Origin of the sequence: Flavobacterium granuli (assembly GCF_900129705.1) — a bacterium.
In the GTDB taxonomy this organism is placed as follows: domain Bacteria; phylum Bacteroidota; class Bacteroidia; order Flavobacteriales; family Flavobacteriaceae; genus Flavobacterium; species Flavobacterium granuli.
Window position 1 is genome coordinate 173,015 of sequence record NZ_FQWO01000003.1, and the last position, 115,343, is coordinate 288,357.

General features: G+C 35.5%; 114 protein-coding genes and 1 tRNA gene (1 of these 115 cut by a window edge). 33 read left to right on the top strand and 82 right to left on the bottom strand.

Annotation, left to right across the window (positions count from 1 at the left end; all coding sequences use genetic code 11):
• The 8 genes from BUB25_RS05785 to rsfS form a co-directional block, all read right to left on the bottom strand.
• Positions 1-1,631, bottom strand: the 5' portion of a protein-coding gene (locus BUB25_RS05785) for an OstA-like protein (protein WP_072941557.1). Its footprint begins 1 nt before the window's first position; the window shows 1,631 of its 1,632 coding nt (coding positions 1-1,631); its start codon is at positions 1,629-1,631; only part of the stop codon is in view: it crosses the left edge, with 2 bases visible at positions 1-2.
• A 237-nt stretch (positions 1,632-1,868) separates the two neighbouring features.
• Positions 1,869-2,642, bottom strand: a complete 774-nt coding sequence (locus tag BUB25_RS05790) for a superoxide dismutase (protein WP_072941560.1) — start codon at positions 2,640-2,642, stop codon at positions 1,869-1,871.
• 7 nt (positions 2,643-2,649) lie between these two features.
• The gene (locus BUB25_RS05795; RefSeq protein ID WP_072941563.1) at positions 2,650-2,919 is read right to left on the bottom strand and encodes an acyl-CoA-binding protein; all 270 of its coding nucleotides are present in this window, start codon (positions 2,917-2,919) and stop codon (positions 2,650-2,652) included.
• Positions 2,919-3,572, bottom strand: a complete 654-nt coding sequence (locus tag BUB25_RS05800) for a phosphatidylserine decarboxylase family protein (protein ID WP_072941565.1) — start codon at positions 3,570-3,572, stop codon at positions 2,919-2,921. Before BUB25_RS05800 ends, BUB25_RS05795 begins: the two co-directional genes overlap by 1 nt.
• Positions 3,562-4,452, bottom strand: coding sequence for a phosphatidate cytidylyltransferase (locus BUB25_RS05805; protein WP_072941568.1), 891 nt, complete (start codon positions 4,450-4,452; stop codon positions 3,562-3,564). The genes BUB25_RS05800 and BUB25_RS05805 overlap by 11 nt, the downstream gene beginning before the upstream one ends.
• A gap of 1 nt (position 4,453) precedes the next feature.
• Positions 4,454-5,056, bottom strand: coding sequence for a lactate utilization protein B/C (locus tag BUB25_RS05810; protein ID WP_072941571.1), 603 nt, complete (start codon positions 5,054-5,056; stop codon positions 4,454-4,456).
• A gap of 113 nt (positions 5,057-5,169) precedes the next feature.
• Entirely contained in the window at positions 5,170-7,095 is a 1,926-nt protein-coding gene (ftsH, locus tag BUB25_RS05815; protein WP_072941573.1) for an ATP-dependent zinc metalloprotease FtsH, read from the bottom strand.
• A 17-nt stretch (positions 7,096-7,112) separates the two neighbouring features.
• Entirely contained in the window at positions 7,113-7,484 is a 372-nt protein-coding gene (gene rsfS / locus BUB25_RS05820) for a ribosome silencing factor (RefSeq protein WP_072941576.1), read from the bottom strand.
• A gap of 95 nt (positions 7,485-7,579) precedes the next feature.
• On the opposite strand from rsfS, the gene BUB25_RS05825 reads away from it, so the two are divergent.
• On the top strand, positions 7,580-8,308 hold the full coding sequence (locus BUB25_RS05825) for a biotin--[acetyl-CoA-carboxylase] ligase (RefSeq protein WP_072941579.1): 729 nt from the start codon (positions 7,580-7,582) through the stop codon (positions 8,306-8,308).
• 483 nt (positions 8,309-8,791) lie between these two features.
• Here BUB25_RS05825 and BUB25_RS05830 read toward each other — a convergent pair whose 3' ends face one another.
• The 4 genes from BUB25_RS05830 to pyrE form a co-directional block, all read right to left on the bottom strand.
• A complete protein-coding gene (locus BUB25_RS05830) occupies positions 8,792-9,109 on the bottom strand; it encodes a hypothetical protein (protein ID WP_072941582.1) in 318 nt (105 codons plus the stop codon).
• Positions 9,110-9,231: 122 nt separating this feature from the next.
• The gene (locus BUB25_RS05835) at positions 9,232-9,678 is read right to left on the bottom strand and encodes a hypothetical protein (protein ID WP_072941585.1); all 447 of its coding nucleotides are present in this window, start codon (positions 9,676-9,678) and stop codon (positions 9,232-9,234) included.
• Positions 9,679-9,949: 271 nt separating this feature from the next.
• Entirely contained in the window at positions 9,950-10,342 is a 393-nt protein-coding gene (locus BUB25_RS05840; protein ID WP_072942083.1) for an SRPBCC family protein, read from the bottom strand.
• Between the two features lie 20 nt (positions 10,343-10,362).
• On the bottom strand, positions 10,363-11,007 hold the full coding sequence (gene pyrE, locus BUB25_RS05845) for an orotate phosphoribosyltransferase (RefSeq protein ID WP_072941587.1): 645 nt from the start codon (positions 11,005-11,007) through the stop codon (positions 10,363-10,365).
• Positions 11,008-11,014: 7 nt separating this feature from the next.
• Here pyrE and BUB25_RS05850 point away from each other — a divergent pair, with 7 nt between their 5' ends.
• Entirely contained in the window at positions 11,015-11,617 is a 603-nt protein-coding gene (locus BUB25_RS05850; protein WP_072941591.1) for an NUDIX hydrolase, read from the top strand.
• Between the two features lie 10 nt (positions 11,618-11,627).
• On the opposite strand, the gene BUB25_RS05855 is transcribed toward BUB25_RS05850, so the two are convergent.
• Positions 11,628-13,358 carry a M14 family metallopeptidase gene (locus BUB25_RS05855; RefSeq protein WP_072942086.1) on the bottom strand — a complete coding sequence of 577 codons (1,731 nt, stop codon included), beginning with the start codon at positions 13,356-13,358 and terminating at the stop codon, positions 11,628-11,630.
• Between the two features lie 148 nt (positions 13,359-13,506).
• Here BUB25_RS05855 and BUB25_RS05860 point away from each other — a divergent pair, with 148 nt between their 5' ends.
• Entirely contained in the window at positions 13,507-14,853 is a 1,347-nt protein-coding gene (locus BUB25_RS05860; RefSeq protein ID WP_072941594.1) for a DEAD/DEAH box helicase, read from the top strand.
• A gap of 150 nt (positions 14,854-15,003) precedes the next feature.
• On the opposite strand, the gene BUB25_RS05865 is transcribed toward BUB25_RS05860, so the two are convergent.
• The 3 genes from BUB25_RS05865 to BUB25_RS05875 all read right to left on the bottom strand — a co-directional run bounded on the left by BUB25_RS05865 (position 15,004) and on the right by BUB25_RS05875 (position 17,121).
• The gene (locus BUB25_RS05865; RefSeq protein WP_072941598.1) at positions 15,004-15,582 is read right to left on the bottom strand and encodes a PhnA domain-containing protein; all 579 of its coding nucleotides are present in this window, start codon (positions 15,580-15,582) and stop codon (positions 15,004-15,006) included.
• A 95-nt stretch (positions 15,583-15,677) separates the two neighbouring features.
• Positions 15,678-16,133 (bottom strand): pantetheine-phosphate adenylyltransferase, encoded by a 456-nt coding sequence (gene coaD, locus BUB25_RS05870; protein ID WP_072941601.1) that lies wholly within the window; start codon positions 16,131-16,133, stop codon positions 15,678-15,680.
• Between the two features lie 19 nt (positions 16,134-16,152).
• A complete protein-coding gene (locus tag BUB25_RS05875) occupies positions 16,153-17,121 on the bottom strand; it encodes a D-alanine--D-alanine ligase (protein WP_072941605.1) in 969 nt (322 codons plus the stop codon).
• A gap of 122 nt (positions 17,122-17,243) precedes the next feature.
• On the opposite strand from BUB25_RS05875, the gene BUB25_RS05880 reads away from it, so the two are divergent.
• Together BUB25_RS05880 and BUB25_RS05885 are read left to right on the top strand one after the other, a co-directional pair.
• Positions 17,244-17,861, top strand: coding sequence for a PASTA domain-containing protein (locus BUB25_RS05880; RefSeq protein ID WP_072941609.1), 618 nt, complete (start codon positions 17,244-17,246; stop codon positions 17,859-17,861).
• Positions 17,851-18,894 carry an RluA family pseudouridine synthase gene (locus BUB25_RS05885; protein ID WP_072941613.1) on the top strand — a complete coding sequence of 348 codons (1,044 nt, stop codon included), beginning with the start codon at positions 17,851-17,853 and terminating at the stop codon, positions 18,892-18,894. Before BUB25_RS05880 ends, BUB25_RS05885 begins: the two co-directional genes overlap by 11 nt.
• Before the next feature lie 41 nt (positions 18,895-18,935).
• Here BUB25_RS05885 and mgrA read toward each other — a convergent pair whose 3' ends face one another.
• A complete protein-coding gene (gene mgrA, locus BUB25_RS05890) occupies positions 18,936-19,925 on the bottom strand; it encodes an L-glyceraldehyde 3-phosphate reductase (protein ID WP_072941616.1) in 990 nt (329 codons plus the stop codon).
• Between the two features lie 199 nt (positions 19,926-20,124).
• Here mgrA and BUB25_RS05895 point away from each other — a divergent pair, with 199 nt between their 5' ends.
• Positions 20,125-22,596 carry a zinc-dependent metalloprotease gene (locus tag BUB25_RS05895; RefSeq protein WP_072941619.1) on the top strand — a complete coding sequence of 824 codons (2,472 nt, stop codon included), beginning with the start codon at positions 20,125-20,127 and terminating at the stop codon, positions 22,594-22,596.
• A gap of 89 nt (positions 22,597-22,685) precedes the next feature.
• Here the strand turns inward: BUB25_RS05895 and BUB25_RS05900 are convergent, their stop codons facing one another.
• The 3 genes from BUB25_RS05900 to nhaA form a co-directional block, all read right to left on the bottom strand.
• Complete coding sequence (locus BUB25_RS05900) at positions 22,686-23,495, bottom strand: transglutaminase domain-containing protein (RefSeq protein ID WP_106357479.1); 810 nt, start codon at positions 23,493-23,495, stop codon at positions 22,686-22,688.
• 246 nt (positions 23,496-23,741) lie between these two features.
• Positions 23,742-25,049: a TIGR00341 family protein gene (locus BUB25_RS05905; RefSeq protein WP_072941625.1), complete on the bottom strand. Its 1,308-nt coding sequence runs from the start codon at positions 25,047-25,049 to the stop codon at positions 23,742-23,744.
• Positions 25,030-26,208, bottom strand: coding sequence for a Na+/H+ antiporter NhaA (gene nhaA, locus BUB25_RS05910; protein ID WP_072942089.1), 1,179 nt, complete (start codon positions 26,206-26,208; stop codon positions 25,030-25,032). The genes BUB25_RS05905 and nhaA overlap by 20 nt, the downstream gene beginning before the upstream one ends.
• A 232-nt stretch (positions 26,209-26,440) precedes the next feature.
• Here nhaA and yaaA point away from each other — a divergent pair, with 232 nt between their 5' ends.
• Positions 26,441-27,199 (top strand): peroxide stress protein YaaA, encoded by a 759-nt coding sequence (gene yaaA / locus BUB25_RS05915; protein ID WP_072941628.1) that lies wholly within the window; start codon positions 26,441-26,443, stop codon positions 27,197-27,199.
• Positions 27,200-27,288: 89 nt separating this feature from the next.
• Here yaaA and BUB25_RS05920 read toward each other — a convergent pair whose 3' ends face one another.
• From BUB25_RS05920 to BUB25_RS05935, 4 genes are all read right to left on the bottom strand, one after another.
• Positions 27,289-28,875 carry a DHA2 family efflux MFS transporter permease subunit gene (locus BUB25_RS05920; protein ID WP_072942091.1) on the bottom strand — a complete coding sequence of 529 codons (1,587 nt, stop codon included), beginning with the start codon at positions 28,873-28,875 and terminating at the stop codon, positions 27,289-27,291.
• A gap of 102 nt (positions 28,876-28,977) precedes the next feature.
• On the bottom strand, positions 28,978-30,057 hold the full coding sequence (locus BUB25_RS05925; protein WP_072941631.1) for an HlyD family secretion protein: 1,080 nt from the start codon (positions 30,055-30,057) through the stop codon (positions 28,978-28,980).
• Positions 30,058-30,069: 12 nt separating this feature from the next.
• A complete protein-coding gene (locus BUB25_RS05930) occupies positions 30,070-31,401 on the bottom strand; it encodes a TolC family protein (RefSeq protein WP_072941634.1) in 1,332 nt (443 codons plus the stop codon).
• Positions 31,391-32,017 (bottom strand): TetR/AcrR family transcriptional regulator, encoded by a 627-nt coding sequence (locus BUB25_RS05935; protein ID WP_072942094.1) that lies wholly within the window; start codon positions 32,015-32,017, stop codon positions 31,391-31,393. The genes BUB25_RS05930 and BUB25_RS05935 overlap by 11 nt, the downstream gene beginning before the upstream one ends.
• Positions 32,018-32,401: 384 nt before the next feature.
• On the opposite strand from BUB25_RS05935, the gene BUB25_RS05940 reads away from it, so the two are divergent.
• Both BUB25_RS05940 and BUB25_RS05945 read left to right on the top strand, forming a co-directional pair.
• Positions 32,402-32,983, top strand: a complete 582-nt coding sequence (locus BUB25_RS05940; protein WP_072941636.1) for a TetR/AcrR family transcriptional regulator — start codon at positions 32,402-32,404, stop codon at positions 32,981-32,983.
• Positions 32,984-33,023: 40 nt separating this feature from the next.
• Positions 33,024-33,656 (top strand): nitroreductase family protein, encoded by a 633-nt coding sequence (locus BUB25_RS05945; RefSeq protein ID WP_072941656.1) that lies wholly within the window; start codon positions 33,024-33,026, stop codon positions 33,654-33,656.
• Positions 33,657-33,734: 78 nt separating this feature from the next.
• On the opposite strand, the gene BUB25_RS05950 is transcribed toward BUB25_RS05945, so the two are convergent.
• Positions 33,735-34,706, bottom strand: coding sequence for a bile acid:sodium symporter family protein (locus BUB25_RS05950; RefSeq protein ID WP_072941659.1), 972 nt, complete (start codon positions 34,704-34,706; stop codon positions 33,735-33,737).
• Positions 34,707-34,977: 271 nt separating this feature from the next.
• Here BUB25_RS05950 and BUB25_RS05955 point away from each other — a divergent pair, with 271 nt between their 5' ends.
• The gene (locus BUB25_RS05955) at positions 34,978-35,535 is read left to right on the top strand and encodes a DUF4494 domain-containing protein (protein ID WP_072941662.1); all 558 of its coding nucleotides are present in this window, start codon (positions 34,978-34,980) and stop codon (positions 35,533-35,535) included.
• Between the two features lie 106 nt (positions 35,536-35,641).
• Here BUB25_RS05955 and BUB25_RS05960 read toward each other — a convergent pair whose 3' ends face one another.
• From BUB25_RS05960 to BUB25_RS06075, 23 genes are all read right to left on the bottom strand, one after another.
• Positions 35,642-36,169: a GNAT family N-acetyltransferase gene (locus tag BUB25_RS05960; RefSeq protein ID WP_072941665.1), complete on the bottom strand. Its 528-nt coding sequence runs from the start codon at positions 36,167-36,169 to the stop codon at positions 35,642-35,644.
• 523 nt (positions 36,170-36,692) lie between these two features.
• Entirely contained in the window at positions 36,693-36,920 is a 228-nt protein-coding gene (locus BUB25_RS05970; protein WP_072941668.1) for a hypothetical protein, read from the bottom strand.
• A gap of 756 nt (positions 36,921-37,676) precedes the next feature.
• Positions 37,677-38,438 (bottom strand): tryptophan synthase subunit alpha, encoded by a 762-nt coding sequence (gene trpA, locus BUB25_RS05975; RefSeq protein WP_072942096.1) that lies wholly within the window; start codon positions 38,436-38,438, stop codon positions 37,677-37,679.
• Between the two features lie 288 nt (positions 38,439-38,726).
• On the bottom strand, positions 38,727-39,908 hold the full coding sequence (gene trpB, locus BUB25_RS05980; protein WP_072941671.1) for a tryptophan synthase subunit beta: 1,182 nt from the start codon (positions 39,906-39,908) through the stop codon (positions 38,727-38,729).
• Between the two features lie 20 nt (positions 39,909-39,928).
• On the bottom strand, positions 39,929-40,552 hold the full coding sequence (locus BUB25_RS05985) for a phosphoribosylanthranilate isomerase (protein ID WP_072941674.1): 624 nt from the start codon (positions 40,550-40,552) through the stop codon (positions 39,929-39,931).
• 37 nt (positions 40,553-40,589) lie between these two features.
• On the bottom strand, positions 40,590-41,369 hold the full coding sequence (gene trpC / locus BUB25_RS05990) for an indole-3-glycerol phosphate synthase TrpC (protein WP_072941676.1): 780 nt from the start codon (positions 41,367-41,369) through the stop codon (positions 40,590-40,592).
• A 59-nt stretch (positions 41,370-41,428) separates the two neighbouring features.
• The gene (locus BUB25_RS05995; RefSeq protein WP_072941680.1) at positions 41,429-41,797 is read right to left on the bottom strand and encodes a four helix bundle protein; all 369 of its coding nucleotides are present in this window, start codon (positions 41,795-41,797) and stop codon (positions 41,429-41,431) included.
• Positions 41,798-41,833: 36 nt separating this feature from the next.
• Positions 41,834-42,826: an anthranilate phosphoribosyltransferase gene (gene trpD / locus BUB25_RS06000; protein ID WP_072941683.1), complete on the bottom strand. Its 993-nt coding sequence runs from the start codon at positions 42,824-42,826 to the stop codon at positions 41,834-41,836.
• A gap of 126 nt (positions 42,827-42,952) precedes the next feature.
• Positions 42,953-43,519 carry an anthranilate synthase component II gene (locus tag BUB25_RS06005; RefSeq protein WP_072941686.1) on the bottom strand — a complete coding sequence of 189 codons (567 nt, stop codon included), beginning with the start codon at positions 43,517-43,519 and terminating at the stop codon, positions 42,953-42,955.
• 30 nt (positions 43,520-43,549) lie between these two features.
• Complete coding sequence (locus BUB25_RS06010; protein WP_072941689.1) at positions 43,550-44,950, bottom strand: anthranilate synthase component I family protein; 1,401 nt, start codon at positions 44,948-44,950, stop codon at positions 43,550-43,552.
• A 322-nt stretch (positions 44,951-45,272) separates the two neighbouring features.
• Complete coding sequence (locus tag BUB25_RS06015; protein WP_072941692.1) at positions 45,273-46,550, bottom strand: hypothetical protein; 1,278 nt, start codon at positions 46,548-46,550, stop codon at positions 45,273-45,275.
• Positions 46,551-46,833: 283 nt separating this feature from the next.
• Entirely contained in the window at positions 46,834-47,400 is a 567-nt protein-coding gene (locus BUB25_RS06020; protein ID WP_072941703.1) for a YceI family protein, read from the bottom strand.
• 223 nt (positions 47,401-47,623) lie between these two features.
• Positions 47,624-48,190 (bottom strand): YceI family protein, encoded by a 567-nt coding sequence (locus tag BUB25_RS06025; protein ID WP_072941707.1) that lies wholly within the window; start codon positions 48,188-48,190, stop codon positions 47,624-47,626.
• 29 nt (positions 48,191-48,219) lie between these two features.
• Positions 48,220-48,852, bottom strand: a complete 633-nt coding sequence (locus tag BUB25_RS06030) for an NAD(P)H-dependent oxidoreductase (protein WP_072941709.1) — start codon at positions 48,850-48,852, stop codon at positions 48,220-48,222.
• A 12-nt stretch (positions 48,853-48,864) separates the two neighbouring features.
• Entirely contained in the window at positions 48,865-49,317 is a 453-nt protein-coding gene (locus BUB25_RS06035; RefSeq protein WP_072941711.1) for a MarR family winged helix-turn-helix transcriptional regulator, read from the bottom strand.
• A 260-nt stretch (positions 49,318-49,577) separates the two neighbouring features.
• The gene (locus BUB25_RS06040; protein ID WP_072941714.1) at positions 49,578-49,772 is read right to left on the bottom strand and encodes a hypothetical protein; all 195 of its coding nucleotides are present in this window, start codon (positions 49,770-49,772) and stop codon (positions 49,578-49,580) included.
• Positions 49,769-50,074 (bottom strand): thioredoxin, encoded by a 306-nt coding sequence (trxA, locus tag BUB25_RS06045; protein ID WP_072941718.1) that lies wholly within the window; start codon positions 50,072-50,074, stop codon positions 49,769-49,771. Before trxA ends, BUB25_RS06040 begins: the two co-directional genes overlap by 4 nt.
• Positions 50,075-50,364: 290 nt before the next feature.
• On the bottom strand, positions 50,365-50,556 hold the full coding sequence (locus tag BUB25_RS06050; protein WP_072941721.1) for a hypothetical protein: 192 nt from the start codon (positions 50,554-50,556) through the stop codon (positions 50,365-50,367).
• 3 nt (positions 50,557-50,559) lie between these two features.
• Positions 50,560-51,387, bottom strand: coding sequence for a methyltransferase (locus BUB25_RS06055; protein WP_072941724.1), 828 nt, complete (start codon positions 51,385-51,387; stop codon positions 50,560-50,562).
• A gap of 1 nt (position 51,388) precedes the next feature.
• Complete coding sequence (locus tag BUB25_RS06060; RefSeq protein ID WP_072941727.1) at positions 51,389-51,595, bottom strand: YgaP family membrane protein; 207 nt, start codon at positions 51,593-51,595, stop codon at positions 51,389-51,391.
• A gap of 98 nt (positions 51,596-51,693) precedes the next feature.
• The gene (locus BUB25_RS06065) at positions 51,694-53,106 is read right to left on the bottom strand and encodes an MBL fold metallo-hydrolase (protein WP_072941730.1); all 1,413 of its coding nucleotides are present in this window, start codon (positions 53,104-53,106) and stop codon (positions 51,694-51,696) included.
• 80 nt (positions 53,107-53,186) lie between these two features.
• Positions 53,187-53,975, bottom strand: coding sequence for a sulfite exporter TauE/SafE family protein (locus BUB25_RS06070; RefSeq protein ID WP_072941733.1), 789 nt, complete (start codon positions 53,973-53,975; stop codon positions 53,187-53,189).
• 73 nt (positions 53,976-54,048) lie between these two features.
• A complete protein-coding gene (locus tag BUB25_RS06075) occupies positions 54,049-54,675 on the bottom strand; it encodes a Crp/Fnr family transcriptional regulator (RefSeq protein ID WP_072941753.1) in 627 nt (208 codons plus the stop codon).
• A gap of 297 nt (positions 54,676-54,972) precedes the next feature.
• Here BUB25_RS06075 and BUB25_RS06080 point away from each other — a divergent pair, with 297 nt between their 5' ends.
• The 4 genes from BUB25_RS06080 to BUB25_RS06095 all read left to right on the top strand — a co-directional run bounded on the left by BUB25_RS06080 (position 54,973) and on the right by BUB25_RS06095 (position 58,750).
• Positions 54,973-55,284, top strand: a complete 312-nt coding sequence (locus BUB25_RS06080) for a rhodanese-like domain-containing protein (RefSeq protein WP_072941762.1) — start codon at positions 54,973-54,975, stop codon at positions 55,282-55,284.
• Between the two features lie 65 nt (positions 55,285-55,349).
• Complete coding sequence (locus BUB25_RS06085; RefSeq protein ID WP_072941768.1) at positions 55,350-56,930, top strand: NADP-dependent glyceraldehyde-3-phosphate dehydrogenase; 1,581 nt, start codon at positions 55,350-55,352, stop codon at positions 56,928-56,930.
• Between the two features lie 136 nt (positions 56,931-57,066).
• Positions 57,067-57,783: a hypothetical protein gene (locus tag BUB25_RS06090; RefSeq protein ID WP_072941772.1), complete on the top strand. Its 717-nt coding sequence runs from the start codon at positions 57,067-57,069 to the stop codon at positions 57,781-57,783.
• A gap of 760 nt (positions 57,784-58,543) precedes the next feature.
• Positions 58,544-58,750 (top strand): hypothetical protein, encoded by a 207-nt coding sequence (locus tag BUB25_RS06095; protein WP_072941776.1) that lies wholly within the window; start codon positions 58,544-58,546, stop codon positions 58,748-58,750.
• Positions 58,751-58,831: 81 nt separating this feature from the next.
• Here the strand turns inward: BUB25_RS06095 and uraH are convergent, their stop codons facing one another.
• From uraH to truA, 6 genes are all read right to left on the bottom strand, one after another.
• Positions 58,832-59,239 (bottom strand): hydroxyisourate hydrolase, encoded by a 408-nt coding sequence (uraH, locus tag BUB25_RS06100; RefSeq protein ID WP_072941780.1) that lies wholly within the window; start codon positions 59,237-59,239, stop codon positions 58,832-58,834.
• Positions 59,240-59,264: 25 nt separating this feature from the next.
• Positions 59,265-59,789, bottom strand: a complete 525-nt coding sequence (locus tag BUB25_RS06105) for a GlcG/HbpS family heme-binding protein (RefSeq protein ID WP_072941783.1) — start codon at positions 59,787-59,789, stop codon at positions 59,265-59,267.
• Between the two features lie 221 nt (positions 59,790-60,010).
• Positions 60,011-61,090 (bottom strand): acyltransferase family protein, encoded by a 1,080-nt coding sequence (locus BUB25_RS06110; RefSeq protein WP_072941785.1) that lies wholly within the window; start codon positions 61,088-61,090, stop codon positions 60,011-60,013.
• Between the two features lie 294 nt (positions 61,091-61,384).
• Positions 61,385-62,773, bottom strand: a complete 1,389-nt coding sequence (lpdA, locus tag BUB25_RS06115) for a dihydrolipoyl dehydrogenase (protein ID WP_072941789.1) — start codon at positions 62,771-62,773, stop codon at positions 61,385-61,387.
• Between the two features lie 259 nt (positions 62,774-63,032).
• Positions 63,033-64,787, bottom strand: a complete 1,755-nt coding sequence (locus BUB25_RS06120) for an ABC transporter ATP-binding protein (protein ID WP_072941793.1) — start codon at positions 64,785-64,787, stop codon at positions 63,033-63,035.
• A gap of 101 nt (positions 64,788-64,888) precedes the next feature.
• Positions 64,889-65,665, bottom strand: coding sequence for a tRNA pseudouridine(38-40) synthase TruA (gene truA, locus BUB25_RS06125; protein WP_072941796.1), 777 nt, complete (start codon positions 65,663-65,665; stop codon positions 64,889-64,891).
• A 152-nt stretch (positions 65,666-65,817) separates the two neighbouring features.
• Here truA and BUB25_RS06130 point away from each other — a divergent pair, with 152 nt between their 5' ends.
• Positions 65,818-66,315, top strand: a complete 498-nt coding sequence (locus tag BUB25_RS06130) for a metallophosphoesterase family protein (protein WP_072941799.1) — start codon at positions 65,818-65,820, stop codon at positions 66,313-66,315.
• On the opposite strand, the gene BUB25_RS06135 is transcribed toward BUB25_RS06130, so the two are convergent.
• The 3 genes from BUB25_RS06135 to BUB25_RS06145 all read right to left on the bottom strand — a co-directional run bounded on the left by BUB25_RS06135 (position 66,312) and on the right by BUB25_RS06145 (position 69,318).
• On the bottom strand, positions 66,312-67,922 hold the full coding sequence (locus BUB25_RS06135; RefSeq protein WP_244533807.1) for a tetratricopeptide repeat-containing sensor histidine kinase: 1,611 nt from the start codon (positions 67,920-67,922) through the stop codon (positions 66,312-66,314). The two genes, BUB25_RS06130 and BUB25_RS06135, sit on opposite strands and share 4 nt — an antisense overlap.
• Positions 67,923-68,084: 162 nt before the next feature.
• Positions 68,085-68,747, bottom strand: coding sequence for a response regulator (locus BUB25_RS06140; RefSeq protein ID WP_072941805.1), 663 nt, complete (start codon positions 68,745-68,747; stop codon positions 68,085-68,087).
• A gap of 157 nt (positions 68,748-68,904) precedes the next feature.
• Positions 68,905-69,318, bottom strand: a complete 414-nt coding sequence (locus tag BUB25_RS06145) for a DUF4293 domain-containing protein (RefSeq protein WP_072941808.1) — start codon at positions 69,316-69,318, stop codon at positions 68,905-68,907.
• Between the two features lie 180 nt (positions 69,319-69,498).
• Between BUB25_RS06145 and rho the strand changes: the two genes are divergently transcribed.
• Positions 69,499-71,307 carry a transcription termination factor Rho gene (gene rho / locus BUB25_RS06150; RefSeq protein ID WP_072941811.1) on the top strand — a complete coding sequence of 603 codons (1,809 nt, stop codon included), beginning with the start codon at positions 69,499-69,501 and terminating at the stop codon, positions 71,305-71,307.
• Positions 71,308-71,405: 98 nt separating this feature from the next.
• Here the strand turns inward: rho and BUB25_RS06155 are convergent, their stop codons facing one another.
• The 3 genes from BUB25_RS06155 to BUB25_RS06165 all read right to left on the bottom strand — a co-directional run bounded on the left by BUB25_RS06155 (position 71,406) and on the right by BUB25_RS06165 (position 76,154).
• Positions 71,406-72,650, bottom strand: a complete 1,245-nt coding sequence (locus BUB25_RS06155; RefSeq protein ID WP_072941815.1) for an RsmB/NOP family class I SAM-dependent RNA methyltransferase — start codon at positions 72,648-72,650, stop codon at positions 71,406-71,408.
• A gap of 140 nt (positions 72,651-72,790) precedes the next feature.
• On the bottom strand, positions 72,791-74,752 hold the full coding sequence (locus tag BUB25_RS06160) for a KUP/HAK/KT family potassium transporter (protein ID WP_072941818.1): 1,962 nt from the start codon (positions 74,750-74,752) through the stop codon (positions 72,791-72,793).
• Positions 74,753-74,882: 130 nt separating this feature from the next.
• Positions 74,883-76,154, bottom strand: a complete 1,272-nt coding sequence (locus BUB25_RS06165) for a hypothetical protein (RefSeq protein ID WP_072941821.1) — start codon at positions 76,152-76,154, stop codon at positions 74,883-74,885.
• A 116-nt stretch (positions 76,155-76,270) separates the two neighbouring features.
• Here BUB25_RS06165 and BUB25_RS06170 point away from each other — a divergent pair, with 116 nt between their 5' ends.
• Positions 76,271-77,335 carry a WD40/YVTN/BNR-like repeat-containing protein gene (locus BUB25_RS06170; RefSeq protein ID WP_072941824.1) on the top strand — a complete coding sequence of 355 codons (1,065 nt, stop codon included), beginning with the start codon at positions 76,271-76,273 and terminating at the stop codon, positions 77,333-77,335.
• Positions 77,336-77,392: 57 nt separating this feature from the next.
• On the opposite strand, the gene BUB25_RS06175 is transcribed toward BUB25_RS06170, so the two are convergent.
• The 4 genes from BUB25_RS06175 to BUB25_RS06190 form a co-directional block, all read right to left on the bottom strand.
• Positions 77,393-77,854: a sensor of ECF-type sigma factor gene (locus BUB25_RS06175; protein ID WP_072941827.1), complete on the bottom strand. Its 462-nt coding sequence runs from the start codon at positions 77,852-77,854 to the stop codon at positions 77,393-77,395.
• 55 nt (positions 77,855-77,909) lie between these two features.
• A complete protein-coding gene (locus BUB25_RS06180; RefSeq protein ID WP_072941829.1) occupies positions 77,910-78,323 on the bottom strand; it encodes a hypothetical protein in 414 nt (137 codons plus the stop codon).
• A 33-nt stretch (positions 78,324-78,356) separates the two neighbouring features.
• Positions 78,357-78,896: an RNA polymerase sigma factor gene (locus tag BUB25_RS06185; RefSeq protein ID WP_072942099.1), complete on the bottom strand. Its 540-nt coding sequence runs from the start codon at positions 78,894-78,896 to the stop codon at positions 78,357-78,359.
• Positions 78,897-78,959: 63 nt separating this feature from the next.
• Positions 78,960-80,159 carry an SRPBCC family protein gene (locus BUB25_RS06190; protein WP_072941832.1) on the bottom strand — a complete coding sequence of 400 codons (1,200 nt, stop codon included), beginning with the start codon at positions 80,157-80,159 and terminating at the stop codon, positions 78,960-78,962.
• Positions 80,160-80,752: 593 nt separating this feature from the next.
• On the opposite strand from BUB25_RS06190, the gene BUB25_RS06200 reads away from it, so the two are divergent.
• Positions 80,753-81,139, top strand: coding sequence for a pyrophosphohydrolase domain-containing protein (locus BUB25_RS06200; RefSeq protein WP_072941837.1), 387 nt, complete (start codon positions 80,753-80,755; stop codon positions 81,137-81,139).
• A gap of 73 nt (positions 81,140-81,212) precedes the next feature.
• On the opposite strand, the gene BUB25_RS06205 is transcribed toward BUB25_RS06200, so the two are convergent.
• Complete coding sequence (locus BUB25_RS06205) at positions 81,213-82,280, bottom strand: branched-chain amino acid aminotransferase (protein WP_072941840.1); 1,068 nt, start codon at positions 82,278-82,280, stop codon at positions 81,213-81,215.
• 300 nt (positions 82,281-82,580) lie between these two features.
• Between BUB25_RS06205 and mnmD the strand changes: the two genes are divergently transcribed.
• Together mnmD and BUB25_RS06215 are read left to right on the top strand one after the other, a co-directional pair.
• Positions 82,581-83,246: a tRNA (5-methylaminomethyl-2-thiouridine)(34)-methyltransferase MnmC2 gene (mnmD, locus tag BUB25_RS06210; RefSeq protein ID WP_072941843.1), complete on the top strand. Its 666-nt coding sequence runs from the start codon at positions 82,581-82,583 to the stop codon at positions 83,244-83,246.
• 157 nt (positions 83,247-83,403) lie between these two features.
• On the top strand, positions 83,404-83,601 hold the full coding sequence (locus tag BUB25_RS06215) for a hypothetical protein (protein ID WP_072941845.1): 198 nt from the start codon (positions 83,404-83,406) through the stop codon (positions 83,599-83,601).
• A 34-nt stretch (positions 83,602-83,635) separates the two neighbouring features.
• Here BUB25_RS06215 and BUB25_RS06220 read toward each other — a convergent pair whose 3' ends face one another.
• Positions 83,636-84,577 (bottom strand): LysR substrate-binding domain-containing protein, encoded by a 942-nt coding sequence (locus tag BUB25_RS06220; RefSeq protein ID WP_072941848.1) that lies wholly within the window; start codon positions 84,575-84,577, stop codon positions 83,636-83,638.
• Positions 84,578-84,672: 95 nt separating this feature from the next.
• Between BUB25_RS06220 and BUB25_RS06225 the strand changes: the two genes are divergently transcribed.
• From BUB25_RS06225 to can, 4 genes are all read left to right on the top strand, one after another.
• Positions 84,673-85,152 carry a Dps family protein gene (locus tag BUB25_RS06225; protein WP_072941852.1) on the top strand — a complete coding sequence of 160 codons (480 nt, stop codon included), beginning with the start codon at positions 84,673-84,675 and terminating at the stop codon, positions 85,150-85,152.
• Between the two features lie 133 nt (positions 85,153-85,285).
• Positions 85,286-85,576: a hypothetical protein gene (locus tag BUB25_RS06230; protein ID WP_072941855.1), complete on the top strand. Its 291-nt coding sequence runs from the start codon at positions 85,286-85,288 to the stop codon at positions 85,574-85,576.
• A gap of 82 nt (positions 85,577-85,658) precedes the next feature.
• A complete protein-coding gene (locus BUB25_RS06235; protein ID WP_072941857.1) occupies positions 85,659-87,314 on the top strand; it encodes a SulP family inorganic anion transporter in 1,656 nt (551 codons plus the stop codon).
• Positions 87,315-87,413: 99 nt separating this feature from the next.
• Complete coding sequence (can, locus tag BUB25_RS06240) at positions 87,414-88,049, top strand: carbonate dehydratase (protein WP_072941860.1); 636 nt, start codon at positions 87,414-87,416, stop codon at positions 88,047-88,049.
• Positions 88,050-88,078: 29 nt separating this feature from the next.
• Here the strand turns inward: can and BUB25_RS06245 are convergent, their stop codons facing one another.
• Positions 88,079-89,281 carry an LETM1-related biofilm-associated protein gene (locus BUB25_RS06245; RefSeq protein ID WP_072941863.1) on the bottom strand — a complete coding sequence of 401 codons (1,203 nt, stop codon included), beginning with the start codon at positions 89,279-89,281 and terminating at the stop codon, positions 88,079-88,081.
• Between the two features lie 101 nt (positions 89,282-89,382).
• The gene (locus BUB25_RS06250) at positions 89,383-89,910 is read right to left on the bottom strand and encodes a superoxide dismutase family protein (protein ID WP_072941865.1); all 528 of its coding nucleotides are present in this window, start codon (positions 89,908-89,910) and stop codon (positions 89,383-89,385) included.
• 196 nt (positions 89,911-90,106) lie between these two features.
• On the opposite strand from BUB25_RS06250, the gene BUB25_RS06255 reads away from it, so the two are divergent.
• From BUB25_RS06255 to BUB25_RS06265, 3 genes are all read left to right on the top strand, one after another.
• Positions 90,107-90,538 (top strand): META domain-containing protein, encoded by a 432-nt coding sequence (locus BUB25_RS06255; protein ID WP_072941869.1) that lies wholly within the window; start codon positions 90,107-90,109, stop codon positions 90,536-90,538.
• A 75-nt stretch (positions 90,539-90,613) separates the two neighbouring features.
• Positions 90,614-91,135 carry a DUF4251 domain-containing protein gene (locus BUB25_RS06260; protein ID WP_072941872.1) on the top strand — a complete coding sequence of 174 codons (522 nt, stop codon included), beginning with the start codon at positions 90,614-90,616 and terminating at the stop codon, positions 91,133-91,135.
• 37 nt (positions 91,136-91,172) lie between these two features.
• Entirely contained in the window at positions 91,173-91,616 is a 444-nt protein-coding gene (locus tag BUB25_RS06265) for a copper resistance protein NlpE (protein ID WP_072941875.1), read from the top strand.
• Positions 91,617-91,704: 88 nt separating this feature from the next.
• On the opposite strand, the gene BUB25_RS06270 is transcribed toward BUB25_RS06265, so the two are convergent.
• The 10 genes from BUB25_RS06270 to BUB25_RS06315 all read right to left on the bottom strand — a co-directional run bounded on the left by BUB25_RS06270 (position 91,705) and on the right by BUB25_RS06315 (position 106,732).
• The gene (locus BUB25_RS06270) at positions 91,705-93,495 is read right to left on the bottom strand and encodes an acyl-CoA dehydrogenase family protein (protein WP_072941877.1); all 1,791 of its coding nucleotides are present in this window, start codon (positions 93,493-93,495) and stop codon (positions 91,705-91,707) included.
• Positions 93,496-93,533: 38 nt separating this feature from the next.
• On the bottom strand, positions 93,534-93,887 hold the full coding sequence (locus BUB25_RS06275; protein ID WP_072941880.1) for a four helix bundle protein: 354 nt from the start codon (positions 93,885-93,887) through the stop codon (positions 93,534-93,536).
• Positions 93,888-93,924: 37 nt separating this feature from the next.
• Positions 93,925-95,106, bottom strand: a complete 1,182-nt coding sequence (locus tag BUB25_RS06280) for an acetyl-CoA C-acyltransferase (RefSeq protein WP_072941883.1) — start codon at positions 95,104-95,106, stop codon at positions 93,925-93,927.
• Between the two features lie 50 nt (positions 95,107-95,156).
• Complete coding sequence (locus BUB25_RS06285) at positions 95,157-95,519, bottom strand: four helix bundle protein (protein WP_072941886.1); 363 nt, start codon at positions 95,517-95,519, stop codon at positions 95,157-95,159.
• A gap of 38 nt (positions 95,520-95,557) precedes the next feature.
• Positions 95,558-97,948, bottom strand: a complete 2,391-nt coding sequence (locus tag BUB25_RS06290) for a 3-hydroxyacyl-CoA dehydrogenase/enoyl-CoA hydratase family protein (RefSeq protein ID WP_072941890.1) — start codon at positions 97,946-97,948, stop codon at positions 95,558-95,560.
• A complete protein-coding gene (locus BUB25_RS06295) occupies positions 97,941-98,399 on the bottom strand; it encodes a MarR family winged helix-turn-helix transcriptional regulator (protein ID WP_072941894.1) in 459 nt (152 codons plus the stop codon). The genes BUB25_RS06290 and BUB25_RS06295 overlap by 8 nt, the downstream gene beginning before the upstream one ends.
• Positions 98,400-98,537: 138 nt before the next feature.
• The gene (locus tag BUB25_RS06300; RefSeq protein ID WP_072941898.1) at positions 98,538-98,921 is read right to left on the bottom strand and encodes a hypothetical protein; all 384 of its coding nucleotides are present in this window, start codon (positions 98,919-98,921) and stop codon (positions 98,538-98,540) included.
• Positions 98,922-99,239: 318 nt separating this feature from the next.
• Entirely contained in the window at positions 99,240-101,015 is a 1,776-nt protein-coding gene (locus tag BUB25_RS06305; RefSeq protein WP_072941902.1) for an AMP-dependent synthetase/ligase, read from the bottom strand.
• 358 nt (positions 101,016-101,373) lie between these two features.
• Positions 101,374-105,027 carry a phosphoribosylformylglycinamidine synthase gene (gene purL / locus BUB25_RS06310; protein ID WP_072941905.1) on the bottom strand — a complete coding sequence of 1,218 codons (3,654 nt, stop codon included), beginning with the start codon at positions 105,025-105,027 and terminating at the stop codon, positions 101,374-101,376.
• Between the two features lie 190 nt (positions 105,028-105,217).
• The gene (locus BUB25_RS06315; RefSeq protein ID WP_072941908.1) at positions 105,218-106,732 is read right to left on the bottom strand and encodes a hypothetical protein; all 1,515 of its coding nucleotides are present in this window, start codon (positions 106,730-106,732) and stop codon (positions 105,218-105,220) included.
• A 140-nt stretch (positions 106,733-106,872) separates the two neighbouring features.
• Between BUB25_RS06315 and BUB25_RS06320 the strand changes: the two genes are divergently transcribed.
• The 4 genes from BUB25_RS06320 (at position 106,873) to BUB25_RS06335 (ending at position 109,326) form a co-directional block, all read left to right on the top strand.
• Positions 106,873-107,310 (top strand): PaaI family thioesterase, encoded by a 438-nt coding sequence (locus BUB25_RS06320; protein ID WP_072941911.1) that lies wholly within the window; start codon positions 106,873-106,875, stop codon positions 107,308-107,310.
• 38 nt (positions 107,311-107,348) lie between these two features.
• Positions 107,349-108,413 carry a chorismate-binding protein gene (locus tag BUB25_RS06325; protein ID WP_072941915.1) on the top strand — a complete coding sequence of 355 codons (1,065 nt, stop codon included), beginning with the start codon at positions 107,349-107,351 and terminating at the stop codon, positions 108,411-108,413.
• 45 nt (positions 108,414-108,458) lie between these two features.
• Entirely contained in the window at positions 108,459-109,175 is a 717-nt protein-coding gene (bshB1, locus tag BUB25_RS06330) for a bacillithiol biosynthesis deacetylase BshB1 (protein ID WP_072941919.1), read from the top strand.
• Positions 109,176-109,250: 75 nt separating this feature from the next.
• A tRNA-His gene (locus tag BUB25_RS06335) sits at positions 109,251-109,326 on the top strand.
• 142 nt (positions 109,327-109,468) lie between these two features.
• On the opposite strand, the gene BUB25_RS06340 is transcribed toward BUB25_RS06335, so the two are convergent.
• The 4 genes from BUB25_RS06340 to BUB25_RS06355 form a co-directional block, all read right to left on the bottom strand.
• Positions 109,469-110,494, bottom strand: a complete 1,026-nt coding sequence (locus BUB25_RS06340) for a M28 family metallopeptidase (protein ID WP_072941921.1) — start codon at positions 110,492-110,494, stop codon at positions 109,469-109,471.
• A gap of 8 nt (positions 110,495-110,502) precedes the next feature.
• The gene (locus BUB25_RS06345; RefSeq protein ID WP_072941924.1) at positions 110,503-111,462 is read right to left on the bottom strand and encodes a DUF3667 domain-containing protein; all 960 of its coding nucleotides are present in this window, start codon (positions 111,460-111,462) and stop codon (positions 110,503-110,505) included.
• A gap of 33 nt (positions 111,463-111,495) precedes the next feature.
• A complete protein-coding gene (locus BUB25_RS06350; RefSeq protein WP_072941928.1) occupies positions 111,496-112,269 on the bottom strand; it encodes a dienelactone hydrolase family protein in 774 nt (257 codons plus the stop codon).
• Between the two features lie 110 nt (positions 112,270-112,379).
• The gene (locus tag BUB25_RS06355) at positions 112,380-112,832 is read right to left on the bottom strand and encodes an Lrp/AsnC family transcriptional regulator (protein WP_072941931.1); all 453 of its coding nucleotides are present in this window, start codon (positions 112,830-112,832) and stop codon (positions 112,380-112,382) included.
• A gap of 205 nt (positions 112,833-113,037) precedes the next feature.
• Here BUB25_RS06355 and rocD point away from each other — a divergent pair, with 205 nt between their 5' ends.
• Entirely contained in the window at positions 113,038-114,288 is a 1,251-nt protein-coding gene (gene rocD / locus BUB25_RS06360) for an ornithine--oxo-acid transaminase (protein WP_072941934.1), read from the top strand.
• Positions 114,275-115,267, top strand: coding sequence for an arginase (gene rocF / locus BUB25_RS06365; protein WP_244533808.1), 993 nt, complete (start codon positions 114,275-114,277; stop codon positions 115,265-115,267). The genes rocD and rocF overlap by 14 nt, the downstream gene beginning before the upstream one ends.
• Positions 115,268-115,343 lie beyond the last annotated feature (76 nt).

The window sequence follows — 115,343 nt, forward strand, 5'->3', positions numbered from 1 at the left end:
TACTTTTTCTTCTTCTTTTTGTCATAGTTCAATGTTTCCTTTCTTATTTTCATCGGAACATTTTCTTTTGCGTCTTCCGCTTTTCCTTCTTTGATTAATTTGGCATTAAGTTCATTTTCTTCTGGCGGAAAAATATCATCTTTGGATTTAATCCTTTCGTCGCCACGCCAGAGGAGTCCTTTTAATTTTCTTCCATTTTCAGGTAATTCTTCTTCTGGGAAGATATCGCCATCCACTTGATTAAAAAAAGTTATTGTTTCAACAGCATTATTCTCTATAATTAAATTGATTTTGCTGCTTACATTTTTGTTGATACCAATGAGCTCCTGGGCATCATTTCGCATATAATAAACGACTTCAGTATTTTTTACGACGTCTACATCATGGAGTTTTCCTTCTTTGAATTTTCCATAGAGATTGAGTCCTTTTACTTGATTATAGCCGGTTCCCAGTGTGTCTTTCGAGACCAGAAAAGTATTATTGAGCACTTTTAGGGAATCGAGTTGCTGTGTTGTATTGTTGCCTATAAGATGCATGATGTCTCCCGTAATCTGGTTTTCGCCATTCCATAATATCGGATTTCCTATTAATTTTGTCAAGGCTGTTTTTGAACTCGAATGAATCGAATCGCATTTGCCGCTCATATCGGTTTTGAAAAAGCGAACATTGTTGAAAGCTCGAATAATGCGGTTTCCTTCTTTACCGGTTACCATCAATTTCTTTCCATGAATGTAAACCGAGTCGTTTTGGACAAAATTGATTGCTACGGCTCTTTTGGTAACATACATCGAATCTACTTTTTTGTAAAGCTCGGCATAATGGCCTTTGACAATTCCGCGATTGATGGAATCGGTTATTTTTACATTGCGTGTGGCTGAAGCAAATTCCCGTCCTCGATCATAATATAAACTGTCACCTTCAATTAATCGATCTTCATATTTGATATAAGATTTTCGAAGAAAATGCCCTAGATTTTTTTTGGTGTCGTAAAATCCTTTTTCGGTATAGATAAAGTTTTTCTTGCTCGTAATTGTTGAAGGACCAAAAAGATAGGAATGTCCTGAATTACTAAAATAATCCAAGTGATTGGATTTGATCACATAGGTAGGATTTGTAATGGTAACCGCTGTTAGGAATTGGAACTTTTTCTGTTCGACATAGTATTTTCCCGACTTAGAAGTCAAAGTGTTTTCCTTATTGTTAATGACTCCCTTTGTATTGTAATATACTTCCTGTGTGTTGCGGTTAAAGTTGATTGTATCTGTGGCCAGAGTAGCATCAGGCGAACTCATAACGGCGTCTCCGGTGGCAAATGCTTGCTTTAAGTTGCCATTGTATTCAGCATATCTGCTGTTGAGATAAAGGGTATCGCCTTGAACTAATTGTACGTTTCCGAAAGCTTTGATGTAATTTTCTTTTTGAAAATAGTAGGCTTTATTACAAGTTAGTACAATTCCGTCATGATTTACAATTACGTTTCCTGTAAGTAAAAAAGCATCGGGAATTTCGATCTGATTTACATCTGCATAATCAGAATGTTCAATGATAATTTTTTTTGGACTTTGAGCCCAAATACTTTTTGAACAGAGTATCAGTAAACTGCAACAGATGAAAAATAGTGATTTATTCAATGGATTTATTTTTCGTCAAATTTATGAAAAAGGAAACAAACCCAATTCATATTAGCATTTATTTATAAAATAGGAAAAGAGAATAGACTTTTTTATTTTTAGAATAATGAGAAGAGGAATTTCAAGCGTTCAAATGGGTATTTTTAAAGGGATCCAAGTTTAGTTTTTTAATAAAAAAAGCTGATGCCATAACAAGGTTAGCGGCATCAGCATTACTTTTATTATAATTGAAATCTGTTAGTATTTCCTTCTTATGGCGGCTTCGTAATTTTCGCCTACTTTTTTCCAATTGATTACATTAAAAAATGAATCAATGTAGTTTTGTCGTCTGTATTGGTAACCTAAATAGTATGCGTGTTCCCAGAGATCCAGAGCTAAAATAGGTGTTCCGGGAACAGCTGCATTTCTCATTAAGGGATTGTCTTGATTTTGGGTACTGGTAATCTGAAGTTTTTTATATTTGTCAACCACCAGCCAAACCCAAGCTGAACCAAATTGTTTTGATGATTCGGCCTTGAAAGCGGAAACAAAATTTTCATAAGACCCAAAATCTCTTGTGATTGCGGTTGCCAAAGTGTCTTTGGGAGCACCACCAGCATTAGGGGCCATAGATTCCCAATATAGAGTATGATTGTAATATCCTCCAGCATTGTTTCTTAAATCGGCATTGTCAAGATCCAGTTTTGCTAAGATGTTTTCTATAGTTTCATTCTCTAAAGCTGTTCCGGCAACGGCATTATTAAGGTTGTTGGTATAGGTTAAGTAATGTTTAGAATAATGCATTTCCAGGGTTAAAGGGGAAATTGTTGGAGCCAAGGCATCGTATGGATATGGCAATTTTTCCAGTTGAAAAGAACCTTGATTGGCTCTAACATCATCAGGAAGTCCAATGGATATTTTTTCTTCGGCCGTAGGTAATGGAACTTCTACAACTTCAGTCAATTTTTTGTCGTTGCATGAAACTAAAAAACTAAACAATAATAGGCCTAGTATAAAGTTAATCTTTTTCATTTTACTACTATTTTTTTGAAAGAGAATTGATGATTTCTATATATTGTTCTTTGGCTTCTTCAGCTGAAAGATGGCTAATTTGCATCCAAGCATTGATTTTGAAAGCATCTCTTAAGTGAAAAGCAGCAGTTTGTTTTGGTTCTACTGTTCCAAAGGTTGCCTGTTTGTAATAGGCATAGAGACGCAGCTGCACATCTTGCGGTAAAGACGCTTGAGTCATTTTGGAAGCCGTTTCTACAGCTTCCTGAAATCGAGTATCTAAATCTTTTTCGATCATTATTCTTTGGTTGCAATAACTGTTTTTCCTCCCACTGCTGTTTGATTTAACACAACATTTATGGGTGTGCCTAAAGGTAAGAATACATCTACTCTGGAACCAAACTTGATAAAACCGGCATCGGTTCCTTGTACCACCTGCATTCCTTCTTCGGCATAATTTACAATTCGTCTGGCTAATGCTCCAGCAATCTGACGGTAAAGAACCGCTCCGAAAGTATTGTTTTCAACAACTACAGTTGTTCTTTCGTTTTCTTCACTCGCTTTTGGGTGCCATGCCACAAGGAATTTCCCTGGATGGTACTTGCTGAATTTCACGATACCGCTAAGTCCGTAGCGCGTTACATGCACATTTATTGGAGACATGAAGATGGACACTTGTATGCGTTTATCTTTAAAATATTCTCCTTCATAAACCTCTTCAATCACAACTACTTTTCCGTCAACAGGAGCCAAAATTTGGTTCTCGTTTAAAATCACGGTTCTTTTTGGATTTCTGAAAAATTGTAAAATGATTACCAATAATAGGAAAGCACTAATCTGAATTAGTTTTTTTAGCCAAATTGTGTCAATAAAATTGTCAGATAATAATAGTACAATAGCTGTAAAAATAATACCTAGTAAAATAGTCTTGGTTCCTTCTTTATGAAACATAATTTAAAATTTGATAAAATAAAAATACAATTGGTGCTACAAATATAACACTATCTAGTCGATCTAGAACGCCTCCGTGGCCGGGCATTATTTTTCCGCTGTCTTTTACCCCAGCAATACGTTTGAATTTGGATTCGATTAAATCACCGATAGTTCCGAAAATACCAGCTATTAAAGCAATCATGGTCCAGATTAAAATGGATTTTTCGCTGAAATTAGGATTCGGTTTGATGTATAGTTTTGAAATTAAAAAGCCTGCAAAAACTGCAAAAGCCACTCCGCCAACAAAGCCTTCAATGGTTTTTTTAGGAGAGATACGCTCCAGTAACTTATGCTTTCCAATGGATTTTCCTACTAGGTAAGCAAAGGTGTCATTAGTCCATATAAGAATGAATAATCCAATAATGATTTTAGGATTATAATCATTTATTCCGAAGGAGATTTTGACTATAAAAATAAAAGGAAGCACAATATATCCTAATAAAAAAATATATTTGGAGAGTTTGCTCAAGGATTGAATAGTATCATTGAATAAAAAGTCGATGCATTTTATTGATATTAATAAGGTGATGACAAGTAAAATGGTATTCAGCTGGGATACATTAACGATAAGTTGAATGTCGTGTTCTAGGATTCCATTGATGTAACTTTCGGTTTCTATTTTATAAAAGCTAATCAAAGCGATAGTGGTATAAAAGAGGGAACCAAAAATAAGAGGTAAAACTTTATTAATTTGAACTAAATTGCAGAATTCATAAATTGCAATAATTAGGAAAACACCAAATAAGCTAATAAAACTTTCAGTAGAAAATAGGATAGAGGCTAATAATAACAGAATATAGACGGCACCAGATAGGGCTCTCTTAAGTGTTTCATTCATCTTAAAGATCTTCTAAAAGCAATAAATAAAGATTTTTGGCAGAACTGCCATATTGAGTAAAGTCCTCTTCTTTTGCTTTTTCAAAATATTTTATAGCGGTAATGTTCGTTGGATAATCTCTTTCGTATTTCTTTTTTATAGCGCTAAGGCTATCGCTCTTCATGGCAAGAATTTGACTTGTTCTGGCTAGAACAATGATGTCAACAGGAAGTTCGTGTGGTTTGTGTTGCTTGATTTGTTTTGAAGAGAACAGTATTGATCCTTCTTCGGCAATTAAATTTTCACAGCTCGCAAAAAGGAATTTTGGATTTGTGGGTTTTTCGTAACTAAGTTTGTTTTCGTCTAATAGTTTATGAAGTTGTGGGTCATAACAAAGCACTTCTTTTTCATACCAATCATTTTCTTCCAGAATATTTTCGAACTGTTCTTTTACTTCGTCCAAATTTTCGCAGTATAAAAATTTACCGCCATTTTTTTTAAAATTAAAGATAAACTGCTCGTCAATTGACATGGAATTGTCAATTGGTGATTTGTTATATTCGTTTTCAGTTTCTTCTTCTGAAGCCGGATTAATAGAACCAAAAAATTTTCTAAAAAGACTCATATTTTTATTAAGGTGCTTTATGTATTATTTGAATAACGTCCAAAGATAAAAAAATCTTAATTCAAAAGTGGCTTTTGAATTAAGATTTTAAAAACTATTAAAAATAAGATGTTTTAAGAGACTACTTCATCAAGGTTTTTGTCAAAGGTTCTTTTTCCGAAAATTGCTTCAAGGTCATCTTTAAAAATGACTTCTTTTTCAATCAGAATATCAGCTAGCTGATTTAATTTGTCTTTGTTTTCTTCCAAGATTTCAATTGCTCTTTCGTATTGACTTTCAATTAGTGAAGAGATTTCTTGGTCTATAACTTTAGCAGTTTCCTCTGAATAAGGTTTAGAGAAGCTGTATTCGCTTTGACCGGATGAGTCATAATAGGTAACATTTCCTATTTTGTCATTCAAACCATAGATGGTAACCATCGCACGAGCTTGTTTAGTTACTTTCTCTAAATCACTCAATGCACCGGTAGAAATACGGTTAAAAGTCACTTTTTCGGCTGCTCTTCCTCCCATGGTAGCGCACATTTCGTCTAGCATTTGGTCTGGACGCACAATTTGACGTTCTTCAGGTAAATACCAGGCAGCTCCCAGGCTTTGTCCTCTAGGGACAATGGTTACTTTGATTAATGGTGCAGCATGTTCTAGCATCCAGCTCACTGTTGCATGTCCTGCTTCGTGAATGGCAATGGCTTTTTTCTCCTCTGGAGTGATGATTTTATTTTTCTTTTCCAGTCCGCCTACAATACGGTCTACAGCGTCAAGGAAATCTTGTTTGTCAACGGCTGTTTTGTTGTATCTGGCAGCAATCAGGGCAGCTTCGTTACATACGTTAGCAATATCAGCACCTGAAAAACCAGGAGTTTGTTTGGCAAGGAAATCTAAGTCAAGGCCTTCTACTTTTTTCAAAGGCGCAAGATGTACTTGGAAGATTTCAGCGCGTTCGCGAATATCTGGCAAGTCTACAAAAATTTGTCTGTCAAAACGACCGGCACGCATTAAAGCTTTGTCTAATACATCGGCTCTGTTTGTAGCGGCTAACACAATTACATTAGAGTTGGTCCCAAAACCGTCCATCTCAGTAAGCAATTGGTTCAGGGTGTTTTCTCTTTCGTCGTTCCCGCCTGACATATTGCTTTTACCTCTGGCTCTACCTACTGCGTCAATTTCATCAATGAAAATGATAGCTGGAGATTTTTCCTTGGCTTGTTTGAATAGGTCACGCACACGTGATGCACCTACACCTACAAACATTTCAACAAAGTCAGAACCTGACAAAGAGAAAAAAGGCACTTGTGCTTCACCGGCAACGGCTTTAGCCAATAAAGTTTTACCCGTTCCAGGAGGACCTACAAGCAGGGCTCCTTTTGGAATTTTACCACCAAGATTAGTGTACTTTTCCGGGTTTTTCAAGAATTCAACAATTTCTTGTATCTCTTCTTTAGCACCTTCTAGTCCGGCAACATCTTTAAAAGTGGTTTTGATATCTGTTTTCTCGTCAAAAAGTTTGGCTTTTGATTTTCCGATATTAAATATCTGACCACCGCCTCCAGCACCACCACCAGACATTTTTCTCATAATAAAGATCCAAACACCTATAATAATGATGATAGGAAGTAAACTAATAAGAATGTCTGACCAGTTGCTTTTAGCTAAGAAATTAAAATCTTTTAATTTTCCTTCGGCTACCGCTTTTTCTAGCTTGTTTTGAAATATTTGATCGTTACCAATTTCAAAAGTATATTGAGGACCTTTGTTAGGTCTGTCAAAAATATCTTTTGCTACTTTTTGGTGTTCTTTGTCCTTTAGCGCTTCTGTTTTTAAGAAAACTTCAGCTTCGGTTTTATTGTAGACAATTACTTTTTCTATTTGACCTTTGTCTAAATAGGCGTTGAATTTAGAAGAAGTTAATTGAGCCGGTTCTTGCAAACTGCTGCTGCCGGTAATAAAGCTGATAAAAAGGAAAATAAGCAAAATGGCAGTATAAACTAACCAAGGACTTATTTTAAATTTATTAGGATTCGGATTATTTTCTTTAGCCATTCTGAGTGTGTCTTTCTTTAATATTTATTAGCTATTGTAGTTATTTTAGCATCTCCCCACAAACTTTCGATATTGTAATATTCTCTAATTTGTTTTTGAAATACATGTACTACGATGTGTACATAATCCATAAGTACCCATTCTGCATTACCGGAACCTTCAACGTGCCAAGGTTTATCTTTTAGTTCTTTTGAAACTACTTTTTGAATAGAGCTAACAATTGCATTTACCTGCGTATTTGAATTCCCGTTGCAGATAACAAAATAGTCACAAACTGCGCTATCAATCTCTCTCAGATCGAGAATCTCAATGTCACTTCCTTTTACTTCTTCGATTCCCGCAATAATGTTCGCCAATAAAGCATCATTATTTATAGTCTTTTTTGTCATGAAATATTTTTATATAAGTTTGTAAAGTTACCATTTTTTGTGATTATTTTTGAACCTTAACATAATATTAAATTCTGTTGCACAAATTATAGCTAATGAAACTAATCAAACTCGATGCCATAGATTCTACAAATGAGTTTCTTAAAGGGCTATCGAATAAGCAGGAACTGGAAAATTTTACTGTTGTTACTGCTGAAAATCAAACCAAAGGAAAAGGACAAATGGGCTCAGTTTGGACTTCTGAGCAGGCTAAGAATCTAATAATGAGTGTTTTTGTCAGGGATTTGTTGTTAGGTATTGATCAAATATATCATCTTAATGTGGCGATGACATTGGCTGTAATTCAGGCTTTGGAATCGTTTCACATTCCGGCATTAAGCATTAAATGGCCAAACGACATTATGTCATATAATTTTAAAATAGCTGGCATTTTGATTGAAAATAGCCTGAAAAGTGACGGAAGTGTTAGTTCAATCGTTGGCTTAGGGCTCAATGTAAATCAAATCAATTTTGATGATTTGCCCAAAGCTTCTTCTTTGGCGGTCATTTGCGGTACTTCATTTGACAAAGAAGAAATTCTCTTTCGAATTGTAGAAAAGATGAAAAATAATCTTGAAATACTGAAGAAACAGCCAGATTTATTATGGATGGATTATAGAAATAGGCTTTTTAAGAAAGCTGTTCCAATGCCTTTTAAAGACAATAGTGACCGGAATTTTATGGGAATTATTCAAGGTGTTTCTCCGTTTGGAAAACTTCAGCTACTCTTGGAAGACGATTCTATTGTCGAATATAATATCAAGGAAATTCAAATGTTGTATTAAAAAATGCTGATGTTGTGTCTGTAGGTCCTAGATTTGGTAGCCTGCCGTAGCTACACAATAAAACCGTTGCAATTGCGTAGCCAGATGCTAAATTTATACCTAATTAATGTTTTCTACCGATTGATGTTTGCTCTTGTGAATAATCTAAGGGTACAAAATACAGATTTTCACCCTGATCTTATTTAAATCTTATTGCAGTCTGTTGCGGGTATGTTGCAGGTATGTAGCGGGTATGTACGGGATATGTATGAGTAGTTGAATGATAATAGCTTATCGTTTTATAAAAAAATAAACAGGACAACAAATGAGCTGTCCTGTTTAATTTAATGTTTGTTTTTCTAATGTTGAATTAGGACTTTATGAGAATGCCATATTTTTCCATCAAATATCCGTAATATATATCATTAGGTGGTAATGTGTTTACTGATATGTTTGCAGCTGTTAATCCGTTGCTAAACTTTTGCTTATGTTTAATTGTACCTTTTATTTTTTACTTATTTCTAAAATTTTAATTTTCTTATAGGCTCTGTAAGTGGTTGTATTACCGCAAATAAAGTCTTCATTCAATACTTCATATTTAATAAGAACTATCGTTTTGTCCTTTTCAAATTCCTTAGATAAATTTGCGGGCGAATAGTAGGTATTATTCACTTTAATGATCCAGCCACAATTTTCGGTTGGTATTGGGCCGCCATCTAAAATTACAGCCTCGATTTGTTCACTTTTCAATATTGCTTGATGTGATTCACAGGAATAATTCATAAACACAAAAGCTATTAATAAAACTAATGTTGTTTTCATATTTTTTGCATAATTTAAAGAAGTGAAAAAATTACTGGATTTAAGATTTGATTTTCTGCGATTTATAATTTTTTAATATGCTGACAAAAAAAAGATTCTCATATTATAATGATTGTGTTTTCTCATTGCACTATAATTTTTGTTAAAATTATATTTTCATAGGTTACGTCAGCAATATCAAATGTTTTTTCGCAAATTTCTTTCAGGTGTCCTGAAAATTTGATGTTCAAGGTTTGACCATTGCTTTTAAGATTTAGAATTTGTTGGTTTAGGATGCCTTCGTTACAAACAATCATTTTGTGCACACAATTACTGCAATTTTGTTCGGTATAAGCTATCCAAAATTTATTGTTATAATAATTGTCGTTTGGATCAAGTTGTTTTTTATATGCTATTTTACCAATCAAATTTGCTGATTCAGGAATTGTTGTTCTAATAGTAGAATCACAACCACAATCGGGTATTTCATCTTGGTCTTTTTGACAACTAAGAACTAAAAAAGAGGTAATTAAAAAATAAGAAAAAAATCTAATTGTTAATCGTTTGGGGGCACGTAAAATTTTGCTCATAAAATATTAGATTACAGTTAAGTTTTATAAAAAAACATTTTTTAAATTTATTTAATAATCTCAAATTTAGATTTTTAATTTAAATAAATAAGGATTTTTCTGTAATCTTTTTAAAAGAGAAGAAATGATTTGTAGCTTTCTGCGGTAGTGCAAATGATAACCAAAAATGTACAAAAGGCATTTGTTATTTGAAATAAGGCACAAAAAAAAGATGTTTAAAGCTGAAATGAAATCAGGCTTTAAACATCTTTAGTGATGAATTATGTTGTTTTTACAATTTTGTCATGTTGGTAGCCAAAGTTTCTATAAATTTCCCGATAGGGCCTTTGATCATCATCGCCATCATGGGATTGAAATCTCCTTCAAAATCAAGTTTGACATCACTTGAATTATCAGTAATTGCGTTAATATTAGCAACTAATGTAAACGGAAGCTTGTCGCTTGCAGCGCCCAGAACCACTTTGTTTGGAGCCACTTTTTCTTTCATTTTCAGTTTTATTTCCGGCATTCCTTTTAATCCAAAAATAAAGGCATCATCTCCAATAACTTCAAACTTGGCAATGTTTTCAGGCATCAATCTTTCGAAGTTTTTGACGTCAGTTAGCAAGTCAAATAATTCTTGAGCTGATTTTCGAACAGTAACTTTAGGACTTTCTAAGTTCATATTTTTTTCTTTGTTTATTTCTAAATCACGTCCCAAGCAGAAGGATTTACGCTCCATTCTCTTAAAGTCGATTCTTCTTTTTCGGTAATGTAATTTTTGGCAACGGCTAAATTCAATAAATTTTGATAATTGCTCAAAGTGTACAGGTCAAGATTGGCCTTTTTAAAGTTTTGTTCAGCGACATCAAAACCATAAGTGAAGATGGCGGCCATCCCTTTTATGTTGGCTCCGGCGGCACGCAAAGCTTCAACGGCCATCAGGCTGCTGTTTCCGGTACTAATTAAATCTTCGACAACAACAACATTTTGTCCTTTTTGAAGAAAACCTTCCACTTGGTTCTGGCGACCGTGTTTCTTGGCTTCGGGACGCACATATACAAATGGCAATCCTAAACTCTCGGCAACCAGCATACCAATTCCTATTGCTCCGGTGGCTACACCGGCAATAACATCTGGTTTTCCAAATTGTTTTTCAATATTTTTGGAAAATTCATCACGCACATAATTTCTTATGGCTGGAAATGAGAGAATTAGTCGGTTATCACAATAAATAGGTGATTTCCATCCGGAAGCCCATGTAAAAGGATTTCCTGGATTCAATTTAATTGCATTTATTTGTAAAAGCAATTCGGCTGTTTTTTCGGCAGTATCTTTATTAAAAATCATAGTACAAATGTATAAAGTTTTTGTGAACGACAAACCACTTTTTTTGACAAATAAAATATCAAAAGAAACAGATTTTCAATTATTTTTATTGGAAAGTGTTGATATAGTTCAGCTTATAGTTAAAATTTTTCAAAATAAAATTCAAAAAGCCTATCTCTATCATCCGGATGAAAAAGAGATTTTAAAGACTTTGAAAACAAAAATTCCCGTATGCAAGGCAGGAGGCGGCTATGTCTATAATAAAAAGGGAGAAGTTTTATTTATTTTCAGGAATGGAAAATGGGATTTACCCAAGGGCGGAATAGAAAAAGGAGAGGCCATCGAAACCACTGCCATGCGTGAAGTGGAAGAAGAAACAGGCGTCAATAAATTGACGGTTACCAATAAACTCCAGAAAACCTATCACATTTTTAAACGCAATGGCAAGTACAAACTAAAGATTACCCATTGGTTTGAAATGCAGTCTGATTTTGACGGCATACCACAAGGTCAACTGGAGGAAGGAATTGAAAAAGTGGCTTGGTTAAAGCCCGATGAAATTCCTGAAGCTCTGAAAAATTCCTATGAAAATATCAAATTATTGTTTGAAGAAGAAAAACTCCCGAAATAGGAGTTTTTTTTTAGTTTAAAATGCGGTAAACAGGATATTGCAGATGCGCCTTTTCATAATAGACCGAATGTTTGTAAATCCAGTCCAGTTGCGCTTCAGGATTATTAGCAAAAGCGATATCTGTAATCTTCTTTTGTTCTAATTCTGTTTTGAGTTTTGGATTGTCTTTTAAAATTTGAGCCGCCGTATCTTCAAAAACATAATCAGAATAGCCCTCTTTTTGTTGAAGCATGGTATCGAAAAAATTCCAGTTAAAAAAGGAATCAATCCCTTCCGGTTCTAAGGTTTCCAACAGGTATTTTACGCCTTTTTGTTGGGTAGAAATAACATAATCTCCTTTGGCGAAAGCCACATTTTTCTTTTCGGAAGCAATTTTTGTGTCGCGATGTAAATAATGTCCTTCGTAAGCCGAAGCGCTTGTTTTATAATCCTGAATACGATAGCTTTCTACTGTGATGATGGTATCTTTTTCTAGTTGGTTATACGCGATGTTGTTGTTTTTTAATAACTCGATGATATTCCAAAATGCCTTTGGAATAATGTAGCCGTCAGGAATCAGGATTTCTTTTGCTGATTTAAATTCCTTCAGATAAGGAATGTCTTTTTTATAGGGTTTGTTTCTGTCATAATACAATCTGTTACCAGTGGTGGCCTCACTTTTTTTATGTCCCGCTTCAAAACCCAGAAAGGGGAAAGTGGTGGTTTTTGTAGTGTCTATTTCCCATTTGATGGTATAGGATTTTTTGGGTGCATATTGTTCTTCGTTTTTCAATCGCATTTGTTTGATTTTTTGATGATTGCGATCCATAAAATCGATGGTGGAAGTCATAAATTCGTAAGTGACTTTGACGCGATCGGCATATTTTTTTAACATGTGGGTTTCTACAACAAACCCGATGGTGTTGAACAAAGAAGTATAGCCCGTAGAATAGCGAGGACTGTCAAAAAACTGAGCAAAACCGTTGTCGGGAGTTTCGCTGAAAGCATTGACATAAGGAGTGGTTTCTATGTTTTTTTGCTGCAAGTGGAGAACCAGCGAAGGCATCATTTTGGTATTCATATAATTGCCTAGAACCTCGCCTAATTTATTTTGTTGGGTCATGATATAGGTCAGTTTGTATTGGTAATCGGCGCCATTGCTTACGTGATTGTCAATAAAAACATCCGGATTGAGCTGGTGAAAAATGTCAGCAAAACTTCTCATATTTCGAGTGTCTGATTTAATAAAATCCCGATTCAGATCATAATTTCTTCCGTTGCCTCTAAAGCCATAAATTTCAGGTCCGTCCTGATTGGCTCTTGAATTCGAATTCCTGTTTAAGGCACCTCCAATATTATATACCGGAATAGTCACCAAAACAGTGTTTTTAGGGATTTCAATTTTGCCCAGTGCCAAATCCCGAAACAATTGCATCGTGGCATCAATGCCGTCCGGTTCTCCGGCATGTATGCCGTTGTTGACTAGAAGAATGGCTTTGTTTTTTTGAATTTCTTTAAAATTGAATTTCTTTTCCGGGTTGAAAGTGATGATGTGTAAGGGTTCTCCGCTGTCTGTAATGCCTTTTTTCTCCATTTTTATCGTAGGGAAATCTTTGGCCAGCAAAGAATAATAAGCAATAGTTTGCTGATAAGTCGCGGTTTGATTTCCATTGCCTTTTTCGAAAACAGTAGCGTATTTGTTGTCTTTTTGAGCAATAATAGTCATTGTAAACAGCAAGAAACTAAAAGTAAAGAATTTCATATTCATTTTTTTTGCGATATAAGCCAAATGTAATATTTTTTTAATTGAAATTTGAGGCGAGAATTTGGCGAGAATATTTCAAGAATAGAAATTATACCTGAATATTAAAAACTCAACACTGACCACTTTTTTTAAGTACTTTTGCAAAATGAATAAGAAACACCATTCCAACAATATACTTTTGAATTTAGGGATCGAAAACCTAAACGAAATGCAGGAAATGGCACAAGATGCTATCCTGAATGACAATAATATCCTTTTGCTTTCTCCAACAGGTTCAGGAAAAACGCTTGCTTTTTTATTGCCTGTTTTAGAAATGTTACAGCCCGAAATTCTATCGGTTCAATGTTTGATTTTGGTTCCATCACGGGAATTAGGATTGCAAATTGAGCAGGTTTGGAAAAAAATGGGTACGGATTACAAAGTAAATGTATGCTATGGCGGACATTCCATTGAAACCGAAATCAAGAATTTGAGCAATCCGCCGGCTGTTTTAATAGGGACTCCAGGAAGAATTGCAGACCATATCGATAGAGGTACGTTTCGTTTGGACAAAATCCAGACTTTAATTCTGGATGAATTTGATAAATCTTTGCAACTGGGTTTTCATGAGCAAATGTCTTTTATCATCGGGAAATTGTCTAAATTGAATAAAAGAGTCTTGGTTTCAGCAACTTCTGATATTGAGATTCCAAAATATACCAGAGTGGTGAATCCTACCATTTTGGATTTCATTCCTGAAAATGAGGGAGAAACAAACCTATCGACAAAATTGGTCGTTTCTAAAGAAAAAGACAAGATGGGCAGTTTGTTCAATTTGATATGTTCGCTAAAGTCTGAATCGGCGATTGTTTTTTGCAATCACCGTGACGCCGCTGAACGCATTAGCGACAGCCTGAACGAAAAAGGAATTTATGCTACCTATTATCATGGCGGAATGGATCAGGACGAGCGTGAACGCGCTCTGATTCAGTTCCGCAACGGAAGTGCGAGTTATTTAATCACTACGGATCTTGCAGCGCGCGGACTTGATATTCCCGAAATGAATCATGTTATTCATTACCATTTGCCATCCAAAGAAGACGAATTTACCCATAGAAACGGTAGAACGGCACGTATGACGGCATCGGGGACTGCTTACATTATTGCTCATGAAAGCGAGAAAAAGTTAGATTATATCGATTATGGTATGGATGTTTTCAATGTTGAGAATGCAACTTCTTTGCCAAAACCACCGCAGTTCCAAACGATCTACATCAGTGGCGGAAAGAAAAATAAATTGAATAAAATTGATATCGTTGGTTTCTTTTCCCAAAAAGGAAAACTAGAAAAAGGCGATTTGGGATTAATCGAAGTGAAGGATTTTATTTCTTTTGCAGCGGTAAGATTCAATAAAGTAAAAGACTTACTTCACAACATCAAGGACGAAAAAATGAAAGGCAAAAAGTTTAAAATTGAAGTGGCCCGAAAAGTGATTAAAAAAGAAGAGGAGTAATCAGTATTCAGTATTCAGTATTCAGTTTTTAGCTGGTAGTAAAAAAAAGTTTACAAATAAAAATCGTTAACGGTATATCATTACCGTTAACGATTTTTTGTTTTATAAGGAGTTAATGATCACTGACCACTAAAAGCTGAATACTGATTACTAAATTTTCTTAACGTATTGAGTAATGATTACAATGGTTTGACCATCAACTTTTCCTTCAATATATTCGGCATTTTCATGGTCTAAACGGATGTTGCGCACTGCGGTTCCTTGTTTGGCCACCATGCTCGATCCTTTTACTTTTAGGTCTTTTATCAAAACTACAGAGTCTCCATGTTCTAGGATTACGCCATTACTGTCTCTATGGATAATTTTATTTTCGTCATCTTCTCCTTCGCCGGTTGCCTGTGCCCATGCCAAGGTATCTTCATCCAAATACATTTGATCGATTAATTCCTGTGGCCATCCGGCTGAACGCAAACGGCTTAACATTCTCCATGAAATTACTTGTACCGGAAGGTGTTCGCTCCACATACTGTCGTTTAAACATCTCCAATGGTTTAGATCTTCCGTGCCTGGGTTTTCAATTTGTGATATACAAGTATTACAAGCCATTATTGCCTCGTCGATTCCGCCTTTTTTTGTAGGCAGTACTTCATATACTTTTAGGTTTTCGGTTGCTCCACAAAGTTCACATTTTGCACCACTACGTTTGTTTAATTCTCTTTCTATACTCATTATTGAAATTTATTTTGATTTTGCGAAAGTACAGTTAATAGCTGCTTCTTACAAGTTTATGAATGATTTATGACTGCAAATAAAAACGGAATGCATTATTTTACTCTTACAGCCTTAGGAACCAATTTTTGGTATTCGCCTCCATTTCGGATTACATCTCGCACAATGCTGGAACTGATATATGATGTTCTCGCTGCTGTTAATAAAAACACGGTTTCTATTTTTGACAAATGTCTGTTGGTATGCGCGATGGCTTTTTCGAATTCAAAATCGGCGGGATTGCGCAAACCACGCAGAATGAAATCTGCTTTTAGTTTTTGGCATAAGTCAATTGTTAAGCCTTCATAGCTAATTACGCTAACTTTAGGTTCGTCTTTGAAGGTTTCTTCTATGAAACGTTTTCTTTCCTCCAGCGGGAACATGTATTTTTTCTCGGCATTGACGCCTATGGCAATTACGATTTCGTCAAATAGAGGGACGGCTCTTTTGATGATGTCTTCGTGACCTAATGTTATAGGGTCAAAAGATCCCGGAAATATGGCTTTTCTCATTTTTAAGAGTTTCTAAATTTTATAGCGCTAACTCAATTGCATTGGTAAATAAATCTTGCAGTGCAATTCCTGCGGCGGCGGCCTGTTGCGGAATTAAACTCTCCGAGGTCAAGCCCGGAATAGTGTTCATTTCTAGCATGAAGGGTTCATCATTAACAATGATAAACTCGGTTCTGGAGAAGCCTTTCATTTTTAGCAACTCATAGGCACGTTTGGCAATAGTACCTACTTTTTGGGTCATTTCGTCAGAGATTCTGGCAGGGGTTATTTCCTGTGATTTTCCCTGATATTTGGCCTCATAATCAAAGAAATCATTTTCAGAAACAATTTCGGTGATGGGTAGGACAATAATTTCTCCTTTATAATTGATAACCCCTACAGTCACTTCGGTACCGTCCAGGAAGCTTTCTATAATGATTTCGTTGTCTTCTTTATAGGCGACTTCGATGGCAATTGGCAATTCATTTTCGGTTTTTACTTTTGAAATTCCAAAACTGGAACCCGCTTTATTGGGCTTTACAAAACAAGGTAAGCCTACTTTTTTAATGATTTCGTCGGTATTGATTTCGTCTCCTTTATTTAGATAATAAGAAGTGGCGCTTTTTATGCCGTAAGGCTTTAGGACCGAAAGAAAATCCCTTTTGTTGAAAGTTAGTGCTGACTGGTAATAATCGCAGGAGGTTTGCGGAATCCCCAATAATTGAAAATAAGCCTGCATGAGTCCGTCTTCGCCCGGAGTTCCATGAATGGCATTGAAAACACAATCAAAACTGATTTTGTTCCCGTTTACCATTACTGAAAAGTCATTTTTGTCAATGGAGAATTCAGTATCTGAATCGTCTACATAAACCCATTTTTCTTTGAATATATGGATTCGATAGCCTTTGTATTTTGTTTTGTCCAGATTTTGGTACACTACGTTTCCGCTGATTAAAGATATTTTATATTCGCTGGAATAGCCGCCCATGATAATGGCAATGTTCTTCATTTTTTTTTGTTTAATCGGTTAAACGTTTAATCGATTAAACGATTAAAACGAATTGTAAACAAAATTATCATTTTTTTTGAAACGAATTAGCTATATCTTTGTGCGATTATAAAAATAAATTTATGAGTTTACGTAAATATCTTGTCAGCCGTGTGTTTCTGACGCAAGTATTTCTTGCGCTTTTGATAATTGCCGTATTGGGATACCTTTTTATGCATTGGCTGACTTTTACCACAGATCATGGCAATGAGATTTCAGTGCCTAATTTGAGCAAGTTGACAGAGGAACAAGTGGAAGAAAAATTGGACGCTTTGGATCTTTCTTATGTGCTGTTGGACAGTGTGGATTACAGAAGTGATTTTCCGCAATATTCTGTTGTACAGCAAGATCCTTTGCCGGGTGCGAAAGTGAAAGTGGGAAGAAAGGTATATATAAAAATTAACAGTTCCGGATTCTCATCAGTAAAAGTTCCGGATTTGATTGAGAAAACCTATCGTGAAGCAGTGCCAACACTAAGAGCATTAGGGTTAGAAGAAGGTACAATTACCTATATTCCTAATCTAGGAAAAGACATGGTTCTGGAAATGCGTTTCAAAGGAAGGAATATTAAACCCGGAGATAAGGTTTTGAAATCGTCTAAAATTGATTTGGTTTTAGGAGACGGAAAAGCAAGTTATGAAGAGGATATAAGAACGGATAGCATTGCTAGTCCAACAGAAGAATTACCAAATGAACAATAATGTAGAGTCGATTGACTTAGAAGAAGAAGAATTATTCGAGCATTTTAAATTTGAAGTTCCCAAAGGGCAAGCGCCTTTGCGAATTGACAAATATTTGATGGGGTTAATTCAGAATGCCACTAGAAATAAAATTCAGAATGCTGCCAGCGAAGGAAATATTTTTGTAAACGACGCCATTGTAAAGTCGAATTACAAAGTAAAAGCCTTTGACGTGGTTCGTGTGATGTTGACGCATCCACCTTATGAAAATCATATTATACCCGAGAATATTCCACTGGATATCGTTTATGAAGACGATGCTTTGTTGTTGATTAACAAGCAACCAGGAATGGTAGTACATCCCGGACACGGAAATTATACGGGAACCTTAGTGCATGCTTTGGCCTATCACTTTGATAATTTGCCAATGAACAGCAGCGAACGTCCCGGACTGGTTCATCGAATTGATAAAGATACCTCTGGTTTATTGGTGATTGCCAAAACAGAAGCCGCGATGACACATTTAGCCAAGCAATTTGAAGCTAAAACTTCCGAAAGAGAATACATTGCCCTGGTTTGGGGGAATGTGGCTGAAGAGAAAGGAACAATCGAAGGCAACCTAGCCCGTCATCTGAAAGACCGCATGCAAATGGCTGTTTTTGCCGATCCTGAAATAGGAAAACCGGCTGTGACTCATTATAAGGTATTGGAACGTTTTGGGTACGTGACTTTGATTTCGTGCCAACTGGAAACGGGAAGAACACATCAGATTCGAGCCCATATGAAACACATTGGGCATCCTTTATTTAATGATGAGCGTTATGGCGGTCATTTAATTTTAAAAGGAACTACGTTTACTAAGTACAAGCAGTTTATAGACAATTGTTTCAAAGCCTTGCCAAGACAGGCTTTGCACGCCAAAACTTTAGGTTTTGTACATCCTACCACTGGTGAAATGTTGCGTTTTGATACGGAACTGCCACAAGATTTTCAAGATTGCATTGAGAAATGGAGAGGATATTCTAAATCCCATAGTACCGACGAAGAAGAGTAAAGTAAATCCCCTCGCGATAAATATCGTGAGGGGATTTTTTTTTATTCTATTATTTTTTCTATGCGGTTTAGTTCCTCTTGGCTAAAAACAATATTTTTTAAGCATAAAAGAGAATCTGCTAATTGTTCCGGTTTGCTGGCGCCCACCAGTACCGAACTCACGCGTGGATCTTTCAAAAGCCAAGCCAGCGCCATTTGTGCTAAAGATTGATTGCGTTGGATTGCTATTTCGTTTAATTCTTTGATTTGCTGTAGACGACTCTCGGTGACATCTGTTTGTTGTAAATAACCATGAGCTTTGGCTGCTCTGGAATCAGAAGGAATTCCGTCCAGATATTTATTAGTCAAAAGCCCTTGTGCCAAAGGAGAAAAAGGAATACAACCCACTTTTTCTTTTTCGAGTACATCGAGTAGCTCTTCTTCGGCCCAGCGCACAAACATCGAGTATTTGGGTTGATGAATCAGGCAAGGAGTTCCCAATTGCTTTAAAATTTGAATGGCTTTATCGGCTTCGGCAGCGGGATAATTAGATAAGCCTACATAAAGAGCTTTTCCTTGTTTGACAATAAGATCCAATGCAGCCATCGTTTCTTCCAATGGCGTATTGGGATCCGGGCGATGGTGGTAAAAAATATCCACATAATCCAATTCCATTCTTTTGAGGCTTTGATCCAGACTGGCAACCAAGTATTTTTTGCTGCCCCAATCGCCATAAGGGCCATCCCACATGGTATAACCCGCTTTTGTGCTAATAATCATTTCATCGCGGTAGCCGTCAAAATCTTCTTGCAGTATTTTTCCAAAAACTTTTTCGGCACTGCCCGGTGGTGGTCCGTAATTATTGGCAAGGTCAAAATGGGTGATTCCGCTGTCAAAAGCCGTTTGTAAAATGGCACGGCTATTTTCGAATTCGTCCAGATGACCAAAATTGTGCCATAGGCCTAAGGATATTGCCGGAAGTTGTATGCCGCTATTGCCACAACGGCGGTATTGCATTTGACTGTAACGGTTTGTATTGGGTTGGTATTCCATAAAAGGCTTGAATTGTAGGTTTGTGTTTTTTTGAAACTAAAAATCCAAATTTAAGGAATTCGAACTAAGTTGGCGCGTTTTTAACTTTTTTCAACAATGATTTTTAATTTGTTAATTATTAGTTAAAACATTGACAAATAACTGGATTTGAGACACTAAAAATTATTTTTGGCTACCTATAACCATTAAAATATAATAAATGAAGAAGTTTTTCATTTTGACCGCAGTAGCTTCGCTTTTATTGATGCCTACAAGCCAGTTTGCCCAATCTAAAAAGAAGAAAGCCAAGAAAACAGATACTGCTGTGGCTGTTCCCGAAAAGAAACCGGAAAGCACCATTAAGGAATACAGTAAAGTAATCACTAAAGATGCCGTTTCTGATGAAGGATTATTTACGGTTCACAAAGTAGATAAGAAATACTTCTTCGAAATACCTAATAATCTTTTGGGGAAGGATATGCTTCTGGTGAGTCGTTTGTCTAAACTGCCATCTAATTTGGGCGGCGGATATGTAAATGCCGGTTCTGAAACTAATGAACAATTAATTGTTTGGCAGCGCTTTCAGGATAAAATCCTGATCAAAATAAAATCCTTCAATGCCGTTGCCAATGATAGTTTGCCTATCAGCATTTCGGTGAAATCCAACAATTATGAGCCTACATTATTTGCTTTTGATATCGCAGCCTTTAGCAAGGATTCAGCAAATACAGTCATTGATGTGACTAAATTTTACAGCTCAGATGTAAAAGCGATCAGTGGTTTATCAGCGGCTATCAGAGAAACGTATAAAGTCAAAGGAATGGATGATTCCCGTAGTTTTATCAATACGATGAAAAGCTTTCCTATGAATATTGAAGTGATTCAGGATTTTACCTATAATGCCTCTAAACCGCCAGTTCAAGAAGATTCAGAAACGATAAGTATTCAAATGAATCAATCGATGATTTTGTTGCCAGAAGTGCCAATGAAACCGCGACTGGCTGATCCTCGAGTGGGTTGGTTTACCATGGACCAAATTGATTATGGAAGTAACGAATTGAAATCAGACAGTAAAACCTATATCCGCCGTTGGAAATTAGAACCTAAAGATCCTGTCGCTTACGCAAAAGGGGAACTGGTAGAACCGATAAAACCAATTGTCTATTATTTGGATCCTGCTACGCCTGAAAAATTGCGCAAATACATCAAACAAGGAATTGAAGAATGGCAAAAACCGTTTGAAACAGCCGGATTTAAAAATGCGATTATTGCCAAAGATGCACCAACTAAGGAAGAAGATCCTGATTTTAGTCCGGAAGACATCCGTTATTCTGTAATACGTTATGTGGCAAGTACAACCCGAAATGCCGTTGGACCAAGTGTTACTGATCCAAGAACGGGAGAAATTATCGAGAGTGATGTGATTTGGTATCACAACCACCTGCGTTCCTATAGAAATCGTTATTTATTAGAAACCGGAGCGGCAAATCCTTCGGCAAGAACCTTGAGTACCAGTGATGAAGAAATGGGGGAAATGATGCGTTTTGTTATTGCGCATGAGGTAGGGCATGCACTTGGTTTTCCGCATAATATGGGAGCCAGTTGTGCTTATGACACCGAAAGTTATAGAAATGCTGCCTTTACTCAGAAAAACGGAATTGCTGCCAGTTTGATGGATTATGCCCGTTTTAATTATATTGCCCAGCCTGGAGATAAAGGTGTTCGTTTCATTCGTCAAATGGGTCCTTACGATCATTATGCTTTAAATTGGGGCTATCGTGTGATTCCAAATGCTATTTCGCCAGAGTCAGAAGTGCCTATTTTGGACCAATGGATAATGGAAAAATCCGGAGATCCTATGTATAAGTTTGGAAAACAAAGCAGCAGTTTTGACCCTTCGTCACAAACCGAAGATATTGGTAACAATTCGATGAAGGCAAGTAGCTACGGGCTTAAAAACCTACAATATGTGGCAGCCCATTTATCAGAATGGACTTCTGATGTTACTAATAATTATGAGGATTTGGATGAGTTGTACAAAGAGATGTTGGATGTTTGGAGTAGGTATGTAGGACATGTGGTGACCAATGTGGGTGGTGTTTATGAAAATTTAAAAAAACCAAATCAAAAAGGCAGTGTCTATGATGTTGTACCAAAAGCAAAACAACAGGAAGCGATGCAATGGCTACAAAATAACGCTTTTGCTTCACCGGGATGGTTGGTTAATGTAGCCACCTTAAAAAACATCGACTATTCAGGATATACGGAACGATTCAGAAGTTTGCAGGTAAGACATTTGAACAATGTGTTGAGTTTTGAACGCATCGGCAGATTGATGGATGCTGAAGTTGTGGGGACGAATAATTACACTGCTCTAGATTTACTTCAAGATATGCGTAAAGGAATCTGGAAAGAAGTAAATACGGCTTCGAATGTTACGATTTACAGAAGGAATTTGCAACGTGCCTATACGGAGCGTATGGGATTTTTGATGAATGAGGAGTTGAAGTCTGATAGGAATAGCAGTTATTATAGTGTACCTCAATCGGATGTCAGAGCTTTGGTAAGAGGAGAGTTGAACAGCTTAAAAGCAAGTTTAACACTGGCTAAAAATAGTGCCATAAATGCGGAAACCAAATACCATTATCAAGATTGCATCAAGCGAATCGAAAAGATTTTGGATCCTAGATAATTGAATTGCTTATAACAAAAAATCCGCTGCAAAGCGGATTTTTTGTTACTTTCTAAATTAGAAACTATTGATTTAAGATCACCTTAGGATTAATTGATTTTTGTATTGTGTTTGTTGTCGGGGAATTCAAAAGCATAACTTTTGCCCAATAAAAAAACTAGGCCGTGAATAAGGGACTCGGGAAAAACTGCCATTTTATTCAAGAAATAGTCATAAGTCTTATTGCAGTAATTAGTGATTAGAAACGGAAATGAATTAGAAATCAGGTATAGATTTTGGATTCTTTGATCGTCTGGAGTGATTTTTTTATTAAAATTAAAAAATTGGATTTCTTTGTTTTCTTTTTTTAAATCAAGGAGCTCAAATACAGAAAGAGGTACATTGGAGTCCAGGTGATAAAAATAGATTGATTTAGCGACATCTATGATAAACCATTTTTGGAGTTCATTGGAGTAAACTTCGTTGAAGGAATGTCCGCCTGAAGTTGTGGCATCTTTAGAAACAATTTTTAATCCCCATTCTCTTACTTTGATATCGTTTACCACACAAAAGTTGTTGTAGACCTGAGAGAAATCACTGCAAACACCTCCTTCGCCATTCATCATTTTTAGCAATGCTGTTTCAGAGGATTTTCCTAAACCGGGGCCTCCTTTTACCTGGTTTCGCAACCATTTGGCTATTTTAAGGGCTTTTTTAAAATCATTGAGATTTGATTTTTCTTGAGGAAATATGGATGGATTGAGTTGCAAATATATAAGTGGAATGTCTTTTTTTGGATTAATGGAGTTATAGCAAAAACTTTCAATACGCATTGGAGAGACGTTTTTTGAAACCAACTGAAACCTTATCTTATACAATAAAGAATGTCTCCTTAAATACCAATTTAAAGGTTTGCTCATTTTTTATAATTTAAGGATTTCTTATGGCTTAAATTTAAATCAAATAAGTTAATTATCTGGAATTTAAACGCTTAAATTCGATTATATACGATAAAGCGATTTTTAGCCGCTTGTTTGAAGCGATAGTGGGGTGTTGTATTTTGGGTTTTTTATAAACTAAAAAAGTCAGAATCCTGAATTTTATGGATGGTGACTTTTCTAATTGTAACGCATTTATTTTAACTGAAAATCAGAACAAAACTATTTTTACTTTTGACTATAAATCTCAATTTGTTTTTTCTTCAATCGTTGTTGTAGCCAGAGTGTCAGTTTCTGTTTAGAGGCTTCGTCTAACTCCGTTTTGCTTTTGTAGAGTAAAACAGGAAGCGTTTTAGCATTGGCAGTGTCTTCATTAAAAGTGTGGTTGGCTATCGAAATATTTTCTATCGCAGGGAATAATATTTTTATTTCTGCCAATAGAGCGTTGTTTTCATACTTATTAGAAGCAATTTCGTTTTTAAGGTTCAATATGGTAACATCTTTTTGGCTTAAGACTGATTTGTTGTAGTTAATTTCATTAAGAATATCACTTTTAAGATCCGTTGTATCTTGTATAATCAATAGTTTCGTGTTGTTGATATGATACGATTTTAGCTTTTCATTCAAGTTTTTAATTTCTTGGTCACTGTACCTTTTGGAAAGAAAACCAAGTTCTAACTTTTTAGGACTTTCATTGAATTTCGTTTTTTTATATAAAATGGCAATTCCCTTATCAGTAAATTCAGTTTCCGTAAAAACATTAATCTGATGCTGGTATTTTTTTTCCTGAAATAACTGATAAGCAAAATAAATACTTGGCAGGATTAATACCAAAATTAAACTGGTGACGATGTATTTTACTTGCTTCTGATGTTTTTCATCCAATTGTTTTTTGATAGGATATTGTAGGTATTTCACAATCAGGAAAGTTGAAATACAAATAAAAACACAGTTTATCGAATAAAGGTACATCGCTCCAAAAAAGAACTTCAGGTTTCCAAGCGCTAAACCGTATCCTGCGGTACAAAGCGGTGGCATGAGCGCTGTTGCAATGGCTACTCCCGGTATGGGGTTTCCTTTTTCTACTCTAGTTGTTGCGATGGCTCCAACCAAACCGCCAAAAAAGGCAATCAGGATATCATAAATATTAGGCGAGGTTCTGGACAACAACTCAGGTAAAGCCTCTTTAAAAGGGCTCATATAAAAGTAGATTGTCGAAACCGTCAAACTTACTATAGTTGCTACTAACAGATTTTTTAAAGATCTTTTGAGTAAATTAAAATCATATATACCCAATCCAAAACCGGCGCCAACAATAGGCCCCATCAATGGTGAAATCAGCATCGCTCCAATAATGACTGCGGCTGAGTTGACATTTAAGCCCACTGAGGCAACAACTATCGCACAAGCCAAGATCCATAAATTAGATCCTCTAAATGAAATATTAGAAATAACAGATTCTAGTACTTTGTTCTTGTCTTCTTCCCCTTTGTGTAGATTGACATAAGTGAATAATTTATTTACTAGTGCTCTCATCTATTTTGTGAGTCAGGTTGAATTTTAAGAAGAAGAAACCGCATAATCCAGCAATCAGTGAAGAAAGTAAAATCACAAATTTTGCATTATTTATGATGGTTTGGTCATCAAAGGCCAGTAAGGTGATAAAAATGGACATGGTAAATCCAATTCCTCCCAGAAAACCTACTCCTGCCACTGTTTTCCAGCTCATATCGCCAGGAAGTTTGCAGAATCCGGCAGAAACGGCTAAAAAGCTGAATAATAGTATTCCTAACGGTTTTCCTACGATCAATCCCAAAGCGATTCCCAGGCTATAATGTTGGGCCAAAGTTTCTCCTATATCTGAGCTGATGACAATGGCAGTATTGGCCAAAGCAAATAATGGCAGGATGAAAAAACCTACCGGTTTATGTAAAAAATGTTGAAGTCTGTAAGAAGTAGAATTTTTGTCTCCGTTTCCAAAAGGAATAACAAAGGCTAATAGAACACCTGTTATCGTAGCATGAATTCCAGAATGAAGCATGAAGTACCACATGACAACTCCACCGATAAGATAAGGGATCAGGCTTTTTACTTTCATACGGTTAAGGATGAATAAGAACAACATAACTGCCAAAGCGATAGCTAAATTTGTCCATAATATAGTTTTGGTATAAAAAACGGCAATAACCATAATGGCACCTAAATCATCAATGACAGCCAAGGCCGTTAAAAATATTTTCAACGACAGCGGTACGCGATTCCCTAACAAGGATAAAATTCCTAAGGCAAAAGCGATATCTGTAGCCATAGGAATTCCTGCGCCAGAATGTGCCACAGTTCCGTAATTCAGCAATAAATACAATCCTGCAGGAACAAGCATTCCTCCTAAAGCGGCAAAAATAGGCAATAACGCATCTTTTATATTAGACAATTCACCTTGGTAAATTTCTCTTTCCAGTTCGAGACCAATCAGTAAAAAGAAAATTGTCATCAAACCATCGTTGATCCAATATTCAATACTTTGTCCTGCAAACAAACTGTGCCAAGTATGTTGGTATTGTTCTCCAAAAATTGAATTTGCCAAAATTAAAGAGACTAAAGTACAGCCAATTAGTACAAGTCCGCTTGATTTTTCGTTTTCAAAAAATTCTTTGAACAAATCTGATTTGTAAATTCTTTTTATTGCTTTTTTCATACTTGTTTCTTTGATCAATAGCTATTATTTGTATCTGAAAATAATTATTGATGCGATTTTTTAGTTTAAATGGAATTTTATTGAATTCACAAAAATAGCGAAATACTTAGAAAGCTGCTTAGGGAAATCAGTATTATTACTGAAAATCCGACTTTTTGATTTCCTGCAAAGGAAAATGTTTCCTGATGTGGGTTTCAATTTGTACTTTTGAATCCTTAGCAAAAAATGAAAAATGAAAATTGTAATTTCTCCGGCCAAGTCTTTAAACTTCGAAAAAGAATTGCCTACCACCCAATATACGGATTCTTCATTTTTGAAAGAATCTAGAACAGTTCAGAAAGTGCTTAAGCAAAAAGCGCCAGCGGAATTAGCGGAATTGATGCATATTTCGGATAAGTTAGCGGATTTGAATTGGCAGCGCAACCAAGATTGGAAAACGCCTTTTACCCCAGATAACGCGCGTCCAGCTGTCTATACTTTTGACGGAGATGTCTATGCCGGTTTGGATGCGTATTCCATTCCAACTGATAAATTAGAGCTTTTGCAAGAACGATTAAGGATTTTATCAGGTTTGTATGGTTTGTTGAAACCCTTGGATTTGATACAGGCTTATCGATTAGAAATGGGGACAAAAATGCCTATTGGAACGCATAAAAATTTATACGATTTTTGGAAGCCTACCATTACAAAATCTTTAAACAAGGAACTCAAAGAAGGGGAATTGTTTGTCAATTTGGCAAGTAATGAATATTTTTCGGCCATTGATGTCAAAGCTTTGAAGGTACCGGTTATTACCCCCGATTTTAAAGATTACAAAGATGGAAAACTTAAAATTATCAGTTTTTTTGCCAAGAAAGCCCGAGGAATGATGGTGCGTTATATCATCGATACGAATGCAGAAACGATTGATGATTTGAAGGCTTTTAATTATGGCGGATATCAATTTGACGCTAATTTGTCCAAAGGAACCCATTTAGTGTTTACCAGATAGTTGAATTTAAAATATCTTTTAAAAAAAACTCCGAATACATGTGTATTCGGAGTTTTTTTTAATAATTAGTCATTGATTTTTTTTTTTGTCTAATGCATCGCATCAGATAAGTCGATTTTGTTTTTTCCTTTTTTTATCAAAAGGATAAAAGGAATACACAACAAGAATAAAATGCCCAGATACATGAATATGTCCATGTAAGAAAGAACATTTCCTTGAATGATCACTTTATATTCTATCGCTTTATGAGCTTTGTCTAAGGCTTCATTTGCAGTAAAACCTTTGGACATGAATCCCATTTGCAATTGTTTTACCGTTTGCTGTAATTCAAAAGAAGTCTTATTGAGATGAGAAATCAAATTTACTCGATGTTCCTGATTGAAACGGGCAATAAAGGTGGTGATAATCGCAATTCCAAAAGAACCTCCCAATTGACGCATCATTCCCGTAAAGGCAGCACCTTCGCCAATACTTTTTCCCTTGAGGGTTGACAAAGAAAGCGTAGTAATAGGGACAAATAATAATCCTAAACCAATTCCTCTCCAGATCAACGGCCAGAACATGTGTTCCGCTCCGGTATCCGGTGTAATGATATTGCGCATCCAGAACGTAAAAATGAAAAATACCAGAAATCCTGCTGCAACCATATAAGCTTGCGGAATTCCTTTTTGTATCGCTCTACCAATGAAGGGCATCATCAATCCGGTGGTAATCGAACTTGGGATTAATAATAATCCGGCATCCAAGGCGCTCCATCCTAAAATGGATTGGGTGTAAATAGGAATTAAGAACGTCGAACCGTATAGACCAAAACCCAGTATGAAACACATAATAGTCCCTACTCGTAAATTGCTATCTTTTAGTACTCTTAAGTTAACTATAGGATATTTGTAGGTGAGTTCTCTCCAAATGAAGAACAGCAATCCAAACAAAGAAATAACTGATAAAAGTACAATTAAATCATTGTTGAACCAGTCGTCTTGTTGTCCATGTTCGAGTACAAATTGTAAGGAACCAATAAATGCAGTCAGGAAAAAAATTCCCCACCAGTCCACTTGGTTCACTTTCAGTTTTTCACCGTATTTAGGACTTTTTACAAAACCAAGGGTTAGGATAGTAGCAATAACACCAAGTGGAATGTTGATATAAAAAATATAAGGCCATGAAAAATGGTCCACAATATAACCTCCCAATGGCGGTCCGAGGGTAGGTCCCACGATAACCCCCATGCCATAAATGGCTTGCGCCATTCCTCTTTTGGCCACGGGATAACTTTCTGTGATGATGGTTTGCGCCGTTACTAATAAAGCACCACCGCCCAATCCTTGAATAAAACGAAAGGTGACCAATTCCCATATATTCGTTGCGTTTCCACAAAGGAAAGAAGCCACGGTAAATATAATGATCGAAGCGGCGAAATAATTGCGTCGTCCAAATTGCTGTGACAGCCAGCTTGTCATGGGGATTATAATTACGTTTGCTATGGCATAAGCGGTAATTACCCAAGCGACATCGGTCAATGAGGCACCAAGGCTACCACGCATGTTGTTAAGCGCTACGTTTACAATAGTGGTATCTACAATTTCCAGCATCGCACAAAGCACTGCTGTAATGGTGATGATAACTCTTCTGAAGCCGTATTCGACTAAATCGTCTTCTCCTGTTTGTGTTGTCATTTTAATTAATTTAGATTCCAGATTAGCTGTTGCCAATTGAAGATGCAAAGGCGTGGGCCGGATTTTGTTTGATCAAAATCATTAATCTATATTCTTCCAACTTTAATTTAAATGGACATCTACATAAACATTCATTCCCGGACGAAGCAACTTTATTTTTTCGGCATCATTAGAAGTATCCAAACTTATTTTTACCGGTAATCTTTGGATGGTTTTTACAAAGTTTCCTGTTGCATTATCTGGAGGCAATAAAGAGAATTTAGCTCCGGTTGCCGGAGAAAAGGACGTAATTGTTCCTTCAAATTTATGATCAGGGTAGGCGTCTACTTTTATGGTCACTTTTTGTCCCATAACCATTTTGTTCAGTTGGGTTTCTTTGAAATTGGCTATAACCCAGGCTTCGTTATTGTTTATGATATAAAAAAGTGATTGTCCTGATTGTACCAATTGTCCCGGTTGAATGTCTATTTTGGAAACCTGACCGTCAATCGCGGCAGTGATAACGGTATAGGATAAATTTAGTTTTGCAGCGTCCAGTAAAGCTTGGGCTTTTTTGATATTGGCAGCAGCCACTTCGGTCATTTTATCCGAAGCTTTAGATTTAGCTACAATAACCGATTTTTGATACGCAGTTGCTTTTTGTTGCTGTTGCAAGATGCGCACTTGGGTTTCGGCTTCCTGCTTGGCAGCCAAAGCTTGTTCGTACTGTTGTTTCGTGATGGTATGTGTTTTGTACAAATTGCTGTAACGGTTGTAATCACTGGTGATACGCCCCAATCTGATTTTAGCAGTTTCGATATTTCCGCTGGCCGATTGCACATTGGCATCCGATGCAGAGATACTTGCTAATACGCTACTGATATCTGCTTTTGATACTTCGAAGTTTCCTTCGGCAGCAGCCACAGCGGCAGTTGCTTCGGCAATTTTTAATTGATAATCTTTCTTTTCGATCGTAAATAAGGTATCCCCTTTTTTTACATAATCATTGTCTTTTATATACACTTTGCTTACATAGCCGGAAACCCTTGGAATAATAGGGTTCATGTTTTTCTCAATTTGAGCATCATCCGTTTCTTCATGAGATAAAGAATGAATGTATTTATAGCTACCGTATGCAACTCCTAAAAGGACCAATGCGGATAGGATAATAATAAATTTGGTATTGGTTTGTTTATTTGCCATCTGAAATAATGATTATATTTTTGAAAGATTGAAAGATTGTGATAATTGTCCCGTTACCGAAAGCAACTCGTAGTATTTTTGGATTACATTGGCTTTTGCCAAAGCTTTATTGATCGTAGCGTTCAATTGTTCTACATCGGCCTCCAGCAAGTCATTGGTGTCTGATAAACCATTTTCGTATTTGTCTTTTACGATTCTGTAATTCTCAGTCGATTGTTCTACCGCCTGACCGTAAACTACACTTTGTTTCAACGCCAATTCGTAATCTTCTATGGCTTTTTGAACCTGTATTTTGATATAGTCCGTAAGTATTTCTTGAGCGTTGTGAACTTCTAATGCTTTACTTTGAGCCAGTTTGACCATAGTTCCGTTCTTTAATATAGAACTCAAATCATAAGAAATTCCCACTCCAAAATTCATTGCGTTTTCCACCGTGATTACATTCTTTAAATCTAAGGCGGTATAGCCGCCAATGAGTGCTATAGAAGGATAATAGGCGCTTCGAGCCATTTTTATGTTGGCAAGGCTTGCTTTTTCTTGAAATCGAATGGCTTCAAGATCCTTACGGTTTTGAAGTGCCGGCTGCTCGTCTGTGGGGATATTATCCATTCTGAAATCGATAAAATCACTTTCGCGAACTTCTAATTTTGTTTCAGCAGGTAATTTCAGCAGCGTGGTTAGATAAAAATTGACAGTGTTCAGATTGTTATTAGCCTCGTCAAGCGACAATTGTATTTTGGACAGCTGCAACTGGGATTTGAGTAAATCATTTCGAGGGATAATGCCGTTTTTTTCTAATTCAATGAAATCATTGACACGTTGCTGTGCACTTTTTTGATTTTCTTTTAGGAGTTGTACCGTTTTTTGTGATTTATACAAGCTCGCATAATAATTCACCACTTTCAGCGCAACATCTTCTTTGGTTTGCAACGATTGGGCTGTTTCGGCCTGATAGAGATTGTCGTGAACCTTGATGCTGTTTTGTATTTTAAAACCGGCAAAAATTGGAAGATTGGCATTGACTTGTCCAATCATTAGTTGATCTACAACAGGAAGCGGACCAGTACTTGAACTGCTTCCATTATTTGCTTGTAAATTGATCGAAGCACTTGTCAATCGTTGGTATTGGCCTGAAATTTTAAAATCAGGATACTGATTGTTTTTTACCGATTGTAATTCGTATTTCTTGGTGTTCACTTTGGTGTTTGCCAAGGAAACCTCATTGCTTTTGGTCCAAGCCATATGGATGGCTTCCTCCAAAGAAAAACTGGTTCTCTCTTGGGCTTCAGTGGATGAAATTCCTATGAAGAAGATTCCAAAGAACAGTATTTGACTAACTTTCATATATCAGAAGTGCTTTTATTGTTTGTTGAATGTGCTTTGTAAGATTTGTTTTGATGTAATTATTGTATGAATCTTCCGTTTTCAGGTTTAATAAGTTTTCGTAAAAACTCTTATTCATGTGAAAATGAAAGAAAGTGCCTAAAATAGTAGGGGTGATTAGCGGAATAATAATGTCTTTTCTAAAAACACCTTTGGTTTGGCCTTCGACAATTATGGCTTCCAATGATTTGAGATTTCCTTTTTTAAGTTCTGAAAAAACCTGGTGATTTAAACTTCTTTTTTTAGAAGTAAATTCGAAATGGATGATTCTGTAAATTCCCTTATTGCAGTTGATGCGATTGATATAGAGTTCAATTAGTTTGTTGATTTTTTCAATAGGCTCTAGTTCCGCTTGAATAAGATGATCCAATTGTGACTTTAAGTCCGAAGTTCTGTAAATAATCAACGATTCCAATAAACGTTCCTTGGATCCAAAATAATAGGAAACCATCGCGATGTTTATTTTCGCTTCTTTGGAGATGTTTCTTATCGAGGTGCCATCAAAACCTTTTTCCGAAAAAAGCGTTTCGGCCACTTCGAGAATTTTGATTTGCTTATCGTTAAAATGAGTTTTCAATGGAAGACTTTTTGTTAAAACAAAATTAAACAAGTGTTTAAATTAAACAGCTGTTTAATTTATTTTTAACATATTTTTAACATTTTAAAATCTACTTGTGATTTGAAATTTGTTCGGTTAAATGGAATCTATGTGCTTGTTGTTGTATCGGTTGGGGTTTTTTGATTGCGGCCTTATTTTGAGGTTTAGTTGTTATAACTCTTGGTTTAACAAATTATTGTGTAGGATAGCCTTCAGATCGAATTCGCTCCTTTTCTGTTAATTTAAAATGAATTTGATTTTTTGATCGGGCTTGATTTTTATTAAATAAATCCTAATTGTGTAAAATTTATGAACGTTCATTCTTTTTTTTGATTTACCTTTGCAGTCTTAAATAAATAGAATATGGCCCAACTTCAAAAAAGTATTGACAAACGGACCGCCTTGTTAAAAGCTACTTTAAGTTTGATGAACAATGGCGGAATTCAAGGCGCTTCTATGGCTAAGGTGGCCAAAATTGCCAATGTCTCGCCGGCTACTATCTATCTGTTTTTTGAAAGCAAGCAGGATTTAGTCAATCAGTTGTATCTGGATGTCAAAACTTCTTTTGCGCAAGCGGCTTTTAAGGAATACGACCCAAGCCAGCCTGTAAAAGTAAATTTTGAGCAAATCTGGTTCAATATGGCCAAATTTAAATTGGACCAAAAAGAGGAAGCTTCTTTCTTGTCGCAATGTGATAATACACCTATGATCGATGAGGTAACAAGGCAACAAGGATTGCAACACTTGACGCCTCTTTTTGATTTATGGGCCCAAGGAATACAGCAAGGCATAATAAAAAACATGTCTCCTTATTTGCTGTACGCTTTTACGATCTATCCCATGGATTTTTTGATGAATATGAATTGCAAGGGACTTTGTCATTTAGATGAAAAGCTACAGCAAAAAGCGTTTCAAGCGGCTTGGGACAGTATAAAAGTTGGATAAATTTTAGAATAAATAATAATAATAGATAAACACAATTAAAATGGAATTATTAGATAAATTGAGATGGCGTTATGCCGCTAAGGCGATGAATGGTGAGAAAGTAAGCCAGGAAAAAATTGATTCGATCATTGAAGCAGCTTCATTGGCGCCTACTTCCAGCGGTTTGCAACCTTTTGAAATAATGGTGATCACCAATCAGGAGATCAAGGAGAAAATTAGAGCTATCGGTTGGAACCAATCGGTAATTACTGACTGTTCGCATTTATTGGTTTTTGCCGCTTGGGATACTTACACAGCAGAACGCATCAATAAAATGTTTGACCTTACCAATGAAGTTCGTGGTTTTAAAAACGAAGGCTGGGAAAATTACCGCCAAATGTTATTAAACAATTATCCTCAAAAGGATGCCGAAGTAAACTTTCAGCATGCAGCCAGACAGGCTTATATTGCTTTTTCGCAAGCGATTGCCGCAGCCGCTTTTGAAGGCGTTGACAGTACGCCAATCGAAGGTTTTGATGCCGATGCGCTGGACGAAATTTTAAATTTAAGAGAAAAAGGACTTAGAAGTTGTGTGATCCTTCCGTTAGGCTATAGAGATGCTGATAAAGACTGGTTAGTGAATTTAAAAAAAGTCAGAAAAAGCAAAGAGGATTTGGTTACCATTATTGACTAATCCCGATTGTAGCAATTAAATCCCATCAACAGCCCTTCTTTTTGAAGTGGCTGTTTTTTTATTTTAATTTTTTAAGGATTATGAATCTTCTTTTCTTCGGGCCAGTCGGGTGGCGATAAAGCTAATTGCGAAAATTTGGAAAGAATGAAAAAGCATCAGTGGCAATAAAATAATTCCCATTGAGGCGGAGCCCTGAAACAGGATTTTGGCAAATACTGTTCCGTGAACCAATGACTTTTTGGTACCGCAAAATTGAGCCGTAATTTTATCCTCGGTGCTGAAACCAAGTTGATGACTAAAGAATCCCGTAAGGAAGTAAACCAAATAAAATAGCGCTAGAATAGCTGTACCTATCACAAACAAATCGACTCCGTTTATACTGCTAAACACCTTTTCTTCAAAGGAAGTGCAAAAGCTTTTATAGATGATTAACAGGATGATTGTTTTGTCAAATAAAGTAAGATAGCGGTTGTATTCTTGGGCAAATTTGCCCCAATAGCGGTGCAAAAGAAGCCCTAAGATTACCGGTGCCAAAACTTCCAAAAGCAATTTGCCGTAAATATCACCCAAATCGTAATTGGTTGCCGCAGCATTAAGAAACAAACCCAACCAAAGCGGGGTTATAATAATTCCTAATAAGCCGGAAATACTGGCGTTGAAAATAGCCGATGGAATATTTCCCCGGGCAATGGACACCATTACCACCGAAGAAGAAACGGTGGAAGGAAGCGAAGCCAAGAACAAAAAAGCCAGCCATATATTTCGGTCATCCTCAGTATGAATCAAGGGATAAAAACACAATACAAGCAGCGGAAAAACCAAAAAAGTACAAGTTTGAACCAGCAGGTGCAATTTCCAGTTTTTCAATCCGGATTTCATTTTTTCGGGACTCAATTTAAGACCATAGAAAAAGAAGATCAATGAGATTCCAATGCTTCCAATAGTAGCCAGAGGAAGCGGACCGGATTCGCCGCCAAATTCCGGAAAAAGATAGGCCAGCAGCACGACAATAAGTATCGAAAGAACGAATGGATCAATTTTTATTTTCAATATTGCGGAGGGTTAAGTGGTGTAGAATTATTCAATGAGGCGCAAAGATACTAACTTATTGAACAACGATAAAAGATTGCGGGTTTTTGATTGTTGTTTGGCGATTTGGTTTTTGGATTTTAAATCTGGGACTGAATTTTTCAATGCGGAAGCGACAGAATAAGAGTGAAAAGAGGCTGGCATTCATTTGAAATTGTGAATATCTATTTTAGCAATTGTGGATTTATTTTCCGTTAAAATCTATCTTTGCCATCCTTAAAAAAAAATAGAGATGAGCGCAATTTGGTACGAATGCAAAGTAAAATATAGAAAAACGGACGAAACCGGCGGACAAAAAGTGACTACCGAACCTTATTTGGTAGACGCGATTTCCTATACCGAAGCCGAAAAGAGAATCAATGAAGAAATGGCAGCTTATGTTAGTGAAGAGTTTAAAATCACCAATATCAAAGTGGCTAATTATGCCGAGATTCACCCTTTTGAAAACGCGGATCGTTGGTTTAAATCGAAAGTGTCTCTAGTGGCTTATGACGAAGAAAGCGGTAAGGAACGCAAGACCAATATGTATTTATTGATCCAGGCCAATGACGTTAAAGAAGCTTATGACAATACCATTCATGTAATGAAAAATACGATGGGCGACTATTCTATTCCTGCGATTTCAGAATCGCCTATTATGGATGTTTTTCCTTATTTCAGTGGTGAAGAAGGCGCTTTGGAACAATTGGAAAGATTCAATGCGCTTAAAGCTTCTAAACCGGAAGTGGCTGCGGAAATTGTTGATCATATGGAATTTGAAACGGCTCCAGAAGAAGAAACTGCAGTTTAAGATAAGTTGTTCTCAAAAAAACACCGCAAATTCGCAAAGTATAGAAACAGTCGCTAACTATTTTTATCTGTGAATTTGCGGTTTTTTAATGGTAATCCTAAGTCTTTCACAATTTCAATTGGTCCTGTTTTGCTAAGACTTTTTCGTATGCTTTTCTGGGACTTCCTCTAAAATATACTTCGCCACAATAGCTATAACCTAATTTTTCAAAAATTTTCATCATGGCGATATTGTCAAAATTAGTATCTGCTTTTACACTGTAAATGTTGTTGCTTAGCGCAAAATCTTCTATGTATTTTAGCATCAATTTCGCCAGTCCTTTACCCAAATAATTTTCAGAAACGGCTACGCGATGCATGACAACAAAATCATCATTCGTTAACCAGTTTCCTTCAATTTTCGCATATACAGGTTCGTCATTGATTAGTACCGCACTGTAACCGATGATAGTTTCTCCGTCTGTCAAAACAAATCCTTCTCCTTTTTCAATATCTTTTTGTACGACTTCTGGATTTGGATAACCGTCTTGCCATTGATTGCTCCCGTCTTCTTTTCTGCGTTGTATCGCTTGTTGTAAGATTTCCCATATTGGACTTATGTCAGATAGTTCCGCTTTTCTAAAATGATAATTCATTATTGCAATTTAAGTTTTCAGTAAATGAGTATGTTTTAAAAGTACAAAACAAACTTTAAATTTTGCCCAGTCCGTATTGTAGAATGTATTTATTTTTTAGAAAAACAGCTTTGGTAGCGGGATTTTGTTTTAATAACAGGTTCAGGAAATTGATTTGCTTTCCGAAGTGTTTGTTGCATATGCTGCGCAAACGTCTCTGACTTTGCGTAATTTTCAGCTTTTGTTTAAATTAGTTAGTGTCATAAAAGTCTCTGACTTTTGTACTATTTCATTGCTGATTGTATTTTACAAAAGCATTCGAATCTAAAATAGTAAGTATTAGGATTATCTGCTTTTTCTATTTTTAATAATCCGGAATCGTTTATGTAATTACTTGCGCTGGAATAAATATAGTGTGAAGCCTTTTCAACTAAACCGGCTCTTATTGCTGGTGCGAGCGTCACGCTCGTACCTATTTCCAATTTAGGACTATTTGTTTTTGTTTGTGTTCACGAGCGGGACGCTCGCGCTAGCGCGGGGTTTGTTATTTGGCATGCTTAATTAAAACTAATATTATTGCAACCATTATTGCTATTATTATAATGTTGTTCGGATCTGCATAATTAGAATGCCATCCAAATTCTTTAATTTTTCTTGGAACATAAGATCTTTTGTCTTTCGGATTATAATAAAACATTCCCCAAATCCAGTTTTTTGGGTCATTTTCCCACTTATTTTTAGTTTCTTCGCTAGGTTCATTGTAGTCTTTCATAATCTTTAATTATGTAGTTTGACTTTCTTTAAATACAAGTAAAGTTAGTTTAAATATTTTACTTTAAGAATAGTCTATATTTTTCTTCATCTTAATCAAATGCTTAATTTAATATTTTGAAAGTCTAATTTCAAGTTTATAACTCTTCAATCCATAAGGTTAACATTAGGTTTGACTAAATTTATGCGTAATTTTTGCTATTTCTCAGGTTTTCATATTTATTCGTTTTTAGAGCATTATTTTCGGTTTCTATATTCCGCTTTAGGCGGTTCAGTTTTAAGTTTTATTTTCCTGTTTCTGCAAAATAGCGACAGATTCACTTTTCTGCTTTACCAAATCCAATTTCGAATATCAGCGTAAGTTTGGCAGATTTAGTTTTCACGTTTCTGCAAAATCTCGTTCTCAAAATTACGTTTCAGACTCTGTGTAAGTTTGGCAGATTCCAATTTCCAAATTCGTCGTTCTTTCTCCGTTGTGTTTTTCAAGCTTCTACTTTAATTTTTGATTAAAAACGAAAGCGTCAATTCGGAACGAATTGGCTGTGAAACTCTCCCACAACTTGTATATAGGTCTGACGATGTCAGACTTATCATCCTTAAATTAGGTCGCTTTGTCTGACAATGGTCGTCTTTTTTGGTTTTGCTAATATATGAAAATAACCTTACAAATCATTTTAGCATTTTATAAAGTAGGGACATAAAAAACGGCGTTTAAATGCACTTTAAACGCCGTTTGATATTATAAAAAATGATTTATTTATCGAATCGCTTTTACAAATTCCTCGATTTTTGCCGTTCCGTTTTCGGTAAGATGCGTGATAAAAGCACTTCCTATGATGGCGCCTTTGGCAAATTGAGTGGCTTGATTGAAGGTTTCTTTGTTGCTGATGCCAAATCCAATCACTTGAGGGTTTTTCAAATTCATGTCGGCTATGCGTTTGAAATAGGCTTGCTGTGCGCTCCCAAAACCAGACTGGGAACCCGTAACGCTAGCCGAACTTACCATATAAATAAACCCATCCGATACGCTGTCAATAAAACGGATGCGCTCGTCAGCAGTTTGTGGCGTAATCAAAAAGACATTGATGATACCGTGTTTTTCGAAAATTTCCTTGTATTGCTCGGCATACACATCCACCGGAAGATCCGGAATAATTAGACCATCAATACCAATTTCGGCGCATTTCTGGCAGAAATTCTCCACGCCGTATTGCAACATCGGGTTAAAATAACCCATAATTACCAAGGGAATGGAAACCGTTTTGCGAATGTCTTTTAGTTGGTCAAACAAAACTTGGGTAGTCATTCCGTTGTGCAGGGCTTGGGTTGAGCTTGCCTGAATGGTAGGTCCATCGGCCAAAGGATCGCTAAACGGCAATCCGATTTCGATCATGTCAATGCCGCTTTTCTCCAAATCCTGAATGATTTGTACCGTATCGTTGAGCTTAGGATATCCCGCTGAAAAATAGATAGAAAGTATCTTTTTGGTTTCTTGTAATTTTTGATTTATTCGGTTCATTATTGTAAAGTATATGTTTGTTGTCAGTTCTCCAATTTCTTTTTTTGTCATTCCGACGAAGGAGGAATCACATAAAGCAGCTAAAATCATGAGATTCCTTCTTCGTCGGAATGACAAGAGCTGTTGTATTTTAGTGTATTTGCGTTAGGGATTATTTCACTATGCTCTTATTTTTACTGGAGTTCAGTGAACTTCGTTTGAAGCGGCATCCTTTTTTGTGTGGCTTTTTTTGACCGCGCAAAAAAGATATAGCAGATAGCCCGCCCGCTTTTCAGCGGGAACGCTCAACTATAATTTAAAATAATCAATATAGGTATTCAAATCCTTGTCGCCACGACCGGAAAGGTTGATGACCACCACATCTTCAGGATTGAATGTCATTTCGTCCAGAACCGCAAAGGCATGGGCGCTTTCGATAGCCGGGATAATCCCTTCCATTTTGGATAATTCTAATCCCCAATTCATCGCCTGAGCATCCGTAATCGAAATGAACTGCGCTCTGCCCGAAGCGAACAAATGCGCGTGCATTGGCCCAACACCCGGATAATCCAATCCGGCCGAAATAGAATAAGGCTCGGTGATTTGCCCATCTGGAGTTTGCATCAAAAGGGTTTTGCTTCCGTGAATTATTCCTACTTTACCCAAGGCTGAGGTAGCGGCACTTTCGCCCGAATCTACTCCCAGACCGGCAGCTTCAACAGCGATAATGTTAACGTCTTTTTCGTCCAGAAAATGGTAATAAGCTCCGGCAGCATTGCTTCCTCCACCTACGCAGGCAATCACATAATCCGGGTTTTCACGTCCTTCTTTTTCCAATAATTGGGCTTTGATTTCCTTTGAAATTACAGACTGAAAACGCGCTACCATGTCCGGATAAGGATGTGGACCAACCACCGATCCGATGATATAATAAGTGTCTACGGGATTGTTGATCCAGTCGCGAATGGCTTCGTTCGTGGCGTCTTTCAGGGTTTTTGAGCCCGAAAGTGCCGGACGCACTTCGGCTCCTAGCATTTTCATACGCGCCACATTTGGCGCCTGACGACGGATGTCAATTTCTCCCATATAAACGATGCATTCCAAGCCCATTAAGGCACAAACGGTTGCTGTGGCAACGCCATGCTGACCCGCGCCTGTTTCGGCGATGATGCGTTTTTTGCCCAAACGTTTGGCTAGTAAAATTTGTCCAATGGTATTATTGACCTTGTGTGCGCCGGTATGGCATAAATCTTCTCTTTTCAGATAGATTTTGGCGTTGTATTTTTGGGATAAACGCTCTGCAAAATAAAGCGGCGTAGGGCGTCCCACATAATCTTGCAATAAGGCATCAAATTCAGCTTGAAAAGAGGGATCTGCCGTTATTTTTAAATAATTTTGACGTAATTCTTCTACATTTGGATATAACATTTCAGGAATGTAGGCTCCTCCAAATTCTCCGTAATAGCCTTTTTCGTTGACGTGAAAACTCATTTTGTTTAAAGTTTTAAAGTTTAAAGTTTCAAGTTGCTGGTGAAACTATATAATAATTTTATGTTTTTTAATCCGGGTTCGATTTCAAATTTACTGTTGACATCAATGCAATAAACGGGTAAATTGGTTTTCGAAATTTCATTTACGACTTCCATTTCATCAATTCCGATTCCTCCGCTTAGGAAGAAGGGTTTGCTTGATGGATAGTTTTCTAATACTTTCCAGTCAAAAGTGGTTCCGTTGCCGCCGGGTAATTTTCCTTTGGTGTCAAAAAGAAAATAATCGCAAACGGCTTCAAATGGTTTTAAAACTCGAAAATTAAAATCATCAGCAACCGAAAACACTTTGATGATTTCAATCGATTCGTTTACAGTGCTTTTTAAATCCTGACAAAATGTTACCGATTCTTGTCCGTGTAATTGAACGGCTTGCAAATCGTGTTGGACTATTCTTTCAAGAATTTCGCGCTGTGTTGCATTTACAAAAACCCCCACTTTCTTGATTGATTTGGGTAATTCCGGAATAATTCCATCAAAATAACGAGCCGATTTTTCCCAGAATATAAATCCCATATAATCGGGTAGGAGGGCGCCTACTTCGAGAATATTATCGGGATATTTCATGCCGCAGATTTTGAGTTTCATGTTTTTAAGATTTAACCCTGAAAGGGTTGGTTAGGGTTTATAACTGCTTAATGAATTCCATTGCTGCCTGACCGGCATTTGCCGTTTTCATAAAGTTTTCGCCAATAAGAAACCCTTTGTAGCCGTAGGGTTTTAATTCATTGATCGCCTCGATGGATGAAATTCCGCTTTCGGAAACTTTCACAAATTCATTTGGGATTTGCGCTGCCAATTGTTTGCTGAAATCCAAACTTACTTCGAAAGTTTTTAGGTTTCGGTTGTTCACGCCAATCATGTCTAATGTTGGCATGATTGATTTTTCCAATTCTTCCTGATTGTGGACTTCCAGTAAAACCTCCAATCCCAGATTTTTAGCAAACTCGGATAAGGATTTGATTTCGTCTCTGGTCAAAACTGCTGCGATTAGTAAAATCAAATCGGCACCGTGAGCTTTGGCTTCCAGGATTTGGTATTCATCCACGATGAATTCTTTTCGCAATAACGGAATATTTACGGTCGCTCTGGCCAAAAGCAAATCGTCCAAAGAACCGCCAAAATATTTCCCATCGGTCAAAACTGAAATTCCGCAGGCACCAGCGTTTTCATATCCTTTCACGACTTCTTCAACCGTAAAACCGTAATTGATTTCCGCTTTGGAAGGCGAACGGCGTTTGTGTTCGGCAATGATTCCTGAAGTGCTGTTTCTTAAATTCTGACTTAAAGAAATGCTTTTCTTTTCGAAAAAAACCGAAGCTTCCAATTGTGAAACGGGAATGATTGATTTCTTGAGAATGACTTCTCTTTTTTTATCCACTATAATTCTATCGAGTATGTTCATTTTTATTAATTAAAAGATTGAAAAAATTAAAAGATTGAAAAATTCACTTTTGATTGCGCTTATTTCAGATTCTTCGAATTCAAATATTTTATGAAATTAGAAAGGTTTTGCGAAATTTCAATACTGAGAGCATAACTTCCTTGAATTTGGCTTTGTTCACAAAAGCCAAGTTCTCTTGAAAGTATCAACATACTTCGTACTTCGGCACAACTTCCTTTTGAAATTTTTAAATATTTAATCAACTGTTTGTTACTATTATATTCTGATCCTTCGGCGATGTTATTTGTAATTGAAATAACGGCTCTTTTTATTTGGTTTTGAAAACCAAATTCTTTTTCAAAAGTTTTATTTTCTAATAATTTAAAGACCAATTTAGCTAATTGAATTCCTTTTATATAAACTTCAAATTCTTCAAACGACTTTGTCATAATCTTTCAATTTTTAAATCATTTAATTTTCAATTTCTATTTACTCAATTCTTGTAAAGTTTTCAAAGATTTCAGGCCTTTTCCGGACAGTAAACTTTCTTTTGCCAATTCAAAAGCTTCCAGTGGCGTACATTTGGTAACGGTCGCAATCGCCATAGCTGCATTGGCACAAACCACATTGTTTTGGGCTTCGGTTCCTTGACCGGAAATGATATTGGTAAAAATCTGAGCTGATTCTTCGATGGTTTTCCCGCCTTCTATTTCGCTTTGCAACAAAAGACGGACGCCAAAATCTTCCGGTTTTAGCATTCCTTCCATTGAACTGGTAATCGTCTTTGTAGGTCCGGTCAATGAAACTTCGTCATAGCCATCAAGCGAATGCAGAATGGTGAAATTCACATCGGTATTTTGATACAAATAAGCGTACATTCTGGCCATTTCCAAATTGAAAACACCCACCAATTGATTTTTAGGAAAAGAGGGATTGACCATTGGCCCGAGCATATTGAAAAAAGTTTTTACTGCCAGTTCTTTTCGAATTGGCCCCACGTTTTTCATCGCGGGATGAAATAAGGGCGCATGCAAAATAGTAATACCAGCCTTATCGATAGCTCTTTCCAAAAAATCGGGATCATTAGTAAATTTGATTCCCATTTTTTCCATCACATTACTCGATCCGGAAATGGAAGAAACACCATAATTACCGTGTTTGGCTATTTTTATTCCCGCACCCGCTGCCACAAATGAAGCTAATGTAGAAATATTGAAAGTGTCTTTGCCATCGCCGCCGGTTCCGCACAAATCGATGGTATTATAAGCTGATAAGTCTATGCGAATGCACAAATCCAATAAGGCTTCTCTAAAACCGGCCAGTTCGTCGATACTAATGCTTCGCATCATGTAAACGGTAAGAAAAGAGGCAATTTGACTTGTGTTGTAACTTCCGTTGGAAATATTAACCAATACGTTTTTGGCCTCTTCTTTGGAGAGCATTTCGTGATTGATCAATCTGTTTAGTATGTTTTTCATTTTAGTATTTGTCTTAAAGTCCAAAGTCGAAGGTCTTAAAGTCTTTCGAGATTATGACTAAATATTATCGTTTAAATTCTGTCATCTGATTGCTGGGACTGATCACTGGATACATAAAACTGATCACTAACTCTTCACCCAGTTTTCCAACATCCTTTTTCCGTTTGGAGTCAAAACACTTTCGGGATGAAATTGTACGCCACGCACATCAAAAGTTCGGTGTCTTAAAGACATTACTTGGCCGTTTTCGTCGAAAGATGTAGCTTCGAGAACATCGGGCAAATTAGTATCAACCACCCAGGAATGGTAACGACCCACTTCAAACTCGTTTCCTAATCCTTCAAACAAAAGTTCGTCATTTACTACGGTTTTTACCATTGTAGCCACGCCGTGATATACTTTATCTAAATTAGAAAGTGTTCCTCCAAAAACCTCGCCAATGGCCTGCTGTCCTAGGCAAACCCCAAGAATGCTTTTAGTTGGTGCGTATTTGCGAATCACTTCTTTCAATAAGCCTGCTTCATCAGGGATTCCGGGACCTGGAGAAAGAAGGATTTTATCGAAACCCGCTATTTCATCAATATCAAATTCGTCGTTTCTGTAAACAGTCACTTCGCAGTTTAAATCTTCCAGATAATGCACTAAATTATAAGTGAAACTATCGTAATTGTCTATAACCAGTATTTTTTTCATGATCTTTCGTCTTGTCTGTTTCTTTTTTATTTAAATCGTTTCTGCTAAGTCCAGCGCCTTATTCAGCGCTCGTAATTTGTTGTAGACTTCCTGCATTTCGCTTTCTTCGTCTGAACTGGCTACAATTCCAGCTCCAGCTTGGCAATGCAATTGATGGTTTTTGCTGAGGAAAGTTCGAATCATAATGGCATGATTAAAATTCCCTTCAAAATCCATAAAACCTATGGCGCCACCGTAAAAACTGCGATTGGTTTTTTCATAGTCTTCAATGAGTTGCATCGCTCGGTGTTTTGGCGCTCCGCTTAATGTTCCTGCAGGAAAAGTATCGGCAACAACTTGCATCGTTGTGGCTTTTTCGTGTAAATGCCCGGTCACTTTGGAAACCAAATGAATGACATGGGAGAAAAACTGTACTTCTCTGTATTTTTCGACATTGACATCATGACCGTTTCGGCTCAAATCATTTCTGGCTAAATCGACTAACATCACGTGTTCACTATTTTCTTTTTTATCTTCCGATAATTGTTTGGCAAGAATGGCATCCTGTTCGTCATTTCCTGTTCGCTTGAAGGTTCCGGCGATAGGATGAATTTCGGCTTTACGTTTTTTGACAATAATTTGGGCTTCGGGCGAAGAACCAAATATTTTGAAATCACCATAATCAAAAAAGAATAGGTAAGGCGAAGGATTAATGCTTCTTAAGGCTCTGTACACATTGAATTCGTCGCCTTTAAAACCTTGGGTGAATCTTCGGGACAATACTAATTGGAAAACATCGCCTCTAAAACAGTGCTTTTTGGCCAAAGCCACATTATGTTTGAATTCTTCGTCGGTTAAATTTGAAAAACCTTCTCCTTCTTTGGTGAATTTATACGAAGCAATATTTCGGGACTGCAATAATTGCTCAATTTCCGAAATGTTATTTCTGCCGTCCAGGCTGTGACAAAAAATATAGGCTTCATTTTTAAAATGATTGATCGCAATTATATTTTGATACACCGCATAATACACATCCGGAATCGAGATGCTGTTGTCTTTTTTGGCAATAGTTACTTTTTCGAAATAACGAACAGCGTCATAGGAAATGTAACCAAACAATCCATTATTGATGAATTTGAAATCGTTTTTCTCGGATTTGAACTGATGTGAAAATTCCTGAATCACTTGCGGAATATCGGTATTGGCATCGATTACAATTTTCTCAGAACTGCCATCGGGAAATGTTTTATAGATGGTTTCGTTTTCCACTTTTATCGATGCAATCGGGTTGCAACAGATATAAGAAAAACTGTTGTCGTTGCCATGATAATCGCTACTTTCAAGTAATAAACTGTTTGGGAATTTATCGCGTATTTTGAAATATACGCTTACTGGTGTGATTGTATCAGCAAGGATTTGCTTGTATTTTGTATTTAGGATATAAGATTTCAATTTGCTTGTATTTTAGTTAGGTTAAATTTCGGCATAAAAAAAAGGCTTGTCGTGATGACAAGCCTTTTATATTTATAGTTTAAATAATACTATAGGAGCTTAGTTCACGACGACTGACGTAAATTATTCCACCACCAAGTATTGTTTAAAATTGTGTTCATGTTATTTTTATTGGTCACAAATATATAAATGAAATTTGATTAGGGCAAACTTATTTAATGAAAAATAAAAACATTCTGCTGTTTTTTTGTTTGAAAAAAAAACATACTTTTAATGGCAATTGAGAATTTTATTCAATTGATTAGAAAGTTGTTGTCAGCGCTTAATAGCCTTTGACTAATACGGTGTTTGTTTTTAATCTAAAATCAGGTATCCTTTTATTATTAGGTTGGAGAAAAAGCGCTTCGTTAGTCAGTTTAGAATATTCTATGGAAAAAGATTCATTGCCATACCAATTTTTTATGTCTGGGTCGTTTTCAATAATTTCACTTTGGATACCTCCTTCGCAGTTATTGACAAGCAGGTTTTGCAGATTTATTTTTGCCAAATTTGCTGAAATATTAGCAATTTTAGCGTCCAGTAAAACACAAAGTTTAAATCCGGAAACGACACTGTTGCTAAGGCTGAAATAGCTTTTGTCTTTGATGTAGATCGCTTCTCGAACTAAGCCCTGATTGTTTTCTTCTAAATTAGCCAAAGTAATATTGGCAGCTGTTATTTTGGTCAGTTTTTTGGTAGGGTCTAAATTTTCGATTTTGTCAAAAGAATCTATTTCAAAACATCGCGAACCTGAGATATCGGATGAATAAGGGTAACGAATGGCAATACTGTTGTTTATGTTGCATTGGGCTCCTTGGGTAAAATCGAAGTCATCATCGGTGGCTCTAAAAGAAATGAGATTGTCAAAATTGACATCACCGCCATAGCATTCGAAGGAATCGTCATTAGAATAACTGATTTGTATGAAGCTAAACTTAGATTGACGGCCTACTCCGGCCAGTGATAGTCCATTAAGTTCTTTTAAGGCATTGAGTTTTCTTCCTGAAAATTCAATTCGGACATATTTTAATATACCGGAGTCGCTATCGGGATTTTGTCCGCCATATTGACTAATCATGTGATCCAGATTAAAATCTAAGAAACTGACTCCGCCAATTTTGTTGATAGGGGCGTCCCCCAGGATGATTATGCCTCCCCAATCGCCTGGTTTTCTTGTGAAAGCTTTTTTATCTGATGTAAAAACGATGGGGTCAGTGTCTTTCCCTTCGGCCATTATTTTGGCTCCTTTTGTTATCACAAGAGTGCCGCATGTTTCTACATCGCCCCTTATAACAGTTCCTGGTTCTATGGTAAGTACGGCATTATTGGTCACATAAACTACGCCCATTAATCGGTAGGTTTGCTTCTTGTGAAGTGTAAGGTCTTTGTCTATTTTTCCTGTCAGAATGGTGGTGGCTTCGGGATATTCTTCAGTTGCCGGTTTGAAATTAGTCCAATTGTTTGACCAATTGTTTTGACCAATAATCCCTTTTGCTTGCTGAGAATAGATTGATGGAGCACTTAACATACAGCTGATTAGAATAAAAAGCAATTTTTTCATGATTCAATTTTGTTTTCAATTTTTATCATAAAACGCAGAAATACTTCTATTGAGCTTATTTCTTGATTTTATTTTTTCAAAATTAGCTGCCTTTTATTAATTAGATAATTATTGGATATTAAGTATTTGTTACTAAAAGGTTAATCAAGATTTTAAATACTGTTTTTAGAGGTTCTAGTTTTTGTATGGTTGAAAGTGATTTGCAAAATTGAGATAAGCAGAATAAAAAAGCCTCAATAATTTCTTATTGAGGCTAGTCTTTTTTTGAATTTTAAGTAGGCAACTACATTTTTAGAAATACTTCTAATTCAAAATCATTGTAGATGGTCTTATCTCCCAAGTCTTCAAAATAGCTTCCGGAGCCGTATTTAATATCATATTTGGTACGGTCTACAATTAGTTTTGCCGTTGCGGTATCGTCTTTTACGGTCAAATCAAATTTGGTTGGTTTTGTTACGCCTTTAATGGTCAAATCAGCGGTGATGCTGTAATTGTTTTTTCCTTTGTTCTGGATTGTTTTGAAGACTAATGTTGAGGTTGGGAAATTTTGGGTTCCAAAAAAATCATCCGATTTTAAATGACCTTCGAGGTTTAGTTTTGGTTTTCCTGTTTGGTCTGTGTTATTCAAGGTGGTCATGTCAGCAACAAATCTTCCACCGGTAATCATATTATCTTTCATAATAAGGTAGCCTTCTTTAAAATCGATAGTGCCTTGATGCTCTCCTGTTATTTTTTTACCAGTCCAAGTAATTTTACTTTTTGTAAGGTCAATTTTTTTGGTTTGGGATTGGGTGTTTCCATAAGTAAGCAGAAGGGTCACAAGGATTCCAATAATTTTTAATTTTTTCATTTTGGTACACATTTAAGGTTAAAAATAGATTTCGTTTGCGAATAATTATCTTAATTGCATCTGGTGTATCAAAGTTAAATAAAAGGATTGATTTTTTTTGTAAAATAATGATTATTAGTATTTTAATTTTTATTGAGGTATTGTAGGGATTTCTGTGTTTTAAATAAAAAAAGAAACCCCAATAATTTCTTATTGGGGTTTGGTACAGTTTGGTTTTTGAAAATTACATTTTCAAAGAAACAGCTAATTCAAATTCATCAGAAATGGCTTTGTCTCCTAAGCTGTCAAAGAAACTTTTTGATCCGTATTTGATATCATATTTTGTTCTGTCAACATTAAAAGTTGTAGTTGCAGTATTACCGTTTACTTTAATGTTAAAGTTTACCGGTTTTGTGATTCCTTTTATTGTTAAAGCAGCAGTAACATTATAAGTATCTTTAGCGGTCGTTTTAATGGTTTTGAATACTAAGGTTGAAGTTGGAAATTTATCTGTTCCAAAAAAATCGTCCGCTTTCAAGTGTCCGTTTAGTTTTTCTTGGTATTCTCCTTTTAAGTCAGTTGCTGTTAATGAAGTCATATCAACTGTAAAAGTTCCTCCAGTTAATTTTTTTCCTTTGAAAACTAGAGCACCGTCTTTTAGGTTAACAGTTCCGTTGTGCTGTCCTGTTACTTTTTTTCCAACCCAGTTGATGGTACTTGCTGAAGCATCTACTTTTTTAGTTTGTGCTGTTACTGATGCAGTTGATAAAACTACTACTAATGCTAATGCAATTGATTTTAAATTTTTCATTTGTTTAAATTTGATTTTAAGATTAATAATTATAGTGTAATAAATAATTCGTTGTTTGATTTTCTAACTTTTTTGTAATGTTGGGTTGCGTCTTCCTCATGACGGTATCCTATGGATGCCATAACAGATGCATTAAGCCCCAGCGCTTCTAATCCCAGTATTTCGTTAACTTTATCTGGAGCAAAGCCTTCCATTGGAGTAACATCAATTTTTAATTCGGCTGCGGCATTTAGTAAGTTACCCAAAGCTAAATAAGTTTGTTTTGCAGTCCAATTATTTCTGGCTTCTTCAGGAAGTGAAGTGATAGCGGATTTCATGAAATCCATATATCCTTTCATGCTTTCTACCGGAACTTCTCTTGTTTCGCTTACGTTTTGGAAGTAATTATTAATACCTTCTTCTCCAAAGTTAGTTTCATTTGCAAAAATAATAAGGTGAGAAGCATCTACTACTTGCGATTGTCCCCAAGCGGCTTGTTGTAATTGTAATCTCAATTCCGGATTTTCAACAATAAGTACTTTATACGGCTGTAATCCGTATGAAGAGCTGCTTAGGCGGATTGCTTCTTTTAATAAGCTTAAATCTTCTGTAGATATTTTTTTAGTAGCATCAAATTTCTTTGTAGCATATCTCCAATTTTGATTTTTTATAAAGGTGCTCATGGTTTATAGGTGTTAATTTCTGTATTTTTCTAATAGGATATTCAATTGTTCCAGTTCTTCAGAGTTTAATTTGTTCGAAAAAAAGCTTTCGTGTTTAACTACTTTAGGATCTATTTCGGTCAGAATATCGAGACCTTTTTGGGTAATCAAAACTTCAATTTTTCGACGGTTATCAGGGCAAACATTACGAGTAACCAGATTCTTCAATAGTAATTTGTCTACAAGCCTGGTGGTATTACTCGTTTTGGCTAACATGCGTTCCTGAATCATGCACATATTTGCAGGATTTCCTTTTTGCCCCCTTAGTATGCGTAAAACATTATATTGTTCTCCGGATATTTCATAAGGTTTTAAAATTTCATTAAAATTTTCTGTAATAACATTTTGAGTATATAAAACGTTCAGAATTATTTTTTTTGAAATATCTAATGGAACCGTGCTTTTTATTTCGTCTTCAATTTTCATATTTGTGCATATGTAATTTGTTGGTACAAATGTAACACATTTTTTATTTGTATATACAAATAAAAGAATATTTTTTTATTAAAATTTTCTTTCGGCAGTAGAATAGAGGAGAAAAGCCTTTACTGTAAAGGCTTTTGAGGTTTTAAGCACTATTATTTTTCTGAGAGATTTTTCTGAAATAATTGTTTGTTATAGCAAAATTTGGATAAAAAGCTCACTATGCTAAATTTGATCAAATACATACAATTGGTCAAAATGAGTTATTTTTTCTCTTTTTTGATCAATAAATTGAAGAATAAACCACCCAATAGGCTTCCGTATAAAGTAGAATTTAAAGGCTTTGAAGTTATGGCACAACTTCCGGAGAGACAGCCTACGTAATGATAATAAAGATAGCCACCGATGGCGCCAATAATTATTCCTATTCCGGTGATGATGATTGCTTTTTTATTCATTGATTGCTTTTGTCTAAGATGATTTTAATAAGGTTGTCTTTTTCCAAAACACCGGATTGTCTCCACAATTGTTTTCCGTTTTGGAATAAAATCATCGTTGGTACGCCGCGAACTTGGTATACCGAAGCCAATTGTTGGTTTTTATCCACGTCTATTTTTATAATCGAAATTCGATCCCCCAAGCTGTCTTTTACTTCTTTCAAAATAGGCCCCAGCATCTTGCAAGGACCGCACCATGTGGCAAAAAAATCTACCAGCACGGGTTTTTCTGAATTTATGATTGTGTTGAAACTAGAATTCATGGTGTTTATTTTTTTGGTGCTAAGCTTTTGTAAGCTGATGAGTGTTTCAAAATTACAAAATTTATCCCTTACTGATAAGGACTGATTCGTTAAAAAGGATTTAACTTTTTTTTAATTTTTTAAGCTTGGAATACTTTTGCTATCTAGTACGTGTTTTGCAATGTCTTGTAAAACAAGTGAATAGGTGAAAATAAAAACTAAGGCCTTTGGATTTGTTCTAAGAATAAAATTCTTCGGATTTTAAAAAAGTGTATAAAAGAATTTAAATTCGATTGATACACTTTTTTAATTTATTTTTTATTTGGAATACTACAACCATTGGGGCCACAACCAAAATTAAATAGTGCCTGGAACAGGAAGAATAAGCCAAATGCAATAAAAAACCATTCCTTGCTCACATAAGCCTGATAAAAAAGGAAGCCAGCAAAAGCTAAACGAAACATTCGCATAGCGTGCCAATTTGTAAAGAGTAGTTGTTTCATCTTTTATATTTTCTTTATTTTATATTTTTCATCATAAGACACAATTGTTTGTAGTTCTTTTAATGGAATTTCTTTTTCACTGACAATCAAAACTTCGGAAAAATCAGTGCTCATGCTTGCGTTTAGAACATCGTTTAATGCTTCAAATTTTGTTGTAACAGTATTCATGCAGCCACTGCAAGTAATGCCTTCAAATTCATAAAGATGGACTTCAATTGCATTTTTTTTGAATTCAAAAAACAATTCAGAATTGGCCCTTGGAGCAATTGAATTTTGAGCTACATCTATTTTTAAAAAATCAAAAGCACCATTAAAAAGATTTTCGTATTCTTCTTTACTTCCGCCAAATGGAGGACTTACTTCAAATGTTCGATTAAATAGCAAGCCAGCTAAGATGCCATTTTCAGCTAAAAGCTGATGCATTTTCCAAACGTACTTTTGACGCATCGTTGGTGGCAATGCGCAGAAAAAGGTTTGCTCAATAATCAAATCATAGCTGCCTTGGTGTTCAAAAAAATCACCTAATATTATTTTTATATTGCTATTGGCAGCAAACTTTTGTTTTAAATTCTCAACTAAGGTTGGGGCAATATCAATAACATTAATATTGGTGAAGCCTTTTTCCAAAAGATAATCTGCTTCGTAGCTATTGCCACAGCCGGGAATTAAGATCGCTATATCTTTATTTGTTAATGTGTCAATATAGGATTTAATAGGTGGTGCTATTTCTCCTAAATCCCATCCTGTTGCCTGGGCTTTGTATTGTGCATCCCAATATTCCTGATCTAAAGGTTTTTCGCAGGATACCACACAGCATTGTTCCTTATTCATGTCAATTAATTTTTTCGCGTGTATTTATCTTAAAAGGGATGTACAATGGACAAAAGCTTAGGAAGCTTGTAATCAAAAATACAATTGCAAATGCTCCTAAAATCAAAGCCAGTGTGCCGCTGATTGTATGAGTAAAATACAATACTCCAATAACGACCGCTATTAAAACCCTAATGATCTTGTCCGTTTGACCCATATTTTTTTTCATGATATAAAATTTAAATGATTAAAATAGGTTATAATTCTATAGTAAATTTAAATTATAATATATTGATAATGAGTGTTTTTAGGTTTTTTTTTGAATTTTTAAAGTACCTTACTTTGACATACAAAATCAGTTTTGGGTACTTCGGTTTTTGCAATAGCATTAAAACCGCCTTCAATTTCTTTAAAATTTCTAAATCCGCGAGCCTGAAGAATTGAAGCGGCAATCATGCTGCGATATCCTCCGGCACAATGAAGAAAGAAAGGTTCCTTAGGGTCTATAGTTTTAATCCAATCATTGATATTAGCTAAAGGTCTGCTATAAGCTTCATCAATATGTTCTGCGCTATATTCACTTTCTTTTCGAATGTCAATTACTTTGCTTTCGCCAATTTTTAGTTCTTTAGAAAATTCCTCGGCAGTGATTCTATTCACGGTATCGATTTCTTTTCCTGTCTTTTTCCAAGCTTCAAAACCACCTTCCAGATGACCTATCAGATTGTCAAAGCCCACACGGCTTAAGCGCGTTACAGATTCTTCTTCCTGGCCCATTTCTGTTACCAGAATAATAGGTTGTTTTACATCGGCAATTAAGGCGCCAACCCAAGGAGCAAAATCACCTTCGATTCCTATATTGATGGATTGCGGAATAAATCCTTTGGCAAATTCTCCATTTTTTCTAGTGTCTAAAATTAAGGCTCCGGTATCTTTTACAACGGCTTCAAAATCTTTCGCACTGATGGCTCTCATACCATGGTTTAAAACGGTTTCAAAGCTTTCGTAACCTTGTTTGTTCATAGCAACATTCATCCCAAAATAAGCAGGAGGAGGCAATAAACCATCGGTTACTTCCTTGATGAATTCCTCTTCGGTCATATTGGCTCTCAAAGCATAATTTGTCGCTTTTTGTTGCCCTATAGTTGATACGGTTTCTTTACTCATGTTTTTGCCGCAGGCACTACCAGCGCCGTGTGCAGGGTATACAATAACATCATCGGCCAGGGTCATTATTTTTGATCTTAACGAATGGAATAATATTCCGGCTAATTGCTCTTGTGTCATTGAAGCAGCTTTTTGAGCTAAATCGGGTCTTCCTACATCACCAATAAATAAGGTGTCTCCAGAGAAGATGGCATGTTCTTTTCCGTTTTCATCGATCAATAAATAAGTAGTGCTTTCCATGGTATGTCCGGGAGTATGCAATGCTTTTATTTTGATGTTTCCAATGTTGAATTCCTGACCGTCAGCAGCTATGGTAGCTTCAAATTCAGGATTGGCGGTGGGGCCATAAACAATTGGAGCAGCTGTTTTTTTACTCAAATCGATATGACCTGAAACAAAATCAGCATGAAAATGAGTTTCAAAAATATATTTCAGCTTTACATTGTCACGTTCTAAGCGGTCCAAATAGGGTTGAACTTCTCTTAGCGGATCTATGATCGCCGCTTCCCCATTTGAAGTTATATAGTAAGCGCCTTGGGCTAAACATCCGGTATATATTTGTTCTATTTGCATGATTTTTTATTTTTAGATTCTTATACAAAGGTAACTCTTGTGTTTCAATTTTAAAGTGACTATTGTTACACAATATGGTTTTATTTAAAGAAGATTTCTTTGGTTATAATATAGATTCCCATTACTAATACAAACCACCCAAAGATGGGTTTTAATTTAGTTCCATCTATTTTTTTCGAAAGCTTGATTCCGATAAGCATTCCTATAAGGGCAATACTTGAAATCATGATCAAAAAGGGATAGTCAATAGGCATACCAATATACAAGTCACCAGCAAAACCAATACTGGAATTGATGAAAATGATTAATAAGGAAGTACCAACGGCTTGTTTCATAGGTAAATTAGCAAAAAACAATAAAGCAGGTATGATTAAAAATCCGCCTCCAGCGCCTAAAAATCCGGTTACGATCCCAACAAAAAAACCGATTATTCCCAGCTGCATATAATTGGTTTTTGGAGGAATTTCTACAGTTTTTGTTTTGCGTATCATCGATATGGCGGCAGCCATCATTAGCACTGAAAAAACAATCATAATCAGAAAGTTTTTGGACACTTCATAGGACGCAATGGAGAAAATTGTCGAGGCAATTTTGGGGAAAATAACTTCGCGAATAATCAGGATGGAAAAAATCGATGGAATGGCAAAATACATCGCCGATTTGATTTTAAGATTTCCCATTTTATAATGACTGATACATCCAAATAAGGAAGTGATTCCCACTATAAAAAGAGAATAACTGGTGGCGTTTTCAGGATCTATTTTGAAGAGATAAACGAGGATAGGAATGGTGAGTATGGATCCTCCTCCTCCTATTAAACCCAAAGAAAGACCAATGATGATTGAAGCAAAATATCCTAAAAGTTCCATTTATTATTTTTTATTACAAAGGTTGCCTGTATTTGATGCACAAACAGTAACATTTGTCACATTGCGTCTTTTTTTATGTCAAAAGTTCAATATTATTGCGGTGCAATCGCACTAAACCTCGTTGTTCCATTTTTTTAAGCAAGCGCGAAATTACCTCTCTGGAAGTATTGAGTTCAATGGCGATTTCTTGATGCGATAATTTTAATTCTTTGCAGTGGCAAGCTTCGGCATGGCGTTTTAGGTAAAATTCCAAACGTTCGTCCATGGCTCTAAATGCGATGCTGTCTACCACTTCCAGGATTTCTTCAAATCGGGTGCGATAGGTCAATATTACAAATTCATACCAACTGCGGTACTGCATCATCCATTTTTCCATTAGCGAAAGCGGAATCATGATCAGTTCGACATCTTCAACTACTTTTGCCATGATTTGGCTGGTCTGACTTTTGGTAGCACAAATCATAGAAACGGCACAGGCTTGACCCGGCTGTAAGTAATACATAAAGAATTCTCCACCGTTTTCTCCTTCGCGGTAAATTTTTACTTGCCCTTTGGTAATTAAAAGAGTGTAGTTGATATACTGGCCTGTACGCATAATAACATCGCCGGCTTTGTAAGACTGCCAAATTGCATTTGATTCAATTTCATCGATAAGATCATCTGAAAAGGAAGGGAATAATTTCTTTAAAGAATGCTGCATTTCAGTTTTTTTAGAAAGTTTTTTTGTTGGAGCTACTGTAAAAGTAAGTTAAAAATTGAATATGGCATAGGAACTTTATAAAACCAAAAATGAAAATGGAAATATAAAAGTGATAATTGTTTTTTATTTATTGTCTATGGATTTAATGGGTTAGATATTATGGATTTATTAGCTTATTTTATAGTTGACTGATTAATAAGGTTTAGCGAAAACGTTTTCTTCGAATTATTCTCTAATTCATAAACAGGCAGTACTGTCTTTGATAAAAACATTGTATTTTTACAAAAAAAACACACTATGAATTTAACACAAGAAGATTGGATTTCTCAACTTGTAGAGGATGAGAATTCGGTGATATTAGATGTAAGAACTGAAGATGAGTATAATGATGGAATTATACCCAATGCTATAAATATAGATATTCATAAAGGTCAGGGTTTTATTTCGGAACTGGAAACTTTAGACAAGAATAAAAATTATTATGTGTATTGCCGTTCTGGAGCCAGAAGTGCAAAAGCATGCGAAATCATGAATGAATTAGGTTTTGAAAATGCCTATAACCTAATTGGCGGAATTTTAGAGTGGAATGGAGATATCGTTTCACCATAAGACTAAAAGGAGGCCAATGCCTCTTTTTTTATGTAAATTATTAGAATAACCAAAATAACCAAAAAATGAATTTAATACCAGAAGAGTTTCAGATTAATGCTTTACTTAACCAAGATTCTTATTTAGTAAATGGAGAATTAAAAAAATGGGAAGGGCAAACATCCGGTGTATTCTCAACTATTTCATCAACTACAGCATATGCACCTACTTTGTTAGGATCTATTCCTTTCATGGGAGAAAAAGAAGGACTCGAAGCCGTGAATGCCGCCGCCGATGCTTACAATAACGGTCAGGGGCAATGGCCTACGATGAAAGTAGCCGATCGGATTAAGTGCATGACCAATTTTGTGACACAAATGACCGAAAAGCGTGCCGAGGTCGTGAAGTATTTAATGTGGGAAATTGGTAAATCTCTGCCAGATTCTCAAAAAGAATTTGACAGAACTGTAGAATACATTTATGATACTATCGAGGATTATAAGCAATTAGATCGCAACAGTGCCCGTTTTACCAAAAGCCAAGGTATAAATGCGATGATTCGTCGAGGACCTTTAGGAGTAGTATTGTGTTTAGGACCTTATAATTATCCTCTAAATGAAACCTTCTCCTTGCTTATTCCGGCATTGATAATGGGAAATACGGTTGTCTTTAAGCCTGCAAAACATGGTGTTTTATTATTGTCGCCATTATTGGAAGCCTTTAGAAGCAGTTTCCCAAAAGGAGTCATTAATGTAATTTATGGCAGAGGTCGTGAAGTGGCTTCACCTATTATGGCTTCGGGTAAAATAGATGTTTTGGCTTTAATTGGAAACAGTAAATCGGCGATTGCCTTGCAAGATTTACATCCTAATAAAAACAGGCTGCGTTTAATTTTAGGATTGGAAGCCAAAAATCCAGCGATAATTTTGGCCGATGCCGATTTAGATTTGGCTATCCAAGAATGTATTGTTGGTTCTTTATCTTTCAATGGACAGCGTTGTACAGCCTTGAAGGTTTTGTATGTTCATGAGACAATTGCTGAAGAATTCAACAGGCGTTTTGCCGCTAAGGTGGACGCGCTTTCTTTTGGAAATCCTTGGGACAAAGCAGTAATGCTGACCCCATTGCCTGAAAAAGATAAGCCAGCTTATATACAAGATTTGATTGATGATGCCAAGAGCAAAGGAGCTCAAGTTATTAACGAAAAAGGAGGCGAACAAACGCCTAATTATATTTTCCCTGCGGTTTTGTTTCCGGTCAACAAGGAAATGCGTGTGTATCACGAAGAACAGTTTGGACCAGTTGTGCCTATTATCTCTTTCAAGGACATTCAAGAGCCTTTGAACGATATGGCTGAATCGAATTATGGTCAACAAGTAAGTTTGTTTGGAAAAGACATTACAACCATTGCACCGCTGATTGATACATTAGTCAATTTAGTTTGTCGTGTTAACCTAAACAGTTCTTGCCAGAGAGGACCGGATATTTATCCATTTACAGGAAGAAAAGATTCAGCGGTGGGAACTTTGAGTATTCATGATGCTTTGCGCTCTTTTTCAATACGAACTTTTGTTGCCTCAAAAGACAATGAGTACAACAATGAAATTTTACAGGCGTTGTTAAATAGCGATAAATCTAATTTTATCACCACCGATTATATTTTGTAATGTTTTTTAATTAAAAAAATGAAACCGTCTCGTTTTTGCGAGACGGTTTTTTTTGTTAAAATAAGCTGTAAGTAACTGATTTTCAGTGTTTATTTCATTATATTTACTAAGCCAAATAACTTTAAAAAAGAATACTATGAAAAACTTAAAAAAGATTTTGAATCCTATTTTGATTGTTTTTTTTATGGTTGTCGTTTTCTCTTGCAAGAACAATAAATCAGAACAAAAAGAGGAAGTCACTGAAATAAAAGAGATGGATAGCACGAGCCTGCCATTTATGCCTTTTAAAATTATAGCCATTAAGCATAAAGTGGCAGATTATGCTAAATGGAGAATAGCATATGATGCACACGATTCCATAAGAAAAATGTATGGTATAACCCATTTTGTTATGGGTAGGGGAATGGATGACGCCAATACCATTATCATAATCGATAAAATGGATGATGTGATGAAGGCTAAGGAATTTAGTGCCATGCCTAGTCTCAAAGAGCTTATGAAAAAAGCCGGGGTAATCAGTTCGCCCGAGTTCTCTTTTTATGATGTGATACGCAATGATGACAGCAAGATTAATCTAAAAGACCGGTTGATGGTGACGCATCGGGTGAAGGATTTTGATGCTTGGCTTAAAGTGTATGATGCCGAGGGAATCAATAAGAGAATGGAATACGGACTTATTGACCGCGGAATGGCCAGAAGTATTGATGATCCTAATGTCGTGAGTTTAGTTTTTGCCATTTCAGATTTGGAGAAGGCTAAGGCTAGAATCAATTCTGAAGCAATGAAAAAGCTAATGATGGAAGCAGGAGTAGAAGGACAACCACAGCTATTTTTTTATAAGTTAGTGGATTAATAAAATACTTTGATTGTATAGATAGAGACCGCGTTGCTGATTCAGGCCAAGCGGTTTTTTATTGGGTCACCAATACAGTTATGTAAATTTAATTTCTTAAATTAGAATGTTTAAAGTTTTTAAGTAATTGAAAACAAATCAACTTCGTTAAAATAATCGAATAATTTCTACTCATTTTGTGGATATTCTAAAATAAAAAAGCATCAAAAAGAAAATTAAAATAATAAAACAAAATATTCACGAGCGGCTGCATCGGGAACCCTATTATAGCCATCCCAGATTGAAGTTTATTCCTAATATTGTAATTAACTTACTTAGTTTTTTATTGTCTTTTGGTGTGATTTTAAGTTTGCTATATATAATATTGAACTACTTAATTAAAAAGTTTTATCACTTAGACTAAGAAATACTTTAAGGTCTTATATTTTGCTCTTAGCAAAAATAGATTTTAAGCTAAAAGATTATTTTTGTTTTTCTCTTTTTACTAGTTGTCTTATTTTGTTTTATTGTAAATAATTGGTTTTGAAATTGTTGTTGTTATTATGTAGTCGTATTCTTTAAAATAGGAGCTTCTTTTCTAATTGAAATATCACTAAAAGTGGGTATTGTTAGCAATAGTCAATCCGTGTATTTTTGGAACATTAATATAGAGTATGCTAAGGTTTCTTTTTATTATAAAAGACTTTGATAGTGTGCTTTGTATATGTAAGAAATATATTTCACAGACAAAAAGAGGTTTAACAATTGAATAATAATAATTATGACAAATTCAGAAAAAATTAGAAAGGTTAACGAATTATTGATTGAAGTGATTAAGGATGAAGAAGATCAAAATGAAACCTCTTTGAGTGGTTTAAAAGATGTGGTGTTAAGCATACTGGTAGACTATTGGCATTCAATAAGAGAACCGGAGATTTTTATGGATTGTAGTGAGGTTGAAAACGAAGAACTTCAGTATAGCAATTAATGAGGGGCAAACTTATTATTACCAAAAGTTAATAAAAATAACAAAACAGCTCGTTTAATTTTTTAAACGAGCTGCTTTTTTTTAATTTCCTCTATAAGTTGAATAACCATAAGCCGAAAGTGTTATTGGTACGTGGTAATGGCTGTTATCTTTAATTTGAAAAACGACCTCAATAAAGGGATAAAAGCTCTCGGTATTATTTTTTTTGAAATAGTCACTTACGAAATAAGTTAGTTTATAAATTCCAAGGTTTGCTTTTTCAGAATTTAGAAAATCTGTAATTCTTCCATTTTTGTCAGTAGTTTTTTCATCTACAAACTGCCATGTTTTGGTTTGCTCATTTTGTTTTTCCAATTTGATACTGACTCCTGCAGCAGGAGTTCCTTTGCTAACATCCAAAATATGACTTGATAGTTGGTAGGTGCTTTTTTGTGCAAAGCTTGCTGTTGTGATCAAAGCTAAAATTAATGTCAAGATTGAATTTTTCATTTTTTTTGATTTTTAAAGTTTAAAATTATTTTACAGTTATTCCCAGTTCAGAAATCGAGGCTGATTTAGCAATTAGATCATCATTTTCAGCACTTCCTCCGCCTGCTATACCAATACTTCCAATTACGTTTCCGTTGTACCATACAGGAGCTCCTCCGCTCAAAAGCAGTAGTTCCGGTAATGTATTTAAATTTTGGGTATCTGGATTTGATTTGGCATTCCTTAGCAAGGCAAGCGTGGCCGTTTTGGTGGATAAAGCAGTAAAGGCTTTTCTTCTTGAAGCTTCCGTATTATGCGGACCTACATTTTCTCCTCTGGTTGTCATCAAAATGTTTCCTGAAGCGTCCAGAATTGTAATGGTAACTTTTTTACCCAATGAATTTGCGGTTTCGCTTGCGCGTTTTGTCAATTCATAAGAAGCTTCCAAAGTCAGATTGTCAACGGATTTAACATATCTCTCAACTGAATTTGTCCTGAGTTTTTTCTCAGGATTGACTTGTCCGATACAAGTTGTTGTGATGAAGATTAATATAAAAAGTAATTTTTTCATGTTTAATGATTTTTTTACAAAGTTAAACGTTTTATAAAATTAAAAGGTTGACCTAAGTCAACGTTTTTGAAAAGTACTTTTATTTTGACAAACATTAAATTGAATTATAAAAGGTTTTGAAGAAAAAAGAAATTTGTCTTTTTACACATTAATTTTTGCTTTGAATTGCAGGCTAAGACTAATGAAAAAATCCGATTGACTATCGCCAACCGGATTTAAAATCAGAATTTTTTTCTTCTTTCGGTTAAATACTTTCGAAGTGGAATATCATAGCATCTCATGGTTAAATAGGCAAGACCAACCAAAAGAAGTGTTCCGCTTATGATGATAAAAGTGAGTTGGGCTGTTCCCGGTTTATGGCTTGTGTAATAGCTCGCGAACATCCACATCACAGCATAATGCGTCATGTATAAAGGATAGGATATTTTTCCGAGGAAGCTGGCTGTTTTTTCGAATCCTTGATTTAGCGTGGCTCCTGCGCCTATAGCGATTAGTAAGGGGAAATAGAACATTACAATTATGGGCTCAGTCAGCCAATTCCAATCCGAAAAGGGAATTAAGAAGGCTAGGAGTAGTAATATGGATAGACCTACAAAACTTAGTTTTGATTTAATAATCCAATTGGAACGATAAATCAACATACCCGCTAAAAAGGAATATGAAATACGAGCACCGCCATCCCAAAAGCTAGTGTCATTCCATCCGCCCAGCAAGGAACCATCCGCGCGGTTACTGGCAAAACAGAGTCCTGCGGCAGCAATGACGGTTAAGAATAAGAGGGAACGTCGGCTTAATTTGTGAAGGAAAAGTGCATAAAGGATATTGGCGACATACTCCCAAAACAACGACCAGGCGGGCGCATTCAAACCAAATAAGTTAAAATATCGGTCGGGCATTGCTGCAAAAGGAATCAGAAATAGGGAAGCCAGAAATATCAAAATCAATTTACCCGTTTCGTAGGTTTCAGGATGACTGCTAAAAGGGTCAAACAGAAAAGCCAACAAACCCAATACCGAACCAAAAACAACCAGAGGATGCAATCTGATTAGTCTTGATTTAAAGAACTCTATAGTTCCCATTTTACCAATGCGGTCATGATATGCATAGGCGATAACAAATCCAGATAAACAAAAGAAAAAATCGACCGCAAGAAAACCATGTGCGATAAAATTTTTGCTGGGTTCATAAACGATTTCCATAAAATGAAAAAGGACAATGGCCAAAGCGGCAATTCCTCTTAAACCATCAAGAATTTGAAAATGTTGTTTGGTCTTTAAAATGTCGGAGCTATTATTTTGCATGTCGATAAACGTTTGGTTTCTTGGTTTTTTTTGTTTTTACATCTTTCGTATTTTCAAAAATAGACAAAAAACACTACATTATTTGAAAGGATCTCAAAATGTGTGTTCGAAAACATGGATTGATAATCCCATTAAGAGAAATGTGCCGAAGGAATGCCGGAAGCTAAAAATTAAAAACAACTTTTGATGAAAGTTAAAAAGGTTTGTCACATAAAAAAATCCGATTTGCTTTTGCAAATCGGATTTTTTATTCTGTAGAGATGAACCGCAGTTCATCTCTGCATGTGTCAATCTTTATAGGTGTATTACTTCACCATAAGCATCGGCTACAGCTTCCATAACAGCTTCACTCATGGTTGGGTGAGGATGAATGGCCTTAAGGATTTCATGTCCTGTAGTTTCCAGTTTACGAGCTACAACTGCCTCAGCAATCATATCAGTAACTCCGGCACCTATCATGTGACATCCTAACCATTCGCCATATTTGGCATCAAAAATAACTTTTACAAATCCGTCTGGTGTTCCGGCAGCTTTGGCTTTTCCAGAAGCTGAGAATGGGAATTTTCCAATTTTTAATTCGTACCCTTTTTCTTTGGCTTGTTTTTCTGTCAAACCTACTGAAGCGATTTCAGGAGTAGCATAAGTACAACCCGGAACGTTTCCGTAATCGATAGGCTCTACATGCATACCTGCAATTTTCTCCACACAGTTGATTCCTTCGGCAGAAGCCACGTGTGCTAGTGCTTGCCCCGGAGTTACGTCACCAATGGCGTAATAACCCGGAACATTAGTTTGGTTGTATGCGTTTACAAGGATTTTATCTCTGTCAGTGGCAATTCCCACTTCTTCCAGACCTATGTTTTCAATATTGGTTTTGATTCCTACAGCCGAAAGAATAATATCAGCTTCCAATACTTCTTCTCCTTTGGCTGTTTTTACAAATGCTTTAACGCCTGCTCCTGTAGTGTCAATTCTTTCTACAGAAGAGTTAGTCATGATTTTTACTCCCGCTTTTTTCATCGAGCGTTCCATTTGTTTCGAAATGTCTTCGTCTTCAACAGGAACAATATTTGGCATGAATTCCACAATAGTTACCTCAGTTCCCATTGAATTGTAAAAATGAGCAAATTCTACGCCAATGGCTCCGGAACCAACAATGATCATCGATTTTGGTTGCGTAGGCAAAGTCATTGCTTGTCTGTAACCAATCACTTTTACGCCGTCCTGAGGCAAGTTTGGCAACTCACGCGAACGTGCTCCGGTAGCTACAATAATATGATCGGCGCTGTATTCTGTTACTTTGTTGTCTTTATCAGTAACATCAACTTTTTTGCCTGGTTTTAGTTTTCCAAAACCATCAATTACGTCGATTTTGTTTTTTTTCATCAGGAATTGAACTCCTTTGCTCATTCCTTCAGCAACACCACGGCTGCGTTGTACCACGGCTGGGAAATCTTTGTCAAAAGAAGAAACAGTCAAACCATAATCAGAGGCATGTTTTAGATAATCAAAAACTTGAGCTGATTTTAGTAAAGCCTTGGTTGGGATACATCCCCAGTTTAGGCATACACCACCTAAGTTTTCTTTTTCAATTACGGCTACTTTAAAGCCTAATTGTGACGCTCTAATGGCAGTTACATATCCGCCTGGACCACTTCCTAAAACAATGATATCGTATTTCATTTTTTTATATTTATTTTTTTAAATTTAAAAATGGAATTGCTTCGCCTATTTGTAAACTCGGCTGGCAAAAGCTCATTTCATTTTATATAAGATTTTCTAAATTAATTGAGTTTGCGAATTTAAGGATTTATTCTGTTTCGGGAAAATTTAAAAGATTCAATTATTTAAAGATTTGTTAGTCGATGTGAATCTTGAAAAGTTAGTGATTTTGAATAATTCCTATTCTATTCCCAATTTACCATTCACAATTCACTGCTAACTAATTGGCTACCGAAAATTGTGAATCGTACAAGTTCTTATAATAGCCACTTTCCCGATTGATTAATTCCTGATGCGTTCCTTGTTCTACTATTAAACCTTTGTCCATAACTACAATTTTATCGGCATTGACAATAGTCGCCAATCGGTGTGCAATGACAATCGAAGTTCTTCCTTGTGTAATGGTTTCTGTGGCACGCTGTATCATTTCTTCTGAATAGGTATCGATAGATGAGGTCGCTTCATCCAATATAAGAATACTAGGATTGCTGACATAAGCTCTCAAAAAAGCGATTAATTGTCGCTGTCCCGAAGATAACATTACGCCGCGTTCTTTGACATCAAAATCGTAATTATCAGGTAAGCTCATAATAAAGTCATGAACGCCTATTTCTTGGGCTGCAGCCAAAACATCCTCACGGGTTATTTCAGGATTGTTTAGCGTTATGTTATTGAAAATGGTATCGGCAAAAAGAAAAACATCCTGTAATACTACGGCGATTTGCTTGCGCAAAGAACCTAAAGTATAGTCTTCGATATTTTGGTTGTCAATACAAATGGTTCCGCTATTGATCTCATAAAAACGATTCAATAAGTTGATGATAGTCGATTTTCCGGCACCTGTAGAGCCTACAATAGCGACGGTTTCTCCTGCTTTCACATCGAGATTGATTCCTTTTATGACTTCTTCTTCAGGAATATAACTGAAACGAACATCTTTGAATTGGATGTTTCCAAGAAAAACATCGGCTTCTATTTTTCCGTTATCCTGAATTTGGTCTTGGGTGTCAATGATGGCAAAAACACGGTTTGCAGCAATCATTCCCAATTGCATTTCATTGAACTTATCCGCAATCTGGCGCAACGGGTTAAACAACATTGCGATGAACATGGTGTATGAAAATAAATCCCCAAAGGTGGTGAAATTGTCTCCGTTCAAAATCCTAATTCCGCCATAGAGAACAATAAAACCTAAGGTCAAAGACGAAATAATATCGGCAATAGGAAAGAAAATCGAGTTGTAAAGAATGGTTTTTATCCATGCTTTTTTGTGTTTGTCATTGATTTCTTTGAATTTTTCGGCTTCTATTTCTTCACGATTGAAGAGTTGTACTATTTTCATTCCCGTAACGCGTTCCTGAACAAAGGAGTTCATATTGGCAATTTGAGTTCGTACTTCTTCAAAAGCCACTTGCATCTTGCGTTGGAATATTCGGGTGACAAATACTAAAATTGGCATGGCGATAATTACAATCCAAGTGAGTTTCCAGTTCATGTAGAACATAAAAATCAATACTACAACCATCTTCATCAAGTCACTGATAATCATAAATAGTCCTTGACTAAAAATACGTGCAATGGATTCGATATCTGAAACGGAGCGTGTAACTAGCTGACCTACGGGCACCATGTCAAAATATTTCATCCTGAAACTCAAGATGTGTCGGAACAATTTAATTCGAATGTCTTTTACAATATCTTGTCCGAGCCAGTTGGCCCAAAAAACAAAATAAAATTGCGAAAACACTTCGCATAACAGCACAATTCCCATTAAACTGATGTAGAACAAAAGTCCATTGGCATCTTCTGTTTGGATGTAACCATCAACGGTTTGTTTTAATAAATACGGGCGAAGTGCCGCAAAAGCGGATAAGGAAACGGCAAAGACGATAACGCCGTTAAAACGCCATTGGTAAGGTTTGGTATATTGTAAAATTCGTTTAAATAAACGAGTATCAAATGCTTTTGCTTTCATTTTTTTGGAGCTATTTACTGCGTCAATTCATTTTGTTCATATCCTGTTATCGCTATAATCTTTCTATTTTAAAGAAAAAATATAAAAAATTTTTACTGCTGTCAGGGTTGTTTAGTTATGTAATCGTACTCAATTTCGGTGAGATACAGCCCATGAGCAGGAACGGAAAATCCGGCTTTATCTCTGTTTTTACTTTCGATAATAGTGTTGAAATCCTCCAAAGTAATCTTGTGAATTCCAACATTTACAAGGGTTCCCACGATAGCGCGAACCATGTTTCTTAAAAATCTATTAGCCGAAATAGTGAAAATTAACTTGTTGTTTTCTTGTTTAGCTCCGCTCTGTTCGGCTCCGCCTTGAGTCCAATAGGCTTCAAAAATAGTACAATCAAATGTATTAACATCGGTGTTTACTTTTGAAAAACATTGAAAATCCGTATGGTTGAATAATAACTTTGCTGCTTTATTCATCAAATCAATATCCAGTTTTTGATGAAAGTACCAACTTTGCTCTTGTGAAAAAGCATCTTTAAAGGTGTTGATATGGTATTCATAAGTTCTTTTGGTGGCATCAAAACGAGCGTGCGCATCATTGGCAACGGGAATAATAGCATAAATAACAATATCTTTTGGTAAAAAAGAGTTGAGTTTGTGTATTAATTTTTCAATGTCAAAAGAAGTTTCAAAATCAAAATGCGCATACATTTTTTTGGCATGAACTCCTGTATCCGTACGTCCGGCACCCATCAGATTGATATCAGCGTTTAGTATTACCGAAAAAGCTTTGCTTAGAGTTTCTTGTACAGAGGAAGCATTGGGTTGGTATTGCCAACCATGGTACTGGGTTCCGTTATATGCTAATTGTATAAAATATCTCAAGGTTGTAGCTTCGCAAAGTTTTAAAGAAGCAAAGTTACAAAGTTTAAAACTTAGAATGTTTAGAACGGTAATTTTTTATTATTTTTTGAAGTTGACTTCATGCATCACTTTGTACCTTTGAGGTTATGAATCTTTGTAACTATAATTTGTAATTGAAAAAAATACTACTTCTTTCCGATACCCACAGCCATATTGATGAAACTATTTTGAAGTATGTTGCTCAGGCCGATGAAGTCTGGCATGCTGGTGATATAGGTGATTTATCAGTGACTGAAACCATAAAAAAACTGAAACCTTTACGCGCGGTTTATGGGAATATTGATGATGCCCAAGCCCGATTAGAGTTCCCTTTGCATAATAGGTTTATGTGTGAAGGTGTCGATGTTTGGATAACTCATATCGGCGGTTATCCGGGAAAGTATAATCCTGCTTTAAAGGCTGAAATGACTGCTAATCCGCCTAAATTATTCATTTGCGGGCATTCTCATATTCTAAAAGTAATGTTTGACAAGAAACACAATCTGTTGCATATGAATCCAGGCGCTTGCGGTAAAAGTGGTTTTCATCAGGTTCGTACCATGCTGCGGTTTGTTATTGAAGGGGATAAAATTAAAAACTTAGAAATTATTGAAATTGAGAAAAGGGTTTAAGATTCATTTTGTAAAAAAGGTGCTTTTATGTAGATATTTGTTCCCGAATTTAGTGTAGATTCAATTGATATTTCGCCATCAATATTGTTGAGGCGGGCTCTTATTCTATTTAATCCAAAACCTTCTGCAATATGAGATTCAGTAGTGTCAAATCCTTTTCCGTTGTCTTTTATGCGAATGTGTAATTCGTTATTCTCTTCTTCAATGGTTAATTTTGCTTGGCTTGCTTGGCTGTGTTTTATGATGTTGTTAAAAAGTTCTGTCACGATGAAGTACATTTTTAATTCAAATTCTTCACTATACCGTTTTTTTGTTTCGGTAGAAGAGGCGTATTGGAAATGGATATTGGAATTCGAATTTTTTTCGCATAAGTCGTTTAGAGCATAAAATAAACCAAAACGAACCAGCAAAGAGGGAAGAAGTTGATGCGATAGGTCACGTATTTTATCATGAGCATCGCTGAGAATAGTTTTGGTCTTTTTTATTTCATCACATTCTACTATTTGACTTTTTGCACAAAAAACACTTAGATGTAATCCAGCCGAAGATAATAAGGCGCTGATATTGTCATGTAAAAAGGCAGCAATTTTTTTCCGTTCCATTTCTTGTCCGCTTATCGATGCGTTTAAGATTTTCAATTGAATTTTGCTTTCTACATCTTTAAGATCGTTTTTTTGTTTTAGTCTTGTATTTTGAAAGAAAAAGTAAAACAGAATGATGACTAGAAGTAATATAGAAATAATTATAATACTGATTTGTTTGTTCTTAGACTGTTTTTCTAAAAGTAATTGTTGTTCTGATTTGTACTTTGTTTCTATATTGTCAATTTCTCTTTTGTATTCGTCTAATTCCAAGTTGATTCCGGCAATGTTAGCTTTTTTCAGCTTTTCTTCATCGTTAAGTTCCTTTGTTATTTGGTTAAATAATAGTAAGTTTTCATAAGCTTTTTTGTAGTCGCCTTTTTTCATAAGAAATTTAGCGTATTCTTCATGGCTAAAGGATAAATCTGATTTTTCTTCTCCGCTAATTCCTTGTTTGATAGCTTCTTCAAAAAAAGCAGTCGCTTTTTTAGCCTCGCCTATGTGCGAATAATACATGCCATTAAGCATGTTTAAAGCCACAATAGTGGATTCATCTCCTGATTTCGAATTGTGGGCGTTAATATAATTCAGATAAGGAAGTCCTTTGTCGAAATTTCCAATATCAAAATAGGCCCAAGCTATATTGAGTTTTGTGAAATAAATTTGGGCAGAATCCTTTGTTTTTGTGCTGAATTCCAGTGATTTTCTGTAGTAATAGATTCCTTTCTCATATTCTTTTTTATCAAAAAAATAAATATTTCCTAGGTTGTTATTAATCCAGTTTTTTAGATTATCGCTATTGGTTCTTTGGGCGTAAAGCAGAGCTTTTTTGTAATAAAAGAGCGCTTTTTCGGATTCACTTATGCCATCAAAATTTGCGGCAATGGTATTGTAGCAAGAAGCGATCAAGACATCGTCTTTGATGAGAATGGCATATTTTAAAGCTAGTCTTGCTTTAACCAGGGACTTCTCATAATTTTCCTCATGCATGAGCTTAGTCGCGTCTTGAGTGAGTTTGACAATCACTTTTTTGGGTGGTGCTTTGCTGTGAGAAAAGACATTGTTACTAAAAATACTTAGTAATAGCAAAAGACATAAAAAAATTTTTTTTTGAAACATAAAATGGAAGTAGACTGTTAGAAAACAAAACTGTGGTTTATTGTAATGCTTTTTTTGCTATTCTTTGATTTAGGATTTAATCAAATTATTTTTAATTGCAAATTTAACCAGACTGATGGTGTTCTTTGCGTTTAACTTTTTTATGATGTTCTTGCGGTGCGTTTCAACGGTATTGGTACTGATGAATAACTGTTCACTTATTTCTTTACCACTGTATTCTAAGGCAATTAAAGTGATGATTTCAAGTTCTCTTTCCGTTAATAGCGAATTAATATTAGGCTTTTGCTTGTTTAATTTTATGATGTCTTTGGTTGCGGTATCGAATATTTTTTCCCGAACTAAATTGCTAAAATATTCTTCCCCATTCGAAACCGCCTGAATAGCTTCTACAATGTTTTCGCCTGCACATTGCTTTGTCAAGTAGGCACTGGCGCCCAGTTTCATAACTTCTTTTATGATTTTTAAATCATCATAACTGGAAAGAATAATGACTTTGCATGGGAATCCGTTTCGTGCAAATTCTTTGATGACTTCAATGCCATCTTTTTTTGGCATGCTGATATCCAGAATAAGAATATCTGCTTTATTGTTTGTAACTTCTTCAAAAAGAGTACTGCCGTCTAAGGAGAAGCCAACAATCTCAAAGTTAGAAATAGTTTGCAACAGGGTTCTCATTCCATCAATAAGCACTTGGTGATCATCAGCAAGGTGTATACGTATTTTTTTTGTCATTTTTCAAGGTGCTTTGTCCAAAATTATAAAAAAAATAGAGTAACTACTCATTTATAAGATTTTTTATTTTTTAAATAAAAGTTGAGATTATTTCACAAAAAAACCCGAACGCTTAGGTTCGGGTTCTCTTCGCACTAATAAACTAATGTTTATAGGTTTACCTCAATCTGTCCACAGATTTTACAAGATCTTCATCCTTCTTGATGGCCTTATTAGCCAAAACTAATAATACGATAGCCAAGATAGGTAGAAACATCCCAATACCTTTCTCAGAGACAACTACTGTCTCTCCAGATAAGTTTAGTGAACGATATACAAATAAGCCTAATAAAATTAAATTTAATATGATATTCAATCTGCCTAATACAAATTGAAGTTGTCTTTTTTTAAACGAAATTATACTCACTAAAGCCAGCGTTGTGCTTAAACCCAGTAATATAACATAAATTGGGCTTTGAGCAAAGTAATAATCCTTAGCGTTGCTCATCGTCCATAAAGGAAATAAAAAGGGTAATATCCCGGTAACTACAAATGCCAGCAGTAAATATATGGTTTGAATTCTTTGTATCATTTTTTCTATTTGATAGACAAAAATATATTTTCTTTTTTTAAAATACTATTGTATCGTTAAATTTTATTCGTATTATTGCAACACAATACCGTAAGCACTTCATACTGCGGTCAATTCATAATAATTATTTACTACCTATCTTTTAGAGTATTTCCAAATTAATTTAACTCAAGAACATTCATGTTTGATATTTCTGCATTAAAAGAAATGAAGCTTGCTGAGCTCCAAGAAATAGCTAAGGCAGCTAAAACCATAAAATTTAACGGTGTAAAAAAAGAGACCTTAATCGGTCAGATTTTAGAGCATCAAGCTAATCACCTAGCACCTAAACCAGAAACTAAACCCGAAGCTGATGCTGAGGAATCGAAACCTAAAAGAGCTCGAATTGTACCGGTTAAAAAAGCAGTTATCCAAAAAAACAAAACAGCTCCAGTTGTTATAAAGGAAGAAAAGTCAATTGAGAGTAGTGCTGATGTTCCTCAGGAATTAGATTTTTCGGCAGCAGAAACAGCCTCAGAGTTAATCCCAGATGCAGCAGCGCCAGAAACAATAACTCCAGTTGAGAAAAAAGCGGCTAAAGTTATTAAATTCAACAAGTCAGCTTACGAAAAGAAAATTGCCTTAAAAAAGGATAAAGAGAACGAAAAGGAAGCGGTTGCAGATAATGGAGGAGTATCAGATAAAGAGATAGTTGTAGAAAGTACAATTGTTCCCACTACAGAAGCGATTGTGCCTAACAAAAAAATAAATCCACACGATCGAAAGAGAACTGATGATGCTAACCAGTTGAATAAGCAGAATCAAAATCAAAACCAGAATCAAAATCCCAACTTTAAAAATAAAAAAAATAATTTTAGGGATTCCGATTTTGAATTTGATGGAATCATAGAAAGCGAAGGTGTTCTTGAAATGATGCCTGATGGTTATGGTTTCTTGCGCTCATCGGATTATAATTATTTAGCTTCCCCTGATGATATTTATTTATCGACTTCACAAATTAGATTATTTGGTCTAAAAACCGGAGATACGGTAAAAGGAGTGGTGAGGCCTCCAAAAGAAGGGGAGAAATTTTTCCCGCTGGTTCGAGTTTTAAAAATTAACGGACATGACCCTCAAGTGGTGCGAGACCGAGTTTCATTCGAACATTTAACCCCTGTTTTTCCATCTGAAAAATTTAAGTTAGCCGAAAAGCAAAGCACGATTTCAACACGAATTATTGATTTGTTTTCACCAATAGGGAAAGGGCAACGCGGAATGATTGTAGCCCAACCTAAAACGGGTAAGACGATGTTGCTGAAAGAAATAGCCAATGCTATTGCCGCAAATCATCCTGAAGTATATCTTATTGTTTTATTGATTGATGAGCGACCGGAAGAGGTGACTGATATGCAGCGTTCTGTACGTGGTGAAGTGATTGCTTCTACTTTTGACAGGGAGCCGCAAGAACACGTTAAAATCGCTAATATTGTGCTTGAAAAAGCAAAACGATTAGTAGAATGTGGTCATGATGTAGTGATTCTTTTGGATTCCATTACGCGTTTAGCAAGAGCATATAACACGGTGCAACCCGCTTCCGGTAAAGTATTGAGTGGTGGTGTGGATGCGAATGCATTGCAAAAACCTAAGCGTTTCTTTGGTGCAGCTCGTAACGTAGAAAATGGAGGTTCATTGAGTATTATTGCAACAGCATTGACTGAAACTGGTTCCAAAATGGATGAAGTTATTTTTGAAGAATTTAAAGGTACCGGTAATATGGAATTGCAATTGGATCGAAAAATTGCCAATAAACGTATCTTCCCTGCAATTGATTTGACTTCTTCAAGTACCAGACGTGATGACATGTTATTGGATCAAAAAACATTGCAACGCATGTGGATTATGAGAAAATACCTTTCGGATATGAATCCGGTAGAAGCCATGGACTTCATCAATGATCGTTTTAAGAAAACAAGAAATAATGATGAGTTTTTAATTTCTATGAATGATTAGGAAGATTAAAAGAGAATAGAATAACGAACATAGATAAAGCGCATAAAAAAATCCTCGAATATCGAGGATTTTTTTGTGTTCTGGAGCTAAAGTTAATTTTAGTCTCTTTTTTCTTTTTTCGGTTCCAAGCTTTCTTTACGTTCTAATAAAGCCATGTAAAAACCATCAAAACCAGATTCTGAAGCCAGGATTTTTTGGTCTTTTATGAAATTGAATTGTTTTCCAATGTCAGTAGTCAAAAAACGGGCAACCTGTTCTTGATTTTCGGAAGGTAAAACGGAACAAGTGGCATATACTAATTTGCCTCCTGGTTTTACAATTTTGGAATAGCTTTCTAATACTTCAGATTGTACCTTACGGATATTATCAATAAATTCAGGTTTTAGTTTCCATTTGGCATCAGGGTTTCTTTTAAGAACACCTAAACCGCTACATGGAGCATCAATCAATACACGATCAGCTTTTTCGTGCAGTTTTTTAATCACCTTTGTAGTATCAATAATACGATATTCAATATTAAAGGCGCCATCTCTTTTGGCTCTTATTTTTAACTGCTTTAATTTACTTTCGTACAAATCCATGGCTATCAATTGCCCTTTGTTTTCCATCAAAGCGGCGATATGCAAGGTTTTTCCACCAGCACCGGCGCAAGTATCCACTACACGCATACCAGGCTTAACATCAAGAAAAGCAGCTACGAGTTGTGAATTGGCATCCTGTACTTCAAAGAAACCTTGTTTGAAAGCATCAGTCATGAAAACATTGGCTCTTTCTTTTAGTACTAAAGCATCAGGCTGATTTTTTAAATAGTCCGTTTCGATGTCCAAATCCATTAAGATTGCTCTTAACGTTTCTTTGGTTGTTTTAAGGGTATTTACTCTAAGGATTACTTTAGCGGGTTGGTTTTGGGCGGCAATTTCAGTTGACCAAACTTTTTCTCCCAGTTCTTTTACACCTAATTCGTCCATCCAGTCTGGAATAGATTCTCTTAGCGCTCTCACTTTTGAAAGTTCATCAAATCTACCTTTTATTTTTCGTTCTGGTGTTCCTTCCAGTTGACGCCAATCCGGAATAGTATAGCCTCGTAAAACTGCCCATACTGCAAACATTCTCCAAAGATTGTCTCTGTCAAAGGGTTCTCTTACTTCGGCAATTTCGGCATATAATCTTTTCCATCTTACAATTTCGTAAATGGTTTCGGCAACAAACTTTCTGTCTGAACTTCCCCAGCGCTTGTCTTTTTTTAAGGCTCTTGCAACCACTTTATCGGCATACTCTCCTTCGTTAAATATCGCATTTAAAGAATCAATAGTGGTATAAACTAAATTTCTGTGTAATCTCATTTTAAATAATTGAGGTGCAAAGGTACTATTAATTGGTTGAAAGTTAAATTTTTAATAATGAATGTTGGTTTTATATTTTATCCATAAAAAAAACACTGCTTAAAACAGTGTTTTTCTTTTATTTATAGGTTCAAAATAATCTATTTTATTCTGGTTAAACCAATGTTTTCCGGCGGATGAAGAACCATTGGGAATTTCTCAATTTTTACCGAACTGCTGTCCAGACCAAAAGCTCCTTCTTCGGATAAACTTAATTTCTTAATAAAGAAATACGAATTCATAATTATTTTTTCGTGCCATCTTAAATCGCTGTCATTTGAAAGGAATTTTTCAGATAATACAAATTTGAAATCGCCTATTATATTGTTCTTGTTTAAAGATTCGTAACGGCTGGTGATATCAACTTCTCCCTTTTTCACCATGTCTTTGATTACTTCTTTGAACATTAGGCTAATCTTGGTAGGTTCTCTAAATCCTAAGTTGAAGTCTACACGATATAAATCGTCTTTGATGATTTCGGTTACTTTGTATTCTGTTTTGTAAGGTTCGCTCAAGATATTTACGTGTACAAACCAGTACAAATCAGCTCTTTTGGGTCTTTTTTGTAAAATAGAGTACATCACTTTTTCTTCAATTTCATCTATGCGATTCGCATTGGTCATGTACACGAGATGAGTTGCGTATTTTGGAATGCTTAAGTCGGCGCTTAGTTCCATTAATACTTTTTTGTAGTCTTGTATTTTTACAATTTTGGTGTAACTCTTACTAATTTTCTTGGCTAAATACCATATTGTCATTACTGAAATTAAAAGGATGGCAATAATTAAGGTTACATAGCCTCCTTCTGAAAATTTAGTGATATTAGCAGCTAAAAAGCTCAACTCGATAGCAAGATAAATGGTAATTAAAGGGACAATAAAATATAATTTTACTCTTTTCATAATCAAGTAGAAATTGAGCAAAATAGTTGTCATAATCATACATAAAATGATTGCCAATCCATAGGCATGTTCCATATTTCCGGATTCTTCAAAGTGTAAAACAATTCCAACACAGCCAAAGAAAAGCAACCAGTTTATCGAAGGGATATACAGCTGCCCTTTTAATTCTGTCGGATATTTAATTTTTACTTTTGGCCAAAAATTCAATCGCATCGCCTCATTTATTAATGTAAAGGATCCGCTGATAAGTGCCTGAGAAGCAATAACGGCAGCCAGTGTCGCAATTACAATTCCTATAGGTTGAAACCAATCGGCCATAATCAGATAGAATGGATTGCCATTTTTTCCGCCTAAACTTTGTAAGGTTGATCCTTCATGGTGGATTAGATAAGCCGCTTGTCCAAAATAATTAAGGACTAAAGTTGTTTTTACAAACATCCAGCTTATTCTTATGTTTTTTCGTCCGCAATGTCCCATGTCAGAATATAGGGCTTCAGCACCTGTGGTACACAGAAATACAAAACCCAATACAAAGAAGCCATCCGGATGAATCGACAATAAATGGTAGGCGTAGTAAGGATTAAAGGCTTTAAAGACTTCAGGGGATTTTATAATTTGTAAAAGCCCTAATATTCCTAACATGCTAAACCAAATAAGCATCATGGGAGCAAAAAATTTCCCTACTAATTTTGATCCAAATTGTTGGATGGTAAAAAGAACAAACAAAATACCAATTACAATGGGTATAGTGTTTATTTGGGGATAATAAGTTTTAATTCCTTCCACGGCAGATGAAACTGAAATGGGAGGCGTAATGATTCCATCGGCCAGTAAGGCACTTCCTCCAATAATTGCGGGGACAATGAGCCATTTTATTTTAGTTTTCTTGACTAAGGCGTACAAAGCAAAAATACCTCCTTCGCCATGATTATCAGCACTCAGGGTAATGACCACGTATTTGATAGTGGTTTGTAGGGTAAGTGTCCAAAACACAGCTGAAATCCCTCCTAAAACTACATCTGCATTTATGATATGATCACCAAGTATGGCTTTCATAACATATAAGGGAGAAGTCCCAATATCTCCGTAAATTATTCCTAATGATATTAATAGTCCACCTAATGTTAATTTTGAATGCAGGTTTTTATGCGAAGTGCTCATGTAATATTTTTAAAAAACTCGTCAAATTTACTCTTTTTAACTAAATAAGACTTGTTTATTTTGAAAAATACAATCTTAAAAAAAACACGGCCAATGGGCCGTGTTTAAAATCATTAAATTCATGCAGTTTTTATGATCTTCTGTTGTTGTCTCCAGATTGATTTTCTCTTCTTGATTCTGTTCTTTGTGGAGCAGATTGTCTTGGAGGTGTAGCTCTGTTTTGAGAAAAATCTCTTTCTGCTGCTGCTCTTTGCGGAGCAGCTTCTCTGGAAGGATTTACTCTGTTTTGAGAATTGTTTCTTTGTGGTTCTGTTCTTTGCGGAGCAGATTCTCTAGAAGGATTCGCTCTGTTTTGTGAATAGTCTCTTTGTGTTTCTGCTCTTTGAGGAGCAGCTTCTCTGGAAGAGTTTACCCTGTTTTGTGAATAGTCTCTTTGTGTCTCTGTTCTTTGAGGAGCAGCTTCTCTGGAAGGATTTACTCTGTTTTGAGAATAGTCTCTTTGTGTTTCTGTTCTTTGAGGAGCAGATTCTCTGGAAGAGTTTACTCTATTTTGAGAATAGTCTCTTTGATTTTCTGTTCGCCTGTTTGCTGTCTCTCTGTTAGAATAAGTTCTGTTTCTAGAATAATCTGTATTGTTTCTCGTGCTACTATATCTGGTAGTTCTTCTTTGATCTAGTTCATAACGATTGGCAATGTTGTTGTTTCTTCTTGAAAAGCTGTAGTCAGGACGTTGTCTCTCGTAGCCATTAGATCGACGGGAACTGTATAAAATGGGCGCGCGATTACTTCTTCTATAGTTTACATAATTATAGTTGTTGTTTATGTTTAAAGAAATACTGATGTTAGATCTGTATCTGTAAACAGGATATGGATTCCATGCATAATAGTAAGATGGGTAGTAATTCCAATACCAGTTTGAAACATAGGGACGGTAATTGTAAGACCAAAAAGAAGCGTAAATTACAGGAGTTCTATAATATACGGGTTCGTATATATAATTAGAACCATACATGTATTCGTTTCCTACAATCTGGATCTGAATTCTGTTGTTGCGGTCTTTTTCTACTTCTATTGTCGCTACGTCTTGGTATACATCACGATCAAGAACAGATTGAACAATGATAACATGGGTGTTTTTTTCTACCGTTTCGATAACACGAAGATAGTCTACTTCGTCGTCGTCATTCAAATCTAAATTTGAAATTTGGAGTTTTGGATCGTTTAGACGTCTCTCAAAATCTTGTAGATCTCTGGAATCTCCAAAAATATCGGCAACGGCTCTAAGATCTAAATTATCACTAATTTCATCGCTCATAGCATTTACTCTGGTGCTATTTTGTGCTTGTGCCTGACTCGCAAAAATGGAGGTTACAAGGCTTAGGAATAGTATTTTAGTTTTCATAATAGGTGTATTTAAGTATGATAATTTGGAATATCCAATTACTGTGCCAATAAATTTTAAGATCAAACGGTTTTCTTGTATTTAATTGTAAATTAGCCTCGAATAAATTGATAACAATGAGAACTTTTTTTTTGCTATTTCTAACGGTGTTTTTTTTAAATTCTTGTAAAACAATTAGAAATGAAAACGAAAATAAGAATAAGACTATTTTTAAATCGGTTCAGATCGATACGCTTTTTCAGGATAATATCAGTATTAGAGCTATCGCAATTGATGGAAATAAAATTTGGTATGCGGCAAATGGATCCCGATTTGGTTTTTATGATATGCAAAAGAAAATCAGAAATGAAAGGCGTATTGCAAATGATAGCTTGAAATTAGAGTTTAGGAGTATTGTTCAAACGCCTAAAAATATTTTTATGTTAAGTGTCGCTAATCCGGCTTTGTTGTATAAAGTGTCTAAGAAGAATTGGGCTACAACTCTAGTATATCAGGAGAATAATGAAAAAGTATTTTATGATAGTATGCAATTTTGGAATGAAAAAGAAGGGATTGCTATAGGCGATCCAGTTGAAGATTGTTTGTCAATAATTATTACAAGAGACGGCGGGAATACTTGGAATAAAATCCCGTCCAGTAAGCTTCCCGAAATTATTGAAGGTGAGGCGGCTTTTGCGGCAAGTAATACTAATATCGTGATAAAAGGAAATAATGTTTGGATTGTTTCTGGTGGAAAAAAATCGAGAGTTTTTCATTCTGCTGATAAAGGGAATAACTGGGACGTATTTGCAACTCCTATAATACAAGGAAAAACGATGACCGGAATTTTTACCGCCGATTTTTATGATTCCAAAAATGGATTTGTGGCGGGAGGAGATTATGAATTACCAAATCAAAATTTTGGCAACAAAGCCATTACTTCAGATGGAGGAAAAACATGGAAATTGATCGCAGAAAATGAGGGCTTTGGCTATGCTTCCTGTGTGCAATATATTCCCGGTAGCGATGGGAAATCATTAGTAAGTGTAGGAGCCAGTGGACTTTATTATTCCTATGATGGTGGAAAATCTTGGAAACAATTAGCTGTTGATCCCAATATTTTTACAATTCGATTTATAAACAATCATACCGCAATTGCCGCTGGGAAAGATAAAATGATTCGAATTCAGTTTTTTAAATAAAAAGCCCAACACCATACGTTGTATTGGGCTGGGCTTTTTAGGTATTTTGAATAATAATTACTCTTTTTTGGTAGTTCGGTTTCTGTATTGATGTAACAATTTTCGATTAAAATCTTCTTCAGCTTTTTTTAGTTTTAGAATTTTTACCGCAGATAGAACAGGTTTTATATCCCGCATGAATTTTTTTCGCAATAAAAATAATTCTTCATCCGTACTTTCTATTTGCGTTAATAACAATCGGGCATCCTTATCGCTCATACTGTTTAGGGCATCATCGCCCATTTGGCTCATGTAAGCTCTCATTTTTTGATGTCTTATCTCAAATTGCTTATCGTCAAAACGATTGTAAATAGGCCAAAACCTTTCAGACTCAGTAGTAGTCATTTCTAGTTCAGTGGTTAAAAAAGCTATTTTCAAGGCTCTAACCTGTTCTTTCTTTTCTTTCATTCTTTCGCTTTGAGCATAAAAATTAAAGGAAGTCAATAGTAAGAGTATGGGCAGAATTTTTTTAAAGTTCATTTTTAATTGTATTTATTGTTTTAGATTCAAAGTAAAAAAAATACTTTGTTGCGATTTATTCTAATATAAGTTGCTCTAGATTAGCATTAGTGGCTAGAATATCTTCAATGGTTTTGTCTTCTAGTGCAACTGTTGCTTGCATATTGTTTATGTCTTCAGTATCCAAAGCATTGATCAAATCATATTGATTCATGTTCGATTGATAGCTTAAGTAATTTTCGATAGTAGTTGCGTCTAATTCTTTGGAAGTTCTTAAAGAACGATTGATTTGAGGAATTAAAAGCGCAATAACTAAAACTGCAGCTACCATCATTAGTATTCTTTTTCTTTTTTGAAAAAACGAAATTACCTTTGGTTCTTCTTCAGGTAATTGTAGCATCATTCTTTCTGAAAAATTTTCAAAATAATGGTTTGGAGTGCTAAATCCAGATTCAATTTTGGGCTCGTTTTCTAATTTAAATGTTTTCATAACGTATGTTAGACTTAATTATGGACAAAAGGTTTAATCTGCCGTTACAAAGGCTTCTATTTTTTTTACGGCAATATGGTAAGATGCTTTCAAGGCTCCCACTGAGGTTCCAAGAATTTCTGATATTTCCTCATACTTCAGCTCTTCAAAATATTTCATTTTAAAGATCAGCTGTTGTTTTTCGGGCAGGGCTATAATTGCTTTGTGCAATTTTATTTGAATTTCATTTCCGTCAAAATACGGATCTGATTTTAGATTATCGATGGCTTTGTTCTGCAATGTCTCGGATGAAATTCCGTTTTTTTTGGCTTTTTGATTTAAAAAGCTCAGAGCTTCATTTGTGGCAATGCGATACATCCAAGAGAATAATTTACTTTCTCCTTTAAAGTTTTTTAGATGTTGGAATACCTTGATAAAGGTATTTTGCAAGACATCATCAGTATCATCGTGGTTCAAGACAATGTTACGAATGTGATTGTAGAGTGGTTTTTGATAGGTAAACAAGAGCTTTTGAAACGCTTCATTTTGCGTTTTTGGATTTAATAACAGTTGAATAAATTCTTCTTCTGGCAAAGCTACTATTTTGTAATTAGAATGGAATTCTTTCAATAGGTTTAATCCAAGCTTTAAAAAGAATTAAAATTCGGATTGTCCTTCTTCTTTAATTTTTGGGGTTGCTACTTTTTTAGGTTCACTACTTTTTAGAACCGGTTTGTTCTTTTTTACAGCTTCCACTGAGTTTGGATCAGTAGTCGTTGGGTCTTCGTTGATTTCGTTGTATGCTGGAACGACTTGGTTTGCAGCTTTTATTGGGATTATTTTAGGTATTATTGGTATAAAAATTTCAGTAAGCCATTCAGAAGGTTTCTTTGTGTCGTCTTTGCCATTGGTATAAATTTCAAGGTGCGAAAACAAAGGATTGCGATTAATTTGGTTCTTTTGAATATAATCAACAGATTTGTTTAGGGCTTTTTTTAGATGCGAATAATCGCCGCTAAGAGTGGTTTTGACCGCTTCAAAGGCTTCTAGTTTTCCAGATTCAATGTCACTTCCTGCAGTAATGAAAATTTCACTTTGAATAGGGACACCTATAGAGATTTTTGCCAATCCTTTTTGGGGATCATAAGTATGGTAAAGGATAAAAGGTTTTCCTGCCATTGCGATATTGTTGTCCTTGCAAAAATCAGTGATTTTAGGAATGACAATTTTAAAATTCTTGTTGATTTTGGCTATTTCACTGGTGAAAGTTTGACATAAATAGAAACTTAATGGTTTTGTAACTATTCCGTTTTCTTTTATAGCAAAGGTATTTATTTCATAAACGAGCGCCTTGTCTAAATTGATGAGTGTTTTTTCATAAATAGTACCAATAACTTTATCAGCTCCGCCATTTAAAGCGGTATATACTTTTAGGAAAAAGCTCATTTTTCCTTTTGTTTTCCAAGTTACTTTTGTACCGCCTAGGGTGTCTTTAAATGTCCAGTTGATTGAAGAAGTGGTTCCTTCGGAATCCATTTTTTGTGAAATATCTTCGTTTTCTTTCACATTAAGGGTGCGAATTTCACCGTTGCTTTCTTTGCCTTCCCAAGAGAAGGAAGCTCCTTTTCCAATCGTGTTTTCGGAATAATTTATTTTTGCTTCAGGGTCTTCGGTTGTCCAGGAAATGAAGTCTGCCCAGTTTCTATAATCATTTACGTAATTGAATACAGCAGATTTAGGAGAATTTATAATTTTACTTCTTTCGATTGTATAATCTCCTTTTTGGGTAGCAATAAAGATGGTTAGTGCTACTAAACTTAATAATAGTAAAAGAAATATATATTTTAAAATCCTCATAATGCATTCGTTATTTTCTGTCGTAAAGTTAGAATTTTTATTAATATGTAAGACGAATCATAAAAAAATATGCTAAAGTTTGCGCTGCCTCATCGAAGGTCAGATTCTGGAAAATAATTGCTAGAAGCAATAGTAATGGAAACTTCTGCTATTGTATGATTTAGAATGAAAGTAATAAAAAAAAACAATTGGAGCTATAATTGTTTGAATTATAGCTTTTAAGATAATGTCGATGTTTTCATTTTAGCTTTTTTTGAATCAAAAAAAAGACAATTTGTAGCTGTTTTTAAATGAATGTTAAATTCTTTGCTGTGGAATAAAAAAACTAGCGTTTGAAAAATATTTTTATCAAAAATAAAATTCCGATAAAAATAATGAAACCTAGCAGTACTTTTTGGTTTCCTTTGTAGAAAACTCGGTGTATTTTGATGTCCTTACGGTAAGAAAAAATGATTGCGATAACAAAAGCAACAAAAAAACAGAGTGCAAATATCAATTGTCCTTGGCTAAACATAGTCTAATTTTTTTTACAAAAATAGTCAATTGTTTAAGAATAGTTACTAATTTGCCTTTTCATTTAACAAATAATAATCATGCAAAAACAAATCGATTCAGTTAAGGAATTTCATACTGCATTTAAAATAGGACATAGTGAAACCCCAATTGCTGATTTGGGTGCAACTAAAAAGACCCTTCGTTATCATTTGATGAAAGAAGAAAACGAGGAGTATCTAGAAGCAGTACAAAACAATGATTTAGTCGAAATTGCCGATGCTTTGGGTGATATGATGTACATCCTTTGCGGAACTATTATTGAACATGGATTACAGCATAAAATTGAAGCTGTTTTTGATGAAATTCAACGCAGTAATATGAGTAAGCTCGGAGAAGACGGCAATCCCATATATCGTGAGGATGGTAAAGTGATGAAAGGACCTAATTATTTTAAACCTGATTTTTCAAAGATATTAGAGTTGTAGATTTCTTTTAAATTTAAAAAAAAAATCCCATTCGTGACAAATGGGATTTTTAAAGGAATATATAATTAGTAAGTTATATTTTAACAGTCCAGCCAAAAGTATCTTCGGCTAATTTATTTTGAATATTTGTTAACTTGTCTTTAAGTTGTGTTGCCATTGCATTTTCTATTTTTGGCAATTCATGGTAAGTCTCTTTGTATGAAAAACCAGAAATTGGGCTTATAACCGCAGCTGTTCCTGCACCAAAGATTTCTTTCAAACTTCCATTTTCAGCAGCTTCAACTAATTCAGATACTAGAACTGAACGAACTTCCACATTGATACCTTCGCTTTTTGCTAAGTCGATAAGCGTTTTTCTGGTCACACCGTCAAGAATTCTCTCGCTGGTAGGAGCAGTAAGTAAAGTGTCGTTAATTCTAAAGAAAACGTTCATTGTTCCCGCTTCTTCCAGTTTTGTATGAGTTGCATCATCAGTCCAAATTACCTGTTGGAAACCTTCTTTATTAGCTAATGTAGTTGGATAAAATTGAGCGGCATAATTACCTGCGGCTTTTGCGGCTCCAATTCCTCCATTTGCGGCTCTACTAAAGTGTTCAGCGATCACTACTTTTACATCTCCAGAATAATAAGAAGTTACTGGAGATAAGATAATCATGAATTTATAATCATCAGACGGATTTGCAATTACACCGGTACCGGTAGCAATCATAAAGGGTCTGATGTACATGGCATTTCCTTTTCCTTTTTTTACCCATTCCTGATCAATTTTCAATAATTGACTCAATCCATCCATAAATACATTTTCCGGAACTTCAGGCATAGCCATTCTCACTGCTGATTTATTGAAGCGATTGTAGTTTTCATCTGGTCTGAAAAGCCAAATGTCGCTATTGTCATCTTTGTAAGCTTTCATACCTTCAAAAATGGCTTGACCATAATGAAAAACTCTCATTGACGGATCGGCTAAGAAAGGAGCATATGGTTTGATGACCGGCGTTTGCCACTCTCCATTGGTGAAATCACATTCTAACATATGGTCTGTAAATACTGCTCCAAAGCTTAATTTTTCAAAATCTACTTCATTTATTTTTGAAGTAGCTGCTTTAGTAATGTCAATTTTGTTGGTTTGAGTTGCACTCATAATTAGGTATTGTTTTTACTTTTTTTGGATTAGAAAAAAAACTAAATAATCATTTATTTTATCAAATGAAGTTTAATTGATGCAAAATTAAATAAAAACTTATTCAATCTTTGATAAAACAACATTAATTGTTGTCTTTAAACATCTTTTATTTATATATTAAAAAATGGATCAAATCGAGATATTTTCTATAGGATGTGTAATAAATTAGAGTTGTTTTTAAATTAATTATATGTTTTTTTGTCTAATTTTGACAACTTGAAATTAATCTGATTCCTAAATACCCTCAAAATAAGCATTTTGCAAAGAGAAATTATACAAACTCATGATGGTTCGACCACAATTCACATAAAAGAATGGGACGAATGCTATCATTCTAAACATGGTGCGATTCAAGAAGCGCAGCATGTTTTTATCAAAAACGGACTTTCCTTATTTCAAAATAAAGAGGTTTCTATCTTGGAAATCGGATTTGGAACGGGATTAAACGCATTCATCACTTTTTTGGAAGCAAGGAAGATGAACCAATCCATTAATTATGTTGGGGTAGAAGCCTATCCAATTTCGGCAGAAGAATTAGGTTCAATGAATTATGTCGAAGAATTGGGAGCCAAAGCTGAGGCAGCAGTTTTCGAAAAAATGCACAAATGCAATTGGGATGAAAAAGTAGATTTGAGTAATCATTTTTCTGTAACCAAAAGAAAGCAATTTTTTGCAGAAATTAATGACTTAGATACGTTTGATCTGATTTATTTTGATGCTTTTGGCTATCGCGTACAGCCCGAGTTATGGAGCACTGCTATTTTTTCTAAAATGTTTGCTGCCTTAAAGGATAAAGGAGTTCTGGTTACTTATGCAGCTAGAGGTGTGATTAAAAGAAGTATGATTGAGGCGGGTTTCACAGTTGAAAAAATGGCTGGACCACCGGGAAAAAGGGAAATGTTTCGGGCTACAAAATCTATTTGATTTAATATTAGGATGTTATAAGGTTTAAAGTGAAAATCGTCTTTTTTGTATGAAATATAATTCATAATTGAACGTTAAATATGTATTAGTATGTTGTAAAAGATGTATTTTTACAGAAAGTTTAAATAAAATACTAACCTAAATCTCTTATTTTATTATGTCGAAAATTATGTTTGATTACACTAAATCAATACTGGAAAGAGTAAGTTTTGATCCGACACTTTTTTGTAAGGAATTAGAAAAAGCCATTAAGACCTTGTTGCCTTACGAAATGGAACAGTTGAATGAATGGTTGTCAACTTTTATAATCGAAAAACCGGAATTAAAGCAGTGTTTAGTGCTGGTTAAAGTATAAATTATAAAAAAAAGGAACCTCTCGGTTCCTTTTTTTATTTCTTTTGAATCGGACTTATAATTTGTACATTTTGAAAGACAATGGCTCCTTTTATAACTCCGGCAATGGTGCTTCTTAGGGCGTCAATAATTTGTATTTTTAATTCATTTTTTGGAAAAAGCAGGCTTATTTCACGAGCCGGTTTGGGTTCCTTAAAATGGCGCAGTTTTCTTTTGTCAGATTCTTTTAAATCCAAAGTGTGCAAGTAGGGTAAGAGAGTTGTTCCTAATCCTTCGTCGGCTAGTTTTATTAAGGTTTCAAAGCTTCCGCTTTCTATTCGAAAATGATTCAAATCTTTTGTGGTGTTTTGTTTGCACAAATTAAGGATGCTGTCTCTAAAGCAATGACCGTCCTGTAACAATAATATTTCGTCTAAATTTAAATCCTCAATTTCGATTTCCTCTTTTTTGAAATGCTGATGTCCTTCGGGAATATAGGCGACAAATGGTTCAAAATATAAAACAATTTCTTTGATTTTTTCTTCCATCAATGGAGTTGCAGCTATGGCTGCATCCAGATGACCGTTGTTAAGCCTTGCAATGATCTCTTCAGTGTTCAACTCTTCGATAATGAGTTTTACTTTAGGGTATTTTTTAATAAAATTATTCAAGAACATCGGCAATAGAGTAGGCATGACTGTTGGAATAATGCCCAGTCTAAATTCGCCTCCAATGAAGCCTTTTTGCTGTTCTACAATATCTTGGATGCGATCGGCTTCATTAACGATGTTTTTTGCTTGATTCACGATTTTTTGACCAATTTCGGTAAGTTGGATTGGTTTTTTGGATCGGTCAAATATTAAGATACTTAATTCTTCTTCTATTTTTTGAATTTGCATGCTCAACGTGGGTTGAGTGACAAAACATTTTTCGGCGGCAAGGGTAAAATTTTTATGCTCTGCTACAGCCAGCACGTATTTTAATTGTGTAATGGTCATATATAGTATTTTATGATGTAAATATAAAAACAATCAATTTAATTTATAGTTTAAAAGCTGTTTTTCTTTGGTATTTTTGAAAAAAAGTAACAATTATGAAGACAAATATTTTAGGATTACCAGTAGAAGCATCACAATCGATTGTAAATGAATTGAATGTGTTGTTGTCAAATTATCAGGTATATTATCAAAATTTGAGAGGAATTCACTGGAATATTAAGGGCAAGCGTTTCTTTGATTTACACCTTAAGTTTGAGGAATTGTATAATGATTCCCAATTGAAAATAGATTTGATCGCCGAGCGAGTTCTTACTTTAGGAGGAGTTCCATTGCATACTTTTGAAGATTATTTGGAAAACAGTACGATTACCATTGGTAAAAATATTTTCAAGGACGAGAAGGCTATTCATTTGATTGTGAATTCGCTGTCGCATCTTTTGATTATTGAAAGGACAGTTTTTAATGCAGCTACAGCGATAAATGATGAAGGAACAAGCTCGATGCTAAGTGATTTTATTGGAGAACAGGAAAAAACTATTTGGATGATGCAATCGTGGTTAGAAGAGGGAATTTAGAATTTCTTAAGGTAATCATAGGGAACAGAATGATAGATAGTTAACATTCTGTTTCATTTTAGCTATGTTAATTTTTTTTAAAATTTTTATAACTTTTTTTTGATTTTATGCTTTTACGTCTATTTTTGCCCCAATGAAAATAATAGCAAGTCTTTTTTTATTCTTATTTCTAGCCTTTTTATCCACGCCAGCAATTGTGACTGTGATAGAAAAGTCTTGCGACACTTCTATGTTTTTTAACTTATCCGAAGAGGAACATCATACCCATAAAGAGATTAAGAGTTTTGTTTACGACAACAATTCATCTTACATTGGTTTCAACGATGGGAAAATAAACAAATCTAGTTTAATTCATTCTGAGAACTTATCGAAGCACGATAATGTTTCGGCATCCATTTTTTCACCTCCACCTAATTTCGCATAATATTTTCGATTAAATTTTAAAATTTAAATTTCTGCAATCTTTTTGATATGCAGCATATTTACATACAATTTATAGTAATATTATGTCAAAAAAAATAAATCTTTTTGCCAATTTAAAATCTGATTTTGCTTCAGGTTTGGTAGTTTTTTTGGTTGCGCTTCCATTATGTTTAGGAATTGCAATGGCCTCGGGTGCACCCTTGTTTTCGGGAATTATTTCAGGAGTTATAGGAGGTATTGTTGTGGGGTATTTGAGTCAGTCTCATATTAGTGTTACGGGTCCAGCTGCGGGTTTAACAGCAATTATATTGACCGCAATCACGGATCTTGGAGCTTTCGATGTGTTTTTAACCGCTGTTTTTATTGCGGGATTAATCCAATTAGGTTTGGGTTTTTTAAAAGCAGGAAGTATTTCTAATTATTTCCCAACCAATGTAATTGAGGGAATGTTAGCAGGTATTGGAGTTATTATTATCTTGAAACAAATCCCACATGCTCTTGGGTATGATACTGATTTTGAAGGAGACCAGTCTTTTGTTCAGCATGATGGGAACAATTCTTTTACCGCTTTATTTGAAGTTTTTAATCATATTCAATTGGGAGCCGTTATTGTTACAGCGGTTTCGTTAGTCATTCTTATTTCTTGGGATAAGCTTTCTTTCCTGAAAAAATTAAAATTAATACCGGGTGCCTTGGTAGCGGTAATTCTAGGAATTATTTTAAACGAATGGTTTATACAATCAGGAAGTGCATTGGCTATTTCCCAAGAACATTTAGTAAATTTACCTATTCCTCAGTCTTTCGAAGAGTTTAAGGCGATTATTGTCACTCCAAATTTTGCCGGAATTATGAATCCCCAAGTTTGGGTTGTAGGTTTGACCATTGCTATTGTTGCCTCTATTGAGACTCTGTTGTGTATTGAAGCCTCTGATAGGATGGATGTCCAAAAAAGATATACCAATACTAATGTTGAGCTTAAAGCGCAAGGAATTGGAAATATGGTGAGTTCACTCTTAGGTGGATTGCCTATGACATCTGTAGTTGTGAGGTCTTCGGCAAACAATAATGCCGGAGCAAAATCTAAAATGTCTGCAATTATTCACGGTTTTTTGTTGATGATAAGTGTTCTTAGTATTCCTATGATTCTAAATAAGATACCATTGGCCACTTTGGCCACGATACTTATTTTAGTAGGCTATAAATTAGCCAAGCCAGCTACCTTTATTCATTTCTGGGAAAAAGGAAAGTATCAATTTGTCCCTTTTATCGCTACTTTGGTTGCCGTAGTTGCTACGGATTTACTTAAGGGAGTTTTACTTGGAATCGTTATCAGTGTGATTTTTATTTTAAGAGGAAACTTAAAACGCGCCTACAGTTTCAAAAAAGAAGAATATGTCGATGGAGATATTATTCATATTGATTTGGCACAAGAAGTGTCTTTCTTGAATAAAGCGGCCATTAAATTGACGCTGAATGAAATACCTGAAAATTCTAAAGTAATTATCAATGCACATGACACTGTCTATATCGCTCATGATATTTTGGACTTAATTCGCGAATTCAAAACTACCAGAGCAATAGATGAGAATATTAAGGTAAAATTGAAAGGCTTTAAAAAGGCTTATGACCTGGAGAATACGCCAGAATCGCCGAATCATGTTACATTTGAACATTATTATGATGTTGCCAAAAGAGTAATGGTTAAGAAAGAAAAGGTTAGTGAAGTTTTTCAAAATTAATAGAAATAAGAGATCAATGTAATTCGGATTTTAAAAATGATTTACATTTACGAATAGTTTTAGATTTTTACAGTTAATTAAAATTAAATAAAAAATAAGATGAGTGATTTTTATAAAAAAATATTAGACAATAATAAGAAATGGGTAGAAGAAGCATTATCAAAAGATGCCAACTACTTTGCAGATTTAGCCAAAGGTCAAACACCGCCATTATTGTGGATAGGATGTTCTGATAGTCGTGTTCCTGCTAATGAAATTATCGGAGCTAAACCAGGTGAAGTATTCGTCCATAGAAATATTGCCAATATGGTTGTTCATTCTGATATGAATATGTTAAGTGTACTAGATTATGCGGTAAATGTTTTAAAAGTAAAGCATGTTATTGTATGTGGACACTATGGTTGTGGTGGAATAAAAGCGGCCATGGGAAATGATTCCATAGGTATTATTGATAACTGGATCAGACATATTAAGAATGTGTATCGTTTGCATAATGTTTATTTGGATTCGTTTACGGATGAAAATGAGCGTTTTAATGCCTTTGTCGAAATAAATGCAAAAGAGCAAGTTTTTGATTTGTCAAAAACATCAATCGTTCAAAACGCTTGGAAAAACGGCCAGGATTTAACCATACACGGTTGGGTTTATGGTTTGAATTCCGGTTTTGTTACGGATTTAAATGTGAACATCAGTTCAAACAATGAATTAGACGAAGTTTACCAATTAAATTTATAAAAATAAAAAATCGCCTTCGGGCGATTTTTTTATTCGTTTTCGTCAAGATTTTCATTGAAAGCCGAGGGCAATAATTTAGGGATAAACTTAATTAAAATAGGGAGTAATAAGCTACCACCGGGAAGTAAGAAAATAGTTAGCGAAGGAATTGTTTTGCAGACATCTAACAATTGTTTTTTTACTTTTTTCTTTTCTTTTTCGTCCAAATCTCTTCTTGTGGAATAGGCTAATAATAGCATCAATTCTTTGCTTTGAATGATCTCTTTTATCAGTCTGTTTTTATTGCGTGTAATTAATGTGATTACACTTTGAGTGGTTTGATCATAGAAATGTTTAACCGGATTGGAGTAATTAAAATAAGGAATTTCATTCTTATGGCTCGTTATAAACTCGTCCGTACTTTTAATACTTTCGCTTACAAATGCATCGGGGATTTCAATGAGCTCGGCTAATTTATGAAGGAAATAGGTTTCTTCATTTTCAATTTTTCCGTCACTCCATAATGCCATTCCGGCCATATCGATCAAATAGTATTTTTCTAATTCAGAACTGAAATAGTCTAGATTAAGACCTTCCAGGTTTTGGACACTGACGCTCGAGAATTTACTATAGCGTACAGAAGCCTCAAAAAGTTTAATCAATAAATCATCATAATAGGATTTATGAGACTTGGTTTTTAATGCCAGAGAAACTAGGCTAATAACGGCTTCTTCAATTTTTTTTAAATATTTCTCCGGGATGATTCCGTGGATTAAATATTGACGGAATGCCAATACATCAATAAACAATAACGCATTGGTTACAATGTGAGAAAAATTTTTACTGATAATGTCTATATTGGTTTGAACCCTATTGTCAATTATCTTTTCTAAATTTAAAGAAGCGGGGCTATTGGGTAATACTTTTTTAAACAAATTAAATCCCTGCGGATTCATTGAGTTGTAAAAATCCAATGCTTTGGCAATAAAAATTTCTGGATTGTTTTCTTGGGTTGTTAAACCATAAATAGAATAAAGTGTGTTTAATAACGCTACTTTTGGAATTTCATTTTGCATCCAGCCCTTAGTTTCTATTGGAACTGCTGTTTCAAAAGAAACAATATGACCATAAATGAATCCTGTATTTCTGATATTTTGATAAAATAAATCAGGATTGCTGTAAACAGTTTGAGGAACTGTTTTTTGCTTTGTAAAATACTTGTCTATCCAACCTGATGCAGAAGGGTTAATCATTTCTCATTTTTAAAGCTGCAAAGCTATGTTTTTTTGATTAGTTTATTTAACTGAAACAACCATCTTGTCATAAAATAAATAGGATGGTTGTTTGAATTGTTTTATTTGATGATGGCAGAACAAGCTACTCTGGCTCCAGCATTTCCAGCCGGTTGGGAAACAAAATCATCACTACCTTGGTGAACAATTAATCCCTTACCAAGAATGTCTTTAGTAGGATCTTCTCCACCAATACTCCACTCATCCGTAGTCATGGAAATGGTTCCGTTTCCATTAGCATCAGCTGTAAAATTTCCTATATCGCCTCTGTGATATTCTCCTACACCCCATTTTCCATGGTTCTTAAAGGTAGGATTCCAATGTCCTCCTGCTGAACTTCCATCTGCAGCAGAACAATCTGATTTTTCATGAATATGAATAGCATGAAGTCCAGGTGTTAGGCCAGTAAGTTTGGCAACGAAAGTTACCTTTCCATTTTTTTCTGTAAAAGTTGCTGTGCCAGAAACTTTGCTATTGCTTTTTGGTTCAAAGCTAATACTTAGTTTTTTGGTGTCATTTGAACTGTTAGTGGTTTTACAAGCGACGATTATTGTTAAAATCAGAGCAATTGATAAGATTATTTTTTTCATTTTAACTGTTTTGAAGTTAGTAAATTTAGACGTAAAGTTACTTTAAATTTGATTGTAATCATTATATAGTGCGGAAAAATTATCGTAAATATGATTTCTATTTAACAGTTCTATGGGACATGTTTATAGTATTAACCCTTAATTTTGTATTAGTTTTTAACGAGTTTTTACTCAAAATCATTTAACATTATTAAGTATGAAAAAAGTATTTTTATCTCTAACAATTTTATGTCTTGCTATTGTGTCTTGCAATTCTACTAAATCTACAGTGAATAAAGTAGATTCATTAGAAGGAACTTGGGAATTGAATTACATTACGGGTCCAAGGATTGCTTTTGAAGGTTTATATCCTGATAAAAAGCCTACGATTGTTTTCGATTTGAAAGAAAATAGAGTTTCAGGTAATAATAGCTGCAATAGTTACATGGGAGCATTGAAAGTTAAAGGGAAAAAGATTGATTTTAAAGATGCCAAATTAGCAATGACCATGATGGCTTGTGAGGGACAAGGCGGAGAGATTTATATGTCAACATTGGAAAAAATTGATTCCTATTCCATTTCTGAAGATGGTAAAACCTTGAATTTTATCATGGGAGATATTGCCATGATGCGTTTTACTAAGAAATAAAACAAACAAATTGATGCCCTTAAAGGGCATCAATTTGTTTATAGCCTATTATTACTCAACCCAGAAATTATAGCTATGAAATCAAAAAAAATAATTCTAGTAGTATTCCTTTTACTGACAGTTGCTTTTGGCTTTGCCCAAGAGAAAACCAGAAAACAATTGAGAAAAGAACAGCAAATTGAAAAAGCAAGACAAATTGCTATTTTGATCGATTCCAAGGAGTTTGTTTTTGTTGCTAATAAAGCTTTTCCATTGGGATTTAGAGACATCGATTTAACAACGAATCCTAATTTTATAGCGTTTAAACCAGATTTTATTAGGAGCGAAATGCCTTTTTTTGGAAGAGGTTATAGCGGCATCGGTTATGGAGGTGACACAGGCTTAAAATTTGAAGGTAAGCCAAGTGAATTCACAATCGAGAAAGGTAAAAATACTTATGAAATAAAAGCCACGGTAAGAGGAAAACAAGATGTTTTTAATATTTTGCTTTCTGTTTTTTTTGAAGGAAATGCAAGGCTTACGATTAGTTCTAATAATCGCAGCTCAATTTCTTACAATGGTGAAATATCAAAGATAGAAAAGAAAGAGGACAAGTAGTTTGTTCCAATAATATAACCTTAATTAAATTACAATTATGAAGTATGGTGTTTTTATGATTTTTTGTTTGTCTTTAGTGCTATTTAGTTGTAAAAATGAGAAAGCAAAAGATGAAGTTCAGGCTGCGTCAACTGATACAACGGTAGTGGATATCCACAATTCACAAATTGCTTTAGATTGGCCAGGGATTTATAAAGGGGTTATTCCTTGTGCTGATTGTGTGGGAATTGAAACAGAGGTAATTCTTAATGAAGACATGACTTTTGTTATGAGAACAAAATATCTAGGTAAAGGTGACCAAAAAATATTTGAAGAAAAGGGGACTTTTGTTTGGGACAAAACAGGTTCAATTGTTTCCTTAAAAGGAATTAATGAAACACCTATTCAATATAAGGTCGCCGAAAACAAACTGATACAATTAGATATGGAAGGCAATACAATTAGTGGCTCCTTAGCTGATAATTATATTTTGACAAAATAATCAGTTTAAAAAAGTTTAAAAAAAAACCGTCTCGTTTATTTAAACTTGACGGTTTTTCAGCATTTTGAATTAGTATCGGTTTTTGCTATTAAAAGCAATATTCGTTTTCGGCAACTATTTTAGTCGTAATCACTTCTCTTAATCCAACAATATTAGGCATATTGGTGTATTTTGTGAAACGTCTCAAGCCCATCAACATCATGCGTTGTTCATCGCCTTCGGCAAATGAAATTACACTTTCTTTTCCTTTTTGAGTTACAATATCCACGGCTTTGTATAAATAAAGTTTAGCCATTGCAATTTGTTCCTGTACTTTGTCTTCACCTTCTTTTTTGGCTAATTTTTCCGTTCTCAGAATTGTACTTTCAGCCATATAGATTTCAATCAAAATATCTGAAGCCGCCATCAATAATTGTTGGTGTCCTTCTAAATCTGGACCGTATTTTTGGACAGCACCTCCGGCAACCATTAAGAATGCTTTTTTTAGTTTTCCAATCATTTCTTTCTCTTCTGCAAATAATTCAGAATAATCAGGAGTGTCAAATGAAGGTATGCCCATCAATTCCTCTTGAACTTTAGAAGCTGGTCCCAGCAAATCAACATGGCCTTTCATGGCTTTTTTGATAAGCATACCCACGGATAGCATTCTGTTGATTTCGTTTGTTCCTTCATAGATACGAGCAATACGCGCATCTCTCCAAGCACTTTCCATTGGTGTGTCTTCTGAGAATCCCATTCCGCCAAAGATTTGGATTCCTTCATCAGCACAGTTTTGAATGTCTTCAGAAACAGCTACTTTTAGAATAGAACATTCAATAGCGTATTCTTCGACTCCTTTCAATTCTGCCTCCTGATGTGTAGCACCTTCAGCTTCGCGGGCAATAATACGATCTTCTATATCTTTTGCAGCACGATAAGTAGCACTTTCTCCGGCATAACAACTCGTTGCCATTTCGGCTAGTTTGTAACGGATGGCTCCAAATTGAGCAATAGGAGTGTTAAATTGGATTCTTTCATTAGCATATTTAACTGAACCAGAAATTACTCTACGTTGTGCATCTAAACAAGCTGCAGCTAATTTGATACGACCTACGTTCAATGCATTCATGGCAATTTTAAATCCATTTCCTCTTTCAGAAAGCATGTTTTCAACAGGAACTTTGGTTTCATTAAAGAAAACCTGACGAGTAGAAGAAGCACGGATACCAAGTTTGTGTTCTTCTTCATTCATAGAAATTCCGTTATCAGCAGTATTTTCTACGATGAATCCCGTAATATTTTTATCATCACCAATACGGGCAAAAACGATGAATAGAGAACAGAATCCTGCATTCGAAATCCACATTTTTTGACCTGTAATCGAATAGTATTTTCCGTCTTCAGACAAAACTGCTTTTGTTTTTCCGGAATTAGCATCAGATCCTGCACCCGGTTCTGTCAAGCAATACGCACCAAACCATTCGCCAGTAGCTAATTTAGGTACGTATTTTTGTTTTTGTTCTTCCGTTCCGTATAAGGTGATTGGCATGGTTCCAATTCCTGTATGCGCACCAAAAGCTGTTGAAAACGAACCTGTAGCTCCCGAAATATAATCGCAAACTAAAACGGTGTTTACAAATCCCATTCCCATTCCGCCGTAAGCTTCAGGAACAGCCACGCTTAAAAAGCCTAGATCTCCCGCTTTTTTCATACTTTCTTCGGTAAAAGCGTAATCCTTTTTCTCAAAACGATCTTTGTTAGGCCAAAGTTCTTTATCAACAAACTCTTTTACAGAGTCGCGCATCATTAATTGTTCTTCATTGAAATCTTCAGGAGTGAAGATGTTTTCGCACTTAGTTTCTTTTACAAGGAATTGACCTCCTCTGGTTACGTCGCTCATGACTTTGTTAGTTTAAATTTTGAATTATAAATTTTAAATTATTTTGTATTGTCTTCCTGAGAAGTTTTAATAATTTTTGTTATTATATTTATTATGTGTTCAATTTCAATTAAATAATTTGACATCGATATTGTTGTCAGATTGGATTTGTCTAATAAACGCAACCAGTATTTAGTTTCTCTCGCTTCCTTCGAAGCTATTGCCATTTTATGAATGAAATCTTTTCTTGATTGGGCTGCGATTGCTTCTTCTACATTAGCTCCAATGCTTGTTGCAGAGCGTAGGATTTGTTTAGAAATTATGAATTCGTTTTCGTTTTTTAATTGGACAAAAAGATTTACTATCGTTAATGCAAAATCAAAAGTTTTTGTAGCAATTATATTTTCTTTCATTCCATTCAAAATTTAGAATTCATCATTTAAAATAAATCTAAAGAAGCTCATATATCCCTGCAGTCCCTTGTCCGGTTCCTACACACATGGTAACGATTCCGTATTTGCTATCTCTTCGTTTCATTTCATCGAATAATTGAACAGACAATTTGGCTCCGGTACATCCTAGTGGGTGACCTAAGGCGATTGCTCCACCGTTTACATTTACGATATCAGGATTTAATCCCAATTCACGAATTACAGCCAAGGACTGAGATGCAAATGCTTCGTTTAACTCTATTAAATCAATGTCTTTTAATTGTAAGCCAGCTTGTTTTAAGGCTTTTGGAATTGCTTTTACCGGTCCAATTCCCATAATTCTAGGTTCAACACCCGCCGAAGCAAAGTTGACTAATCTTGCAATTGGTTCTAGGTTCAATTCTTTTACCATTTCTTCACTCATTACAAGAACAAAGGCAGCACCGTCACTCATTTGCGAAGAGTTTCCAGCTGTCACACTTCCATCTGCGGCAAATACGGCTCTAAGACCCGCTAAGGCTTCTTTAGATGTTCCTGCTCTTGGACCTTCGTCTTTGTTTACAACATAGGATTTAGTTTCCTTTTTTCCATTTTCGTTGATGAATGTTTGCTCAATAGTGATTGGAACAATTTGTTTGTCAAATTTCCCTTCTGCTTGTGCTTTCAAGGCTTTCATGTGCGAATGATAAGCAAACTCATCTTGATCTTCTCTGGAAACATTAAATTGTTTGGCAACGGCTTCCGCTGTTAATCCCATTCCCCAATAGTAGTCTTCGTTTCCTGCTTTTGCAACCGCATAATCCGGAGTTGGTTTGTAGCCTCCCATTGGAATAAAACTCATGCTTTCGGCACCTCCTGCAATAATACAATGTGCCATTCCTGATTGGATTTTGGCTGTTGCCATCCCAATAGTTTCTATTCCCGAGGCACAGTAGCGGTTGACGGTTACACCAGGAACGTCTTCGATTTTTAATCCCATCAATGAGATCAAACGAGCTACGTTCAAACCTTGTTCTGCTTCCGGCATGGCATTTCCTACCATCACATCATCAATACGCGTTTTGTCAAAGTCAGGCAACTCATTCATCATATATTGAATGGTTTCTGCGGCCAACTCATCAGGTCTTTTAAATCTAAAAACTCCTTTTGGTGCTTTCCCAACGGCAGTTCTGTATGCTTTTACTATATAGGCTGTTTTCATTTATAAAAAGTATTAAGATTGGAGAATTAAGTATTAAGATTTTCCAATCGTTATTTGTTAATTGTTTTTAGAGATTTTTGAAGTGCAAAATTCATGTTGCACACTTCTACCAAATTATGGATGATTGGTGTAACTTTTTCCTCTTCAACTAAATCTAAGCGTTTTGAAATCATTAATTGAGTTATTAATTCATAAGTCGAACCATTTGCAATACCAAGAAAATGTACAAATTCATTATTTGAATTTCTTCCTGAACCTTCAGTAATATTTGAAGGAATAGAAACGGCACATTTTTTAATTTGATATGTTAAGTTAAATTTTTCATCAGAAGGTAATTCTGAAGTGACTTTATAAATATCTACTGCAATATCCATTGCTTTTTGCCAGATTTTCAGTTTTTCAAATTGATGCATAATTTTAGGTCTTAATACTTAATTCTTGATACTCAATACTAATTTCTCAACGGTTTCCCTTTGGTTAACATGAATTGAATTCTTTCCAATGTTTTTCTTTCGGTACACAATGACAAGAAAGCTTCACGTTCTAAATCCAATAAATATTGCTCGCTTACTAATGTTGGCTCCGATAAATCTCCACCAGCCATTACATAAGCCAGTTTGTTAGCGATTTTTTGATCGTGTTCTGAGATGTATTTACCCGCTTCCATTTGGTCTGTTCCTACTAAAAACATTCCTAGAGCTTGTTTTCCAAGAACTTTTACATCCGTTCTGCGAATCGGTTGTGTATAACCCGCTTCGGCCATTATCAAGGCATGTTTCTTAGCTTCGGCAATCTGGCGGTCTTTGTTTACTACGATAAGGTCTTTTCCTTGCTGTAATAATCCCGTGTCAAACGCTTCGTAACCGGAAGTAGATACTTTTGCCATAGCAATCGTCAAGAAATATTCTTGCAACACATTCAGCTCAACATCATTTTTATGGAACAAATCAGAAGCTCTTAAAGCCATCTCTTTCGATCCACCACCACCTGGGATCACACCAACACCAAATTCCACTAATCCCATGTAGGTTTCTGCAGCAGCGACCACTTTATCTGCATGCAAACTCATTTCGCAACCTCCACCAAAAGTCATTCCGTGAGGAGTAACCACCACTGGGATTCCGGAGTAACGCACGCGCATCATCGTATCTTGGAACATTTTTATGGCCATATTCAGCTCATCGTATTCTTGTTCCACCGCCATCATGAAAATCATTCCAATATTAGCACCTACAGAGAAATTTGCTGCTTGGTTACCAATTACTAAACCTTGGTATTCTTTTTCGGATAAATCGATTGCTTTATTGATGGCTTGTAAAACATCGCCACCAATCGTATTCATTTTAGATTGGAACTCTAAGTTCAGGATTCCGTCTCCTAAGTCTTGGATGATAGCACCGCTATTGCTCCATACTTTTTTGCTTTCGCGTATGTTGTTCAGGATGATAAAGGCATCTTGTCCTGGAACTTTTGTTTGTGATTTTGTAGGGATATTGTAGAAATAAGTAGCGCCTTCTTTTACAGAATAGAAGCTTTTGCTTCCAGAAGCGATCATCTCATTGACCCAGGCTGCAGGAGCAAGTCCTTCGGCTTTCATGATTTCAATTCCTTTTTCAACTCCAATAGCATCCCAAATTTCGAAAGGTCCATTTTCCCAACCGAAACCAGCTTTCATAGCATCATCTATTTTGTATAATTCATCTGAGATTTCAGGAATTCTGTTCGAAACATAAGCAAACATTCCGGCGAAACTCTTACGGTAGAATTCACCTGCTTTGTCTTTCCCTTTTACCAAAACTTTAAAACGGTTGATGGGTTTATCAATTGTTTTTGTCAATTCTAAAGTAGCAAAAGAGGCTTTTTTAGCGGCTCTGTATTCCAAAGTATCTAAATCCAAAGTCAGGATTTCTTTTCCTTCTTTTTTATAGAATCCTTGTCCTGTTTTGCTTCCCAACCATTTGTTTTCCATCATTTTGTTGACGAAATCCGGAAGTTTGAACAAATCGTGTTGCTCGTCAGTTGGACAGTTTTCATAGATTCCGTTAGCCACATGTACTAAAGTATCTAATCCTACAACATCAACGGTTCTGAAAGTAGCCGATTTTGGTCGACCAATTACAGGACCAGTTAATTTATCTACTTCTTCAATCGTTAATCCCATTTCTTTTACCAAATGGAACAAACTTTGAATCCCATAGATACCGATACGGTTTCCGATAAATGCAGGAGTATCCTTGGCAACAACCGAAGTTTTGCCTAAGAATTTTTCTCCGTATGTAGTAAGAAAGTCTAAAACTTCAATTGAAGTTTGTGGACCAGGAATGATTTCGAATAATTTTAAGTAGCGCGCAGGATTAAAAAAGTGGGTTCCGCAAAAGTGTTTTTGAAAATCGTCACTTCTTCCTTCACTCATAAAGTGAATAGGAATTCCAGATGTATTTGAAGTAACCAAAGTCCCCGGTTTTCTGAATTTTTCAATTTGTTCAAAAACCATTTTTTTAATATCCAAACGCTCTACAACCACCTCGATAATCCAATCTACATTGGCAATTTTTGCCATGTCATCGGTCGTATTTCCCGTCGTAATTCGGCTGGCAAATTTCTGGTTGTAAATTGGGGAAGGTTTCGATTTTAAAGCATTTGTTAAGTGATCGTTTACTAAACGATTGCGTACAACTTTACTTTCTAGTGTTAATCCTTTTTTTGTTTCTGCTTCGGTGAGTTCACTTGGAACGATATCGAGAAGTAATACTTCGAGACCAATGTTAGCAAAATGACATGCAATTCCCGAACCCATAATTCCGGATCCGACTACGGCAACTTTTTTAATAGCTCTATTCATTTTCTACTTTTTCGGTTTGATTAAATATATTTTTATTTTGAATTAATTCGTTGATTATTTCGGCGACTTCCATGAAATGATCTAGTTTTTCTTCTGAAACATGTTGTCTGATGGTTTCGTTAAATTTTAAAACGGTATTTTTAGACAGCTCTCTTTTTTCTTTACCAAAATCAGTCAGGTAAATTAGGACACCACGACCGTCATCTGGATTTTTTTTTCTGATGATTAGTCCTTTTTCCTCCATTGATTTTAAGGTTCTGGTCAGGCTTGTTGCCTCCATTCCCATTTTTGGACCTAATGAAGTAGAAGGGGTTCCTTTGTTTTTGTCCATGCTAAGCAAGGCAAAACCTGTTGCCATTGTAGCTCCATATTTAGAAGCCTCTTCATTATACATTCTTGATACTGCTTGCCAAGTCGCCCTTAAAGCATAATCTATCGTTTTGTCTTTCATATCTCTAACCATATCGATTTCAAATATAATAAAAAAATACTATGCACGCATAATAAAATTAAATTATTTTTCTGTTAAAAGTTTTAATTATATAAAAAACTCCTCACAATTGGAGGAGTTTTGGGCCATATTTGTTCGCTATTTTAATTTTCCATTGACTGCGGCAATCACAGCTCCCACAAAAGCACCCATTAGTATTGATATGGCAATGTCTATAGATATGTTTTCAAAATTGGGTGGCATATTTGAATACATGAAAAAATTCATGGACAAGCTTGTAAATAAGCCAATTGTTGCACCTGTTTTAAAACCCGTCATGGGATTTGTAATGCCGGCCCATTTGGTAAAAATATAAGCCATAAATAAACCAAAAGTGATGTATCCTAAAAAGATAAACAATAAATTGGTGTTTTCGTTTTGGGGATATAAATTCTTAAAAAGAAACCCATACAAAAGCCATCCTAAAAGAAAGTTGGTAATGCCTCCAAAAACACCTGAAACTAAAAAGTTTTTATTATTCATAGCTTTGTTAAATCGTATCGATTAGTAGTTAAAAGTATTAAAAATATAATGAAATTACTATAAAAACAATTAATAAGTGACTATTTGGTATTTAATGTGTTGTTTTTTTTGTAATTGTGTGTTTTATTGAGATTTCTGTTTTTAAAAAATGTTTCTAAAATGAGCACGCCCCTAGGGTAATTTGTGGTGTTTTTATAATAAATTATAACTAAAAAAAAAGCTGCCCTTTATTGGAATTATCTTCTTTCTTATTGAATTTTGAAAGTGAGATAATACCAGTAAAGGGCAGTTTGTAATTGGTCGCTAATTTATAGTTTGTTAACCATATATTTTGTGGAATAAATCAGCATATTTTTCCATTATAATTTTTCGTTTTAGTTTCAATGTAGGAGTCAATTCTCCGCCTTCGATTGACCAAATTTCTGGTGTAAGTTCAAAGCGTTTTATTTTTTCCCAGTTACCGAATTTTTCGTTAGAGTGATCAATTTCTTCTTGAATTCTAGCGATTACTTTTTCATTGGAAACAATTTCTTCATTGCTTTTTCCTATGTTGAACTTGTGAATATTTGCCCACTCTTTTATAAAATCAAAATTAGGTTGAATGAATGCTGCTGGCATTTTTTGGCCATCACCAATCACCATAATTTGATCGATGAAACGGGATTGTTTCAAGGTGTTTTCAATAATTTGCGGTGCGATGTATTTTCCTCCAGAGGTTTTAAACATTTCTTTTTTACGATCGGTAATTTTAAGAAATCCTTCTTCGTCAATATTGCCTATGTCGCCTGTGTGGAAATAACCGCCTTGTAAGGCTTCGGCTGTTTTTTGCTCGTCTTTGTAATAGCCCATCATAACATTAGGTCCTTTGCAAAGAATTTCCCCGTCTTCGGCTATTTTTACTTCTACATTATCAATTACTTTACCTACAGTTCCTATTTTGAATCCTTTGTTCCTCATATCATTTACGGATATTACAGGAGAAGTTTCGGTCAGTCCGTATCCTTCCATAACCGGAATACCCGCGGCGGCAAAAATTTGGGTTAATCGTGGCTGTAAAGCAGCGCTACCGGAAACCATTAAATCTAAGTTTCCGCCAAGACCTTCTTGCCATTTACTGAAAATTAGTTTTCGGGCAATCTTAAGTTGGAATTCGTACCAAAAACCATTGGCGCCATAAGGTTGGTAACGCAATCCTAAATCAATGGCCCAAAAGAATAATGTCTTTTTAATCCCTGTAAGTTCTGCGCCTTTGGCGTAAATTTTATCATATACTTTTTCAAGTAATCTTGGAACAGCCGTGATTACTGTAGGCTTTACTTCTTTTAGGTTGTCACTGATTTTGTCTATAGCTTCTCCAAAATATACTGAAACACCATAATATTGATATAAATACAAAATCATTCTTTCAAAAATATGGCATATCGGTAGGAAACTCAAGGCACGACTATTACCTGCTTCAAATGGGATTCTTGTTGCGCTACTTAATACATCTGAAACAATATTATTATGCGAAAGCATTACGCCTTTGGGTCTGCCAGTGGTTCCAGAGGTGTAAATAATAGTTGCCAGATCCTCAGCTTTTACACTATTTTTTCTGTTTTCAACTTCATCTTGATTGCTTTGGTCTTCGCCAAGAGTCAATAATTCTTTCCAGTTTTTGCAACCTTCAATAGTGTTAAAACAATATACATCTTTCAAATAAGGGACTTTGGCTCTAATTAGGTTTACTTTTCGTAGCACTTCTTCGTCCGAAACAAAACAATAGCTAGCTTCTGAATGATTCAATATGTATTCATAATCATCTTCCGATATTGTTGGATATATGGGCACAGTTTGTGCAGCTGTTTGTAAGATACCAATATCCATAATATGCCATTCCGTTCTATTGTTAGTTGAAATTAGGGCAATTTTATCGTCTTTTTGAATTCCCAATCGCAAGAGTGCTCTGGAAATTGTATTGGATTTAGCGATGTACTCTTGGGTAGAAGTTTTCTCCCAAATGCCGTTTTGTTTAGTTACCAGCGCATCTGGAATCGAATTGTATTTATCTTGCTGGTAATACGGAAAATCAAAAAGTCTGGTTACTGAAATCATTATAAAAAGATTGAATTTTATTGCAAATTAATTAAAATTTAATAATAAAGATTGCTTTTTTAAATTTTAAATAGAAAAATTAAGTTGCGGCAGTTGTCTTTTACGAAATCGATTTTTAAGTATTTTTTATTTTGGATGTTCTTTCTGATCTGTTTGTTTTTTTGGTGCTTTATGGTTATAAAATACAGATGTTGTAATTGGTTGTTTATGAGTGATATGTGTTTTTTTTATTGCGTTTTATTTTTTTGTAGAACAGTTTTTTTAATTGTGCTTTTTCTATTTTCTGTTTTAAATTGAAATTAGAGTGCAAAAAAAAGCGCTCCTTTTCAGGAACGCTTTTTTATGATTTATGAAAAACTTATTTTTTATCAATCCATAATCTTGCATTAACAAAGGCTTCATGCCAAGGCGAAACTTCATCGTTTCTATCTTTTGGATAGTGAGCCCAGTTCCATTGGAATGTAGAACGCTCAATATGTGGCATCATTACTAAATGACGTCCTGTAGTATCGCATAACATCGCTGTATTGAAGTCAGAACCGTTAGGGTTTGCAGGATAACCTTCGTAACCATATTTACCTACAATGTTATAGTTCTCTTCTGCTAAAGGCATTTGAAATTTACCTTCTCCATGCGATACCCAAACTCCAAGTGTAGCTCCAGCCAAAGTGGATAGCATTACCGATTTGTTCTCTTGTACCGTTACAGATGTGAAGATACTTTCGTGTTTGTGGCTGTTGTTGTGTAACATTTTTGGCTTTTGTTCGTGTTCGGGATTAATCAATCCTAATTCTACAAACAATTGGCAACCGTTGCAAATTCCCACTGATAAGGTGTCTTCTCTTTTGAAGAAATTCTCCAAAGCCATTTTAGCTTTTTCATTGTATAGGAATGCTCCAGCCCAACCTTTGGCCGAACCTAAAACATCTGAGTTAGAGAATCCTCCAACAGCTCCAATAAACTGAATGTCTTCTAAGTTTTCACGTCCCGAAATCAAATCGGTCATGTGAATGTCTTTTACGTCAAAACCAGCTAAGTACATAGCATTGGCCATTTCACGCTCAGAATTACTTCCTTTTTCACGTATAATTGCCGCTTTCGGTCTTGGTTTAGAAGAATCGATCAACGGTTTTTTTCCTGTAAAATGAGCAGGGAAAGTATAGTTTAACGCTTGGTTTTTATAATTGTCAAAACGTGCCTGGGCTGTTCCGTTCTTCGATTGCTTTTGGTCTAATAAGAACGAAGTTTTAAACCAGATGTCTCTGTATTTAGCAATGTCTAATTGACAAGGACCAAAGTTCAATGTGGCTTCGTTAGTTGCAGTTCCTAATTTGTAGAATGAAACTCCGTTAGCCTTCAATTTACTTTCTAACACCGCATCTTCTTTGGCTTGGAATACCAGACCGATATTTTCAGCAAAAAGGTATTTGATAATGTCTTTTTCTTCAAAAACAGAGAAATCAATTTTGGCTCCTAAATTCACATCAGCAAAACACATTTCTAATAAAGTAGTGATTAAACCACCGCTTCCAATATCGTGACCCGCTATAATTTGATTGTCTACGATTAATTCTTGAATAGTATTAAATGCTTTTTTGAAGAAAGCAGCGTCTTTGATTGTAGGTGTTTCAGTTCCAATAGTATTCAAGATTTGTGCAAATGAAGAACCTCCTAATTTGTATTCGTCTTGAGATAAATTGATGTAGTAAATAGAACCTCCGTCTTTTTGTAAAACAGGTTCTACCACTTTTCTGATGTCGGTACAATTTCCTCCGGCAGAAATAATGACCGTTCCCGGAGCAATTACTTCTTCGTTAGGATATCTTTGTTTCATTGAAAGCGAATCTTTTCCTGTTGGAATATTGATTCCCAATTCGATGGCAAAGTCAGAGCAACCTTCAACGGCAGCATACAAACGAGCGTCTTCACCTTCATTTTTACAAGCCCACATCCAGTTAGCCGAAAGTGAAATTCCTTTCAATCCGTCTTTAATTGGTGCCCAAACGATATTCGATAAAGATTCTGCAATAGCGTTGCGGCTACCAGCAACAGGATCAATCAAGGCTGAGATAGGAGCGTGACCAATAGAGGTTGCGATTCCTTCGATTCCTTGATAATCCAAAGCCATTACACCACAGTTGTTCAATGGCAATTGCAAAGGTCCAGTTGTCTGTTGTTTGGCTACTTTTCCGCCCACACAACGGTCTACTTTATTGGTCAACCAGTCTTTACAGGCAACAGCTTCTAATTGTAATACTTGTTCTAAATATGAGGCAATATCTTTTTTATCGTAAGTTAAGTTTGAGTAATCTCTTGCGATAGTTTTATCCGTCATAACCACTTTTGGAGAACTACCAAAGAAATCTTCTAAGGCGTAATCCATTGGTTTAGCACCGGTGGTTTTAGATTCGAAAGTAAAACGGTGGTCATCGGTTACGTCACCCACCTGATACATTGGCGCGCGTTCTCTGTCGGCAATGCGTTGCAAGGTGTCAATATCTTTTTGTCCAATAACTAATCCCATTCTTTCTTGCGATTCGTTACCGATAATCTCTTTAGCGGAAAGAGTAGGGTCGCCCACAGGCAATTTGTCTAAATCAATTAATCCTCCTGTTTCTTCCACTAATTCAGAAAGACAGTTCAAATGTCCACCTGCACCGTGATCGTGAATAGAAACTATAGGATTGTTATCGCTTTCTACCAAACCACGGATGGCATTAGCAGCACGTTTTTGCATTTCTGGATTCGAACGTTGGATAGCGTTCAATTCAATTCCTGAACCAAAAGCTCCTGTGTCTGCTGATGAAACTGCAGCACCACCCATTCCGATTCTATAATTTTCTCCACCAAGGATAACGATTTTATCGCCTTCTTGTGGTTTGTGTTTGATGGCTTGGTCTAATTTTCCATAACCAATTCCACCTGCTTGCATGATTACTTTGTCATAACCTATTTTGCGGTTGTTTTCATCATGTTCGAAAGTTAAAACGGAACCCGTGATTAGCGGTTGCCCGAATTTATTCCCAAAATCTGAAGCTCCATTAGAAGCTTTGATTAAAATATCCATTGGAGTTTGGTACAACCATTTTCTTTCGGTCATGCCGTTTTCCCAATTTCTGTCATCGGCTAAACGCGAATAAGAAGTCATATAAACCGCTGTTCCTGCCATTGGTAACGAACCTTGTCCTCCAGCCAAACGGTCACGAATTTCACCTCCAGAACCAGTAGCGGCACCGTTGAAAGGTTCTACAGTGGTAGGGAAATTGTGTGTTTCTGCTTTTAATGAGATCACCGAATCAAATTCTTTAATTTCGTAAAAATCAGCTTTATCGGCAGTTTTTGGTGCAAATTGTTGCACTCTTGGTCCTTTTACAAAAGCCACGTTGTCTTTGTAAGCCGAAACAATATCGTTGGGATTTTCCTGTGATGTTTTTTTGATTAATTTGAAAAGAGACGTTTCTTTTTCTTCACCATCAATAACAAAAGTTCCATTGAAAATTTTGTGACGACAGTGCTCTGAATTGGCTTGTGAAAAAGCGAAAATTTCAGAATCAGTTAATTTTCTGCCTAATTTGGTAGACAAATTATCCAAATATTCCACTTCTTCGGGACTTAATGCCAGTCCTTCTTTTTTGTTATAGCCATCAATATCTTCGATGTCCAGAATAGGTTCCGGTTGAATATGAATGGTGAAAATATCTTGGTTTAACTCCGTATATTTTTGTGAAAGCATGGGGTCGAAATCGGTGAAATCTTCCGTTGCTTTTTGAAATTCCTCAATTCGAATGATCCCTGAAATCCCCATGTTTTGAGTGATTTCAACGGCATTGGTACTCCAAGGAGTCACCATGGTGGCGCGAGGTCCAACAAAAAAATCCGTCAGTACGGATTTTTCTATTTTATTAGAGTCGGCAAAAAGCCAGTTAAGTTTTGAAATGTCTTGAGCTGAAATTTCGTTTTGCGTTTGTACTGCAAAAACAGTTTTGCTTTGGTTTTCAAAGAAATGGATCATTGTTGTGTAGTTTGTTGTATTTACGGTGCAAATTTAGTTTAAATATATAGTTCGAGCAAATGTGAAATGCAAAGTATTTTATAAAATAAGACAATTAAAAAATGACTAAAAATTAGCCCGATTTTCCTTTCGTTTTACTGTTTTTAATTTGGTGATTCGTATCCTTTGTTTTCGTTTGGCAATAATGCCGTTATTTTACAAAAGGATTGCTTTGATAAGCACCCAAATCAGGAGGCGAAGTTCTCATTTTACCTAAAATATCTGACGAAATTATATAAGCCGGATTCCCTTTTGCGAAAGCGGGAGAAGTGTTATCAATAAAGAGTTTGTTTTGGTGAATATTGTAGAATTTAGGGTCTTTATTTAAAAGAATATCAGAATAATGTGCTGTATCAGTATTGAATTGATAATCAAGATTGGTAGAGTCAGAATCGAATTTTATCAGGCAATTGTTGAATTTATAATTGAATCTGGCTGTTGTTTTTTTGCTCAATAACAATGCATTGGAGTAGGAGCCATAGATAATGCAATTGTTGAAAGTGGCTGCTGTCAGGTCTTTTGCTTCTGGTGAGGCATTCAAGTTGTAATTGCTTATTGAAACAGTCACCTGTTGCGAACTGTTCCAGTTGTTATTGAAAGTGCAATGGCTAAAGTTGTAATTTCCGCCATAAGAACAGGCTAAACTGGCTTGTCCTGCATTGTTGATTACTAGGTTTTCTCCTTCAATTTTTGCTGTTTCGGCGAGAATTCCATAATTGGAAGAATTGTAAATTTGGGTATTTTTTATAGTAAAAGGAAATCCGTTATTGTTTTGAATCAATAAACCAATAGTTGCATTTTTAATAGTGAGATGGTTTATAGAATGGTTTGAGCTTTCGCTTGTCAACCAAATTGTCCCCCATTGTCCGGGAATATTTGAATATTCAGGTTCTAATCGGTCGCCTTCAAAAATAACTTCGTTTTCAAGCTTTGTTGTGTTTGAAATTCCTCCGTTGATGTTTAATGTAGCGCCATCAGTTACAATAAGCCCGGAATTCGCATGAAAATGAACTCGGGAGCCGGGGTCGAAAACAACCGTTTTTCCTGAAGGAACAGCGGCGTAGCCATAAATAACATAAGGTTTGGTGTTAGTAAAATGGAGTTCGTTTCCGTTTATAGGATCATTTTCGTCCAGATAAAAGCCTTCAATTTCTGTATTTTTAATGGGTAAAGTCTCGATTGTTCCATTAGTAGAGCGTTTTGGGTACAGGAAAATAGCATCCTGAATTAAAGTGATCAGTTCAACTTCTTGAAGATTTTCCCCGCTGTCAAACTGGATTTGGTCGGTATATAGAAAATCGGTTGGATTGGCATCGGCAATATTGGCGGTAGTTTCTATAAAAATGTACAGACTGTCCTTGGCCAAAATATCGATGTTACGGAATATTTTACCATTAGTTCCTTGCATTCCATCGATGGTCATACGGTATTTGGAATTTAATCCCTTGCTGAATTCTATCTTTGGAATACGAATGTCGTTTTTGCTTTTATTGTATACTTTTAAATGGTAGGTGCTGGATCCAATGTTTGTAAAAACCGTGTCTAAATAAACGGTATCTTTTGAAAAGACTAGATTTCCGCTGCTGGCTACTGTCTCAAAATCCGAGCGACAGGAGCAAAAAGAGTATAATATCCCGATAAAAAGAAGCAAGGTTACAGGGCGCATTTTGTTTTGTTTTTTGTAAAAATAGGAAAAAACTCAGTGTTAAGTAGTAGGATTTTTGAATTTGGATGTAGAATAAGTATTAGATTTACTTTTTGTGTCTTATCTTTTATTTATTTTTACAATCGATTAAAATATAAGCCATGACATTTGATAGAGAAAAAATACTGGAATACTGTAATCGTATTTCAAAAAACACTTTGATGGATACCTTAAATATTGAATATATTGATGCCGGAGAGGGATTTCTGGTGGCCAAAATGCCTGTTAATGCAACTGTTCACCAGCCTATGGGATTGTTGCACGGCGGAGCTTCAGTGGCTTTGGCAGAAAGTGTAGGGAGCGCGGCTTCTTTTTTGTTCATTAATCCGGAGCTTAGCGAAGTGCGCGGAATCGAGATTTCGGCCAATCATTTGAAAGCAAAACGCAACGGGGTGGTGACTGCAACAGCCAGAATCATTCATCAGGGCAGCAGTATTCATCTTTGGGAAATACGCATTACGGATGAAAATGAGAATTTGATTTCTCTTTGTAAGCTGACCAATATGGTTTTGCCGAAAAGAAAAAAGCAAGAAGCATAGATTTTTATTGAAATTCAGATTTTAAATACCAGCTAAATATGATTGATTTTTTTATAAAAGTAAAGCAGCAGCTAGCACAAAACTTACCTTTTGTGATTTACAGCAAACCAAATAAAAAAAAGTTAATTGGTTTTTTTCAAAAGAACGATCATTTGTATTTTGCAGAGGATTTCAATGAAATAGGGTTTGTTTTTGCTCCTTTTGATGGCAATCAGATGATTTTGATTCCCAGGAAGGAATCTGTAAAGTGGGTTACTGAACTTGATACATTTGAGGAAAAAGATTCTTTTTATTTTCCGTCTGTTGAAAACGATCAGGCAAAAGAAGATTTTGAGGCATTGGTTCAAAAGGGAATTGAAGCGATAGAGAAAGGCCTATTTAAAAAGGTTGTTTTGTCAAGAGAAGAAATCCTTTCGGTTCCTAGCTTTGATTTGGTTACTGTTTTTGAAAAATTAGTACGCGCCTATCCTACGGCTTATGTTTACTGCTGGTTTCATCCAAAGATTGGTTTGTGGATGGGAGCTACGCCGGAACGATTGCTTAAAGCCAAGCAGAATAAGTTTTACACGATGGCTTTGGCAGGAACACAAACTTTTAATAAGAATTTATTAAACGTCAGTTGGGGAGAAAAAGAGAAGGAAGAGCAGCAGCACGTGACTGATTATATTTTGGACTCAATAAAAGACGTAACCTCAGAAGTGGCGGTGTCAAGTCCTTATACTTTAAAAGCGGGCAATATTTTGCATATTAAAACTGATATTGAAGGAATTATAAATGAGGATTCCAATTTGAAAGAAGTGGTTTCTGTTTTACATCCTACGCCGGCAGTTTGTGGATTGCCTAAGGCAGTAGCCAAAGATTTTATTTTGAAAAACGAAGGCTACGAAAGGCAATATTACACAGGTTTTTTTGGGGAATTGAATTGTGAGTCTACTAATAAAGAAAAAACGAAAACCGATTTGTTTGTCAATTTGCGATGCATGCAAATCAAAGACAAGGAAGTGCATCTGTATATGGGATGCGGAATAACCAAAGATAGCGTTCCCGAGAAAGAGTGGGAGGAAAGCCGCAATAAAGCGATGACAATGAAAAGGGTTTTGTAGAAGAAAGAAGAGTAATAATAGCAATAAGTAATAAAGAATTGTAAAATGAAACTGGATATATTGGCTTTTGGTGCTCATCCCGATGATGTGGAATTGGGTTGTGCGGGAACCATTTTAAAAGAGATCTCATTAGGGAAAACCGTAGGAATTGTCGATTTAACACGTGGAGAATTAGGAACCAGAGGTTCTGCTGAAATTAGAGATCAGGAAGCGAATGCAGCTGCTGAAATCTTGGGGGTTTCAGTTCGTGAAAATTTGGGTATGCGCGATGGTTTTTTTGTTAATGATGAAAAACATCAGTTGGAAATAATCAAAATGATACGCAAATACAAACCCGAAATTGTTTTGTGTAATGCTATTGACGACCGTCATATTGATCACGGAAAAGGGAGTAAATTGGTTTCGGATGCTTGTTTCTTGTCAGGATTGATGAAAATAGCAACGGCACTCGATGGAAAAGAACAAGAATCCTGGAGACCTAAATTGGTTTATCATTATATCCAATGGAAAGATATAAAACCGGATTTTGTGGTTGACATAACCGGTTTTACCGATAAAAAAATTGAAGCTATTTTAGCTTATGGCTCGCAATTTTATAGCGCTACTTCTAAGGAGCCGGAATCTCCAATAAGCTCCAAAAACTTCTTGGAAAGTTTAAATTATAGATCAAGGGATTTAGGAAGGCTTGTGGGGGTAGAACATGCTGAAGGTTTTACGGTTGAAAGGTATTTGGCAGTCAATAGTTTAGGGGATTTGTTGTAATTTTATTGATTTTTTTTGAAAAAAATATTTGCAAAAGTAAACTTATGTTGTATCTTTGCCACCGCTAAGCAACATGGTGGTTGTAGCTCAGTTGGTTAGAGCATCGGTTTGTGGTACCGAGGGTCGCGGGTTCGAGCCCCGTCTTCCACCCAGAAAGCAAAAGCCTTGAAGAAATTCAAGGCTTTTTTTGTGGAATAAAGTTTATATTTTTTTGAGTAAAGTGGATTCATAAATGTTTTAAAATAAAAAAGAGCTTTGAATTATTTCAAGGCTCTTTTTGTATACTTTAAAAACTATTTTTTATCGACTATAGGACGATTTTCTCTATTAGCCAGTTCCCAAGCTGTTACAAATGCAAATTGAGCTCTTTTAGTTAGGGCGTCATATTCAATTTTATCAGGAGTATCGGTTTTTTTGTGGTAATCTGCATGGACGCCATTAAAAAGAAATACGGACGGAATACCATGTTTCGCAAAATTGTAATGGTCAGAACGTTCGTAAAAACGATTTGGATCCATTGGATCATTGTATTTATAATCTAATTTTAGATTGGTGTATTTTTCGTTTACGGTAGTGCAGATGTTGTCTAAATCTGAAGAAAGACGATCAGCACCTATCAGGTATACATAATTATTTGAGTCGGCATGCGCTTCATCGCGACGGCCTATCATGTCGATATTGATGTCGGTGATGGTATTTGCCAACGGAAATAATGGATTTTCAGAATAAAAACGGGAGCCATGCAAACCGTGTTCTTCCCCGGTTACATGAAGAAATAAGATTGAACGTTTAGGGCCGTGTCCTTGTTTTTTAGCGATTTCAAATGCTTCGGCAATTTCAAGTAAGGCTACAGTACCTGATCCATCATCATCGGCTCCGTTATAGATTTCTCCGTCATGAACTCCCACATGGTCGTAATGTGCTGAGATTACAATGATTTCATTTGGCTTTTCGGAACCTTCAATGTAAGCCCAAATATTTTCAGAATCGGCTAGGTTTTCATTGCGCTTGGCATTCAAGTAAGCCGCCGGAATAGGTTGGTAGAAGTTTGTTGCTCCTTTTGGGAAAGGGATTCCGTTTTTTTGATATTGGCTAATGAGGTATTGACCGGCTTTTTTTTGACCTGGAGAGCCTGTTTCTCTGCCTTCCATTTCATCTGAAGCTACGATATAAAGGTGTGTTTTTAATTCCTCTGCAGTAATGGTGTTCATGTATTTTGTAGGATCTGAAACTGCAGATGTAGTATCAGTTGTAGTAATTTTTGAGCTAGCACAAGAGAATGTAACGGCTATCACAAAAAGAGATAAGATTTTTTTCATTATTGGGTTTATTTTAAATTGATAAAGGTATACACGGCAAATATGGTAATAATTAGGAGAACTATGATGAAGTTGATGATAAAAAGTAGGCTGCTTTTTAGGAATGAAACAAATCGTGTTTCACCGTAAAAACGATGATGCGCCGGGAAAAAATAATAAACCATCCAACTAAATCCAATGAAATTAAATAATCCAAGAATGAAACTGATTAGACCTGATTTTTCAAATGAGGACAGGAATTTATTGGTCAAAAACAGTATTAAAAACAGTAATAGTAAAAACGAAAAATAATGCAAGGTGAAGATTCCGTGATCAAAATAGTACCATCGTTTCTTATTGTGGAAAAGCCATAGAAAAAAGGCAAAGAAAGGCATGAATACAAATAAAACCTTGGGTAGGTTGTGAAGAAATGATTCAACAAATTTTTCTAAGATTTCTTTGTTTGTATTGTGCTCCCTAATAGTCTGAATTTTTTTATTGATCCAATAATTAAAATCGGACAGTTTTTTAGATTCGGGTGCATTTTTTTGGATCGAGTCCAATTCTTTTACAGAAGCATAACCAAAGTTGAATAACTCTTGCTCTTCCTTAGTTTCCTGTTTTGTATTTGTAGGGGCTTTTGTTTCTTGTATTTTCAATAGCTCTGAATCTTTATTTGGAAAAACGGTAATTAAGAAAAAAGTAATAAAACTGATGAAAATATAGAGACGTACAGGAGCAAGATAGGAAAGTCGTTTTCCGGAAAGATATTCTTTTGTCAATGCTGAGGGCTTGAACAAAAGATTTTTTATGGTTTTCCAAAAAGCATTCTCATAATGCGTCAAATCTTCTATGAAATGAATGAACAAATGGTAGAAAGTTTTTCGGGTATCTGTATTTTCTTGTCCACAATTAGAACAGAATCGATTTTCTACTACATATCTGCAATTCAAGCAGGTTTTGTCTTTTCTTAAAGGACTTTTGCTCATAGATTAAGGTTTTGAATCAGTAAAGAGTGATGATTACTTTCTTAAGACTTCATTCAAAAAAAGTTTTAAATGTTCAAATGCTCGTTTGGCGGCTGTTGGATTATAAGCGGCGCCTTTGGAGTTGTCATTTCCTGATTCCGGATTGGTAAAAGAGTGCACCGCATTGGCATAATAAATCATTTGCCAGTCGGCTTTTGTATCGCGCATTTCTTGCTGAAAAGCTGCGATTTCTTCTTTGGATTCATAAGGATCATCGGCACCGTGACAAACTAAAACTTTAGCAGTGATTGGTTCAATGGGTCTTGAGGCATCTCTGGCGAGTCCGCCGTGAAAGGAAACTACTCCTTTTACGTTAAGATGTCCGCGAGCGGCTTCAAGTGCGCCTGTGCCACCAAAACAATAACCAATCACTACAATATTGTCTGGATCTGCGCCAGCTGTGATCAATTGTTTTAAGGCTAGAGTAATCCTGTTTTGATAATCTTTGTAGTTGGTTTTGTAATAGCCTGCTTTTTGACCTGCTTCAGAATTATTTTTTGGATAATTACCTTCGCCATATATATCGGCAATAAAGGCATGGTAACCCAGATGGGCTAAGTCGGTTGCAATATCTTTAGAGACTTTATCAATTCCTTTCCAGGCGGGAAGGATTAGAATTCCTGGATTAGCATTCTTTTTTTTAGATGGCAGAATTTTAAATCCATTCAAAATCTGATTTCCGTCTTTGTATTTTACCGCTTTTAGTTGGGCAAATGTTCCATTTGAAAATAAAAAAAGTCCTAAAATTAAAGAGATATAATTTTTCATAATATTGTGTTTTTATACAAATATCTGAATTATATATAAATATTTAACCTTATGAACTGTAATATATTATTGGCTTGTTTGAGCTTTTATGAAAGGTAAAAATTTTGAGATTACAATGAGATGTTCCTTTTGAAGGCACAGCCTAATTCGATCATCGAATCTGTTTTTGCAATTCCGGGAATATTATCAATCTTTTCGTATAGCAGTTTTCTCATGTGCTCATGATTTTGGGCAATCATTTTGATGTATAGCGTAAAAGAGCCTGTCACGTAATAGCACTCGGTTATTTCAGGAATTTTTTTTAATTCTTCGATGATTCTGCTTGAATCAGCGTCTTTATTTAATGTCAGTCCAGTAAAGGCGCCCCAGTCGTATCCTATTTTTTTTTCGTCTATAATGGGTTTGATTCCTGTAATTATCCCTTGCTCAATTAAGCGATTGATACGTTGATGTACCATAGTATTCGAAATTTTTAAATTATTGGCAATGGCAGAAAAAGCCATACGTCCATCTTTTTCCAACTCTTTGATAATTTTAGTATCGAATTCATCTAATGTATCCATGATAATTGTTTTAAATAGTTGTAATTTTATAGGTTTAATGTATTTTTTTACGGCATCAACTTATACAGTAAAATGACTTATTAATTTCTTTTAATTAGTAAATTTAACTTTTTAAAAACGATAAACAAGTCAAAAATACTTGTTTTTATTGTAAAATAAAAAAATATTGTTATTTTTGTGTTCAATTTTTTTAAAAGAATATATCATGAAACAAACACACGCAACACTTTCTTCTAAGTCTGAAGTGTTAATAGAAAAAGAGAATAAGTATGGCGCACATAATTATCATCCCTTACCTGTGGTGCTTGATAAAGGAGAAGGCGTATTTGTTTGGGATGTAGACGGAAAAAAATATTATGATTTCTTATCTGCTTATTCTGCCGTAAATCAAGGACATTGTCATCCAAAAATTGTTGGAGCAATGGTAAAACAAGCGCAAACACTGACGTTGACTTCTCGTGCATTTTATAATGACCAACTTGGGGTTTATGAGGAATATGTAACTAAGTATTTTGGTTTCGATAAAGTATTACCTATGAATACCGGAGCCGAAGCGGTTGAAACAGCTTTGAAGTTGTGTAGAAAATGGGCCTATGAAGTAAAAGGAATTCCGGAGAATCAGGCAGAAATTATTGTCTGTGAAAATAATTTTCATGGAAGAACCACAACGATTATCTCGTTTTCAAATGATGAAGCTGCGCGCAAGAGTTTTGGTCCTTTTACCTCAGGATTTATCAAAATTCCTTATGACAACACAGAGGCTTTAGAAAATGTTTTAAAGTCAAATCCGAATATTGCTGGTTTTTTAGTGGAACCAATTCAAGGAGAAGCCGGAGTTTATGTTCCCAGCGAAGGCTATTTGGCGAAAGCCAAAGCACTTTGTGAAGCTCATAACGTATTGTTTATAGCCGATGAGGTGCAAACGGGAATTGCACGTACCGGAAAATTATTGGCGGTGAATCATGAAAATGTGCAAGCGGATATTTTAATTTTAGGAAAAGCGATTTCTGGAGGCGTATATCCAGTTTCGGCAGTTTTGGCCAATAATGGAATTATGGATGTGATCAAGCCGGGACAACACGGATCTACTTTTGGAGGAAATCCTATAGCTGCTGCGGTTGCAATGGCTGCTCTTGAGGTAGTGAAAGACGAAAAATTAGCCGAAAATGCCGAACGTTTAGGAGTTGTTTTAAGAAAAGGCTTGAACGAAATTGCCTCGAGAAATCCATTGATTTCTTTGGTGAGAGGAAAAGGTTTGCTTAATGCGATTGTGATTGACTGTGACGAAGAGTCTGATTTAGCCTGGGAAATTTGTTTGAAATTTAGAGATTACGGCTTATTGGCAAAACCAACCCATGGTAATAAAATAAGACTGGCTCCGCCATTAGTTATCACCGAAGCACAAATCCAAGATTGTCTTGCCATTATAGAAAAAGCATTAAATGATTTCAAATAATAGCAAAAGCATGGAACGATTTATTAAGTTGATAAAAAACCGGTCAGATATAGGAGCGGGAACAAGAGGTTCTGATTTAGGAGTTGATGCTATCGAAATTGCAGCAATCAACAAAGACAGTGATTACTTTAATCAATTTGAGTTTGATGATGTAAAATCGCATAATGAGTCGATATACGACAAAAACCGAAATGCATTTGCTAAAAGAATCGAACATGTTTTGGAGCAATGTACCCGCGTTTGTTATAGTGTGAGGAACAATCTAAAAGAGAATTTTTTTCCAATCGTTTTGTCCGGTGATCATTCTTCGGCTTTGGGAACTATTAGTGGTATCAAAGCAGTTTATCCTGATAAAAGACTCGGAGTGGTATGGATTGATGCCCATGCTGATTTGCATTCGCCTTATACTTCGCCTTCTGGAAATATTCATGGAATGCCTCTGGCTGCGGCTTTAGGGGAAGATAATTTGGATTGTCAAGTCAATAAAATTATTCCTGAAACCAAGCAGCATTGGGAGGAATTGAAAAACATTGGTTTTCCTGGTGCTAAAGTGTCTCCTGAAAATCTAATTTATTTTGGCGTTCGAGATACTGAAGCGGCTGAGGACAGGCAAATTGAAAGACTCGAAATTAAAAATTATAAGGTTGAAGAAATTCGTTATCGTGGTCTCAAAACTTGTGTTGAGGAAGCTTTGGTAAAATTGCACCATTGTGATATGATTTACATTTCATTTGATGTGGATTCCATGGATTGTGATATGATTTCTTATGGAACCGGAACACCGGTGCCAAAAGGATTTGATCAATATGAAATAATTGAGATCATCAATCGGATTATCGGAAGTAAAAAGGTGGTTTGTATTGAATTTGTTGAAATAAATCCTCTTTTGGATACCAAAGGAAACAAGATGGCCGAAACTGCTTTTGAAGTTTTAGAACAAATAACACCTTCAATAATTTTACCTTTAGAAGAGTTATAACTATTGTTGTTATTCCAATGAAAAACCCAAAATCTGGCATTAGATTTTGGGTTTTTACGTTTTGAGTTAGTGATTG

Excerpts from the sequence above, each read along its gene's own strand:
- BUB25_RS06290 (WP_072941890.1), bottom strand. The coding sequence starts at position 97,948 with ATGAATAGAGCTATTAAAAAAGTTGCCGTAGTCGGATCCGGAATTATG.
- BUB25_RS06350 (WP_072941928.1), bottom strand. The coding sequence starts at position 112,269 with ATGAAAAATTATATCTCTTTAATTTTAGGACTTTTTTTATTTTCAAAT.
- BUB25_RS06220 (WP_072941848.1), bottom strand. The coding sequence starts at position 84,577 with ATGACCATTACACAATTAAAATACGTGCTGGCTGTAGCAGAGCATAAA.
- BUB25_RS05895 (WP_072941619.1), top strand. The coding sequence starts at position 20,125 with ATGAAGAAGTTTTTCATTTTGACCGCAGTAGCTTCGCTTTTATTGATG.
- BUB25_RS06140 (WP_072941805.1), bottom strand. The coding sequence starts at position 68,747 with ATGACAAAAAAAATACGTATACACCTTGCTGATGATCACCAAGTGCTT.
- BUB25_RS06200 (WP_072941837.1), top strand. The coding sequence starts at position 80,753 with ATGCAAAAACAAATCGATTCAGTTAAGGAATTTCATACTGCATTTAAA.
- BUB25_RS06105 (WP_072941783.1), bottom strand. The coding sequence starts at position 59,789 with ATGAAAAAATTACTTTTTATATTAATCTTCATCACAACAACTTGTATC.
- BUB25_RS06260 (WP_072941872.1), top strand. The coding sequence starts at position 90,614 with ATGAAATCAAAAAAAATAATTCTAGTAGTATTCCTTTTACTGACAGTT.
- BUB25_RS06155 (WP_072941815.1), bottom strand. The coding sequence starts at position 72,650 with ATGAGATTACACAGAAATTTAGTTTATACCACTATTGATTCTTTAAAT.
- mgrA (WP_072941616.1), bottom strand. The coding sequence starts at position 19,925 with ATGGAATACCAACCCAATACAAACCGTTACAGTCAAATGCAATACCGC.
- BUB25_RS06005 (WP_072941686.1), bottom strand. The coding sequence starts at position 43,519 with ATGAAAAAAATACTGGTTATAGACAATTACGATAGTTTCACTTATAAT.
- BUB25_RS06120 (WP_072941793.1), bottom strand. The coding sequence starts at position 64,787 with ATGAAAGCAAAAGCATTTGATACTCGTTTATTTAAACGAATTTTACAA.
- rho (WP_072941811.1), top strand. The coding sequence starts at position 69,499 with ATGTTTGATATTTCTGCATTAAAAGAAATGAAGCTTGCTGAGCTCCAA.
- BUB25_RS06250 (WP_072941865.1), bottom strand. The coding sequence starts at position 89,910 with ATGAAAAAAATAATCTTATCAATTGCTCTGATTTTAACAATAATCGTC.
- BUB25_RS06175 (WP_072941827.1), bottom strand. The coding sequence starts at position 77,854 with ATGAACTTTAAAAAAATTCTGCCCATACTCTTACTATTGACTTCCTTT.
- BUB25_RS06305 (WP_072941902.1), bottom strand. The coding sequence starts at position 101,015 with ATGATTTCAGTAACCAGACTTTTTGATTTTCCGTATTACCAGCAAGAT.
- BUB25_RS05800 (WP_072941565.1), bottom strand. The coding sequence starts at position 3,572 with ATGTTTCATAAAGAAGGAACCAAGACTATTTTACTAGGTATTATTTTT.
- BUB25_RS06295 (WP_072941894.1), bottom strand. The coding sequence starts at position 98,399 with ATGAAAGACAAAACGATAGATTATGCTTTAAGGGCGACTTGGCAAGCA.
- BUB25_RS06285 (WP_072941886.1), bottom strand. The coding sequence starts at position 95,519 with ATGCATCAATTTGAAAAACTGAAAATCTGGCAAAAAGCAATGGATATT.
- lpdA (WP_072941789.1), bottom strand. The coding sequence starts at position 62,773 with ATGAAATACGATATCATTGTTTTAGGAAGTGGTCCAGGCGGATATGTA.
- nhaA (WP_072942089.1), bottom strand. The coding sequence starts at position 26,208 with ATGAAAAAAGCAATAAAAAGAATTTACAAATCAGATTTGTTCAAAGAA.
- trpD (WP_072941683.1), bottom strand. The coding sequence starts at position 42,826 with ATGAAAAACATACTAAACAGATTGATCAATCACGAAATGCTCTCCAAA.
- BUB25_RS05930 (WP_072941634.1), bottom strand. The coding sequence starts at position 31,401 with ATGAAAGTTAGTCAAATACTGTTCTTTGGAATCTTCTTCATAGGAATT.
- BUB25_RS06215 (WP_072941845.1), top strand. The coding sequence starts at position 83,404 with ATGTCGAAAATTATGTTTGATTACACTAAATCAATACTGGAAAGAGTA.
- BUB25_RS05940 (WP_072941636.1), top strand. The coding sequence starts at position 32,402 with ATGGCCCAACTTCAAAAAAGTATTGACAAACGGACCGCCTTGTTAAAA.
- purL (WP_072941905.1), bottom strand. The coding sequence starts at position 105,027 with ATGATCCATTTCTTTGAAAACCAAAGCAAAACTGTTTTTGCAGTACAA.
- BUB25_RS06110 (WP_072941785.1), bottom strand. The coding sequence starts at position 61,090 with ATGCAAAATAATAGCTCCGACATTTTAAAGACCAAACAACATTTTCAA.
- BUB25_RS06315 (WP_072941908.1), bottom strand. The coding sequence starts at position 106,732 with ATGCGCCCTGTAACCTTGCTTCTTTTTATCGGGATATTATACTCTTTT.
- BUB25_RS05805 (WP_072941568.1), bottom strand. The coding sequence starts at position 4,452 with ATGAATGAAACACTTAAGAGAGCCCTATCTGGTGCCGTCTATATTCTG.
- BUB25_RS06280 (WP_072941883.1), bottom strand. The coding sequence starts at position 95,106 with ATGAAAACAGCCTATATAGTAAAAGCATACAGAACTGCCGTTGGGAAA.
- uraH (WP_072941780.1), bottom strand. The coding sequence starts at position 59,239 with ATGAAAAATTCAATCTTGACATTAATTTTAGCTTTGATCACAACAGCA.
- BUB25_RS05860 (WP_072941594.1), top strand. The coding sequence starts at position 13,507 with ATGAATAAGAAACACCATTCCAACAATATACTTTTGAATTTAGGGATC.
- BUB25_RS05825 (WP_072941579.1), top strand. The coding sequence starts at position 7,580 with ATGAAACTAATCAAACTCGATGCCATAGATTCTACAAATGAGTTTCTT.
- BUB25_RS06050 (WP_072941721.1), bottom strand. The coding sequence starts at position 50,556 with ATGAAACAACTACTCTTTACAAATTGGCACGCTATGCGAATGTTTCGT.
- BUB25_RS06235 (WP_072941857.1), top strand. The coding sequence starts at position 85,659 with ATGTCAAAAAAAATAAATCTTTTTGCCAATTTAAAATCTGATTTTGCT.
- BUB25_RS06060 (WP_072941727.1), bottom strand. The coding sequence starts at position 51,595 with ATGAAAAAAAATATGGGTCAAACGGACAAGATCATTAGGGTTTTAATA.
- BUB25_RS06355 (WP_072941931.1), bottom strand. The coding sequence starts at position 112,832 with ATGGATACATTAGATGAATTCGATACTAAAATTATCAAAGAGTTGGAA.
- BUB25_RS05790 (WP_072941560.1), bottom strand. The coding sequence starts at position 2,642 with ATGAAAAAGATTAACTTTATACTAGGCCTATTATTGTTTAGTTTTTTA.
- BUB25_RS05945 (WP_072941656.1), top strand. The coding sequence starts at position 33,024 with ATGGAATTATTAGATAAATTGAGATGGCGTTATGCCGCTAAGGCGATG.
- BUB25_RS05875 (WP_072941605.1), bottom strand. The coding sequence starts at position 17,121 with ATGAAGAACATTGCCATTATCATGGGCGGCTATTCCAGCGAATATAAA.
- BUB25_RS05840 (WP_072942083.1), bottom strand. The coding sequence starts at position 10,342 with ATGAACTTAGAAAGTCCTAAAGTTACTGTTCGAAAATCAGCTCAAGAA.
- BUB25_RS06095 (WP_072941776.1), top strand. The coding sequence starts at position 58,544 with ATGACAAATTCAGAAAAAATTAGAAAGGTTAACGAATTATTGATTGAA.
- BUB25_RS05830 (WP_072941582.1), bottom strand. The coding sequence starts at position 9,109 with ATGAAAACAACATTAGTTTTATTAATAGCTTTTGTGTTTATGAATTAT.
- BUB25_RS06075 (WP_072941753.1), bottom strand. The coding sequence starts at position 54,675 with ATGCAGCATTCTTTAAAGAAATTATTCCCTTCCTTTTCAGATGATCTT.
- BUB25_RS05985 (WP_072941674.1), bottom strand. The coding sequence starts at position 40,552 with ATGAAACTCAAAATCTGCGGCATGAAATATCCCGATAATATTCTCGAA.
- can (WP_072941860.1), top strand. The coding sequence starts at position 87,414 with ATGAGTGATTTTTATAAAAAAATATTAGACAATAATAAGAAATGGGTA.
- BUB25_RS06065 (WP_072941730.1), bottom strand. The coding sequence starts at position 53,106 with ATGCAAATAGAACAAATATATACCGGATGTTTAGCCCAAGGCGCTTAC.
- rocD (WP_072941934.1), top strand. The coding sequence starts at position 113,038 with ATGAAACAAACACACGCAACACTTTCTTCTAAGTCTGAAGTGTTAATA.
- BUB25_RS05855 (WP_072942086.1), bottom strand. The coding sequence starts at position 13,358 with ATGAAATTCTTTACTTTTAGTTTCTTGCTGTTTACAATGACTATTATT.
- BUB25_RS06030 (WP_072941709.1), bottom strand. The coding sequence starts at position 48,852 with ATGAGCACCTTTATAAAAAATCAAAATTGGAGATATGCTACAAAGAAA.
- BUB25_RS06145 (WP_072941808.1), bottom strand. The coding sequence starts at position 69,318 with ATGATACAAAGAATTCAAACCATATATTTACTGCTGGCATTTGTAGTT.
- BUB25_RS06300 (WP_072941898.1), bottom strand. The coding sequence starts at position 98,921 with ATGAATAATAAAAACTTTTTAGTTTCAGGTGTTTTTGGAGGCATTACC.
- rocF (WP_244533808.1), top strand. The coding sequence starts at position 114,275 with ATGATTTCAAATAATAGCAAAAGCATGGAACGATTTATTAAGTTGATA.
- BUB25_RS06225 (WP_072941852.1), top strand. The coding sequence starts at position 84,673 with ATGAAGACAAATATTTTAGGATTACCAGTAGAAGCATCACAATCGATT.
- BUB25_RS05955 (WP_072941662.1), top strand. The coding sequence starts at position 34,978 with ATGAGCGCAATTTGGTACGAATGCAAAGTAAAATATAGAAAAACGGAC.
- BUB25_RS05960 (WP_072941665.1), bottom strand. The coding sequence starts at position 36,169 with ATGAATTATCATTTTAGAAAAGCGGAACTATCTGACATAAGTCCAATA.
- trpC (WP_072941676.1), bottom strand. The coding sequence starts at position 41,369 with ATGAACATACTCGATAGAATTATAGTGGATAAAAAAAGAGAAGTCATT.
- BUB25_RS05885 (WP_072941613.1), top strand. The coding sequence starts at position 17,851 with ATGAACAATAATGTAGAGTCGATTGACTTAGAAGAAGAAGAATTATTC.
- yaaA (WP_072941628.1), top strand. The coding sequence starts at position 26,441 with ATGAAAATTGTAATTTCTCCGGCCAAGTCTTTAAACTTCGAAAAAGAA.
- BUB25_RS06325 (WP_072941915.1), top strand. The coding sequence starts at position 107,349 with ATGATTGATTTTTTTATAAAAGTAAAGCAGCAGCTAGCACAAAACTTA.
- BUB25_RS05925 (WP_072941631.1), bottom strand. The coding sequence starts at position 30,057 with ATGGCAAATAAACAAACCAATACCAAATTTATTATTATCCTATCCGCA.
- trpB (WP_072941671.1), bottom strand. The coding sequence starts at position 39,908 with ATGAGTTTTCACGTCAACGAAAAAGGCTATTACGGAGAATTTGGAGGA.
- BUB25_RS06035 (WP_072941711.1), bottom strand. The coding sequence starts at position 49,317 with ATGAAAATTGAAGACGAAATAAAAAGCACGGTTCCATTAGATATTTCA.
- BUB25_RS05970 (WP_072941668.1), bottom strand. The coding sequence starts at position 36,920 with ATGAAAGACTACAATGAACCTAGCGAAGAAACTAAAAATAAGTGGGAA.
- BUB25_RS06085 (WP_072941768.1), top strand. The coding sequence starts at position 55,350 with ATGAATTTAATACCAGAAGAGTTTCAGATTAATGCTTTACTTAACCAA.
- BUB25_RS06190 (WP_072941832.1), bottom strand. The coding sequence starts at position 80,159 with ATGAGGATTTTAAAATATATATTTCTTTTACTATTATTAAGTTTAGTA.
- bshB1 (WP_072941919.1), top strand. The coding sequence starts at position 108,459 with ATGAAACTGGATATATTGGCTTTTGGTGCTCATCCCGATGATGTGGAA.
- trpA (WP_072942096.1), bottom strand. The coding sequence starts at position 38,438 with ATGAACCGAATAAATCAAAAATTACAAGAAACCAAAAAGATACTTTCT.
- BUB25_RS06025 (WP_072941707.1), bottom strand. The coding sequence starts at position 48,190 with ATGAAAAATTTAAAATCAATTGCATTAGCATTAGTAGTAGTTTTATCA.
- BUB25_RS06170 (WP_072941824.1), top strand. The coding sequence starts at position 76,271 with ATGAGAACTTTTTTTTTGCTATTTCTAACGGTGTTTTTTTTAAATTCT.
- BUB25_RS06070 (WP_072941733.1), bottom strand. The coding sequence starts at position 53,975 with ATGGAACTTTTAGGATATTTTGCTTCAATCATCATTGGTCTTTCTTTG.
- BUB25_RS06255 (WP_072941869.1), top strand. The coding sequence starts at position 90,107 with ATGAAAAAAGTATTTTTATCTCTAACAATTTTATGTCTTGCTATTGTG.
- BUB25_RS06270 (WP_072941877.1), bottom strand. The coding sequence starts at position 93,495 with ATGAGCGACGTAACCAGAGGAGGTCAATTCCTTGTAAAAGAAACTAAG.
- BUB25_RS05795 (WP_072941563.1), bottom strand. The coding sequence starts at position 2,919 with ATGATCGAAAAAGATTTAGATACTCGATTTCAGGAAGCTGTAGAAACG.
- BUB25_RS06245 (WP_072941863.1), bottom strand. The coding sequence starts at position 89,281 with ATGATTAACCCTTCTGCATCAGGTTGGATAGACAAGTATTTTACAAAG.
- BUB25_RS05865 (WP_072941598.1), bottom strand. The coding sequence starts at position 15,582 with ATGAGTATAGAAAGAGAATTAAACAAACGTAGTGGTGCAAAATGTGAA.
- BUB25_RS06205 (WP_072941840.1), bottom strand. The coding sequence starts at position 82,280 with ATGAGTGCAACTCAAACCAACAAAATTGACATTACTAAAGCAGCTACT.
- BUB25_RS05905 (WP_072941625.1), bottom strand. The coding sequence starts at position 25,049 with ATGAGAGCACTAGTAAATAAATTATTCACTTATGTCAATCTACACAAA.
- BUB25_RS05900 (WP_106357479.1), bottom strand. The coding sequence starts at position 23,495 with ATGAGCAAACCTTTAAATTGGTATTTAAGGAGACATTCTTTATTGTAT.
- BUB25_RS06080 (WP_072941762.1), top strand. The coding sequence starts at position 54,973 with ATGAATTTAACACAAGAAGATTGGATTTCTCAACTTGTAGAGGATGAG.
- BUB25_RS06320 (WP_072941911.1), top strand. The coding sequence starts at position 106,873 with ATGACATTTGATAGAGAAAAAATACTGGAATACTGTAATCGTATTTCA.
- BUB25_RS05880 (WP_072941609.1), top strand. The coding sequence starts at position 17,244 with ATGAGTTTACGTAAATATCTTGTCAGCCGTGTGTTTCTGACGCAAGTA.
- BUB25_RS06230 (WP_072941855.1), top strand. The coding sequence starts at position 85,286 with ATGAAAATAATAGCAAGTCTTTTTTTATTCTTATTTCTAGCCTTTTTA.
- pyrE (WP_072941587.1), bottom strand. The coding sequence starts at position 11,007 with ATGATTTTTAATAAAGATACTGCCGAAAAAACAGCCGAATTGCTTTTA.
- BUB25_RS06020 (WP_072941703.1), bottom strand. The coding sequence starts at position 47,400 with ATGAAAAAATTAAAAATTATTGGAATCCTTGTGACCCTTCTGCTTACT.
- coaD (WP_072941601.1), bottom strand. The coding sequence starts at position 16,133 with ATGAGAAAAGCCATATTTCCGGGATCTTTTGACCCTATAACATTAGGT.
- BUB25_RS06340 (WP_072941921.1), bottom strand. The coding sequence starts at position 110,494 with ATGAAAAAAATCTTATCTCTTTTTGTGATAGCCGTTACATTCTCTTGT.
- ftsH (WP_072941573.1), bottom strand. The coding sequence starts at position 7,095 with ATGGCTAAAGAAAATAATCCGAATCCTAATAAATTTAAAATAAGTCCT.
- BUB25_RS06180 (WP_072941829.1), bottom strand. The coding sequence starts at position 78,323 with ATGAAAACATTTAAATTAGAAAACGAGCCCAAAATTGAATCTGGATTT.
- BUB25_RS06265 (WP_072941875.1), top strand. The coding sequence starts at position 91,173 with ATGAAGTATGGTGTTTTTATGATTTTTTGTTTGTCTTTAGTGCTATTT.
- BUB25_RS05920 (WP_072942091.1), bottom strand. The coding sequence starts at position 28,875 with ATGACAACACAAACAGGAGAAGACGATTTAGTCGAATACGGCTTCAGA.
- rsfS (WP_072941576.1), bottom strand. The coding sequence starts at position 7,484 with ATGACAAAAAAGACTATAAATAATGATGCTTTATTGGCGAACATTATT.
- BUB25_RS06015 (WP_072941692.1), bottom strand. The coding sequence starts at position 46,550 with ATGAAAAAATTGCTTTTTATTCTAATCAGCTGTATGTTAAGTGCTCCA.
- BUB25_RS06345 (WP_072941924.1), bottom strand. The coding sequence starts at position 111,462 with ATGAGCAAAAGTCCTTTAAGAAAAGACAAAACCTGCTTGAATTGCAGA.
- BUB25_RS06165 (WP_072941821.1), bottom strand. The coding sequence starts at position 76,154 with ATGAAAACTAAAATACTATTCCTAAGCCTTGTAACCTCCATTTTTGCG.
- BUB25_RS05835 (WP_072941585.1), bottom strand. The coding sequence starts at position 9,678 with ATGAGCAAAATTTTACGTGCCCCCAAACGATTAACAATTAGATTTTTT.
- BUB25_RS06275 (WP_072941880.1), bottom strand. The coding sequence starts at position 93,887 with ATGAAAGAAAATATAATTGCTACAAAAACTTTTGATTTTGCATTAACG.
- BUB25_RS05810 (WP_072941571.1), bottom strand. The coding sequence starts at position 5,056 with ATGAGTCTTTTTAGAAAATTTTTTGGTTCTATTAATCCGGCTTCAGAA.
- BUB25_RS06040 (WP_072941714.1), bottom strand. The coding sequence starts at position 49,772 with ATGAATAAAAAAGCAATCATCATCACCGGAATAGGAATAATTATTGGC.
- BUB25_RS06160 (WP_072941818.1), bottom strand. The coding sequence starts at position 74,752 with ATGAGCACTTCGCATAAAAACCTGCATTCAAAATTAACATTAGGTGGA.
- BUB25_RS06055 (WP_072941724.1), bottom strand. The coding sequence starts at position 51,387 with ATGAATAAGGAACAATGCTGTGTGGTATCCTGCGAAAAACCTTTAGAT.
- BUB25_RS06090 (WP_072941772.1), top strand. The coding sequence starts at position 57,067 with ATGAAAAACTTAAAAAAGATTTTGAATCCTATTTTGATTGTTTTTTTT.
- BUB25_RS05995 (WP_072941680.1), bottom strand. The coding sequence starts at position 41,797 with ATGACAAAGTCGTTTGAAGAATTTGAAGTTTATATAAAAGGAATTCAA.
- trxA (WP_072941718.1), bottom strand. The coding sequence starts at position 50,074 with ATGAATTCTAGTTTCAACACAATCATAAATTCAGAAAAACCCGTGCTG.
- BUB25_RS05850 (WP_072941591.1), top strand. The coding sequence starts at position 11,015 with ATGTATAAAGTTTTTGTGAACGACAAACCACTTTTTTTGACAAATAAA.